The following is a 115,343-nucleotide window of genomic DNA, read 5'->3' on the forward strand; positions in this document are numbered from 1 at the left end:
CGCTGGCGACCGTCGCCACCCTCTGCCGGACCTGCACCCCCGTCAACTGGGAGTCCCGAGTGAGTGATCAGCCCGACAAGCCGTTCCTCCAACTCGTCGTCTGCGCGGCCGGGGTCGCCGCCGACGTCGGCCGGCTGATCAGCGCAGCACAGGAGCGGCACTGGGACGTCGGGGTCGTCGCGACCCCGCAAGGGCTCGGCTTCCTCGACGCGGACCCGTGCCATGGCAAGACCTACGTCTTCCGGGGGCAGGGCGCGGCTCGTACCGGCGGCCACCAGGGCGCGAAGCTCGCCGACGTCGCACGCCGCGCCGAAGTCTCCACGGGCACGGTGTCCAACGTCCTCAACCACCCCGACCGAGTCACCGAAGACAAGCGGGTGAGGGTGGAGCAGGCCATCGCGGACCTGGGGTTCGTGCGGGGCGGCGTGGTGCCGGAGCACGCTGCCCACTGGCGCCGAAACGGCTTCGCGACGTGGCTGTTCACCCCGGCGGTCTCCGGCTGGTACCCGAAGAAGGCACCGCAGGAAGCCCGCCCCGTACCGCTGCTCGGCGAGCCGTGGCCCGGCGTCCCGGCCCGAGGACGCGGCGCCAGCAACCGGGCCGATGCCTGCTGGCTCCCGATCGCCAAGGGCCTTACACCCCATGGCCTCCGCCACACCCATCGGACCGTGATGGAGGACCTCGGCACCGAGAAGGTCCTCATGGACCAACGCATGGGACACATCGACGGCTCGGTCTCGGCGCGCTATGCCCATGTCACCCCTGGCATGCGCAAGCGCCTCATGATCGGGCTGACCGAACAGTGGGAGGCGGCACTCGACGCCCGACTGGCGATGAGCCCCGCGTCTCCCGTTCGTGTACTCGACTCGCTGTTGCTGGCTCGTCGGATGATTCGATGGTAAGTAGCTGTTGACGCATGCGGGTGGGGCCTCCTGAACAGCTCGTTGGTGTCGAATCACCGAGCAACATCAGGAGGCCCTGGTGCCGCAGTGTCGGTGCCTGCTACTCACTCTCCTGAGCGATCAGGTCTAGATAGCGCTGGTATTTCTCGTCGACGGTTTTGCTGCCGCGGACAAGCGTGCCTTCCTCCATGCGATACGTGCGGTCGCGGTCTCCCTCGAAGGACAGCCAGTTGAAACTGGTAGTGATCCACACGTCGTCGTAGACGAGGACTTTGGCGTGGGTGGACTTCACCCGTGTGAAGGTGAACTTCTCCTTGTAGCGGCTTGCGAGGTTCTCGAGTCTGCGCACGGCGTCCCGGTCGTTCTTGGGGTCGTTGGGGGTATAGCCGTAGGCGATGTGAACGCTGACGCCGCGGCGCAGCCGGGTTTCGAGCTTGCTGATGAAGCTGGTGTCGACGATGGCGCGCTTGATCCAGGGGGCGATGAGGAGGATCCGGCGGCGTGCCTGAGTGAGGGCCTCTTCGAGCAGGTCGGAGTGCTCGAAGACGCTGATGGCTCGGATCTCGTCGCGCGGCCGCTCTTCAGCCAGCTCCTTGGGAGCGACTGCGGCGAGCTGGACCGCGGCCTGTTCCGCGCGTTTCTTGGTGACCTCGGCCAGCGGGATGCGGGCGCGTTCTAGGTCCGGATCGAGCGAGGGTCGTTCGGCGGGGGCCTCGACTTGGATACCGAGGGCCTTCGCGCCGCCCTGGCCGAGGAGACCGAGTTCGTGGTCCGGGCTCAGCTCGCCGTCGATGACGACGCCGAGCTGGATGTCGTTGCGGTCGGCGTCGGCGTAGACGAGGAGTTTGGCGGGCAGGACGCGGGGCGCCTTCGATTCGGTGATCTGCTTGACCTGCAAGACTTCACGGTCGGTCAGGCCACGTTCTCGGAGCTGGACGTTGATCGCAGCAGCGGTGAGGTCGCTCATCTCGACCGGTCGGCGCTGCGCTGCGGGGAGGAGCAACATGTTCTGTTCCTGGGCCTGGCGGCGGGGAATGATCATGCGGCGGTCGAAGGAGCTGACCTTCCACAGCAGCTGGTCGAAGACAAGCGGCTCGTTGACCCGGACAGGAGTGATCGACGAGAGCTCACGTTCCTGCTGTTCGCCGCGGGGAGTCAGCTTGAGTCGTCGCGCGCCTGCGGTGCTGTCTGATGGTCCGTAGGTCAGGAGGTCTTTGTGGAAGTGGTCGGCGATGGTGTCGGTGACCATATCGGAGGGCAGCCCAAGGAAGCCGGCGATGGCCCCTTCCGTGCGGAGGTTCGTGCTCACCAGGCGCAGGACGAACTCGTCGAGCAGAGGGATCTGTTTGCGGTCCTGGGCGAGGACGTCGGCGCTGATGCGGGCGACGGGCAGCGCGGCGTCGGCAATGGCCGTCAGCTCCAGACCCGGCCGCGCGTTATGGAAGCGTGCAGCCAGCAGACTGTCAGAGCTAAACGTGGGCATCGCGTACCTCGCAGTCCTCGGGGTGGCTGGTGATGTAGTCCAGGACCTTGCGCAGGGCGCCGGGCTTGCTGCGGGAGAAGGCGGCGTCACCGATCACGGTGAGGCCGTAGCGGGCGCAGGGCTCCGGCAAAGTCGCCCTGTAGGGCTGTGACGTGGTGTTTCTGCGTGAGATGAGGGTGCGCGGGCGTGTTCAGGTCGGGTTGGATGGAGGTTCCTACGCCGTCCGTCCGTCCGAGAGAACAACGCCCGCGCCATGTCATCGTCTCGCATCTCCGCGCCTGTCCGCATGCTCGTTCCGGATCATGAGCTTCTCGTCGACCTGCTCGGTCGGATACCCGATCCGCGCCGTCGGCGCGGGGTCCGTCATTCGGTGGGCGCTCTGATCGCGGTCGCGGTGTGCGCGGTGATCGCCGGGGCACGGGGGTTCACGGCGATCGGGGAGTGGGCCCGGGACGCGGGGGCCGACGCCTTGGGCCGGCTGGGTCTGGAGCGGGGGTCGGTGGACGAGTCGACGCTGCGCCGTCTGTTCGCGAGGCTGGACGCGGACCGTCTCGACGCGGTGCTGGGGGCCTGGGCCGTGACGCGGGCCGCGTTGGTCGCGGGCCGGCGGGTGATCGCCGTCGACGGCAAGACGGTCCGCGGCGCCCGCGGCGACAGCTCTTCCGCGCCGCACCTGGTCGCCGCCCTCGCTCACGGATCCGGGGCGGTGCTCGGCCAGGTCGCGGTGGGGGAGAAGAGCAACGAGATCCCCGCCGCCCGCCGCCTGCTCCAACTCCTGGACCTGGACGGCGTGGTCGTCACGATGGACGCACTGCACACCCAGCACGACACCGCAGCGCTGGTGACAGAGGCCGGCGCCGATTACGTCCTGACCGTGAAGGCCAACCAGAAGTCCTTGTACAACCAGCTCAAGGCCCTGCCCTGGGCCCGGATGCCCGCCCTCACCAGGACCGAGCGCGGACACGGACGCCGCGTCACCCGCACGATCAAGGTCGCCGACGTGCCCGCCTGGATCGGCTTCACCGCAGCCACGCAAGTCGCCCGACTACGGCGCACCGTCACCAGGAAGGGCAGGCGGACGGTCGAGATCGTCTACCTGATCACCAGCGCGGACGCCCACACCGCGCCGCCGGCACTCCTGGCCGCATGGGTGCAGTCGCACTGGCAGATCGAGAACCGCCTGCACTGGATCCGCGACGTCACCTTCGACGAAGACCGCTCCCAGGTCCGCACCGGCAACGCACCCCGCGTCATGGCCGCCCTGCGCAACACCGTCATCACCCTGCTCCGCCTGCACGGCCACCACAACATCGCCGCCGCCCTACGACATCACGCCCGCGACACCGACCGCCCCATCAACCTGATCCTGACCGCATGATCAACGACTTTGCCGGGACCCTGGTAGCGGGCGCGAGAGAGCGCAACGTTGATCCGCCGCCAGTAGGGCTCGCCGAGGAATCCGAAATCACCCCGTTCGTTGCTGCGGGTGACCGAGAAGACGGCCAGGTCGCATTCGCGTCCCTGGACTGCGTCGACGGACAGGACGTCGACGATGAGGTGGTTGAACTTGGCGCCAGCCAGGCGGCGGCGCAGTTCTTCGACCTGGCGTCCGTAGGGGGCGATGACCAGCACTTCCAGAGGGCGGTCACCGGAGGGCTTGATGACACCCTGGGTGACGGCTCGGTCGATGAGGGTCAGCCGATTGCAGGCGATCTGGGTTTCCATCCGGTTGGAGATGCTGGTCTCCGCGCCGGTGCGGTCTGACTCACGACGGCCAGAGATCCCGGAGGTGTCGAGCCACAGAACCGGCTTCGCAAAAGTCTCGTATCCCTTGAGGATCGTAGCGTTGGGCGAGAGTAGATCCTCGTCGTAGAAGACCGTGGAGATCATGTTTCCGATGGCCGGGGTCATGCGGTATTGCTCGCGCAGCATGTGCTTGACGGGGTGCTGCGTGTGCTTCTCCAGATAGGCGAACAGGGTGGTTGTCACCAGCTCCGGGATCAGCTGGTGGTCATCCATGATCTTCTGATCGCGCAGGATGTCCTCGTCCAGCGGGGGAAGCTGGCGGGTGTCGCCGACCAGGATCCACTTGCGGGCACGGGCAAGAGGCACAAGAGACTCCGTCGCGGTGGCCTTGCTCGCCTCGTCGAAGATGCACAAGTCGAACTCAAGGTTCCTGGCGGCAGGATGGCCGAGGAAGCCCAGCGCCGTGCCGCCGACGACCTGACGGGTCTTGAGGTAGGCAGCCAGCAGGTTGGGGTCGGTGTCCACGCGCTGCAGCCACTCGCCCTGCAGACGCAACAAGCTCAGCATGGTGCGGCCGGCGCTCTGCGGGAACAGGGCCTCGACAGCGTCCCGCGCGTCCTTGGCCGTGAGGTCCTCCCGCAGGGTCAGATCGCCTTCAAGGCCCTGCTGCACGTCGGTGAACAGCTCTTGGCGGCGCTCCAGCAGCTGGTCATGCCTGGCCTGGAACGACAGCACCTCTTCACCGAGTTCATGTGCCGAGGTGGTCCGTTCCGGAACGGGCTGCCTGGACAGCTCCTCCAGGCGTGCCTGGACGTGGTCGAGATCCGCGGCGACTGCGGCCAGCTCCTCCAGATGGAGGGCGGCCTTGAGATGACGGGCTTCCAGACCGCTACGTGCTGCGATGTCGTCGACGAAAGCTTCTGCGCGTCGCCTGACTTTGCGAGTCCAGCGCATGATCTGCCGGTTCAGGAGCAGGTGCTGGGCGCTTTCCGCGACCCGCGGGTCATCGGGGCGGCCCAGCCGGACAATGTCTGTGACGCCGGCGTCCGCGATACGGCGCAGGGCGTTGTCGATGGCGATATGTGTCTGGCTCACAATGAGGATGCGAGCCCCGGGCGTGCGCGCCAAGGTCTGTTCGACGATCTCCGCGATGACCGTGGTCTTGCCGGTACCAGGTGGCCCTTCGACTAGCAGCAGGTCCTGGCCATTCACTGCGTGGCGAACGACGTCCCGTTTGCTGTCGTCCAGATCGGCACGGAACCAGTCGGTAATCTCAGCAGGCGGCCGGGTGGCAATCGCCGACGGTGCGTTGATGATGTCGCGTAGCAGGCGGTTCGTGCTCTGCCCGGTGGACACGGTCGCGAGTGCGTCGCGCTGCCGGGCCAGAGCGGTCTGGCTCGGACCGAGGAACGGCACCAGCACGCCGCGGGCCGGTACTCGGGTGCCCGCGCGATGGAATCGCAGCGTCACCGTCTGCTCGGTTTGGGCTGTCACCTCGCCCCGTGCCACTGGCCTGCCCTGCGAGAAGGAGGCCGCCGACCACTCCTCACCCACCAGCGATGTGCTGCTTGATGTGGTGAGGTGAAAGACGGTGGTGCGGCCCGCCTCACTGATGCGTTCGTATTCCAGGAGTTCCCGCCCCTGCGCAGCGATCTCCTCGCGTGCATCGAGCAGGCGGCGCCATCCGTCGAACAGATCGCCCAGGCGCTGCACGTCCTGCTCGTGTGCTGCCTGTTCCTTGTCTGCCTTGTGCTTGTCGAGGCGGTCCAGGAGCAGGTCCCAGCCCTGGTAGGCAGCTTCCTCGCCGGGATCCTTGAATGTCCAGTTGAGCACCGGCGGGAGTTTCAGGGCGTGCTCTCGCCAACGAGCCAGCCACTCCTCGCCTTTGGCCGCGGCCGACATAACCACTGCCCGCTCACGCCGGGTTTCGTCCTGCTTGAGGCGCACATACCACTCGCTGCCAGCCACGCAGATCGTGTTGGTGTCGGTCTCCTTGGTCTGCGCGTTGAAGCCGTAGTCGACGTGCACGGTTCCGCCCAGGTCGGCCAAGATGATGTTCTTGGCCCGTTCCCAGTCCGGATCGGTCCCCCGGGGCACAGCGGTGATGCTCGCCGCTGCTCCGCGGGTGAGTTGCAGCCAGAGGTGGCTGCTGCGCCGGGCCTGCCTGTTACCGCAGATCTCGTCGGCGTCCAGGAGCTGCTGCTCAAGCACGGCAGCGTTCGCAGGGCGCTTCCGCGGGTCGAAGTCGATACAGCGGGCGAGAATGGCGCGGATCTCGGACGCGAGATCCAGTTCCTTCAGGACTTCCTCAAGATGGGGATAGTCGGTGGCCTTCCCACCGGACAGGATCTGCAGCGCCAGAACACCGAAGCCGAAGACGTCCCGCGCGTACGGCACCAGATCATCTCGCTCCGGCGGGGAGTATGGGCTGGAGCGGAACTCGGCAACCGTCGCATCGGCGGCGGCGTTCACCTTTGAACGAATCTTGGCGATGCCGAAGTCGGCGAGTTTAGGGACGCCCTCCTGCGTGAGCAGTACGTTGCTGGGTTTGAGGTCTCGGTGCTCGATCTCCAGGCCGTGGGCGTAGGACAGGGCTCCGATCAAGGGCCTGCCGATCTGGTCGAAGAACGCCGCCCAGCTCATGGGCCGACGTGCTGCGAGATCGTCCTTCAAGCTGCGGTCGACCCACTCCAGCGCGATGAAGTAGCGGCCGAGGTCGCCGTCCCACCCTGAGTCGAGCATCCGCACGATGTTGGGGTGCTCCAGCTGCTTCAGCGACTGCGTCTCCCGCCCCAGGAACGTCTCCAGGACCGGGTTGTCTTCCTCCTGCCGCAGCAGTTTGATCGCCGCAAAAGCCCCGTCAGGATTGGACATGTCGAAGGCCCTACGGACCTCGGACAGCCCGCCGATTCGCAGCTCGTCTCCCAACAACATGAAACGACCATTGATCACTTTTTTGGCTGTCACGCACACCCCTCGTACAGCGGCCACGGGCGCTGCTCGCCCCCCAGGCCACCCTGCCAGCTCAGGTCACGGGCAGTCAGTGGTCAGGCACGCGAAGCTGAGCGGCCCTCGGGCTGTACAGGCATAGGGGCTCCCTGGCTGTGGGAAGCGAGGAGGATACGGCCAGCAGTCAGCGATGGGGTCAAACAGCACGCACGGAGACTCGCGGCTGGGAGCGGGATTCTGAACTCGGCTCCCAAAACGACCCCAGAAACCACTCAGGGACCCGACCCGCTAAGCGGATCAGGCCCCTGACCTGGTACTTCACTGTCGGGGTGGCGGGATTTGAACCCACGACCTCTTCGTCCCGAACGAAGCGCGCTGCCAAGCTGCGCCACACCCCGATGTCGCTGCTCTCGCGGCGACGACGTTTACTTTAGCCCACGGGCGGCCGGAGACGAAATCCGGTTTTCCGGGTCCCTCACCTGGTGCGGAGCGGCGAGAGCGGCTGCGGTCGCCGGCCTGGGAAAGGACGGGAGAGGGACGGGAGTGGGACGGGAGTGGGACGGGAGAAGGCTGGAGGGGATGGTGAGAGGGAGGGGGTTCAGCGGCCTCGGGTGTCCGTCCTCAGTCCCGAGCCACCAGGGTCAGCAGTGTCGCCTCCGGGGGACAGGCGAAGCGGACCGGGGTGTAGCGGTTGGTGCCGCAGCCGGCGGAGACGTGCAGGTAGGAGACGAGGCCGTCTGACCTGTGGGTGGACAGGCCCTTCACCCGGTCGGTGTCGATGTCGCAGTTGGTGACCAGGGCGCCGTAGAAGGGGATGCACAGTTGGCCGCCGTGGGTGTGGCCCGCGAGGATCAGGGGGTAGCCCTCGGTGGTGAAGGCGTCGAGACAGCGCAGATAGGGCGCGTGGACGACCGCCATCGAGAAGTCGGCCGTCCGGTCGGGGCCGCCGGCGACCTTCTCGTAGCGGTCTCGTTTGATGTGCGGATCGTCGAGTCCGGTGAAGGCGATCTCGAGGCCGCCGTCGAGCTTCAGGCGGCCGCGCGCGTTGCTCAGCCCGATCCAGCCGGCCGCGTCGAAGGCGTCCCGGAGGCCCTCCCATGGGTTGTGTACGACGCCCACCGCCGGGGCGTTGCCGTTGAGCCCATGGCGGCCCTGGGCCTTCTCGATCAGATAGCGGGCCGGGTTGCGCAGTTTCGGGCCGTAGTAGTCGTTCGAGCCGAAGACGTACACACCCGGGTACTCCATCAGCGGCCCGAGGGCGTCGAGTACCTCGGGCACGCCGTCGGTGTCCGAGAGGTTGTCGCCGGTGTTGACGACGAGGTCGGGACGCAGCCCCGCCAGGGACTGCAGCCAGGCGCGCTTCTTGCGCTGTCCGCAGACCATGTGGATGTCGGAGACCTGCAGTACCCGCAGCGGGCGCATCCCTCTCGGCAGTACCGGGACCGTCACCCGCCTGAGCCGGAAGGAGCGGGCTTCGAACCCGGCCGCGTAGGCGATGGAGGCTGCTCCGAGAGCCGTGACACCGGCACCGATCTTGAGAGGGAGGCCGTAGCGTGCGCGCATGTGCCCATCGTCGCAGACGGTCCGCTCTCCGCATACGGCCCGTCCCGGTCCGTGCCCGGCCCTCCGAGCGGCAGGAGCAGGAGGAGGAGCAGCGCCATCCACACATAGGCGTTGGCACCCAGGAATCCGGGTGCGCCGCCGTCGTTCCAGCGCCACAGCCAGACCATGCTGCTGCACAGGACGGCGTAGCCCACCAGAGCCCAGGTCAGCAGCCGGCGGCGGCGCCGTCCGCCCGGATCCGAGCGCAGCCCCTTGTCGGCGAGTACGGCGAGGGCCGGGATGAGCCAGACGAGGTGGTGCACCCAGGTGACCGGGCTCACCAGACAGGCGGCGGCACCTGTCAGCGCGAAGCCCGCGAGTTCGTCGCCGGCGGCTGCGGCCTGGCGTGCCCGCCGCGCCCACAGCCAGAGCAGCAGCACTACGCCGACCGCCCACACGGCGCGGCTGGGCTCGGCGAACGGTTCGGTGAGCCGGGCCAGCATGCCCTGCCAGGACTGGTTGGAGACATAGGCGAGCGAACCGACCCGGTCGGTGTTCCACATCGCCTCGGTCCAGAAAGTACGTGAAGCGGTCGGCGCCGCCCACGCCGCGAGCAGGGTCGCACCGCTCGCGGTGCCGATGGCGACTCCTGCCGCCCGCCACCGTCGGGTGACCAGCAGGTAGCAGATGAAGATCGCCGGGGTGAGCTTGATCGCGGCGGCGAGGCCGATGCCGAGACCGGCGAGCCGCCCGAGGGACGGGAAGCGTTCATGTCCGGCCGTCAGCAACCGGCAGTCGACGAGGACCAGGGCCAGGAGCAGCAGATTGACCTGGCCGAAGCTCACGGTGTCCCGGACGGGCTCCAGCAGGGCGAGCATGCAGGCCGCCGCGGTGTACGCGAACCACCGGTGGCGGCTCTCCCGCCGGATCGTCGCGTCGAGGCAGACATGGAGGACGACCGCGGCGGCCGCGATGTTCAGGAGCTGGCTTATCGCCAGTGCGCTGTGCCACCCGACGAGGGTCATGGGCAGCATGCACAGAGCCGCGAAGGGCGGATAGGTGAAGCCGTAGTGGGTTCCGGGCCTGAGGTAGTCGTAGATCGGGGCGCCGCCGATCCAGTGCTCGACCGCGCCGTAGTAGACGTGGAGGTCGAACCAGTTCCGGTGGAACGGCACGGTCGTGAGGAAGAAGACCGCCACCGCCGCCATGCCGAGACCCACCAGGACGCGCCCGCGGGTGGTCGCGGGGATCCTCACGCTGTGCTGCCCGGCGGACGGCTCGGGTCCTGCGCCGTGCCGTCGTGCTGCGGAGGCGGGTCCCAGGGCGAGGGGTCCGTCGGACGCGATGCTTACGGGAGGGCCTCCGGAAGTGGTGCCTCCGGACGGGATGCTTCCGGGAGTGGTGCCTCTGGGAGTGGTGCCTCTGGGAGTGGTGCCTGTGGAGGGGGAACCCTGCCCGCCGCCCGTGCCGTCAGCCTGTATGCGCACCACAGCGCCAGTCCCCCCAGTGTGCTTCCGCCGACTGCGATCAACAGCCGATTATGGTCGGGCGCGAACCCGCTCGGCATCACCGCAGGAGCGAGCACTCCGCTCGGCAGAGCCGCCGCGTTCGCCGGACGCACCGAGCCCCTGAGGGCCGCGGCGGCGATCAGGAACACGCTCCACAAGAGGTACCACGGCCGGATCGCGGGGCGCCCGGGACGGCCAACCGCGGCCGGACCGATTCCGGCCGAGTACGCCGGCCGCCGCAGACGGCGGCGCATCCGGAACACGAGGACGGCGAGCGCGGTGGCGACGGCGAGTCCCGCCGAGTGTCGGCGGGTCCGGCCGAGTGTCGGCGGGTCCGGCCGAGTGCCGGCGCTGTGCGGGTCGGCGCCGCCGTGCCGGGCGAGCGCCGGGAGGCACTGCCCCGTCAGTGCCACGCCGGGCAGCACGGCCGGCCGCGTACCCGAGGACCCGGGGACCACCCGGGTGGCGGCGAACTCGGCCATCGCGGCGGCACACCGAGGACGACCGGACCGTACGGGGTCGGGGCTGCCGGGGAGCGGAGGATCGCAGGTCGCGAGGCAGGGGAGGACCGCAGGTCGCGGCCGTGCCGCGAGGGCCGTCCCGGCCGGGCCGCCCGGCGTGGGAGTGCGGCGCGAGCCGGGGAAACGCGCGGGCACACCGGAGCGCGCGCCTGCCACAATCGACGCATGACCACGCTCAAGTCCCAGTTGAAGGAAGACCTCACCGAGGCGATCAGGGCACGCGACGAGCTGCGCTCCTCGACGCTCCGGCTGACGCTCTCCGCGATCACCAAGGAGGAGGTCGCGGGCAAGGAGGCGCGTGAGCTCTCCGACGACGAGGTCCGGAAGGTGATCGCCAAGGAGGCGAAGAAGCGGCGCGAGGCGGCCGAAGCCTTCGCCCAGGGCGGTCGTGCCGAGCAGGCGGACCGCGAGAGGGCGGAGGGCGCGCTCCTCGACGCCTACCTCCCCCGGCAGTTGACGGACGACGAGCTGAACGGGGTCGTGGCCCAGGCCGTCGAGGAGGCCAGGGCGGCGGGTGCCGAGGGCCCCCGGGCGATGGGTGCGGTCATGAAGATCGTCAACCCGAGGGTGTCGGGCCGTGCAGAGGGCGGCCGGGTGGCCGCGGCGGTCAGGAGGCTGCTCGCCGGCTGACGAGGCAGGCCGCGCGTGGGGCACGCGGTCCGCAGGGGAGCCGCTCGGCGAAGGGACCCGTCCGCATCGGGCCGCTTCGCCGATCCGCCGGCCGCCTCCGTCGCCGTGCCGTGCCCCGCTGTCCGAACCGGCCGGGGCCGCCGTACCGCGGTGGGCGCCGGGTCAGTCCCGCTGCCGGCCTCCGTCCGCGCCCCCGTCTCCGGCGCCGTTCCCGCCTCCGTCCTGGCCGCGGGTGATGTTGCCGCCGATGAAGTCCGGCGGGAGCGAGATGTCGGGGAAGGGGTCCCGGCCGGCGCTCCTGCCGGGCTTGTCGTCGCCACCGTCGCCGTCACCGTCGCCGTCGTCCCGGCGCCGGTCCTCCTCGTCCCCGCCCTCCGGCGCGTCGGGCACATGGACCGTGTTGAAGCCCGGGTTCTCCTTGCCCCGCAGGGCTCCCGCCATCGCGTCCTTCCAGATCGGGCCCGGGACCTGGCCGCCGAAGACCTTCCCGTGGTAGCGCCCGCCGATCCGGATGTCGAACATCTTCACCTTCTGGGAGGCGCTGCCGACCCAGACCGCGCCGGACAGGTTCGGGGTGTAGCCGACGAACCAGGCGTTCTTGCGCTCGTCCGTCGTACCCGTCTTGCCCGCGTTGTCGCGGTCCGTCAGGCCGGCCTCCTGGCCCGTACCGGAGTCGACCACGCCGCGCAGCAGCGTGTTGACGGTGTCGGCGGTGCGTTCCGACATCACCTTGCCGCACTCGGTCTGCGGCACCCGGAGGCTCTTGCCGTCGGCGGTCCTGATCGACTCGATGGCGGTCGGCGTGCAGTGCGTGCCGCGGTTCGCGAACGTCGCGTACGCGTTGGCCATCGTCAGCGGCGAGATGCCCGTCGAGCCCAGGGTCAGCGGCGCGGGGCTGGCCGGGAGTTTCTCCCCGTTGCCCTGCACCACGCCCAGGCGGTCGGTCATCTCCACGACGGGGCAGAGGCCGATGTCTCCTATCATCTGCACGAAGTACGTGTTGACGGACAGCTCCATCGCCTCGCGGAGCGCGTAGGGCCCGACTTCCTTCTCGTTCTCGTTCTCCACCGTGTCGCCGCCGCGGTTGCGCCAGGGCCGGTCGGAGCAGCTCGCGATCGAGTCCGGGTAGGGCATCTTGTACGGCGCCGGGTACGACTGCGTCGGCGGACGGCCCTGCTCCAGCGCGGCGGCGGCCACGAACGGCTTGAAGGTCGAACCCACCGGGAAGCCGTAGTTGGAGCCGCCCATCCTGGCGTTGACCGAGTAGTTGATCTGGGTCTCGTTCTCGCCGAAGCCGTACGGCTTGGACTGGCCCATGGCGACGATCCTGCCCGTCCCGGGTTCGACCAGAGTGATCGCCGCCGCGACCTTGTCGTCCTGGTAGACGTGGTCCCCCAGCGACTCCTGGGCGGACTTCTGCGCCTGCGGGTCCAGGGTCGTACGGATCGTCAGGCCGCCCTGGTTCCAGACCTTGGCCCGCTCCTCGCGGGTCTTGCCGAAGACCGGGTCCGTGAGGAAGACCTCGCGCACGTAGTCGCAGAAGAAACCGGCGCCGTCGACGGCGGTGATGCAGCCGTTCTTGGGCTTGCTGACCTTCAGCTCGATCGGTGTCTCCTTGGCCCTGTCGGCCTCGGCCTGGGAGATGTCGCCGACGTCGGCCATCCGCTGCAGCACGGTGTTCCGGCGCTTGGCGGCCTCCTCGCCGTCGTTGACGGGGTCGTAGCGGCTGGGCGACTGGACGATGCCGGCCAGCAGCGCGGCCTCCTCAAGCTTCAGGTACTTGGCCGACTTCGAGAAGTAGCGCTTGGACGCCGCCTCGACGCCGTAGGCCTGCTGGCCGAAGAAGGTGATGTTCAGGTAGTTCTCGAGGATCTTCTTCTTCCCCAGCTCCTCCTCGACCTGGATCGCGAACTTGAGTTCGCGGACCTTGCGGCCGATGGTCTGCTGGGTGGCCTGGGCGACCTTGTCCGGGTCGTCCCCCGCCTCCTCGACGAACACGTTCTTCACATACTGCTGGGTGAGCGTCGACGCTCCCTGGGTGACGCCGCCTTCCTGCGCGTTGCGGTTGAGCGCGCGCAGCACGCCCTTGAGGTCGATCGCCCCGTGCTCGTAGAAGCGCGCGTCCTCGATGGCCACGATCGCCTTCTGCATGTACGGCGAGATGTCCTTGAGCTTGACCACCGTGCGGTCGCGTGAGTAGACGGTGGCGATCTGCCCCCCGTCGGCGTCGAGGATCGTCGTGCGCTGGCTCAGCGGAGGGGTCTTGAGGTTGGCGGGGATCTCGTCGAACCCCTCGACCGTGCCCTTGGCGGCCAGTCCCAGCGCGCCGGCGGCCGGCAGGGCGAGACCGGCAAGCACAGCTCCCGCGAGCACGCTGACTCCGAGGAACTTCGCGGCCTGCTGGGTCCCGGTCAGGCCACCGCCCGATCGCTTCTTCGACATGGGGGCAGCCTACGTTCTTATTCTCCGGACACGTGTATAGGCCTTGGCCTAGGCTGCTCCCAGCTGTCACAGCAGTGCGGTTGCGCATCACGGCAGCGCGCTGTCTCCCACGCTGTCCACGCTGTTTCCGCTGTCCCCGAGCCTCTCTCAGGGCGATCCCCACCCGGCGGCCTCTTCCACTTGCCCATCTTATGTACCGGATTCCTTACGTATGCCCTCGGGTCACTCCCCCGGGTGATCTGCCGCTTACGCATAGTCCGTTCGGACCATTCAAGATTGGGCCCGAAGGGGGTGTTGCGCTCTGCCCACCTTCCGTAACGTCCTCAACTGGCAGCGGTGAATATGCCGCTGCCGCCGTGGGGGAGCCTCGATTCGGGAGAGGACGGCGCCGGCATGGGCTGGGTAACCGACTGGAGTGCGCAGGCAGCTTGCCGCACTACCGATCCGGATGAACTGTTCGTACAAGGAGCGGCGCAGAACAGGGCCAAGGCGGTGTGCACCGGATGCCCGGTGCGGACGGAGTGCCTGGCCGACGCGCTCGACAATCGCGTCGAGTTCGGAGTGTGGGGTGGTATGACCGAGCGGGAGAGGCGCGCGTTGCTGCGCAGGCGCCCCACGGTCACCTCCTGGCGTCGCCTGCTGGAAACCGCGCGTACGGAATACGAGCGAAGCGCGGGCATTCTGCCTGTGGGCCTCGAGGACGACGAGACCTACGAGACTTTCGCGGCCGTGGGCTGAGCTGAACCGGCGGCCGGTGCGGCCAGGGCGCGCCATGGCGTGTCCCCGCGCGGTTGGGATTCGGCCAGGCCTTCCGTCGCCTCCGGCCGTCCCACGGCTCGTACGCCGGGGTCCTCGTACCTCTGCGGTCCGGTGGTGGCCCGCGAGACGGCACTGCGCGAGAAGGCGCGGTGCGGCTTGGTGGTGCTGCGGTGGTACTGCCACCCGGTGTCTGCCGACTCCGTACCGTCTGCGCGCTGCGTGCCACAGTTCCGGCGGGTGCCGTACGGAGAGCGTCGACCGCTGAGTCGGCCTCGCGCCGAGCGTGGCTCGCCCGCGACGTGCCCGGTGTCGAACCCGCCCGTTCGAGTGTGAGGTATCACACGCCGAACTGTGGAGCGTCGGCCCGGGGGTCTCCGGGGGTCGGCATGCGCACGACCGGTCGGTGCGGTCGGCCGACCGTTACGGACGACTCCGCCGAACCGGCCGTGCGCACGGTTGGCACGGGCGGGTCGGCACGGGCACGGCCGAGTGCCGGCCGGGAGCGCCGTCGAGCCGGCCACCCGGCCGCTAGGCGGCTCCGGCCGGGAGGCCACCGCCCGCCAGTCTGTCCCCGATGGTGCGCAGGCCTGCGAGATCGTGCACATCACCGGGCAGAGCGGCCACTTCGGTCACCGGCACCTCGGGGTGGAGCGCGGTGAAGCGGTCACGCGTGCGCTGCTCTCGGGACAGCACCTGCATCCGTTCGGCATGCAAGCGCAGTAGCCCGGCGGTCAGTTGTGAGGTCGGGGGCGCCGAAGGCCGACCGGGCTCGGATTCGGGCTCGGGCGTGTACTCGGGTTCCGGCTCCACGGCGGAAGGGGTGGGAGAGGACCCCGCGGAGCCACGCTCAGCAGCCTTCCCGGCCTCCTGATCGACAATGCGGCCCTCGTCAAGATTTTCTGCGGCGGCGAGCGCCCGCTCGGCCGAGAGCCGTGCGGCGCCGCTGCCGTGGACGCGGTTGAGTACCAGTCCGGCCAGGGGCATCTCCTCCGACGCCAGACGCTCCACGAAGTACGCCGCCTCGCGCAGGGCGTCCCGTTCCGGGGCGGCGACCACCAGGAACGCCGTCCCGGGAGCCTGGAGCAGCCGGTAGGTGGCATCGGCACGGGTGCGGAACCCGCCGAACATCGTGTCCATCGCCGCCACGAAGGTCTGTACGTCGCGCAGGAACTGACCCCCCAGCAGCTTGCCCAGCGTCCCGGTCATCATCGACATACCGACGTTGAGGAACTTCATCCCGGCCCGCCCGCCCATCTTGGCGGGGGCCATCAGCAGCCTGATGAACTTGCCGTCCAGGAAGGACCCGAGCCGCTTCGGTGCGTCCAGGAAGTCCAGCGCCGACCGCGACGGGGGAGTGTCCACCACGATGAGGTCCCACTCGTCGCGCGCCCGCAGCTGCCCCAGCTTCTCCATCGCCATGTACTCCTGCGTGCCCGCGAAGCCGGCCGACAGGGACTGGTAGAAGGGGTTGTCCAGGATGGCGCGGGCCCGCGACGGGTCCGCGTGCGCCTCGACGATCTCGTCGAAGGTGCGCTTCATGTCGAGCATCATGGCGTGCAACTCGCCGTCGCCCTTGATGCCGTCCACCCGGCGCGGGGTGTTGTCCAGCAGGTCGATCCCCATCGACTGGGCCAGCCGGCGGGCGGGGTCGATGGTGAGTACGACCGCCCGGCGGCCGCGCTCCGCCGCCCGTACCCCGAGGGCGGCCGCGGTCGTCGTCTTGCCCACCCCGCCGGCGCCGCAGCACACGACGATGCGGATGCCAGGGTCGTCGAGCAGGGCGTCGACCTCGAGCAGCGGTGTGTCCTGCAGCGCGCTGCCGCGCGTCATCGACGACGTCATCCGGCCACTCCGGCCACTTTGGCTGCTCCGGCTGCTCCGGGGCCTTCGGCGACTTCGGCCTCTTGGGTCAGCCCCGCCATTTCGCTTGCTCCGGTCGCTCCGGTCGCTCGGATCACTGCGGTCGCCCGGGTCGCTGGGATCACTGCGGTCACTGGGCATCCCCCCCGGCATCGGCTCCGCTGTTCACTCCGAGCTTTCGCAGCTCGGTCGCCAGCTGGAACAGCCCGGCCAGGTCGACCCCTTCGCTCAGCAGCGGGAGTTCGTACGCCGGCAGCTCCAGCGCCTCCAGAGCGGCGCGCTGCTCGCGCTCCAGCTCGACGCGCTGGGCGTGCTCGGCGGCCTGCTCGAGCAGCGGCCCGACCAGTCCGGCCGCGCCGCTCACCCCCGCCCCGCTCAGCGACCTGGCGATGTCCTTGCGGCGGGTGGCGGTCCCGGCGCTCCGCACCGCCTCCTCGTCGAGGACGTGCGGACGCACCATGTTCACGATCACCATGCCGGTGGGGAGGTCCGCTGCACGCAGCTCGGCGATGCCGTCCGCGGTCTCCTGCACGGGCATCTCCTCCAGCAGTGTGACCAGGTGGACGGCGGTCTCGGCGGACTTGAGGACGCGCATCACCGCCTGGGCCTGATGGTGTATCGGGCCGATCTTGGCGAGACCGGCGACCTCGTCGTTGACGTTCAGGAAACGGGTGATGCGGCCGGTCGGAGGGGCGTCCATGACGACGTGGTCGTAGACATACCGGCCCTGCTTGTCCCGGCGGCGCACGGCCTCGCAGGCCTTGCCGGTCAGGAGGACGTCTCGCACGCCCGGCGCGATGGTCGTGGCGAAGTCGATCGCGCCGAGCTTCTTCAGGGCCCGGCCCGCCGACCCCAGTTTGTAGAACATCTGGAGGTAGTCGAGGAGGGCCCGCTCGGCGTCGATGGCCAGCGCGCACACCTCGCCGCCGCCGGGAGCCACGGCGATCTTGCGTTCCTCGTAGGGCAGTGCCTCCGTCTCGAAGAGCTGTGCGATACCTTGCCTGCCCTCGACCTCGACGAGGAGGGTGCGCTTTCCCTCGGTCGCGAGGGCGAGCGAGAGGGCCGCGGCGACCGTCGTCTTACCGGTCCCGCCCTTGCCGCTGACGACCTGGAGCCTGCTCACGTCCTGGAGCCTAACCAGTCGACCCGAAGGCTAAGCGCCCCCGGGTCGCCCTGGCCGACCGGCCAGGGCCCGGCGTCGCGCGTACCGATCGGCCGGCCGGCCGCGGCGTCGCGCGCGTACCGACCGAACCTGTGTCACCGGGCCGCCCGCCGGTGCGGCTACAGTCGGCTCCATGACCAAGTGGGAATACGCGACCGTGCCCCTTCTCGTGCACGCGACCAAGCAGATCCTGGACACCTGGGGCGAGGACGGCTGGGAACTCGTCCAGGTCGTCCCCGGGCCGAACAACCCCGAGCAGCTCGTGGCCTACCTCAAGCGGGAGAAGTCATGAGCGGTGCCGTCGAGGGCAGGCTCACCGAACTCGGGCTGACGCTGCCGGCCGTCGTGCCGCCGCTGGCGGCCTATCAGCCGGCCGTGCAGTCGGGTCCGTACGTATACACCTCCGGGCAGCTCCCGATGGTGGAGGGGAAGCTTCCGGTGACCGGCAAGGTCGGCGCGGAGGTGACCCCCGAGGAGGCCAGGGAACTGGCCGCCACCTGTGCGCTGAACGCGCTGGCCGCCGTGAAGTCCATCGCCGGCGACCTGGACCGGATCGCCCGGGTCGTGAAGGTGGTCGGCTTCGTCGCCTCCGCCTCCGACTTCACGGGTCAGCCCGCCGTCGTCAACGGAGCGAGTGAGTTGCTCGGCGCGGTCCTCGGCGACAGGGGCGTGCACGCGCGCAGCGCCGTGGGTGTCGCCGTGCTGCCGCTGGACGCGCCCGTCGAGGTCGAGATCCAGGTGGAGCTCGTCCAGGGCTGAGCCGTCGCGAGGCCGGACCCCCCGCCGGAGGTGCCCCGGCCTTTTCACGGGAGCCCGGAACCCCGGTCCGGACCCGGAGACCGCCGTCGGAAACGGATCCCGAGCTGCTGTGAGGTGCCGAGGCGCCGAGGTGCCGAGAACGGCCGTGGGAGAGGTGCCCGCCGACCGGCCGCGGGGATGTCCGCATGGGGGGGCGGGCCGACGGTCCGGCCGCCCCCGCGCCGGCCGGTCCGGGCACCCCTCGAACATCCGCGCGTGAGCGCATAGCATCCGGCCATGTCCAATGGTCAGTGGTACCCACCGGAATGGCCCGACCGGATCCGGGCGCTCGCCGCGGGCGAGCTCACCGCCGTCGTCCCGCGCCGGGCGGCGACCGTGATGCTGCTCAAGGACACCTCCGAGGGCGTACACGTCCATATGCTGCGCCGCCGCGCCTCCATGGCCTTCGCCGGGGGCGCGTACGTCTACCCGGGCGGCGGGGTGGACGAGCGCGACGCACGGCCGGTGCGCTGGGCGGGGCCCTCCCTGTCCGAGTGGGCGCGGCGGCTCGGTGTCGAGGACGAGGCGTCCGCGCAGGCCGTGGTCTGCGCGGCGGTCCGGGAGACATACGAGGAGGCAGGCGTCCTGCTGGCCGGCGAGACCGGTGACTCCGTCGTCGAGGACACCACCGGCGCCGACTGGGAGGCCGACCGCGCGGCCCTCGTCGACCGGACGCTGCCCTTCGCCGAGTTCCTCGACCGCAGGGGCCTGGTTCTGCGGTCGGACCTGCTGGGGGCGTGGGCGCGGTGGATCACCCCGGAGTTCGAGCCGCGCCGTTTCGACACCTGGTTCTTCGCCGCCTCACTGCCGCGAGGCCAGCGGACCAGGAACGCCTCCACCGAGGCCGACCGCACGGTGTGGATCCGGCCGACGGACGCCGCCGCCGGGTACGACGCGGGCGAGCTGCTGATGATGCCGCCGACGATCGCCACGCTGCGGGTGCTGGGACGGTTCGCCAGCGCCGCGGACGCCCTCGCCGCGGCGGCCGGCCGGGACCTGGCGCCGATCCTGGCTCAGGCACGCTTGGAGGAGGGGGGAGTGGTGCTCAGCTGGCCGGGCCACGACGAGTTCACCAAGCACATCCCCGTGGGCGGAACGGGTCCGGCCGGGGCGACGGGAGGCGCGCTGTGACCAACGCATCCGTGCTGCCGGGGCAGCCGCGCGGCGCGGTCGTGTCCGGTCGCGCGACCGCCCGCACGATCAACGTCCTGGCACCCAATCCGTCCGCGATGACACTGGACGGCACCAACACGTGGATCGTCGCCGAGCCGGACTCGGACCTCGCCGTCGTCGTCGACCCGGGACCGCTCGACCAGGGCCATCTGCGGAACGTCGTCGCCACGGCGGAGAAGGCGGGCAAGCGGATCGCACTGACCCTGCTCACCCACGGACATCCGGACCACGCCGAGGGAGCCGCCCGGTTCGCCGAGCTGACCGGGACGAAGGTGCGTGCCCTCGACCCCGCACTCCGGCTCGGCGACGAGGGGCTGGCCGCGGGGGACGTGATCCGTACCGGCGGTCTGGAGCTGAGGGTCGTACCGACGCCCGGGCACACGGCGGACTCGCTCTGCTTTCATCTGGCCGCCGACCAGGCCGTGCTGACCGGTGACACCGTCCTCGGCCGGGGTACCACGGTCGTCGCGCATCCGGACGGCCGCCTCGGCGACTATCTGGACTCGCTGCGCCGGCTGCGCTCCCTGACCGTGGACGACGGGGTGCACACGGTGCTTCCCGGGCACGGCCCGGTGCTGGAGGACGCCCAGGGCGCCGTGGAGTACTACCTCGCCCACCGGGCGAGCCGGCTGGCGCAGATCGAGACGGCCGTGGAGAACGGCTACCGCTCGGCGGCCGACGTGGTCGCACACGTGTACGCCGATGTCGACCGGTCGCTGTGGCCCGCGGCGGAACTCTCGGTGCGGGCACAGCTCGAGTACCTGCGAGAACACGGCCTCATCTAAGGCTCGTCCAGGTCTCGTCCAGGTCTCTTCCAGGGCTTATCCAGGGCCACCGCTCCGGTGCCCGCCCGGTGCCCCCGCCCCGGACCGGCCGCACGGTCCTCGCCCACTGCGCGGCGACGGCCCGAGTGCGCGGGGCCCGCCGAGAACCTTGACCCGAGCACTGCCGGGCGGGCCCTGATACCCCTGTTGCCCCGTGACCCGGTGCGCGACCCGCTGGACCGGCGCGCCGGGCGCCCGCGGCGCGCGTGACCGTACGGGTTCCGCGGCGGAGCCGGGCGGCTAACGGGAACGCTTGGCGAGGCGCTCCACGTCGAGCAGGATGACCGCGCGGGCCTCGAGCCGGAGCCAGCCGCGCTGCGCGAAGTCGGCCAGCGCCTTGTTCACGGTTTCACGGGAGGCGCCGACGAGCTGGGCCAGCTCTTCCTGGGTCAGGTCGTGGACGACGTGGATGCCCTCCTCCGACTGCACGCCGAAACGGCGCGAGAGGTCGAGGAGCGCCCGGGCGACACGACCGGGAACGTCGGAGAAGACCAGGTCGGACATCTGGTCGTTGGTCTTGCGGAGTCTGCGGGCGACGGCGCGAAGGAGCGCGGTGGCCACCTCGGGGCGCGCGTTCAGCCAGGGTTGCAGGTCGCCGTGGCCCAGGCCGAGGAGCTTGACCTCGGTGAGAGCGGTGGCGGTGGCGGTACGCGGTCCCGGGTCGAAGAGGGACAGCTCGCCGATCAGCTCGCCGGGGCCGAGCACGGCCAGCATGTTCTCCCGGCCGTCGGGGGAGGTGCGGTGGAGCTTGACCTTGCCCTCGGTGACCACGTAGAGGCGGTCGCCCGGGTCACCCTCGTGGAAGAGCGCGTCGCCGCGGGCGAGCGTCACTTCACTCATCGAGGCGCGGAGCTCCGCGGCCTGCTCGTCATCGAGCGCCGCGAAGAGCGGGGCGCGCCGCAGAACGTCGTCCACGAGTTCTCTCCTTGTCGACCTGCTCAGGGGACGGTGGTCCCCATGATGCCGTACGGGAAAACAGTGCGATCGATCACAAGGGCCGACACAAGTCTGACGCACCGGCCTCTCCGGCAGTGCCTCAGGGGCCGATTCGAGTGGTGATGCGCCATGGCCGGGGCGGATGTCCGTGGCGGCCCTTAGGCTGGCCGGGTGTCCAACTCGCCGGTGAGAGCACAGGCCGAGGGGGCTGTGAGAGTGGCAGGGGACGAAAATTCCGCTGTGGGCGAACGCCATTCGCCACGTTCCGGCATATGTAGCAAAAGCGAAAAATAGGACTACTTTTATGGCTTCCCCGAAGACGCCGCGGGCAGCGGCGCGGAAATCGGCCGTGGCGCAGACGCCTGCGGCGAAGGCGGCTGGGACGGAGAAGTCCGCGGCCGGGGCCTCCGCTGAGGCGGCGGCGCCGAAGGGCACCACCAGGAAGTCCGCGGCCGGGAAGCCCACCGCTGCGGCGATGCCCACCACCAAGAAGAAGCCGGACGCCAAGAAGAAGCCGGACGCGAAGAACAGGCCGGATGCAGAGGGCAAGCCGGACGCCAAGAGCAAACCGGACGCCGGGAAGGAGTACGGCAGGAAGAAGTCGCGGGCCGTGCCGGCCGCCGGGTCCGAGTCCCGGCTGGCGATGGTGCGCAGGGCGCGCCGGATCAACCGTGAGCTTGCCGACGTGTATCCGTACGCACACCCCGAGCTTGACTTCCGCAACCCCTTCCAGTTGCTCGTCGCGACCGTACTGTCCGCTCAGACGACGGACCTGCGGGTGAACCAGACGACGCCCGCGCTCTTCGCCAGGTACCCGGCGCCCGAGGACATGGCCGCGGCCGTGCCGGAGGAGGTGGAGGAGCTGATCAGGCCGACCGGATTCTTCCGGGCCAAGGCGAAGTCCCTCATCGGCCTGTCCAAGGCGCTGCGGGACGACTTCGGCGGCGAGGTTCCCGGTCGGCTGGAGGACCTGGTCACGCTGCCCGGTGTCGGGCGCAAGACGGCCTTCGTGGTGCTGGGGAACGCGTTCGGGGTCCCGGGTATCACCGTGGACACCCACTTCATGCGGCTCGCCCGCCGGTGGAAGTGGACCGAGCAGGAGGACCCGGTCAAGATCGAGGCTGAGGTCGCCGGCATCTTCCCGAAGAGCGAGTGGACGATGCTCTCCCACCGGGTCATCTTCCATGGCCGCCGGATCTGCCACGCCCGCAAACCGGCGTGCGGCGCATGCCCCATCGCCCATCTCTGCCCCTCGTACGGGGAAGGCGAGACCGATCCGGAAAGGGCGAGGAAGCTCCTCAAGTACGAGATGGGCGGCTTCCCGGGGCAGCGTCTGAATCCTCCGCCCGACTACCCGGGCAAGCCCGCAGCCCCGCTGGGGGCCGGGTGATCCCTCCGATGCCCCGCCCACCGGGCCGGCACCGGACGCCGGATCCCGGCCGCCCGGCTCCGGTACTGCTGCCTCACCGGGCTCCGTTGTCCCAGCTGCCCCAGTCGGTTCGGCTGCCCCAGTCGGTCCAGTCGCTCTCGCCGTTCTTCCGGGCTTCCCGCAGCGCGCCGGTGCCGGGGTCTGCCGGAGCCCGCAGGAACGTTCCCGGCCATCGCGGCCGTTGCACACCACGGGGGTGCCCATGACACGTACGCACGGGACGCACGGGAGACACGGCGGCGACGCGGTGGTGAGTGGCGAGGACCTGCCCGACTGGCTGGAACCCGTGTCACGGTCCGCCGGAACCATAGCTGCCGAGCAGCTCAGCCGGTTTCTCCCGCCCGCGGGTGGCGGAGGGCGTCAGTCCGCCGTGCTGATCCTGTTCGGCGACGGCTCCCGGGGCCCCGAGCTGCTGCTCATGGAGCGGGCGACCAGCCTGCGCTCCCACGCCGGCCAGCCGTCGTTTCCCGGCGGTGCCCTCGATCCCGGGGACGGCGATCCGGCCACCACGGGGCCGCTCCGCGCCGCTCTCCGGGAGGCCGAGGAGGAGACCGGCCTCGATCCGTCCGGCGTCCAGATCTTCGGGGTGCTGCCCCGCCTGTACATCCCGGTGAGCGGCTTCGTCGTGACCCCGGTCCTCGGCTGGTGGCGCGACCGCTCCCCGGTCACCGCAGTCGACCCCGCCGAGACCGCCCGGGTCTTCACCGTGCCCGTGGCGGATCTCACGGACCCGGTGAACCGGGCCACGGCCGTCCACCCCAGCGGTCACCTCGGTCCGGCCTTCCTGGTCGAGTCGGCTCTGGTCTGGGGTTTCACCGGCGGATTGATCGACCGCATCCTGCACTTCGCGGGCTGGGAGCGACCGTGGGACCGTGCCAGGCAGGTCCCGCTCGACTGGCGTTCGTGAGACCGTTGCCCACGTGCTGTGCTCTCCCGGTGGTCGGTCCGGCGCCACCGGGAGCTGATCCGGGGTTCCCCTGCCGGGCGGAGTGCCGGACGACGAAACTGCGAGGCTGACGACGGTGAACCTGCTGGACATCCTGCTGTTGCTCGCCGCCGTGTGGTTCGCCGTCGTCGGATATCGCCAGGGCTTCGTCGTCGGCGTCCTGTCGGTGGTCGGGTTTCTCGGCGGTGGGCTCGTCGCCGTCTACTCGCTCCCCTTTCTCTGGGACCGGACGACGAACGGGACGGAGGTGTCCACGGCAGCCGCGATAGTCGCCGTCGTGATCGTGATCGTGTTCGCCTCCGTCGGCCAGGCACTCACCACCCACCTGGGCAACAAGCTCCGCCGCTACATCACATGGACCCCGGCACGTGCGCTAGACGCGACCGGTGGTGCCCTGGTGAACGTCGCCGCGCTGCTGCTGGTGGCCTGGATCATCGGCCTCCTCGTGGAAGGCACGGCGCTGCCTCTGTTCGGCACGGAGGCCAGGAACTCCAAGATCCTGCACGGCGTCACCCGGGTGCTGCCGGCGCAGGCGCCGACATGGTTCCAGGACTACCGGTCCATCCTCGCGCAGAACGGCTTCCCCCAGGTCTTCAGCCCCTTCGCCAACGAGCCCATCACCGAGGTCAGGCCGCCGGACCCGGCGCTGGTCGACAGCCCGGTGGCGGCCCGGGCGCAGCGGTCCATCGTCAAGGTCGTCGGCACGGCGCAGAGTTGCAACAAGGTCCTCGAGGGCACGGGTTTCGTCTTCTCCGAACGGCGGGTCATGACGAACGCGCACGTCGTGGGCGGAGTCGACGAGCCGACGGTGCAGATAGGCGGGGAGGGCAGGCGGTACGACGCCAAGGTCGTCCTCTACGACTGGCAGCGCGACATCGCCGTGCTGGACGTCCCCGACCTGAAGGCGCCGCCGCTGCGCTTCAGCGACGAGGACGCCCGCAGCGGTGACAGCGCGATCGTCGCGGGTTTCCCGGAGAACGGGTCCTACGATGTCCGCTCCGCGCGGGTCCGGGGTCGCATAGAGGCCGAGGGCCGCGACATCTACCGCCGCGGCGACGTGCGCCGTGATGTCTACTCGCTGTTCACGACGGTCCGCCAGGGCAACTCCGGCGGCCCGCTGCTCACGGCCGACGGTGACGTGTACGGAGTGATCTTCGCCCGGTCGCTGGACGACGCCGACACCGGTTACGCACTGACGGCCGACGAGATCCGCGACGACATCAGACTCGGCCGCACGGCCGACCAGGAGGTCGACAGCCAGGGCTGCGCGCTCTGACGCGCGGGGCGCAGGAAGATGCCGCGACCTGCGGCGCGCCCGCGCGGGGCAGCCGCTTCTGCGCGCCGGCGGAGATGCCGTCCGAGAATCTGCGGCGCGCCCGCGCGGGGTAGCCGCCGGGGTCCGCGTACAGCCGGCGGCGCGCCCGTGTCCGGCATACGCCGGGTCCGTGCATACGAGTGCCGGGAGCGGCGTTGCCGGCGACACGGCAGCAGCCGGAGGGCGGAAGACCCCTCGCCCCGCGCAGGCTCCCGCGCCCCACGGTGCGTCCGTGCCGTGGAGGGTGCGGGAGCAGGAGAGCGGGCCGCCGGTGTGACGGCGTCAGCCGCGAGGATGGCGCAGTCGCGCCGATACCCAGCGGGCGCGACGGCGGAGGATACGCGGGATCCCGAGACGGGGATCATGACCCCGCCCCTGGGGGCCGCCCCTTTCGCCCGTTACCGGCGCGGAGGCCGAGTGGGAGTTGCGTGCTGTGTCACTGTAGTCGTGCGTCCAGCCCATACCCCGACGTGTGCCCGTGCCCCAAGGTCGGTAACCGCATCGGGGCCCGCCAATTGGCCTATGCGCCGGGCAATCCCCGTTCGCCGCACACCCGTTCGCACGGCCCCGCACCTCGGTCGGCGGCAGGCGGCCGCCTCGTCGGGAACCACCGCGGTGTGCGGAGGAGCGGCGCGGGCAGTCGCGGCCCCGGGGTGTGCCGGTCGGCCCCGGGGTGGGCAGGTCGGGGCTCAGGTCACCGGTCGGGCTCGGGATCCTTCAGCCAGTTGACGAGTTCGCTGGAGAACGCGACCGGGTCCTCCTCATGGGGGAAGTGGCCGAGCCCGTCGAACAGCCTCCAGCGGTAGGGGGCTTCGACGTACTGACCGGAGCCCGCCGCGCTGCGCGTGCGCATCGCCGTGTCCAGCGAGCCATGGAGATGGAGCGTCGGCACCCGGACCGGACGCTTCATCCTGCGGTTGAACTGGATACCGTCCGGACGGGCCATCGACCGCACCATCCACCGGTACGGCTCGATCGAGCAATGCGCCGTCGACGGGATGGACATGGCCCGGCGGTAGACGTCGAGAGCCTCCTCCTCGGGAGGGCGGGGCCCCGACCACTCCCTGATCAGCCGCCCTACCAGGGCCGCGTCGTCCGCGAGGAGCTGACGCTCCGGCAGCCAGGGCCGCTGGAAGCCCCACACATACGAGCCGGCGCGGCTCTGCGCGAAGTCGCCGAGCATCGACGAGCGCCAGCGGCGCGGGTGCGGCATCGAGGAGACCGCGAGTCGCCGGACGAGCTTGGGCCGCATCACGGCCGCCGTCCAGGCGAGATAGCCGCCGAGGCCGTGGCCCACGAGCGCCGCGTCGGGCTCGCCGAGGGACCGCACCACGCCGGTGATGTCGAGTGCGAGGTTCGCGGGGTCGTAACCCCGGGGTGTGCGGTCGCTGCCTCCGACGCCGCGGAGGTCCATCGCGACCGCGCGGAAGCCGGCGTCGGCCAGGGCGGGCAGCTGGTGCCGCCATGTCCACCAGAACTGCGGAAAGCCGTGCAGCAGCAGCACCAGCGGTCCGTCGCCCAGCTCCGCGATGTGGAAGCGGGCGCCGTTGGCCGCCACGTCCCGATGGGTCCAGGGCCCGTCGATCCGGATGGGGCCGCCGTTCCCGGCGCCGTTCCCGCTACCGTTTCCGTTCCCGGCGCCGCTCCAGTTCCCGTTCCCGGCGGCGTTTCCGTTCCCGGTGCTGCTTCCGTTGCCGACAGAGGGCGTATCGGGTGCCGTCATGCGGACGAGCGTGCCACGGATGCGGAGGGGGCCTTCGTCCCGCGGGGGTGCGGCTTGGCGTTCTGCAGCACGGCGGCCGTCTGCTTGGCCGACGCGATGGTGCGCTCCGGCGGCTTGACCTTCTTGAACTTGGTCACGGCCAGCAGTGCCGCCAGGCCCGCCAGCAGCAGGAAGGCCGCTCCCACGATCAGGAACGACCAGGCGAGTCCCAGACCGAGGTTGTGGATTCCGTAGGCGGCGGCGAAGCTCAGCACCGGCAGGGAGAACAGGGCGAGGACCCCGGCGACCGTGCCGGCCACCCCGCCCGTCACCCCCCGCTTGACGTCCTGCCTGAGTTCCGCCTTGGCCAGCGCGATCTCGTCGTGCACCAGGGCGGACATCTCGGCGGTCGCCGTCGCCACCAGCTGCCCCAGGGACTTGTCAGCGCCGGCCAGCCGGACCGGTCCGACCGTGTCACCCGCGGCTTCGAGGGTGGTGGTCGTGCTGCCGGGGTCGCTCATCGGTGACTCCCTCATCTCTGCTTCGGGTCTGCTGTCAGATCATGCCGGACTGTCGCCTTCGGCGCGCGACGCACTCGCGACTTCCGCCATGCGCCGGTGCTCCGCCGCCTTCTTCTCGTGGATCTCGGCCATCCTCAGGTGGTAATCCGGGTTGTCCTTCTCGTACACGTCCGGGATGCCGTCCTGGTCCTCGTCGAGATCCTCCGCCGCGCACAGGGCCTGGTACTTGCGTACCCGGAGTTTCAGCAGCACACAGGCCAGCAGTGCGGCCGTCAGCGAGCCGAGCAGAACGGCCGCCTTGATCTCGTCCGTCATCTCGGGGTCGCCGGCGAAGGCCAGCTCGCCGATGAGCAGGGAGACGGTGAAGCCGATGCCGGCCAGCGCCGAGACCGCCAGGACGTCGGGCCAGGCCAGGTCCTCGTTGAGTTCGGCCTTGGTGAAGCGGGCGGCCAGCCAGGTGCCGCCGAAGATGCCGAACGTCTTGCCGACCACCAGACCGAGGATCACGCCGAGGGTCTCGGGACGGGTGAAGACCGCGTGCAGGGCATCGCCGGAGACGCTGACCCCGGCCGAGAACAGAGCGAACATCGGTACGGCGAAACCGGCTGAAACCGGTCGTACGAGATGTTCGATGTGCTCGCCCGGGGAGTGCTCCTCGCCCTCGCGCCTGGTGCAGCGCAGCATCAGGCCCATGGCGACACCCGCGATGGTGGCGTGGACGCCGCTGTTGTACATCAGCCCCCAGATGACCAGGGCCAGCGGGACGTACACGTACCAGCCGCGTACGCCCTTGCGGAGCAGCAGCCAGAAGACCAGGAGGCCGGCCAGGGCCCCGCCGAGCGCTGCGAAGTTCAGGGAGCTGGTGAAGAAGAAGGCGATGATCAGGATCGCGAAGAGGTCGTCGACGACGGCGAGCGTGAGGAGGAAGGCGCGGATCGCCGACGGCAGCGATGTGCCGATCACCGCCAGTACGCCCAGGGCGAAGGCGATGTCGGTCGCCGTGGGCACGGCCCAACCGGCCAGGGAGCCGCCGCCGAGTGAGCTGACCAGCACGTAGGTGAGTGCGGGCGCGGCCATGCCGCAGACGGCGGCGATCACGGGGAGCGCGGCGGCCTTGGGGTCGCGCAGATCGCCTGCCACGAGTTCCCGCTTGAGTTCGATACCGGCGACGAAGAAGAAGATCGCGAGCAGTCCGTCGGCGGCCCAGTGCTGGATGGACAGGTCTAGCCCGAGGGCCGCCGGGCCCAGGTGGAAGTCGGACACGGCCTGGTAACTGGAGGCCAGGGGAGTGTTCGCCCAGAGCAGCGCGGCGATGGCGGCGGCGAGGAGGAGGATTCCGCCGACGGTCTCGGTGCGCAGGGCATCCGCCACGAAGTTGCGCTCGGGGAGGGAGAGGAGCCCGAGGAACTTACGGGGGGTGGGGGTCGGCGCTGCCACGGGTGGGGACCTCCGGTCGGATAGGCAGGGCAAAGCACGTGCCGACCAGACTTCCCGGCGCACCTCGGTTTCCTGTCGCGTCCTTGACGCAGTTCCTTACCTTACCTAATGACTTCGTCCGGGTGAACGGGGGTACGTCCGGTTGATCTTTCACCATAGGCGTAGAAGGGGCACCCGGCGCGTTCGCCCCGGGTGCCCTTCGGGGTGGCTTCGGGTGCCCCTTCGCGGTTGCTTCGGGTGTTCAGTCCTCCGAGGCCGCCGTCGGCAGTTTGGACTGGATGAGGTCCATCACCGAGGAGTCCGTGAGGGTCGTGACGTCACCGAGGCGGCGGTTCTCCGCCACGTCCCGCAGCAGCCGGCGCATGATCTTGCCGGAGCGGGTCTTGGGCAGCTCGGCCACCGGCAGGACCCGCTTGGGCTTCGCGATCGGCCCCAGTGTCGCCCCGACGTGGTTGCGGAGTTCGGCGACGAGGTTCTCGTCCTCGTGCGCCGTACCGCGCAGGATCACGAACGCCACGATGGCCTGCCCGGTCGTCTCGTCGGCCGCGCCGACGACGGCCGCCTCGGCGACCTTGGGGTGGGAGACCAGGGCGGACTCGACCTCGGTCGTCGAGATGTTGTGGCCGGACACCAGCATCACGTCGTCGACACGGCCCAGCAGCCAGATGTCGCCGTCGTCGTCCTTCTTCGCGCCGTCGCCCGCGAAGTACCGGCCCTCGAAGCGCGACCAGTAGGTGTCGACGAAGCGCTGGTCGTCGCCCCAGATGGTGCGCAGCATCGAGGGCCACGGCTCGGTGAGGACGAGATAGCCACCGCCGCCGTCGGGCACCTCGCGGCCGTCGTCGTCGACGACCGTCGCGGCGATGCCGGGAAGGGCGCGCTGGGCCGAGCCGGGCTTGGTCTCGGTGGCGCCGGGGAGCGGCGAGATCATCATGGCGCCGGTCTCGGTCTGCCACCAGGTGTCCACGACGGGGGTGGTGCCGCCGCCGATGTGCTCCCGGTACCAGATCCAGGCCTCGGGGTTGATCGGCTCGCCGACCGAGCCGAGGACGCGCAGGCTCGACAGGTCGGACTTGGCGGGGATGTCGTCGCCCCACTTCATGAACGTGCGGATCGCCGTCGGTGCCGTGTAGAGGATCGTCACTCCGTACTTCTGGACGATCTCCCAGAAGCGGCCCTGGTGCGGGGTTTCGGGTGTGCCCTCGTACATCACCTGCGTCGCACCGTTGGCGAGCGGACCGTACACGATGTACGAGTGGCCCGTCACCCAGCCGATGTCCGCCGTGCACCAGTAGACGTCGGTCTCCGGCTTGAGGTCGAAGACGGCGTGGTGGGTGTAGGCCGCCTGGGTGAGGTAGCCGCCGGAGGTGTGCAGGATCCCCTTGGGCTTACCGGTCGTGCCGGAGGTGTAGAGGATGAAGAGCGGGTGCTCGGCGCCGAACGCCTCGGGGGTGTGCTCGGCCGGCTGACGATCGACGGCGTCGTGCCACCACACGTCGCGGCCTTCGGCCATCGCGGTGTCCTGGCCGGTGCGGCGGACCACCAGCACGTGTTCGACCTGAGGGCACCTGGCGACGGCCTCGTCGATGGCGGGCTTGAGCGCGCTGGGCTTGCCGCGGCGGTGGCCGCCGTCGGCGGTGATCACCAGTTTGGCGTCGGCGTCCTGGATGCGGGAGGCCACGGCCTCTGCCGAGAACCCTCCGAAGACCACCGAGTGCGCGGCACCGATCCGGGCGCAGGCCAGCATCGCCACTGCGGCCTCGGGAATCATGGGCAGGTAGATCGCCACCCGGTCGCCCGTGCGCACACCCAGCTCCGTCAGTGCGTTGGCGGCCCGGGAGACCTCGTCCTTGAGTTCGGCGTAGGTGAGGGAACGGGTGTCGCCCGGTTCACCCTCGAAGTGGATGGCGACGCGGTCCCCGTGCCCGGCCTCGACATGGCGGTCCACACAGTTGTACGCGACGTTGAGCCTGCCGTCGGCGAACCACTTGGCGAAGGGAGGGTTCGACCAGTCCAGGATCTCGGTCGGCTCCTCGGCCCAGGTGAGCCGCCGCGCCTGCTCGGCCCAGAAGCCGAGCCTGTCCGCCGCGGCCCGCTCGTACGCCTCCGCCGTCACGTTGGCGTGCGCGGCCAGCTCGGCCGGCGGGGCGAACCGCCGCTCTTCCTTCAAGAGGTTGGCCAGGCTCTCGTTGCTCACGACATCTCCCTTTCCCAGGGCGTCCTATGTGCCTATGTGTCCCAGGCCATAGCTCATCAGGCGGACGGCCGGGTGACAAGGGCCTTCAGGAAATTGGTATAGACCTATTGGGTTGGCTGTTGAGGCTGCGTGCGGCGGGTGGTGCGTGGGGCCGGTGAGTCGTGGGGCGGGCGGTGCGTTCGGCGTGAGGCCTTGGGGCGTGAGGTCGCTCGCCCCGGGTGGGTGGCCCCTTCTCCCGGGCGGTGGGGGAAGGGGCCACCCGTACTCACGTGCGCCGCGACGAGTCGGTTCACCCCGGTCGAACGACCCGCGCGGCCATCCCGTTTCCCCATCCCGTCCCCCCATCCCGAGCCGGACGCCCGAGGGCCGATGTGCCGCATGCCGGGGCGGTGCGCTGGCATCAGGACGCTTGCGCGGAGACCCCGAGAACCGGAGCGGGGATCTGCCCGCGGCCCGCTCTCGGTAGACGAAATGCCATGACGAGTGAAGGGCGGAAGGCGACTCCCGGAGATGAAGAGAACTCTTATGTCATCCAATCCGGTGATTAGTCATCCCGGCTCGGCCTGCCTCCCCCGCTCCATCCGCCCGGGTGGGAGGTTTTGCGGGTCCGCAGTCGTATCGGCGTATCGATTCGCGTATCACAGACACGACGGAAGAGGGTGGACGGATGCTGCCCGCCGCACGGAGGGCCGTCCTCGGCGCCGTGGCCATCGCGCTCGCCACGGGCCTGGCCGCATGCACCGGAGGCGACGGAGGGGCGGGACTCTCCGGTGCCCTGGGCGACCAGCTGGGCCGGATCGGGGACGGCTCGACCTCGTACACCGGGACCCAGCCGGGCCTCGTGGGCCCGGATCGGCTGAAGCCGGGTCAGAAGCCGCCGCAGTTCGTGGTCTTCTCCTGGGACGGGGCGGGAGAGGACCGCGCCAGGCTCTTCGCCCGCTTCCGGGAAGTGGGGAAGAAGCAGGGCATCACCATGACCTACTTCCTCAGCGGTGTGTATCTCCTCCCCGAGGACAAGGCCGAACTGTACGACCCGCCCCGGCACAAGCGGGGGCGCTCCGACATCGGCTTCAACGACACCGAGGGCATCAAGGCCACCGTCCGCGAACTGCGCGCCGCCTGGCTGGACGGGAACGAGATCGGCACCCACTTCAACGGCCACTTCTGCGGGCCGGTGGGCGGGGGTGCCACCTGGTCGCCCGACGAGTGGAGGAGCGAGCTCGACCAGGCAAGGTCGTTCGTGAAGAACTGGCGGACCAACGCGGGCCTGCCGCGTGAGCGCTCGCTGCCGTTCGACTACGACCGGGAACTCATCGGTGCCCGCACGCCCTGTCTCGAAGGGCGTGACAACTTCCTCGCGATCGCGGCGCGGCAGGGCTTCCGCTACGACAGCAGCGGCATCAGCGAGCAGATCTGGCCGGACCGGAAGCACGGCGTGTGGGACCTCTCCCTGCAGATGGTCCCCGTGCCCGGCCGCGCCTTCGAGACGCTGTCCACCGACTACAACTTCATGATCAACCAGTCCGGTACCGCCAAGGGCGCCCCCAGCATGCACACCCTCTGGGGAAACCAGATGCGCGACGGACTGATCCAGGGCTTCAACCGCGCCTACCAGGGCAATCGCGCGCCGCTCATCATCGGCAACCACTTCGAGTCGTGGAACGGCGGCACCTATATGCGCGCGGTCGAGCAGGCCATCGGCTACATCTGCGTGCAGCGTGACGTGCGGTGTGTGTCGTTCCGCCGGCTCGTCGACTGGCTGGACGCGCAGGATCCCGAGGTGCTGAAGCGACTGCGCACGCTGCCGGTCGGCCGGGCGCCGGACAGTGGCTGGAAGGACTTTCTGACCACGTCCTCCCCTGGATCCGACAAGCCCGGCGGCAGTCCGGCGGCCGGTACGGCTCCCCGTCCGGGGGCGGGGGCGGCCGAACCCGGTACGGGCAGGGCGGCCGGTGCGGCAGGGGCGGCACCGGCGGCGTAGCGTGCCCCGGCCCGAGGGTCGCCTCCGACTCCCCCGACGCGGACCCCGCCTCCGCCCCCGCCGACCCCGCCTTCCCTGACCCCGCCTTCCCTGACCGCGACCCCGACGCCGGCCGAGCGGGTCCGGTCCGGCCGGCGTCGGGGTAGGCCGGGGGTGAAGGCCGGCGGTGAGGTCGACTGTGAGGTTGGAGCTGAAGGCGGGCCTCTCCCGGCTCGGCCCGCGCCCGGCCGACCCGATACGGTCAGGCCGGTTGCGGCGCGCTGACCTGCGCCGCCTGCTCCCCGAGCACGAAGCCGGGGTCGACCTGGGCGGCCAGGTCGCTCCCCGTCTTCGCATTGCCCCAGCTCTCCGCGTTCTTCAGGTGGAAGTGCACCATCTGCCGGGTGTACCGCACCCAGTCGCGCCGCGCGTAGGAGGCGTCGGCCGCCTGCCGCAGCGTGCGAAGCGCTGCGTGGTTGGGTTCCTCCAGTTCCGCGAAGCGCGGCGGACGGCCCTTCTCCATCGACCGCACCCAGTCCGAGTGCCCGACGGTCACGAGAAGGTCGTCACCCACCTCCTCGCGCAGGAACCCGAGGTCGTCCGGACCCTGGATCTTGTTCCCGACGACCCTGAGCGCAACGCCGAAGTCCCGTGCGTAGTCCCGGTACTGGCGGTACACCGAGACGCCCTTGCGGGTGGGCTCGGCCACGAGGAACGTCATGTCGAAGCGGGTGAACATGCCGGAGGCGAAGGAGTCGGAGCCCGCCGTCATGTCGACCACGACATACTCGTCCGGGCCGTCGACGAGGTGGTTGAGGCACAGCTCCACCGCTCCGACCTTGGAGTGGTAGCAGGCGACGCCGAGGTCCGACTCGGTGAACGGGCCGGTCGCCATCAACCTGATCCGCCCGTCGTCGAGCAGCACCGTCCGGGCACAGGCGTCGAAGACCGGGTTGTCCTCAACGACGCGCAGCAGCCGTGATCCCCTTCCGGGCGGCGTCGTCTTGATCATCTTCTCCGCGGACGTGATCCGCGGATTGGTGCCGCGCAGGTACTCCTTGATCAGCGCCAGGTGGGCGCCCATCGCGGGCAGCCTTCCGGCCTCGTGTTCGTCGAGTCCGAGCGCGGCGCCGAGGTGCTGGTTGATGTCGGCGTCCACCGCGACGACACGGGCCTGCTGGGCGGCGAGGTGGCGGATGAAGAGCGAGGACAGCGTCGTCTTGCCGCTACCGCCCTTTCCCACGAAAGCGATCTTCATGTTCAGTAAGGTAGCGGTTCGGTGGCTCGCGGTGCCCGAGGACGGTGAAGAAGACCACTCCGACGCGGGGCGTGCGGTCGGGGCGCGTAGCCTCCCTGCTTATGAGTACGAACCCCTCTGACCCCCTGGCCGCACTGGGCGATCTTCCCGGGGCCTCGGATGCCGTGGACTCCGTGCGCAAGGCCGTGGACCGCGTCTACGGGCACCGCGTCATGCGGCGCCGCAGCACCGAGGTCACCTCGGAGGCAGCGCTCCGCGGAGCCCGGGCGTCTGCCGCGCTCTCGGGCGCGGACTGGGCGCTGGAGGAGGTGCGCCGGCGTACGGACTTCGGCAGCGGGGCAGAGGCCCGTACGGTGGGGGCCGCCCTCCGGCTGACCGCCGAGGCGGGCCAGCTGCTGTCCGTCTGGAGGCAGTCCCCGCTGCGTGTACTGGCCCGGCTGCATCTGGTCGCGGAAGGCGGAGCCGCCCCCGCGGACACGGTCGGCAGGCCGCGGCTGGCCGGAGAGCAGGTCGACGAGCCGCTGATCGACGCTCCGCTTCCGGACGCGGGGGAGGTCGCCGGGCGGCTCGAGGGGCTCTCGCGCCTGGTCATCGCGGGGAGTTCGGCCCCTGCGCTGGTGATGGCCGCCGTGGTGCACGGCGAACTGCTCGCCCTGCGCCCGTTCTCCTCGGCCAACGGCCTGGTCGCCAGGGCGGCGGAGCGCGTTGTTCTCGTCGGCAGCGGACTGGACCCCAAGTCGATCTGCCCCGCGGAGGTCGGCCACGCGGAACTCGGCCGCGCGGCGTACCTCAAGGCGTTCGAGGGCTATCTGTCCGGGACCCCGGAGGGGTTGAGCGCCTGGATCGCCCACTGCGGCCACGCTGTGGAACTCGGTGTCCGGGAGTCGACGGCCGTGTGCGAAGCGCTTCAGCGCGGAGCGGCGTGACGCCGTCCGGCAGGGCCCAAGGGTGCCGGAGGCGTTGACGGCACTGAAGCCGTCGACGGCGGAGGGCGACGGAGGCTGGGCAAAAGGGCTGCGGCGGTACCGGGTGGTACCGCCGCTGGCATGTCGGCCGAGTTACCAAGCGTCCTCGATGTACTGCCCATCAGGTCGGGAACTTTGCCCGTCACCTGGTGCGGCTGGCCCGTATTCGACGGGTCGACGTCGCGTGGGTGCTCGGCTTCCATGCTCGGTCCGTGGGGCCTTTGTTGCGTAGAAGGTGATCCTCTCGGATGTCCCAGGTCTCGCGGGCCGTTAACTCCTTTGTACTCCGACCGTACGGCAAGCGGAACCCCCGGCCGCACTTTTTACTTTCCCTCTCAAAGGCGGGCACAGGCGGCAGTGCCGCGACGCCGGCCGGCGTACCAGACGAGCCCGGCGGCGACGGCGGCCGCTCCCACCGCCGCGGCCGCGAGGAGTGTGGGGCGCGGGGGCATCGCGAACCCGGGGATCCGCTGCTTCAGCCGCACCGGCCGGTTGAACACGAGCACCGGCCAGCCGCGTGAGGACGCCTCACGGCGCAGCGCCCGGTCGGGGTTGACCGCGTACGGATGACCCACGGCTTCCAGCATCGGGAGGTCGGTGACGGAGTCGCTGTAGGCGTAGCAGCGCCCGAGGTCGTACCCCTCGGACGAGGCCAGCTCCTTCACGGCTTCGGCCTTGGTGGGGCCGTACGCGTAGTACTCCACCTCGCCGGTGAAGCAGCCGTCCTCGCCGACCACCAGCCGCGTCGCCACCACACGATCGGCTCCCAGGAGCTCGCCGATCGGCTCGACGACCTCGGCGCCCGAACTGGAGACGATGACGACGTCGCGGCCGGCGGTGTGATGGTCCTCGATCAGTGAGGCGGCCTCGTCGTAGATGATCGGGTCGATGAGATCGTGCAGGGTCTCGGCGACGATCTCCTTCACCTGCTCCACGTTCCAGCCCTTGCAGAGCGAGGACAAGTACTTCCGCATTCGCTCCATCTGGTCGTGGTCGGCACCGCCCGAGAGAAAGACGAACTGGGTGTAGGCCGTCCTGAGCACGGCGCGGCGGTTGATCAGCCCTCCGTGGTAGAAGGACTTGCTGAAGGTCAGCGCCGATGACTTCGCGATGACCGTCTTGTCCAGGTCAAAGAAGGCTGCTGTGCGCGGCAAGGAGTGGTTTTCCACGACGCAGAGCATATGCGCCCTCCATTCGGCGTAAGGTGGGGCGCGTGGGTTTGCCTGAGAAGGCTCTCGGGTACACCATGGAAGTCACGGATCGTTCGCGACCGTGCTAACCCGGTCCGACTCCTCCCCCCCCGAGTCGGCCGTGGGGACGACCCCCGCTCTCCCCCCCGGCGGGGGTCGTCGCATGTCCGGACGCGTTTTTGTCGGCCATCGCCGATCACTCTCCCCCTTGCTGCCCGGAACGGCGCTGTCCGCCGTCTCCGCTCGACAGTCACTCTGCGTGAGCAGAGTGCTGCGCTGCGGAAATCATGCCGTAAGTCACCGGTACGGGCTACCGGGTTATTCACAAGCGGTGAGTTATCCACAGTTTTTGAGCAAGATCCACACGATTTTCCGTCACCCTGCACGGTGATTCCGCCCGTGAAGTTCTCGGGCTGGAGGAATCACCGATCCCGGATCGCTCCCACGACAAGTGGGAGCGGTCCGGCACGCGGGGACTGCCGCACGGCACCCTGCGAGAGCCGCCGCGGCTGCGCGGCGAGAGGGGGACAAGACGTGGTGGGACACATGATGGCCGGGGCGCCGGGCGCCGACCGTGCCGGCCGTGCTGAGGGCGCCGACCGTGCCGAGGGCGCTGACGGCGCTGACGGCGGCGAGGGGCTCCGGGGCGAGAGCCGGGCCGGCCCCTTGATCATCACCGAGGATCCGGCACTCCTGGACGACCTGCTGCGGCTGTGCGCCGCGGCGGGCGCCGAGCCTCAGGTGCACCACGCGGTGCCGGAAGCCCACGGCGGCTGGGACGCTGCCCCCCTGGTCCTGGTCGGTGACGACGCGGCAGCCCGGTGCGTCGGAGCCACCCGCCGGAGGGGTGTCCTCCTCGTCGGGCACGATCAGGATGATCCGCAGGTGTGGCGCCGGGCGGTGGAGATCGGCGCCGACTGCGTGCTGAGGCTCCCGGACGCCGAGGGATGGCTCGTCGACAGGATCGCCGACGTCGCCGAGGGCGCGGGCCGCCCGGCGCTCACCGTCGGCGTGATCGGCGGGCGGGGCGGAGCGGGTGCGTCCACGCTGGCCTGCGCGCTCGCGGTGACAGCGGCCCGCGAAGGGCGGCGCACGATGCTCGTCGACGGTGATCCGCTCGGCGGCGGCCTCGACGTGCTCCTCGGCGGAGAGCAGCAGGCCGGGCGGCGCTGGCCCGACTTCGCGGCGTCCAGAGGCCGCGTCGCCGGCGGGGCGCTGGAGGAGGCGCTGCCATCGGTACACGGGCTGCGGGTGCTCAGCTGGGACCGGGGCGACTCGGTGGCGATTCCGCCGGAGGCCATGCGGTCGGTGCTGGCCGCCGCACGCAGGCGCGGTGGCGTCGTCGTCGTGGATCTGCCCCGCCGGGTCGACGAGGGGACCGCGGAGGCACTCGCCCAACTCGACGTCGGGCTCCTCGTGGTGCCGGGGGATCTGCGTGCCGTGGCGGCCGCGCGGCGGGTCGCCTCGACGGTCCGCATGGTGCTGGGCGATCTGCGGGCCGTCGTCCGCGGGCCCTGGGGCTCGGGGCTCGACGAGCAGTGGGTTGCCGAGGCGCTGGAACTGCCACTGGCCGGTGAACTCCCCCTGGAAGCGGGGCTGGCCGCCGATCTCGATGCGGGAGTTCCGCCGGGCGCCGGGGACCGCGACCCGCTCGCCCGGTTCTGTACCGCCTTCTGGGCGCGGGTGCACTCCGGTGGAGGTGCGCAGTGACAGCGGTGCTTCTCGAAGCGGTGCGTCAGCGCCTGGCGGAGAGCGGGGTGGAACCGACCCCGGCGGGGGTCGCGGCGGCACTGCGGGCGCACGGGCGGCTGCTCGGGGACGCGGAGGTGCTCGGTGCCGCCGAGGAACTGCGGTGCGAACTGGTCGGCACCGGGCCGCTGGAGCCGCTTCTCGCGGACCCCGCCGTGACCGACGTGCTGGTCTCGGCACCGGACCGGGTGTGGGTCGACCGGGGCTGCGGACTCCGGCTGACGGACGTGGGCTTCACCGATGCGGCGGCGGTGCGCCGGCTGGCGCAGCGGCTCGCGGCTGTGGCGGGGCGGCGGCTGGACGACGCCCGCCCCTGGGTGGACGCGCGGCTTCCCGACGGCACCCGGATGCACGCGGTGCTGCCTCCGGTGGCCGTCGGCTCGACCTGCCTCTCGCTGAGGGTGGTCAGACCCCGGGCGTTCTCGCTGGGCGAGCTGACGGAGGCCGGGACGGTACCGCCGGGCGGTGACCGGCTCTTCAGGGCGCTGATCGACGCCAGGGTCTCCTATCTCGTCAGCGGTGGCACGGGCTCCGGGAAGACGACGCTGCTGTCCACCCTGCTGGGACTGGTGGGCGGGCACGAACGCATCGTGCTCGCGGAGGACTCGGCGGAACTGCGTCCCGACCATCCGCACGTGGTGCGGCTGGAATCGCGTCCGGCCAACCAGGAGGGCGCCGGCCTGGTGACCCTTCGCGACCTGGTGCGCCAGGCGCTCCGGATGCGCCCCGACCGGTTGGTCGTCGGCGAGGTGCGCGGTTCCGAGGTGACCGATCTGCTGGCGGCGTTGAACACCGGGCACGACGGGTGCGGGACCGTCCATGCGAACACGGCCGCGGATGTCCCCGCACGGCTGGAGGCTCTGGGCACGGCCGCCGGTCTCGACCGGCTCGCTCTGCACAGCCAGTTGGCCGCGGCACTGTCGGTCGTGGTGCATCTTGTCCGGGGGCGGGACGGCGGCCGCCGCGTCGCCGAGATCCACGTTCTTGAGCGGGACGCGACGGGGCTGGTGGCGACCGTGCCCGCGCTGCGCTGGGGCGCGGAGCACTTCGTCCGCGAGCGCGGCTGGGAGCGGCTGCGATCGCTGATCGGGGGATCGCGATGACGACGGTGGCGATGTACACGGCGGTGTGCGCGGCGGTGTGCGCGGGGGCTGCCGTCTGCCTGACGGTCGGCCGCGACGAGGGACTGCGGCGGGCGCGGCTGCTGCTGGCGTCCGGCAGCCTGGTTCGGGAGGGGCCCCGACGGCTCCCGGTTCACTGGAGGAGACTCGTCGACCCGATGCGGCGGGAGTGGCTGTGCCTGCCGGCGGGCGTGCTTCTGGCCGTCCTCGGGGAGTCGGTGCTTCCACTGCTCGCGGGCGCGGTGGCCGTCCCTCTGACAGGGCGCCGGCTGAGGGCTTCCGAGCAGCGCAGGGCGGAGGCCGACAGAGCGGCCGCGGTGATCGCGCTGTGCGGCGGCATCGTGGGGGAGCTGAGGGCCGGAGGCCAGCCGGGACAGGCGCTGCTGGCCGCGGGCCGGGCCACCGGCGCGCTGGGCGCCGCCGAGGCGGCGGTGCTGTCCGCCGCCCGGTTCGGCGGGGACGTTCCCGCCGAACTGAGGCGCGCGTCCCGTGAGCCGGGAGCCGAGGGGCTGGCCGGGCTGGCAGCCTGCTGGCTTGTCGCCGTCGACAGTGGTGCCGGTCTGGCGGCGGGGCTCGACCGGCTCGAGGCCGCCCTCAGGTCGGAGCGGGATCAACAGGCATCCCTGCGAGCTCAGTTGGCGGGAGCCCGGGCGACGGTCGTGGTGCTGGCACTGCTACCGGTGATCGGGCTTGCTCTCGGCTGGGCGCTCGGCGCTGATCCCCTGCGGATCCTGCTGCACAGCCCCGCGGGACTTGGCTGCCTCGTGGTGGGCGGACTGCTGGAGGCCGTCGGACTGTACTGGGCCGCTCGTATCGTGCGGGCGGCGGAGCGGCCATGAGCGACGAGTTCATCAGAGGCATGGGCATCGCATTCCTGCTCTGCGCGCCCGCGGCATGGATGGTGAGGGGGCGTCTGCGGCTCCGGCGGGCGCGCAGACGGCTCCATGCCCTCCTGGGGCCGAGCGCTGTGCCGCACCGGACACGGCGGCTCCGTCGGCGCCCGGTTGGCGCCTCAGCGAAGCTGGGGCCATGGGCACCGGTGATCGTGGCGGTGGCCACCGGCTGGGTCCTGGCAGGGGGAGTCACGGGGTGCCTGCTGGGATTCGCCGGGGCGTACGCCCTGCGCAGATGGCAGCTCGGTCGTGCTCGAGACCGGGCGGAGGGCGCCTGGGTGAGCGCGGTGTCCGGGCAACTGCCCCTCGCCGCTGAACTCCTGGCGGCCTGTGCCTCGGCCGGAGCCGGACCGCGTGAGGCGGCGCGTGCGGCCGGGCAGTCGCTTGGAGGGCCGGTCGGAGAGCGGCTGGAGCAGACGGCGGCCGAGCTTCGGCTGGGAAGCGAACCTGCCCGTGCATGGGGGAGGTTCGGGGAGATCCCGGGTGCGGCGGCGCTCGCCCGCTGCCTGGAGCAGGCGGCCGCATCGGGAGCGCCGGCCGCCGAGCCGGTCGCCCGGCTCGCTGCGGGTCTCCGGGCGGAGCGGGCCCGCGCCGCGGCGTCCCGGGCGCAACGCGCCCAGGTGCTGATCACCGCACCGGTGGGGCTCTGCTTTCTGCCCGCCTTTCTCGCGGTCGGGGTGGCTCCCGTGGTGATCGGTCTGGCGACAGGGCTGCTGCAGGGGAAGGGAGGCAGCTGACCGGTGGCACACCCCACCAGCCCGTCGGTGTCGGCAGCATCGGCTTCAGCAATCACAGCAATCACAGCAATCACAGCAACCGCATCAATCACAGCAACCGCCTCAGCGGGTCAACGGCATCGACAGCAGCGGCGGAATTCGCCAACGAGGAGATCGACATGATCATCAACGACCTGAGGGCCTGGACGACGGGATACACCGGAAGGAAGCTCGCCTCCAACATGTGCACCCGGGTTGTCGCCCGGACCAGGGGGATTCTCACCAGGGCTCGCGACCGGCTGCCCCGTGGCGACGCCGGGATGACGACATCGGAGTATGCGATTGGCACGATCGCGGCGTGTGCCTTCGCGGCCGTGCTGTATCAGGTGATCACGAGCGACACGGTCTCCGGGGCACTTGAGTCGATCATCGGCAAGGCGCTCAGTGCGCAGTTCTGACGCCGCCGCCACTGCGGGCCCGCTCCCCGGGGCGGAACGGGGATCGGTCACAGCGGAAGCAGCGCTGGCCGTGCCGGCGCTGCTGGTGTTCACGATGGCGCTGGTCTGGGCGCTGATGGCGGCGTCGGCGCAGATCCAGTGCGTGGACGCCGCCAGGGCGGGGGCCCGGGCGGCCGCCCGCTCGGAACCCGAGGCCGCCGCGGTCTCCGCCGCCCGTTCGGCCGCACCGCCTGGGGCGAAGATCTCACTGGGCAGGGACGGAGATTTCTGGCGGGTGCGGGTCGAGGCCCCGAGCCCAGGCCCCGTGGCACCGTCCCTCACTCTGGCGGCCGAAGCGGTCGCACTCGCGGAGGACGCGGTGGGGAGAGGCGAACCATGAGGAGGCGAGACAGGGGGTCGGCCACCGTGTGGGCGGCCATGGCTGCGTGCGCGATGTGCGCGGTCTTCGCCGTGGTGCTCGCGCTCGGGCAGGCAGTGGTCGCCCGTCACCGCGCGGCTGCCGCGGCCGACCTCGCGGCACTCGCAGCGGCCGACCGGGCGCTGGAGGGAGCCGGCGAGGCGTGCGCCCAGGCAACCCGGGTGGCCGGGGCGCAAGGGGCGGTGGTCGTGCGGTGCGCGGTAGCCGGTGAGATCGCAGATGTCACGGCCGGCGCGGCCCTCGGCCCTTACCGACCGGAGGTCAGATCCCGCGCAGGTCCGCCCGCCTCGTCCAGCTCTCGGGTTCCTTCAGTCCCTTCAGTCATGCCGGTCTCTTCCGATCCTCCGGACCCGCGCGGTGTGCCGGGCCGGTCGCCGGAGGCGTCGCGGGCGGGCCGGCGGCCGGGTCCACCCGGACGGCCCGCTTCGGGCGGCCGGCCCGGTCCGCCGAGATCCGGGACCTGCGTCAGCGCTCGGAGGTCCCCCGCCCCTCCCGGTGTTCTGGCCCAGCCGGGTTTCCCGATTCCGGCTCCGAGAGGCGCCCTGCCTCCGACTGCGCAGGGTTCCCCTGGTGCGAAGGGCTTCGCTGCCGTGGGCCCCGTGGGGCTGCCGGATCCTCCTGACGGCCCGGCGCCTCTTCGGTCCCCGCCACGTCCCCGTCCTGGGAAGCCGGGGCCTCCGGGGAGCCCGGGGCACCGCTGCGGGGGGCACCCGGGGCATCACCGACGAGGACGGTGAGCAGGCGGACGGCGGCTTGCTTGTGGAGCGGGTCATTGCCGTTGCCGCACTTGGGGGACTGGATGCAGGACGGGCAGCCCGCCTCGCACTCGCACGAGGCGATGGCTTCCCGGGTCGCCTCCAGCCAGTCACGGGCCGTGTGGAAGGCCCGCTCGGCGAAGCCCGCACCCCCCGGGTGGCCGTCGTACACGAACACCGTGGGCAGCAGGGTGTCCGGGTGCAGCGGTACGGAGACCCCGCCGATGTCCCAGCGGTCGCAGGTGGCGAAGAGCGGGAGCAGCCCGATGGAAGCGTGCTCGGCGGCGTGCAGCGCCCCGCCCAGTTGCTCCGGGTGCACCCGGGCGGCGTCCAGCTGGTCCTCGGTCACGGTCCACCACACGGCGCGGGTGCGCAGGGTGCGCGGCGGCAGATCCAGCCTGGTCTCGCCGAGGACCTCTCCGGTGATCGGTTTCCGGCGCAGGTAGGAGACGACCTGGTTGGTGACCTCGACGGAGCCGTAGCAGAGGCGGCCGGCACCCCAGGGAACCGCGGTGTCGGTCTCGAGTACGGAGATGGAGGTGGTGTCCCGGGCGGTGGTGGAGTACGGCGGGTCGGCCTCCTCGACCAGGGCGACGGAGTCCTCCAGGTCCAGCCGCTTCACCAGGTACGTACGGCCCTGGTGGAGGTGTACGGCGCCGTCGTGTACGGCGGTGTGGGCGGCGGGCTCGTCGACGGTGCCGAGCAGCCGGCCGGTGGCGGCCTCGACGATCTGCACGGGCCTGCCACCCTCGCCGCGGATGTCGGCGAGGTCGGCGGCCCGCTCCCGGCGGGTCCAGTACCAGCCGGCGCTGCGCCTGCGCAGCAGCCCGGCGCTCTCCAGCTGGGGCAGCAGTCCGGGTGCGGCCGGGCCGAACAGCTCCAGGTCCTGCTCGGTCAGGGGCAGCTCCGCCGCGGCCGCGCAGAGGTGCGGCGCCAGGACGTAGGGGTTGTCCGGGTCGAGGACGGTGGACTCGACGGGCCGGCGGAACAGGGCCTCGGGATGGTGGACGAGAAAGGTGTCCAGCGGGTCGTCGCGGGCGACCAGTACCGCGAGGGCGCCCTGCCCGGAGCGGCCGGCCCGGCCCGCCTGCTGCCAGAGCGAGGCGCGGGTGCCGGGGTAGCCGGCGATGAGGACGGCGTCCAGGCCGGAGACGTCGACGCCCAGTTCCAGGGCTGTGGTGGCGGCGAGTCCGAGCAGTTCGCCCGAGTGCAGCGCCCGTTCCAGCGCGCGCCGCTCCTCCGGAAGGTAGCCGCCCCGGTATGCGGCGACACGCCGTGCGAGGTTCCGGTCGACCTCGGTCAGCCGCTCCCGGCTGATGACCGAGATCAGCTCGGCGCTCCGGCGCGAGCGCACGAAGGCGACCGTACGGACGCCCTGGACGGCCAGGTCGGTCAGGAGGTCTGCGGTCTCCGCGGTGGCGGTGCGGCGTACCGGGGCGCCCTTCTCGCCGTGCAGCTCGGTGAGCGGCGGTTCCCAGAGGGCGAAGACGAGTTCACCGCGCGGCGAGGCGTCGTCCGAGACCTCGGTCACGTTCAGCCCGGTCAGACGGCCGGCCGCGACGGCGGGATCGGCGGACGTCGCCGAGGCCAGCAGGAACACCGGATGGGCGCCGTACCGGGCGCACACGCGGCGCAGCCGGCGGAGTACCTGGGCGACGTGGGATCCGAAGACGCCGCGATAGGTGTGGCACTCGTCGATCACGACGTAGCGCAACGAGCGCAGGAAGGAGGACCAGCGTGGATGCGACGGGAGTATGCCGCGGTGCAGCATGTCCGGGTTGGTGAGGACGTGGTTCGCGTACTGGCGGACCCACTCGCGCTCCTCGAAGGGGGTGTCGCCGTCGTACACGGCCGGGCGTACACGGTGGCCGAGCGGCGAGGCGAGTTCCCTCACGGCACGGCACTGGTCGGCGGCGAGGGCCTTCGTCGGGGCCAGGTACAGGGCGGTGGTGCCGCGTCCGCTGGGCGCCTCGGAGCCGTCCAGCAGGGTGCTGAGGACCGGCGCCAGGTAGGCGAGCGACTTGCCGGACGCGGTGCCGGTGGCGATCACGACCGACTCGCCGTCCAGGGCGTGCTCGGCTGCCGTGGCCTGGTGGGCCCAGGGGTGCTCGATTCCCGCCCGCTGGATGGCGTCGATCACTTCCGGGCGGATGCGGTGCGGCCAGGTTGCATGGCGACCCGGCCTTGGGGGCAAGTGCTCCGTATGAGTGATGCGCGCAGCCCGGCCCGCCCCCGTGGCGAGCCGGTCGAGGACCGTACCGGGGGAGGGGCGGGCTTCCCCGCTCCCGGGGGGTCGTCTGGGTCGGTGATTCATGGCCATCGGCACCGAGTGTGTCACCGGCGTGACGGACAATGGTCCCAAGGCGTCGTGCATGGCTGCTGGTAAGTGATTGAATGCCATCGCGGCTGGCGATCCGTCGCCTGGCTCCGCCGGGGAGACCGAGGGGCGACCGCTCGATAGCAAGGTGCTGGAGGATCCGTGGACCTGTCCCTGTCGACTCGCAATGTGTCCGGCCCTGGCGGCGACCGCACGGTCGTCGAGGTCGGTGGCGAGATTGATGTGTATACCGCGCCCAAGCTGCGCGAGCAGTTGGTCGAGTTGGTGAACGACGGCAGCTACCACCTGGTCGTCGACATGGAGGGCGTGGACTTCCTCGACTCGACCGGCCTCGGCGTGCTCGTGGGCGGTCTGAAGCGCGTACGTGCGCATGAAGGCTCGCTGCGCCTGGTCTGCAACCAGGAGCGCATTCTCAAGATCTTCCGGATCACTGGTCTGACCAAGGTGTTTCCCATCCACACCACGGTCGACGAGGCCGTCGCGGCGACCGACTGAGTCGCCGGGGGTTCCCCGGGGGCTCCGGTCCGTCCGGAGGCTCCGGGGAGTCCGGAGGAAGGCCAGGGTGCCGGGCGTCGGCCCGGTGCCCCTGAGAAGCACGCTCGTACGTCCGAGGGGGACCGCATGGCCACCGTTGAACTCCGCTTCAGTGCTCAGCCCGAGCATGTCAGGACGGCACGCCTGGTGGCGGCCGCAGTGGCGCGGCGGGCGCGGGTCGACGAGGCGGTGCTGGACGAGGTCAGGCTGGCCGTCGGTGAGGCGTGCAGCCGTGCGGTGGGGCTGCACCGCAGCCATGGTGTCACCGCTCCGGTGCGCGTCCTGCTCACCGAGGAGGAGAAGTCCTTCTCCATCGAGGTCGGTGACGAGGTGCCCGCTCCGGGTGGCTCGTCGGGGTCCGGCGCCGGGAAGCACGGCGCCGGTCCCGGGGACGACCACGAGGACGACGACGGTCGCGACCAGATGGGGCTCGCGGTGATCAGCGGTCTCGTCGACGATGTCGAGGTGACGACGAGTGGGCAAGGAGGCGTCATCCGCATGAGCTGGCCGACGAATCCGGCCACGATCGTGTCATGACCCGATGATCGTGCCTGACGCGCCGCACTGACGGCGGCATATGCGTTCGCCCTTTTGAGAGGCCCTGCTGAGCAGGGCCTTTTTCATTTCGCTAGATCATTGATCAATCGTCAATGCTTTTGCCCCGTTACCGCTTTCGGGGGCAATCCTGAGCCGCGATCATTTGGTGAGGAGCGGACGAAGGTCAATTCCCATTGTCGCGCACTGTTTTGATCAGGTTCCGCTCCCTACAATCCGTCCACATCTTGGGCTCTGAACGTCAAGGAGGACGAATGGCGGGGCTCTTCAACCCGACCCTGACCGAACCCACATCTCTCGCGGCCGCGGTACTCACCGATGACAACAGAATGATCGTAATTGTCATCGCGGTCGTCGCGATCGCGGCGCTGGTCGTCGCCCAGCTGCTGGTGCGCCAAGTGCTGGCGGCCGGTGAGGGCACCGACTCCATGAAGAAGATCGCGGCAGCCGTTCAGGAGGGCGCAAACGCCTATCTGGCGCGGCAGTTGCGCACACTCGGCATTTTCGCCGTGATCGTCTTCTTCCTGCTGATGCTGCTGCCTGCGGACGACTGGTCGCAGAGGCTGGGGCGTTCGGTCTTCTTCCTGGTGGGTGCGGTGTTCTCGGCCGCCACCGGATACATCGGAATGCGGCTCGCGGTGCGCGCGAATGTGCGCGTGGCCGCGGCGGCGCGTGAGGCGACCCCCGCCGAAGGGGAGCCGGCCAAGGATCTGACGACCGTCGCGCACAAGGCCATGAAGATCGCTTTCCGTACCGGCGGTGTGGTGGGCATGATCACGGTGGGCCTCGGCCTGCTCGGCGCCGCCTGCGTGGTTCTCGTCTACGCCGCGGACGCCCCCAAGGTCCTGGAGGGCTTCGGCCTCGGCGCCGCGCTGATCGCCATGTTCATGCGGGTCGGCGGTGGCATCTTCACCAAGGCCGCGGACGTCGGCGCCGACCTCGTCGGCAAGGTCGAGCAGGGCATCCCCGAGGACGACCCGCGCAATGCGGCGACCATCGCGGACAACGTCGGCGACAACGTCGGCGACTGCGCCGGCATGGCCGCCGACCTCTTCGAGTCGTATGCCGTCACGCTCGTTGCCGCCCTCATCCTGGGCAAGGCCGCCTTCGGCGATCTGGGACTGGCCTTCCCGCTGATCGTCCCGGCGATCGGCGTGGTCACCGCGATGATCGGTATCTTCGCGGTCGCCCCGCGGCGCGCCGACCGCAGCGGGATGTCCGCCATCAACCGGGGCTTCTTCATCTCCGCGGTGATCTCACTGGCCCTCGTGGCCGCGGCGGTCTACGCCTATCTGCCGTCCTCGTACGCCGAGCTGAGCGGTGTCACCGAGCCCGCGATCAGGGGCCACGAGGGAGACCCGCGCATCCTCGCGCTGGTCGCCGTGGCGATCGGCATCGTGCTGGCCGCCCTGATCCAGCAGCTGACGGGGTACTTCACCGAGACGAACCGGCGCCCGGTCCGCGACATCGGCAAGTCCTCGCTCACCGGCCCGGCCACCGTCGTGCTCGCCGGTATCTCCATCGGCCTGGAATCGGCCGTCTACACCGCGCTGCTGATCGGTCTCGGCGTCTACGGGGCGTTCCTGCTCGGTGGCACGTCGATCATGCTCGCGCTGTTCGCCGTGGCCCTCGCCGGGACCGGTCTCCTCACCACGGTCGGTGTCATCGTCGCCATGGACACCTTCGGCCCGGTGTCCGACAACGCCCAGGGCATCGCGGAGATGTCCGGCGACGTCGAGGGCGCGGGTGCGCAGGTCCTCACCGACCTGGACGCCGTCGGCAACACCACGAAGGCGATCACCAAGGGCATCGCCATCGCGACGGCCGTCCTCGCCGCGGCAGCGCTCTTCGGCTCGTACCGGGACGCGATCGCCACGGCCGTCGCGGAGGTGAGCGCGAAGGCCGGGGAGATGAACCTGAGCCTGGACATCTCCCAGCCCAACAACCTGGTGGGCCTGGTCCTCGGTGCCGCCGTCGTCTTCCTCTTCTCCGGGCTGGCGATCAACGCCGTTTCCCGGTCCGCCGGATCCGTGGTCTTCGAGGTGCGGCGGCAGTTCCGTGAGCACCCCGGGATCATGGACTACAGCGAGAAGCCGGAGTACGGGCGCGTCGTCGACATCTGCACCAAGGACGCCCTGCGCGAACTGGCCACACCGGGTCTGCTCGCGGTCATGGCGCCAATCGCGGTCGGCTTCACGTTCGGCGTCGGCGCTCTCGGCTCGTACCTCGCCGGCGCGATCGGCACGGGCACCCTCATGGCCGTCTTCCTCGCCAACTCGGGTGGCGCGTGGGACAACGCCAAGAAGCTCGTCGAGGACGGGCACCACGGCGGAAAGGGCAGTGAGGCGCATTCGGCCACGGTCATCGGCGACACCGTCGGCGACCCGTTCAAGGACACCGCGGGTCCGGCGATCAACCCGCTGCTGAAGGTGATGAACCTCGTGGCGCTGCTCATCGCGCCCGCGGTCGTGCAGTTCAGCTATGGCGACGACGCCAACGCGGGTGTCCGCGCGGCGATCGCCACCCTGGCGATCCTGGTCATCGTCGTCGCGGTGTACCTCTCCAAGAGGCGCTCGGTCGCGGTGGGTGACGAAAACAACGCAGCCGATCGGTCGTCGAAGTCACCGGACCCGGCGGTCGTTTCGCAGTAGCCGTCTCACCCGAACGAAACGCCTGCTCACAGCACGGGCGGATGGCGCGGTCGACCGCGCCGTCCGCCCGTCCGCCGGTCCGCCGGCGGTCGGGGAGCGGGACGGCCGGTGAGTCTTGTCTCCCATAGGGCAAAACCCCCTCACTGGAACATCTCGGGCATTCGCCCCGGGGTCGTTGTGTGCGGGCCGTGTATCTTCCGGGGCCGAGAGCCTTGGAAGGGACCGATCCGGTGAAGGTGAACAAGAAGGTTGCGGCCGCCGTGTCCGGCGGCGCCGTGCTGGTGCTCGCGCTGACGGGCTGCGGCGGCGAAGACGACGGCGCAAAGGCGGACGCCTGGGCGAAGAGCGTCTGCGAGAAGGCGCAGCCGCAGATCCAGAAGCGGGCCGACGCCCAGCAGACCATCATCTCGACCTCTGTCGACGGCAAGCCCGCAGACATACAGGCGGCCGACTCCAAGGCATTCGAGGACATCGCCGACGCCAACAGGGCACTGGCCTCCGCGGTGCAGGCCGCCGGCACCCCGCCCGGCGAGGGCCAGGAGCAGCTCCGGCAGGACGCGATCAAGGAACTCAACGCCACCGCCACCGCGTATCTGGACCTCAAGAAGCAGGTCGACGCACTCGACCCCAAGGACCAGCAGAAGTTCGCTGACGGCCTGCAGGACGTCGCGAACGGGCTGAAGAAGATCCAGAAGACGGACCAGGTCGCCCTCGGCAGACTGCAGTCCGGTGATCTCGGTAAGGCGATGGGGCAGCAGAAGGGCTGCCAGCGGGTCGAACCGTCGGTCACCGCGTCCGCAGGCGCGGGCGACGGCTCCCTCGAACCCGGCAGCAAGCCGTCGAACGCGGCCGGCCCGTCGAAGTCGGCCGGGTCCGCGGAGCCCGAGACGACCGAGTAGCGGACCGGTCACACGCAGGGGTGGGGGCGGACGCGGGGCCGGACGGACGTGCGAGCGGACGGACCTGCAGGAGCGCGTGTGGAGGTGCGGACGGGCGGGCGTGCAGGAGCGCGTGTGGACGGGCGGGCGCGCAGACCTGCCCGGCCGCGCCCCGCTGCCGCGCCGCGGCAGTGACGGCGCGGGCCGGATGCCGCGGGTCAGAATGGTTCCGTGAGTACGACCAGCCTCGCCGCAGGCCTTCCCGTTCCCGACCGGTCCGCACGGCTCCGTGACGCCCTGATCGCCGCCGACTTCACCGCCGACGGGCTGCTCGAGCTGCTCGGTGCGCCCGCCTACAGCGCTCTCGCCCGCAGCGAGACCGTGCCCGCCCTGCGTGCCACGCGAGGCGACTCCCCGCTGGAGACGCTGGTCCGGCTCTTCCTGCTGCAGCGGCCGGTGGCGGCCGCACGCGCCCGGGAGGCCCTGCCCCTGGACGCAGGACTCGCCGACGGCTGGGTCGCCGAGTCCTCCGACGGTGTCCGGGCGACGGTGGACATCCGCCCGTACGGCGGGCCTGAAGGGCAGGACTGGTACATCGTCTCCGACCTCGGCTGCGCGGTGGGCGGTGCCGGCGGCGCGAGCGGCCGTGCCGAGGGTGTCGTCCTGGGGGTCGGCGGAGCCTCCACCACCCTCGCCGGCATCACGGTCCGCGATCCGGTCGCCTCCGCCCTCGACCTCGGCACCGGCTCCGGCATCCAGGCACTCCACGCCACCCGGCACGCCACCCGGGTCACGGCCACCGACCTCAACCCGCGGGCCCTGGTCTTCACCCGGCTCACCCTGGCGCTGTCCGGCGCCCCTGAGGCGGATCTGCGCCAGGGTTCGCTCTACACGCCGGTCGGATCGGATACATACGACCTGATCGTGTCGAACCCGCCGTTCGTCATCTCCCCGGGTGCGCGGCTCACGTACCGGGACGGCGGAATGGGCGGGGACGATCTGTGCCGCTCGCTCGTTCAGCAGGCCGGGGAACGGCTCAACGACGGGGGGTACGCGCAGTTCCTCGCGAACTGGCAGCACATGGCGGGGGAGGACTGGCAGGAGCGCGTGCGCTCCTGGGTGCCCCGCGGCTGCGACGCCTGGATCGTTCAGCGCGAGGCCCAGGACGTGACGCAGTACGCCGAACTGTGGCTCCGGGACAGCGGTGACCACCGCGCCGCTCCCGAGGAGTACGCCGCGCGGTACGACGCATGGCTCGACGAGTTCGAGGCGCGCGGGACCAAGGCGGTCGGCTTCGGCTGGATCGCACTGCGGAAGACGGACTCGGAGCGGCCGTCGATCCTCGTCGAGGAGTGGCCCCACCCGGTCGAGCAGCCGCTCGGCGACGCCGTGCGGGACCACTTCGTCCGGCAGGACTATCTGCGCACGCACGACGACGCGGCGCTGCTCGCCGACCGCTTCGTGCTCGTCGGCGACGTGCTGCAGGAGCAGCTCGGGCTGCCCGGCGCAGAGGACCCGGAGCACGTCGTGCTGCGCCAGAGCCGCGGTATGCGTCGTGCCACGGAGGTGGACACCGTCGGTGCCGGCTTCGCGGGTGTCTGCGACGGCACGCTGAGCGCGGGGCGGATCCTCGACGCCATCGCCCAGCTGGTCGGCGAGGACCCGGTGCTGCTGCGCGACCGCACGCCGGAGGCGATCAGGCTGCTGGTGGGCGAGGGCTTCCTGGAGCCTGCCGCTCGGCGTGGCTGATGTGCGCCGTGCCGGGCGTGCCACCGTCGTGCCGTGCCGCTCCGCGCGCCTGAGCCGGGTGCCGGGTGCCGGGTGCGACCGCCCCGGACCGGACCGCCCCGGACCGGACCGGACCGCCCCGGACCGGACCGCCCCGGACCGGACCGCCCCGGACCGGACCGGACCGCCCCGGACCGGACCGTCCCGGACAGGCCCGGACCGGCCGTGCCCGGGCGTGCGGACGGCGCGCGGCGTCCGTCCGAATCGGCAACCCGGGCGCGTGGTGGACGCCCTGCGCCGGAAGTTCTCCTTCCTCACCGGACGGATGAAGGGTCCGGTCTGTCGCCTCAAGACGCCTCAAGACCGGGGTGCCGCACCGGGCCCGCAACCGTTCACTCCGGAAATCGTCCGTACCGGCGCCGCCCGGGTGAACCCGTGCCGCGTTCACCTGGAATTCGCGTGGCCGACGCCCGGGGGTGCCAGCCTCGGCCACGGGACTTCCCCGGCCAGGGCGAGAAACGGGAGACGGGCATGGAAAGCGGTCCGGCGGTCTTCGCGGGAACGGTGTTCGCGCTGTTCGGAGCCGCACTGCTGATATGGACGGGGGCGAGGGTCCGGCACCGCGCCCCGGTCGCGCACGGCGTGAATCCCGCCACGGCCGCGACCCTGAGCATGATCTTCGGAACCGCTTTCCTGCTCGCCGGCCTCTGGTGCCTCAGCCGCGTCTGAATGCCCCCGCGACCCCCGTCAGGCCGCCTCCGTCCGTCGTCCGCCGCGGGAGTCCGGGCGGCAGGAATGCCCGGAGTCGGGTTACCGTTCGAGTGGCCGTTGCGAACTTTTGCCGTTTGACACGGGGGCGGGTTGTACCGTCACACTCCGCAGCGACAGCAAAGCGCAGTACGGCCGTACGCCGTAAGTTGTACGCCGTACGAGCCCACCGAGCGTCGACCGGAGAGAAGAGCGAAGTTGTCCCCGACCAGCGAGACCGCACAGGGCGGCCGCCGACTCGTCATCGTCGAGTCGCCTGCCAAGGCGAAGACGATCAAGGGCTACCTGGGCCCCGGCTATGTCGTCGAGGCGAGCGTCGGGCACATCCGCGACCTCCCGAACGGTGCCGCCGAGGTCCCCGAGAAGTACACCGGCGAGGTGCGGCGTCTCGGGGTGGACGTCGAGCACGACTTCCAACCCGTCTATGTCGTGAACTCGGACAAGAAGGCGCAGGTCAGGAGGCTCAAGGAGCAGCTCGCCGACTCGGACGAGCTCTACCTCGCCACCGATGAGGACCGCGAGGGCGAGGCCATCGCCTGGCATCTGCTGGAGGTCCTCAAGCCCAAGGTCCCGGTCAAGCGGATGGTCTTCCACGAGATCACCAAGGCCGCGATCCAGGAGGCCGTCGCCAACCCGCGCGAACTCAACAAGCGCATGGTCGACGCCCAGGAGACCCGCCGCATCCTCGACCGCCTCTACGGCTACGAGGTGTCGCCGGTCCTCTGGAAGAAGGTCATGCCGCGGCTGTCGGCGGGCCGTGTCCAGTCCGTGGCCACCCGCCTGGTCGTCGAGCGGGAGCGGGAGCGCATCGCCTTCCGCTCCGCCGAGTACTGGGACCTGACCGGCACGTTCTCCACGGGCCGCGCCGGATGGGGCACGGCCCCGGAGGCCGGTGGAGCGCCCGATCCGGCCGCCTTCACCGCCCGGCTGGCCACCGTCGACGGGCGGCGCGTCGCCCAGGGCCGTGACTTCGGCCCGGACGGACGGCTCAAGTCGGACCAGGTACTCCACCTCGACGAGGAGAACGCGCGCGCCCTGAGGGCCGCGCTCGAGAACGCGGCGTTCTCGGTCCGCTCGGTCGAGTCCAAGCCGTACCGCCGCTCGCCGTACGCCCCGTTCCGTACGACGACGCTCCAGCAGGAGGCCTCGCGCAAGCTCGGCTTCGGGGCGAAGGCGACGATGCAGATCGCGCAGAAGCTGTACGAGAACGGCTTCATCACCTATATGCGTACGGACTCGACCACGCTCTCCGACACGGCCGTCGCGGCGGCCCGGGCCCAGGTCACCCAGCTGTACGGCGGCGACTACCTGCCCGAGAAGCCGCGCACCTACGCCGGGAAGGTCAAGAACGCCCAGGAGGCGCACGAGGCGATCCGCCCCTCGGGCGACCGCTTCCGCACCCCGGCCGAGACCGGGCTGACCGGCGACCAGTTCCGTCTCTACGAGCTGATCTGGAAGCGGACCGTCGCCTCCCAGATGAAGGACGCGGTCGGCAGCTCCGTCACCGTCAGAATCGGCGGAACCGGCTCCGACGGCCGGGACGCCGAGTTCTCCGCCTCCGGCAAGACCATCACGTTCCACGGCTTCATGAAGGCCTACGTCGAGGGCGCCGACGATCCCAACGCCGAGCTGGACGACCGCGAGCGCCGGCTGCCGCAGGTCGCCGAGGGCGACCGGCTCACCGCCGAGGAGATCACGGCGGACGGGCACGCCACCAAGCCCCCGGCCCGCTACACCGAGGCCAGCCTGGTCAAGGAGCTGGAGGAGCGCGAGATCGGCCGCCCGTCGACCTACGCGTCGATCATCGGCACCATCCTCGATCGCGGCTACGTCTTCAAGAAGGGCACGGCACTCGTGCCGTCATTCCTCTCCTTCGCCGTGGTCAACCTGCTGGAGAAGCACTTCGGCCGGCTCGTCGACTACGACTTCACCGCCAGGATGGAGGACGACCTCGACCGCATCGCGCGGGGCGAGGCCCAGGCGGTGCCGTGGCTGAGGCGCTTCTACTTCGGCGAGACCGTGCCCGGCGGCGGATTCGCCGCGGGGGCGGAGGGGGGTGCCGCCGAGGCCGGCAACGGCGACGGCGACCACCTCGGCGGACTCAAGGAACTCGTCACCGACCTCGGCGCGATCGACGCCCGGGAGATCTCGTCCTTCCCGGTCGGCGGCGGCATCGTGCTGCGGGTCGGCCGATACGGGCCGTACGTCGAGCGCGGCGAGAAGGACGCGGAAAGCCACCAGCGCGCCGACGTGCCGGCCGACCTCGCGCCGGACGAGCTGACCGCAGAACTCGCCGAGGAACTGCTGGCCAAGCCGAGCGGCGACTTCGAGCTGGGCAAGGACCCCGAGACCGGCCACGAGATCGTCGCGAGGGACGGCCGATACGGCCCGTACGTCACCGAGGTCCTGCCCGAGGGCACGCCGAAGACCGGCAAGAACGCGGTGAAGCCGCGGACCGCGTCCCTCCTCAGGTCGATGGCCCTCGACACGGTGACCCTGGAGGACGCGCTCAGGCTGATGTCGCTGCCGCGCGTCGTCGGCAAGGACGCCGAGGGTGTCGAGATCACCGCGCAGAACGGCCGCTACGGCCCGTATCTGAAGAAGGGCACGGACTCCCGCTCACTGGAGACCGAGGACCAGATCTTCGGCATCACCCTGGACGAGGCCCTGGCGATCTACGCGCAGCCCAAGCAGCGCGGCCGCGCGGCCGCCAAGCCGCCGCTGAAGGAACTCGGCACGGATCCGGTCAGCGAGCGCCCGGTCGTGGTGAAGGACGGCCGCTTCGGCCCGTACGTCACCGACGGCGAGACCAACGCGACCCTGCGGACCGCCGACAGTGTCGAGACCATCACACCGGAGCGCGGTTACGAGCTGCTCGCCGAGAAGCGGGCCAAGGGACCGGTGAAGAAGGCCGCCAGGAAGGCCCCCGCGAAGAAGGCTGCGGTCAAGAAGACCGCAGCGAAGAAGACCGCAGCGAAGAAGACCGCAGCGAAGAAGACCGCAGCGAAGAAGACGGCGGCCAAGAAGACGACGGCGAAGAAGACCGTGGCGAAGAGCACGGCCGCCGGGAAGACGGCCACCGGGAAGACCGCGCCCGAGAAGGCCGCGGTGAGGACGCCGTCCTCGGACGCGTAGCGGGGCGCATTCGACGCACGCCTCCGGGCGGAGGGGCGCCCCGCGGAGGACGCGGGACACCCCGGTCGTCCCGGCGGGCGCTCGCCGCCCGTTTGTTCGGGCGGCATCTCCGAGGAGCGACGTCCTCCGGATAGGCTGGGCGGATGACGCGAGCCGAGCAGCCAACGGCCCAGAGCCCCACCTCTGAACCCGAAGCCCGTGCCGCCGACGCACTGGCAGCGGACTCACGCGAGCGCGCCGTACGGTCGCTCCTGCGCGTACCCGCCCTGCGGCGGCTGTGGAGTGCGCAAGCCGTCGGCGGCACCGGTGACGCGCTCGCCCTGCTGGTGCTGGTCCTCCTGGCGCTCCAGACGGCGGTCACCGAAGGGGCCTTCGGCGGCGGATACCGGGGTGCCGCCTTCGCCGTCGCCGCCGTCTTCGGGGTCCGCCTCCTCGCCACGGTCCTCTTCGGGGCGGTACTCCTCGGTCCGCTCACCGCGCTGACCGCACCGAGCGGGCCCCTGGACCGGCGCTGGACGATGATCGGCGCCGACGGCCTCCGCGTCGCCCTCCTCGTGGTCGCCCCGCTGTGGATCGGCTGGACCCCGGGCAGCGCGGTGGCGTACGTGCTCGCCACGGTCTTCGTCACCGGCGTCGCGGAACGCTTCTGGACCGTCGCCCGGGAGAGCGCCGCTCCGGCGCTGCTCCCCCCGCCGCCTCCGGAGGGCGCCGCCGTCCGCCCGCTGCCCGACCATCAGGACGCTCTGCGGCGACTGTCCCTCCGCACCTCCTTCGCGGTCGTCCCGGCCGGTGCCGCCGCTCTGCTGGTGGCGACGCTGATCGGCAACCTGCTCGGCACCGGTGTCGAGTGGTTCTCGGCGAACCAGGCCGCGCTCGGGTCGTATGTGGCGGCGGGTCTGTTCGCCGCTTCCCTGTCCGTCCTGGCCGCCGTCGAACTCCCCGACGCCCAGACGCCGCGTCCCCGGTCCCCGCTGGAGGGCCTGCGCCGCCCGTCCACCGGCGCCCGGGACAAGGGCCGCACCGGCGCCGTCCCGCTGCTGGTGGCGGCCTGCGCCGCGATCGCCGGGGCCATCGCCTCCGCGGCGGCCGTGTCCGTCCTGCACTCGCGGGACCTGGGTGGCGGCCCGGTCGCCTTCGCCCTGCTCGTCCTCGCCCTGACCGGGGGCGCGGCCCTCGGCGTCCGGGGTGCCCCGAGCGTGCTGCCGGCACTGTCCCGCCGCAGGCTGCTCGCGCTGGTGATCGCCGTCACCGGCGTGGCGCTGCTGGCGATGGGGCTCGTCCCGGACACGGCGACGGTGCTGTTCCTCGCGGTCCTCGCGGGGGGTTCGGCCGGTGCCGCCGCGCACACCGGGCACGCGCTGATCGACCTGGAGACCGAGGAGTTCCGGCGGCCGCGGGTCACCGAGCATCTGCAGGCCGTGGTACGGGTCGCCATCGGGCTCGCCGCGGTCGGCGCCCCGCTGCTCGCCGCCGCCATCGGTCCGCACCGCCTGGCCAGTGGCGACTTCGTCTTCGCACACGGCGGCGCCGCCTTCACCCTGATGCTGGTCGGTGCGCTGCTGCTGCCCGTCTCCGTGATCGTACTCGCCAGGACCGACGACCGATCCGGAGTGCCGCTGCGCCGCGACCTGGCCGACGCGGTCCGGCGCGGCGCGGACCCCGCCCAGGCAGCCGCGGCCACCGGCTTCTTCATCGCCGTCGAAGGCGGCGACGGCGCCGGCAAGTCCACCCAGGTCGAGGTGCTCGCGGAGTGGATCCGGGCCAAGGGGCACGAGGTCGTCGTCACCCGGGAGCCCGGTGCCACCCCCGTGGGCAAGCGGCTGCGCTCCATCCTGCTCGACGTCTCGTCGGCCGGGCTCTCCCACCGCGCCGAGGCCCTCCTGTACGCAGCCGACCGAGCAGAGCACGTCGACACCGTCGTCCGCCCCGCGCTGGAGCGCGGCGCCGTCGTCATCTCGGACCGCTACATCGACTCGTCGGTGGCGTACCAGGGCGCGGGACGCGACCTCTCCCCCACCGAGATCGCCCGGATCTCCCGTTGGGCGACGGACGGGCTCGTACCGCATCTGACCGTGCTGCTCGACGTCTCCCCGGAGACCGCGCGAGAGCGCTTCACGGAGGCGCCGGACCGGCTGGAGTCCGAGCCGGCCGAGTTCCACGGGCGGGTACGGGCCGGGTTCCTCACCTTGGCCGCCGCCGACCCGGGCCGCTACCTCGTCGTGGACGCGGGCCAGGAGCCCGAGGCCGTCACCACGGTCGTGCGGCACCGGCTCGACCGGATGCTCCCGCTCTCCGAGGCCGAGGTGAGGGCCCGCGAGGAGGCGCGGAAGGCCGCCGAGGAGGAGGCCCGCCGCAGGGCCGAGGAAGAGGCCGCCCGGAAGGCCGAGGAGGAGCGCCTCGAGCGCGAGCGCCAAGCGCAGCTGGCGAAGCTGCGCGCCGAGGAGGAGGAGCGCAAGCGGCGCGAACTGGAGGAGGCGCGCCGTCGGGAGGCCGAGCGTCAGGCGGAGGAGGCCAGGCAGCGCGCCGAGGAGGCGAGGCGGCTGGCCGAGGAGGAGCGGCGCCGGCGCGAGGCCGAGGAGAAGACCGTTCGCGAGGAGGAGGAGCGCCGCCGTCGCCAGGCCGAGGAGGAGGCCCGGCTGAGGGCCGAGGCCGAGGAGCGCCGCCGGGAGAAGCAGCGCAAGGCCGAGGAGGCCCTGCTCCGGGCCGAGGAGGCGCGCCGGGCCGGCGAGGCGGTCTCCGCGCAGTCCTCGGCCGCCGAGACGACGGTTCCCACTCCTGTGGTGGGGCCGGACGCCGCGCCGCAGGCGGTCGAGACGCCGCGCCCGCGCATCGACACGACGAAGGCGGACGAGAAGGAAAAGAGAGGCAAGGGAGACAAGGGAGACAAGGGAGACGAGGGGGGCAAGGAGGATAGGGGGGACGCGGAGACGGCGGTCCTCCCGCAGGTCCCGCGGTCTCCGGACGGAGTCGCGCAGGGCGCACGTGGAGCACAACCGGGGAGCGCACCGGCCTCCTCCGGGCAGGCCGACGAGACGGCGGTGCTTCCGCCGCTGCGGGGTGACGGGCCGGGGGCCGCCGCAGCCGGCGAGACCGCGGTGCTGCCTCCGGTCCGGGGCGAGAGCCCCGCGGACCGTATGCCGCCGGGCCTCTTCCGTGACGAGCGGTCCGCCCGGGCCGAGGAGCAGCGCACGCGCGAACTGCCCCGGGTCGACGAGGAGGGACGGCCGCGCCGCCGCTCCGACTGGGCGGAGGAGACGCCGCTCGACGACCTGCCGACGCTGGCGGACGAACTGCTGGGTACCCGCGACGACGAGGACGACGGGCGCCGGGGGCGCTAGGCGGTCCGGTCCGGCTTGGCTGTTGCTGTTGCTGTTGCTGTTGCTGTTGCTGTTGCGGCGGCGGCCGGGCGCGGGCCGCGCGGCGGAGGCGCTTGCCGGCGGGTGGCTGCCGGGCCGCCGGTCGTCCACGGGCGGCAGCCAGTGTCCGACCCCTGCTCCACAATGGGAACCCGGTGCGGGACTCGTGGCGCGCAGCCCGCGTCTCGCAGCTCATGGCTCATGGCTCATGGCTCATGGCTCATACGACGGCGGAAGGCGGTGGCGGCAGCATGGCCGTGTGGGACGACCTGATCGGACAGGAGCGTGTCCAGGAGCAGCTTGCCGCCGCGGCGCGGGATGCCGACGCGCTCGTCACGGCGCAGTCGGCGGGGGAGGAGGCACCCGCCGCGTCGAGGATGACCCACGCCTGGCTGTTCACCGGCCCGCCCGGTTCGGGCCGTTCCACCGCGGCTCGCGCCTTCGCGGCTGCCCTGCAGTGCACCAGCCCCGACCGGGCGCTGGGCGGCGCACCGGGCTGCGGGTTCTGCGACGGCTGCCACACCAGCCTGGTCGGCACGCATTCCGACGTCGAGGTGGTTCGGACGGATCTGCTGTCCATCGGTGTGAAGGAGACCCGTGACCTCGTCCGCCGCGCGCAGCTCTCGCCCGCGGTCGGCCGTTGGCAGGTCATCGTCCTTGAGGACGCCGACCGTCTCACCGAGGGCGCGGGCAACGTCCTGCTGAAGGCCGTGGAGGAGCCCGCCCCGCGCACGGTCTGGCTGTTGTGCGCGCCGTCCCTCGAGGACGTACTTCCCACGATCCGTTCCCGCTGCCGTCACCTGTCGCTCCGCACCCCGTCCGTCGAGGCCGTTGCGGACATGCTGACCAGACGGGACGGCATCGAGCCCGAGGCCGCCCGGTCAGCCGCCCGGGCGACCCAGGGGCACATCGGCAGGGCCCGCCGGCTCGCCACCGACGAGGCTTCGCGCACCCGCCGGGCGGCCGTGCTGAAGCTCCCGCTGAGGGTGGAGGACGTAGGTGGCTGCCTGAGGGCGGCACAGGAGCTGATCGACGCGGCCGCCGACGACGCGCGGCAGGTCTCGGAGGAGGTCGACGCCAGGGAGACCGAGGACCTCAGGGCTGCCCTGGGCGCGGCGGCGGGCGGCCGGATGCCGCGGGGCACCGCGGGGGTGATGAAGGAGCTGGAGGACAGGCAGAAGCGCCGTCGCACCCGCACCCAGCGGGACAGCCTCGATCTCGCGCTCACCGATCTCACCGGCTTCTACCGGGACGTGCTCGCGCTGCAACTCGGTTCGAGGGTCGCCCTCGCCAACGACGACGTGCGGGAGGCACTCGACCGGGTGGCGCGTCATTCCAGTCCGGAGGGGACCCTGCGCCGGATGGAGGCGGTCCTCGCCTGCCGTGAGGCCCTGGACACGAATGTGGCGCCGCTGCTGGCGGTGGAGGCCATGACGATGGCGCTGCGCACGGGGTGAACTCGCCGACTCCCGGTCCGGCCGGTCGGTCGGGGGAGCGTTCGGTACCGGACCTCGGGCTTCGGGCGCCGTCCGGCACCGGGTCCCTGGCGGGTGGCGGTGCCGTGCGGGTGCCCATGGCCGGGGCGCCAGGGATCTTCCGCGTGAATCACCCATACGGATGGAAAGGGGTTTGAATCCCCTTTGTGTCGATAGGCTCCCAGGATGGACACCAGGCAGTTCCTCAGGACCTCCGCCATCGCGTTCACCACAGCCCTGGGGCTGCTGGTCTCGGGCTGCAGCGGCGGCAGCCCGTCCTCGGAGGCGCCCGGACCCTCGGGTTCGGTGCCGGGAGCGGCAGCACCTTCCCCGGTGTCGGCCGCCGCCATGAAGCCGTACTACGGCCAGAAACTGGACTGGCGCAACTGCGGTGCCCCCGGCTTCCAGTGCGCCACGCTCAAGGCGCCGCTCGACTACTCCAAGCCCGAGGGCCCGTCGGTCGAGCTCGCCGTCGCCCGGGTGAAGGCCACCGGCCCGGGCAAGCGGATCGGATCACTCCAGGTGAATCCGGGAGGCCCGGGAGGCTCGGCCGTCGGGTACCTCCAGGCCTATGCGGGTGTCGGCTACCCCGCCCCGGTGCGGGCCAGGTACGACATGGTGGCCGTCGACCCGCGCGGAGTGGCCCGCAGCGAGCCCGTCACATGCCTCGACGGCAAGGAGATGGACGCCTACACCCAGAGCGACCAGACGCCCGACGACCCGGCTGAGATCGACAGGCTCAGCACGGCGTTCAAGGGCTTCGCAGCAGGTTGCAAGGAGCAGTCGTCCATGGTCCTTCCGCATGTCTCCACGGTCGAGGCGGCGCGGGACATGGACATCTTCCGGTCCGCGCTGGGTGACGAGAAGCTGTCGTACGTCGGGGCCTCCTACGGCACCTTCCTCGGTGCGACCTACGCCGAACTCTTCCCGGAACGGGTCGGCCGGCTGGTGCTCGACGGGGCGATGGACCCCTCCCTCCCGGCCCGCCAGATGAACCGAGACCAGACCGAGGGCTTCGAGACGGCCTTCAAGTCGTTCGCCGCCGACTGCACGCGGCGCTCGGACTGTCCACTCGGCACCAAGTCCACCGCGGACGCGGCGGCCCGGATGAAGGCGTTCTTCGCCGAGCTGGACGCCAAGCCGCTGCCCACCGGGGAGAGCCGCGAGCTCACCGAGTCCCTCGCCACCACCGGAGTGATCGCCGCTATGTACGACGAGGGCGCCTGGCCGCAGCTCCGCGGCGGGCTCGCCGAGGCCATGAACGGCGACGGCGCCGGGTTGCTGGCCCTCTCCGACAGCTACTACGAGCGCGAGAGCGACGGCTCCTACTCCAACCTGATGTCCGCCTACTCCGCGGTCAGCTGCCTCGACCTGCCGCCCGCCTTCACCACGCCCGACGAGGTCAAGGCCTCCACGGCGGACTTCGAGAAGGCGTCCCCCGTCTTCGGCAGGAACTTCGCCTGGGCCTCCCTGGGCTGCGCCTACTGGCCCACACCCGCCACCGGGTCCCCCCATCGCATCAAGGCCGAGGGCGCTGCCCCGATCCTGGTCGTCGGCACCACCCGCGACCCGGCCACCCCCTACAAGTGGGCGCAGGCCCTCGCCCGCCAGCTCGACTCGGGGACACTGCTGACGTACGAGGGCGACGGGCACACCGCGTACGGCCGCGGCAGTGACTGCGTCGACACGGCGATCAACACATACCTGTTGACCGGCACTCCCCCGGCGGACGGCACGCGCTGCCGCTGACAGACGCTGACAGCAGGGGCACGCGCCCATACGGCCGGCCCGGACCGCTTGGTGACCGGGCTGGTCAGGGGCACCCCGAACAACCCTGTAGACTTGGCGCCGCTGCTGATGCGAGCCTGCTCCCGCCGGAACGGGCCTGCCCGCAGCTTGCCGCCTTAGCTCAGTTGGCCAGAGCAACGCACTCGTAATGCGTAGGTCTCGGGTTCGAATCCCGAAGGCGGCTCAGTGAAGACCCAGGTTAGATGGCCTCTGACCTGGGTCTTTTGTTATTTCTTTACCTTGCTTCTGCTGGAGTGCCAGGCTGGAAGCCCGGTCAGGCGCCTCCCGGTGGCCGAACGGTGGCCAAACGTGCAAGGGGCGTGCAGAGGTGGTGGCCAAGAGGGTTGCTGGCAGCGCGGCGCGGGCTGCTCGACTGTTGTCGCATCTCCACAAGCGTGGGCGGACAGCCGGGTTGGCGCATGCCAGAGAGCAGAACGTGCGGAGTTCGGGATCGACGCCGACCCGGGCAGCCTGTTCGCGGGGAATGCCTGGAGCGTGGGAGTGCTGCTGGAGGGCCACGACGTCGGAAACCCAAGGCGCACCAGCGGGCCGCGCTGGCAGGATCACCGCATGCTCATCACACCGCGCCCCGGCGCAGACCGGAAGAACATCCGGCAGGCCCTCAGCAGCGTCCACACCACGGCAATGAACCTGCAACGGCCGTACAGCAGCGCCTTCGAGGGGCTGCTGACGTATCTGGAGTGGGTCACCGAGTCCGCGCGGATGCTGCGCTCCCAGATCAGCGACCGGGACCTCGACCAGCTCGTGTTCACCGACCGCTACCGGGCGCTGCTGGGCAGCTGCGGCACGCTGGCCGGGACCGCCCAGGAGCGCCTCGTGAACGGCCTGGTCCAACTTGAGGTCGCCGAACGGATCGAGGCGTTCGAGGCGGCCGTGGCCGCGCTCGATACTCAGATCGGCCGGTGGAGCCAGCGGGAGGTGTTCGTCGTGGCCGACTCCAGCTTCTACATCCAGAACGAGGTGAAGCTGGCCGACGTCGACCTGCACGCGGTGCTCGACGTACCGCGCTGGCAATACGTGCGCCTGCTGTTCCCGATCGTGGTGGTCGACGAGCTTGACGACCTCAAGGACGCCAGCAAGCAGCGGGCCCGCTGGCGTGCCGCCCACACGCTCGGTCTTCTCGACGGGGTCCTCAACGGCGGCACCCACGGGGTCCTGCATGAGGGGGAGCACACCGCTCAGGACGGCGAGACTCGCGGCAGGGTCAACGTGGAGATCGTCCTCGACCCCCCGGGCCACGTGCGCCTGGACCGTCCCGATGTCGAGATCATCGACCGGACGGTGGCCATCCAGGGCCTGGCTGGCCGCGACGTTCAGCTGCTGACGTGCGATACGAGTCAGCACACCCGGGGCCGGGCCGCAGGGCTGCAGGTGGCCAAGGTGGCGACGAAGGACCCCGGGGACGAACCGGACTGGTCGGCCCCGGACAGGTCTGGCACTGGAGTACGCGCGCAGCGGCGCGCCCGGCAGGCCGAAGCCGAGGCTCCGGCAGCCAGTTGAGAATCGCGCACCACGGCAGTAACTGACATTCACACAATCATCGTTGCCCCACCGACTTCTGGAATCATCCAGGTGGCACATGCGCGAGTAGGGGGGTAGCAATGGACGCCAGCGACTGGATCTCCGTCGGTTCAGGTGGCGTGGCTCTGGTGGCGGCAGCGATCGCGTTCGGGTGCGGCTCGGTTTGAAGGACGGTGATCACGCCGCGAGAGTGAGGCCGTCGCGGTAGCGGATCGCGTGAACCCGCAGGTGCTCGCGCTGTGTGTGATACTCCCAGTACTCCTCGAAGTCGCCGTTGCTGATCACCGCGCGGAGCTTGAGGACGGCCTCGGCCCCGGCCAGGCCCCAGCGGGCGCCGGTGATGTCCATCCGGTCCTTGATCAGGTGCCGGCACGCCCCCTCGATCACGCCTGTCGCGATCGGCCAGCCCTCGGCGAGAGCGATGTCGTAGCCGAGGTAGGGGAGTTTCGCGCGCAGGTAGCCGACCGCCTTGTCCACTCCGGAACGGCGCTGGTCGTCCAGTTCCTCCGCATCCGCCTGTGCTTCGAGCGCGTCGGTGACCTGAGCGGCCTCGCCGCCCAGCACGCGGAGCGCAGTCTGGCCAACCCATGCCTCCGCAGCCGGGTCGGTCCTGGCGAAGAAGCACCAGGCCGCGCCCCAGAGGTACTCGATCACATGGACGAAGTCGATGAGGATGCGCACCTCCGTGCCCCGGACGTCGCACTGATCATGGATCAGGTCCAGCTGGTGGCAGGCGCCGTCGACCAGCATCACCCACTCCCGCTCCCGGTCAGGATCGCGGCGCTCGGCCTCGTCGAACACCGTGCCGATGACCTGCTCGGCGTCGCGTTCGACAGAGGCGGTCAGCCACTTCGCCCGCGCCCTGGAGCGTTCGGGGCGATCCGTGCGATCGGTGTTGTCGCCACCTCTGATCACATCGCCGGGGTCACGCGGCATCGGCGCGAAGTCGTAGACCGCGCCGACGGTCGCCATCCGTTTGCGCCCGTTCTTCTCCCCGCCGGCCAGGCGGGTGGCGAACGGCCCGCCCCCGGATGCGGCCTTCTTCGCGGCGGCCCGCCTGGTCTCCTCGCGCAGCGCCTCCGGGCGCATGACAATCCCCTTGCTGTCCGCCGAGAGCACCAGCAGCAACTCCTCGGAGCCGGAGCCGGAGCCGGAGCCGGAGCCGGAGCCGGAGCTGCGTGCGTATGCGTAGAAGTCGTCCACGTCCGCCGCGGCGCGCTGGACCAGCTGCTCGACCTGCCGCTTGCCCATGTGCGTACCGGTGGTCCGCTCGATCGCGGCGACCGCCGCCTCGAACGAGCCGCGCACCGCCTCGACGGCGGCGAGCTTCTTCAGAACGTGGGAGTGCAGTGCGACGGGCAGGTCCAGATCCGCGTCGGCGGGGTAGAGGTTGGCCGCTCCCCTGACGCGGTAGGCGATCCGTTCCACCTCCACGGTGCCGAACTGCGTGGACAGCAGCCGCTTGTGGCCCGCCTCGGCGGCGCGCCGCACCACCTGGTCGGATCCGGCGACCTGCGGCAGGCGCTCCTCGCGCTGCGCGCGCTGATCCAGCCACTCCTGCAGCATCAGGCGGTGCACCTCGCGGCCGCGCGTGGTGATGAACTCCTCCACCTCGGCGTGAGAGGCGTCCTCGCGGTCGGACAGGCCAGCGAGCAGCTGCTCGAAGGCGGCGCGGGGCGGCGGGAAACGCCCCGGCGGGCACGGCGGGGCCATAGGCTGGCCTCGGGCTCTTCCCTATCGTCGGTGCGGGCTTGTCACCAGGCACGACGCGGGGAAGAGCCCGCCTTGTCAGGGTCGATCGGGTGCGCGAACGCCGTCGGCCAGCGTGAACAGGCCCCTGGACGGCTCGGCCAGCCACCCGCGGCGCACCATGCGCTTCAGCCGCATCCGCAACGTCTCGACGTGCCGGTGATCGGCCACCTCCTCCAGCCGCTCACAGATCTCCTTCGCCCGCAGCGGCGTATCCGCGCTGGCCAGCAGGGCCAGAACAGGCCAGTCGCCCTCCGCGGGCATCTCGCCGGTCGTGATACGCACGACCGGCGGCAGGGAGCCGGACAGATTGTCCGGATCCGCATCCTGTGCGGGTACCCGTTCGAACTCCCCTTCGTCCGCGTCGCGTTCAGCGAGCACACGGGCGAGGGTCACCTGGGTGACCACCAGATCGGACAGCGACTCCTCGGCGGCAGCGATCTGCTCGTTCAGCGCGCCAGCTCGGATCGCAGCTCTTCCACCCGCTGCCGGGCCGCCTCCTCGTGCTGCTTCAGCAGCGCCAGCAGATCCTGCTCCACGCGCCCCTCCCGGCGATGCCGCCGACGCAACCACGCCGGGCCCAACCTCCGCACCACCCAAGGACTTACCGGACCACCGGGACGCGAAACTCCTCACGATCACCGTCCCTCAAACCGAGCCGCACCCAACCGCAATCTGCTCGGCCCCGCGGCGACCAGTGCACGCAGGCAGCCGTCTGGCCGACCTCGCATCGTGGACAAGCTCGCGATGTCGGGGTCGGCAACGGGCCAGGGAAGCAGCCGGATCCACGCGAACCCATCGATCGTGACGATTCTTGAGGAGAAGGCCAGGTTCGCGTGCAGTCAGATGCCTGCGTGCAAGTGGGCCGCCCAGAGATAGGGAAACCTTGGGTCTCGATCACGGAACCTGCGCACAGTCTGGTGCAACGCACCCGCCGCCTCATCCGTGTCGAGGCCACCACGCTGGCTGGTGAGTCTCCCGAGCTCGGTGTAGAAATCAGCTGCCATCTGTGAGGCCACCTCGTCGTTGATCTCCCAGAGGGTGCCGATGACCTGGGGAAACCCCGCGAGCTGAAAGGCCGAGGTGAGATGAATGGCCTCGTCGATCAGTTCCACGGAGTCCATGAACGCTGTGCGGCAGGCTGACAGGTAAGCCAACTGGGAAGATTCCAGCCTCATTTCGGCAAGGTTCGCCACGCTGAGCGGATCATGTTCGTGGTCGTGCAGAAGCAACAGACTCCTGGACGGGTCGCTGGGGTCGTGGGCACCGTGGCACGCGAAGTGAACGATCCTGCAATCGGAGAGATTCTCCAGGACCCGAGCCTTGGTCGGTCTTGTCTCAGCCCAGGGGCCAGTCCTGCCGTCAGCAGGGGCGTCCGGCTCGATGAGCAGCGTCGGCCTCGGCAACAGGTTGCAGAGCATTGCGGCTTCCTCCGAGACGTGGTCCAGGCGGCCCGGGACACCAGGAGTCGTGGGCATAGCCACAATCAGCGACCGGCCCACGGACGGCGCCGAGGTGTGGTGGCGGCGTGCGTGGTGCAGAGCGCGGATGGTGGTGGTGTAGGAGGAGACGACACTGTCCATGACCGTTCGCCCGTCCCCCTTCCTCAGGCCCGCCGGCGGCGGCTCGGCGTGATAGCCGGCAGCATGCAGGGGAAGCAGCGAGAGGAGCCCACCGGGCGCCCACCAGACGCGGGGCCACGGCTGTCCGGAGGAAGGCTCACTAGTGAAACCGAGGCTGTGCAAGACCGGTTCGGCCGCCGCGTCCCACAGCCACTCCAAGACGGTGCGCAGCGTCGCTTGGGCCTGCTTACGCGCGAGAGGCGTCGTACGCGGGGCCGCAACGACTTCCAGGGCCCGGTGGAAGGTCTGGATCTGGTCGACGACGAGGTCGTACGTGAGGTCTGGCAGGCTGAGGGACTCGATTCCGTCGGACGTCAACAGCAGCGCGTCGCTGCGGTAGCGGCTGACGTTCAAGCTCACCACGGGGCCGAAGGCGGCTTGTGCCAAGAGTTCGCCGACAGCGGGAGGGCGAGCGAATCTCGCGAATCCGTCCTGCGCTCGAATGCGGTCCAGCGTGACCTGAAGCCGGCCGACGAGTTCGCGTCGGCGTTCCTCAGCGTCAACCGCGTGTACGGCGGTGCTGACTTGCACCATGGGATCCGCGGGGGAAGCTGTCGCGTCCATCGGCCGGTCGAGCTCGTTACGGAGAACCTCGAAGCGATGAGCCAGGTCGGGATGGCACTCGCGAAGCTCAGCGAGGTCGCTCCGCATGTCCAGCGCCTGACTATGGAGGACGCCGCGGCCCACCTCGATCAACTGCAGTGCCCGCACTGCCCGATCAGTGGGTGCGCCTTCGTGAGAAGCAAGAGCCAGTGCCGCAGCATCTCCGGCCAGCCCGGACCACTTGCCCATGGCGTGCTGCTGGTCACGACGGCTCAGCCGGCGGTCTGCCACTTCGGGCAGTAGGTGTACGGCACCGGCCAGGAGATCGGCTGCGAGATCAGGATCCGACCGTCCGGTCATTGAGGCCGCTGCCTGAGCGGCCCGAATCCGAATCGAGGGCCTGGACCCGTCGGCTCGCGCGCCTTCCATGTGGGCGGCCAAGGCGCGATCAAAGTCGTGTCGCGAGTGGGTCCGCTGATACCGGCGATGCAGGGCCGTCCCGAGCTGGAACAGGTAGTCGGCGCGCTCCGGATGTTCCGCGGGCGCGATGTCGAGCGCAGCCTGGCACGCAACCACCGCGTCATCCAGATCCGCTATAGACCCCGTCTTCTCGAACCTGACGGTCAGCACACCTCCCAGTATGGACAAGTACCTCGGGCGCTCAGGGTGGTGGGGCGGGACGGTGGCGGTCGCATCATGTCCCGCCGCGGCCGCTCCATCCAGGTCCTCAGAGCCTCCAGTGCGCTGAAAACGGGCGTGCAGGGCGGCGCACAGATTCGCGAGAAAACGAGGGCGGTCAGGACTGCTTGCATCCACAATGCCGAGGACCTCGCGGTTCCTTCGGATCACCTCGTCGAGGTCTTGAGGGTCCCCGTTCCGTTCGTAACGTTGCAACAAGACTGTGGCGAGATTGGACAGCATCGCCGCCAAGGCGGAGTGTTCACGGGGTGCCGTATTCACAGCTCCGTGCGCGAACTCGATCGCGGCGTCCAGGTCCGACAACGCCCCGGTGTGCTTGAACCGAGTCCACAGCATCAGACCGGTGTTGGACAGCCGGGTCGGCCGGTCGACGTGACCGTCCGCGGTGGCCTGAGCGGAAGCGCGACTGGCACTGATCGCCTCGTCCAGGTCGGCCATATCACCAGTGCGTTCGAAACGCTGCCCGAGAGAGATGGCCAGGTTGTTGAGGACCGCGTTGAACTCGGTCTGATGCGGGGTGATTTCCCGGGAGGCAGCGCGGTTCATCTCGATCGCCGTATCGAGGTCAGATCTGTCGCCGCCGAGGCGGTATCGCGCCAGGAGAGCTTGACCCAGGCCGGAGAGACGAAGCCCACGAGCCCGGTGCCCCGGCGGGGGCATCTCCAGAGCTTCCCGGAACGCAATGACAGATCGGTCCAAATACGCTGTTTCATCGGTGCGCTGGAATCGAGTCAGCGTGACGGTGCCGAGCCCAGACAGGAACATGGAGCGCGCAGGATGTTCCTCGGGAGCCGCCTCGACTGCGGCCTGGCAGCACTCGATCGCGTTGTCCAGATCCGCCAGCACGCCGGTGCTTTCATATCGGCCGTGCCAGGCGGTCCCCAGATTGTGAAGAACTCCTGACTTTTCGTGGTCCTCGGTACAGAGGTCTGACGCTTCCTGGAAGGCTTCGATCGCCGCGTCCAGGTCCGACAGGATGCCCTTCTCAGTGAACCTGGCCTTCAGCGCGGTCCCCAGATTGTTGAGTCCGCCAGCCCGGTCGGCAGGGAATCCCACGGAGGCTTGGACTGCCAATCGGCCAGTCTCGATCGCATCGTCCAGGTCCGCCACCGCGCCTGTATGAGTGAAGCGCTGCATCAGCACACCTGACAGGTTGGACAGCATGACCGACTGGTTCGGGTGCCCTGTTGCCGTGCTTTCCACTGCGCCCTGGGCAACGTCGATCGCCGCTTCCATATCCGCTGGTTCGCCACCGGCGTCGAAGTGGGATTTCAGGATGACAGAAAGATTGGACAGCGTTTCCGCGTGCTCACTTGCTCCACGTGGAATAGCTCCTGCGATGCGCCGCAGGAGATCGGTCACTCTTGCACGCAGCGCCGGGTCCGGCGAAGGGTTCATCCCTTGCTGGATCCTCCAGACGAAGGCGAGCGCGCGCTGGGCCACGTCTGGAAGCAGTTCGTCCGGCAATTCCTCCTCACCGGCGCCGAACAGGAAGCAGGGCGTGAACTTGGCGACGGCCTGCTCTCTGTCCCGCTGCCCAGCCTCTTCGGGAAGTGCCCGGAACCTGAAAGCGTGCAACCAGCCGAGGACATAATAACCTTCCAGGTCGGACTCGTCGTTTAGGAGTATCGCCGCAAGTTGGCGTGCCTCGACCAATGCTTCCGGCTCCAGTGCCACAGCGAGGTCTTGTTCCCGGGCCAGCCGTTCCAGCCGTAAGCCCACTACAGCAATCCGCTTATCCAGTTCGTCTTCCCTTGCGAAGTCCTGCTCACGACCCTGCATGAACCGCCCTGTCACTTCCCGTTCCTCGGTAGATCTGGTTGCTACGCCATTCAGGCCCGACGAGGCGAACCTTTACATTCGATGGAGCTCACGAAACTGGTCCCGACACGGGCGCCGGACTGTTCAGCCGCCTCATGACCTCGCCACCCAGCAAAGGTCCCATCGGTTGTTCCTCGATGCGTAGCTTGTCGGCCAGGTCCGTCAGGTGAAGGCGTACGGATGCCTCCAGCAGCGCGGCATAGGTGTCCGAAGCCGTACGGAGGCGACGTGCCGAAATGATCAGGAGCGTAGCGCTGAGCGGCGCTGCGGGCCACCACCACCAGGCCAGAGGCAGATAGAGCAGGGCCCACCCACCGAGAACGGCAGCCCGTGTCAGCGCCGCGCGTCCCCTTCCGATCTCACCGCGTATCTCTTCCGACAGCAGGATCCAGAGATGTGGCCAAACGATGAGGAGATTGACGTGTGCGTCTCGGTCCAGCCGGACCGTCGCGGCGTGGATTCGGTCACCGCTCCAGGTCGGCCGTTCAGGCCGTTCTACGGAGATGCGCTCGCACTTGCGCGCCGCACGATGACGCTCCCGGATCTTGGGCCGGTCAGCCGGACGCGGAGCGCGTTCCCGAAGCATCAGAGATTCGTACTCCGCCCGCGCCTCGTCCCAGCGATGCTGTCTGCGTGCCACACGGTACTCGGCCAGCTCGCCGAACGGCCACGGCCAGACGCCCCAGCCAGCGGCCAGGGCGACACGCTCGACAACGGAGCCGAGGGACTGGGCGGCCAGTCCGGCGGCGGCCGCGCCGGCCAGGATGGCAGCTAGCAGCACGATCTGGCCGCCCACCGTGGTGACTTGGGGAGCCTTGGCGGCGTTCGAGATCGCGTGGATGAGCTGGCCAACGTCCAGCGCGGCACTATGCCCGAGGGCGTGTCCGGCTGCTGCCACCGCCAAGTACAGCGCGCCTGGCAGTACGAGGAGGGTCAGCCACCGCTCGGCCAGCTTCTTGCCGAGTTCGCCGAGAAGTACTCCCACTACGGGAGCCTCTCCCGGATCAGCGCCGTCTCTGCGGGGGCGAACCTGCAGCGTGGCATGTCGTCGCCCACTTCGTGACCGGAGCGACCTATGCACAGCTGCAAGGGACACCGGTACACGACGTCCTGATCAGCAACACCGGCCGGCAACACACTGCGGCCTGTTCCCCCATACACCCCCGACGGGTCGCCTGCGTGTCGAACCGCTGCGTGGAGGGTGTCCAGCAGGGCGGTGAACGCGACGCCGTCCGTGGCCGGCCTACCGACGGCGGCCTCGAGAGCGCGCAAGGCGGCGTCGTCCTCGGCGAGTAACTCGACGAGTTCGTCCTGATGCCCACACACGTACGACAGTGCCTTGGCGGTCCTCAGGTCGGCTACCTTCGCCTGACTCGTCATACAGAACTTCGCCCCCTGTGATCTGTGATTCCTCTGGCCACAGGCGGCCATTCTCACCCCAGACGTGAAGGCGCACGCCCGGGTTCACCGAACTCCCCCAGGTCTCCATGCACGGAGCTCCAGCCGCCGCCCCGCTCTCGTCCCGACTGCCCGCCGGCTCTGCAGGGCTGCCCGGCCGGTCTGCTCAGCGCAAGAGATGTATAGCGGATGGTGCAACACCAGTCATGCATCCTCTGACTAGCTGTTTCTCAACCGATCAGGTGTCTGAGCTGCATGTTTGCGGTTTGTGATCTTCGTGGGCGGGTGTGCAGGGTGGTGGTGTCTTCGTTGCCGAGCCCGGAGGTTCTGCTGTGCCCACGCCCGCCGCTGTCATGACGCGCCGACTGCGCGCCTTCGAAGCCCGTGCCGTCGAGCTCCGGCAGCGGATCACCGCTCTGGAGGAGGAAGCGGCCCAGGTGGACAGGGAGATCGCCCGCTGGCGTATCGGCAGCGAGATCTGGGACGAGGTCGAACAGGAACTGCGCGGTGATGCCGGTGTGGCTGCTGTTTCCTGCAGCCCGTCCGACAACAGGGAGGCGCCGGCCGACGCGGAGGTAGGGAGCCCTGCCGGCGCAGGTGCCGGCGCTGGAACCGGAGCCGGAGGTGAGTCGCGGTATGTGCCGCAACGGCAGGAGGACTCCGATCCCAGCAGGCTGCCCGGCCTCTACTCGAAGATCGTCGAGTTCGTGAGGGAAGCGCAGGAACCGGTGCGGGCTCGGGAGGTGGCCCAGGCATTGTTCGGTGAGGGGGCCGGTCGCAGTCGGCAGGAGGGTGTGCGCTGTCAGCTCAAGCGGCTCGTCCAGCGGGACTGGCTGACCAGCGCCGACGGCCGGGAGTTCACCGCGGCAGGATGACGGGCGCTCACACCCGCCGGGCCCGTCCGGCGGCCGCCTCGTGGTCCGCGGCGGCCAGGCGGCGGGTCATGAGGGTGACCATGGCCCACTTCACGTAGCTCTCGTGGGCGGCGGCGGTGCGCTCGTAATCACGCACCAGGCGACGGCAGTTCACCAGCCAGGCGAACGTGCGCTCGACCACCCAACGTCTCGGGATCACCACGAAGCCGGCTCTGTCGTCGCCGCGGCGGGACACCTCGACCTTCATGCCGAGGGCGTGCAGGGCCCAATCCACCAGGGCGCCCGCATAGCCGCTGTCGGCCCACACCAGACGCACCCGCGTGAACAGGGAACGCACCCGTTCCAGGAGGGCCACACCCGCGTCGCGGTCCTGCAGGTCCGCGGCGGTGACCATCACCACCAGCAGCAGACCCAGACAGTCCACGGCGATGTGACGCTTGGAACCCGACACATTCTTCGCCCCGTCGTACCCGCGCCGCTCCCCGGTCAGGGTGGAGGCGCCGCGCAGGGACTGGGAATCGACGATCGCCGCACTCGGCTCGGGATCGTCCCGCCCTTCCACGATGCGTACCTGCTCCCGCAGCCTCTCGTGCAGCACGTCCAGGAGCTCGTCCGTGTGCCAGCGATGCTGGAATGCGTAGACGGCCGACCAGGGCGGGAAGTCGGGCGGCATCGCCCTCCACTTGATGCCGTTGTCGACGAAGTACCGCACCGCATCGATCATTTCGCGGTGGCAGAAACCCTCCGGGTTGCCCCCGCGGCCACACAGCCAGCCCGGCACAGGCATCACCCGCCGGACGATCTGCCATTCCTCGTCCGTCAGATCGGTCGCGTAGACGCGGGCCCGCAGCGGCCGGTCACCGGCATTGCCGTACAAGTGAGCGAGACAGTCACACTCCGCGGCGAACCGCAGGTCGGGCAACGGACGATCGGACAGGACGACGGTAGCGTTCTGCATGACGGGGCTTTGTTCCTCGCGTGGCTGGCTTAGACAACCGACACGCTATGAACAGGGCCCCGTTCCCATGCCCACTCCCGGACTCCGTCACCTGATCCAGGACACCGTACGGGACGTCATCGAACGCCCGACGGTTGAGAAACAGCTAGTGACTCCGCACCGCGTCGCGCAAATTCCCACTCGCAACACGGTGCACCAAAGCAGCCACCGTGCTGCCGCACCACCGCTTGGGAGAATTCTGGGAGAAGATCTTCTCTCAGATCCCCTGCGAGACCACCTCAGACCAATCCACGCCAACACCCTGACCGGAAAACTCGGGGGTTCGACGGGCATGGCGATGTGGCCCCTGGGGCTGTGCCGACGGGGTTGAGGGGCGGTGCGGTGGTGTGTCAGGCGCCTGCCGGGGTGAGGGTGACGTCGTGGCCGAGGGCGGTGAGCTGGCGGACGAGGTCGCGGGTCTTGCGGGCGGGATCGAGGTTCTTGGTGTGCCAGTCGGGGCCGAGGTCGCGGTAGCGGGCGGTGGGGTCGTTCAGGAGGTGCCAGACCGTGACCAGGATGGAGCGGGCGACGGCGACCAGTGCTTTGAGGTGGCCTCGGACTCTGTTGCTGAATTCGTCAGCCGGCGAGTTGGTGGCTGAGGCGTTCGAGTCGGCTGGTGCGAGGCTTGCGTAGTGGGTCGGTGGTCCACCAGGCATCGAGGCGGATGATGTTGAGGGCGGTGGCGGAGTAGATGTGCTGGAGGGTGACTTTCGGCAGGCCGCGGTAGCGGGCACGGCGGATGCCGGTGACGTCGAGGGCCTGGTTGATGGTGCCCTCGATGCCGGCGCGGAGGGCGTACTTGGTTCTCCAGGAGTCGGTGTCCTGTTCGGTTCTGGCCGCAGTGGTGCGTTCGTGGAGTTCACGGGGGCGCAGGGTGAGCATGCGGGCGCCGCGGACGGAGTTGGTGCACTTGGTCCAGGAGGGGCAGGGGCGGCAGTCGGTGCGGGCGAAGTCGATCACGATGGCGTCGCGGCCGTGCTGGGTGACCGGATACCAGCCGGCGCTGGTGGTGCCCTGGGGGCAGCGGACCTGACGGGCTTTCCAGTCGATACGGAAGGCGCTCTTGGCGAAGCCTTCGGCGGCCTTGGCCTGGGGCGAGTGGTCGGCCAGGAGCGGGGTGACCATGCTGATGCCCCGGCCCGCCGCTTCCACGACCAGATCGACGGAGGGATATCCGGAGTCGAGGTAGTGCTCGCCCGGGGCGACCTGCCGCCCGGCCAGATTCTGCTGGATGGGCGCGGTGGCCTTGACGTCGGGAACCGTCGCCAGGGTGGTGTGCACGTCGGTGATCAGCCGCAACACACTCGTACCAGCTTCGGCTTCGGCTTCGGCTTCGGCGGGAGTGTCGCAGGTCTCGGTGAGGTGGACCTTGTAGCCCATCCAGAAAAGGTCGTCGCCCTTGGCCGACCAGCGGGCATCGGGGTCGTAGGGGGAGGCCAGGCGGATATGGCCGGGCGGGACGCCCTCGTCGTCGGCGTCCCGCTTGGTGATCACCTCCCGTCCCCGGGCATCGGTACGGATGCTGTAGGTCTGCACCAAGACCTGCCGCAGCAGGGCCACCGCCTCGATCTCGCGGACCCACACCGGGGCGGTGTCGGACCAGGCCGCCCGGCACAAGGCCAGCGCGTCCTGGCCGAAGACCTGGGCAAGCCGGTCCCGGCCGGTCTTCGAGCCCGGCATCGTCCAGCCGTCGACACGCGGCCCATAGCGTTCGGCAAACTCGGCGACATCGACCACCCCGGCCAGCCAGGACGGCGCCGCCACCGCCAGGGCCTCCAGAGCGGCCCGCACACTCTCCCCGGCCAGCTCGGTGCGGTTCAGGTCACGGACCGCGCTGATCACGTGGGTGGAGTCGGTGCGCTGCTTGCCACCGGCCTTGATCAGCCCGGCCTCGCGGCAGTGCCCGACGAGCCTGTCGAAGAGCGTCCGTTCCAGGCCGTGCCCGACGAGCCGGGCACGGAACCTCGACAACGCGGAGAAGTCGAAGCCGGCATCGGACAGCTCCGTGCCCAGCGCGTACTTCCACGACAGGCGGTCCCGTGACGCGTCCGCGGCCTGCCGATCGGTGAGGTTCTCGGTGAACTGCAGCACCGTCACCAGGGCGAGCAGCGCCGGGGACTGGGCGGGAGCCCCACGGTCGGGAAACGCATCGGTGAACAACGAGTCGTCGAAGACCTCGGCAAGGTGGTCACGCAGGCGCATGGGCAGGCTGCCACCGGGGAAGGCGGCGCGAGCCGTCCTGACGGTCTGTTCAGGAACGGGCGGTAATCCCCCCGGTCGCATGGACACTGCACCGACCCCCTACGGCCGGAGCAGACAGAACGACCGCACCAACGATCATGCCGGGCCGTCCCGCACCCCTGCAGGCAATTCAGCAACAGAGTCGCCTCGGCGTTTGACGATGCGGCGGTAGCGGGCGCCGAGGAAGGTGTCGGTGCGGGCGGCGGAGATGGCGGCTTCGCCGAGTGCTCCGCGCAGCCAGGGGTTGCCTTTGCCGGCGGGTCCGGAGGTGTTCTTCGGGCCGGACTGGAAGGTGCGTGGGGATAGGCGGGCCCAGGAGGCCAGGTGGTCGGCGGTGGGGAACACGCTCATGTCGGTGCCGATCTCGGCGAGGATGACCTGGGCGGTGGCCGGTCCCACCCCGGGGATCTCGTCCAGGCGCTCGACGTCGGTCAGCGGCATCAGCATGCCCTGACCGGGCCGGTCGTCGTCCCTGTCACCGTCCCTGTCGTCGTGGGTCGTGGACAGCTCGGTGAGACGGGTGGTGATGCGGGCGGTGAGCTTGTCGATCTGCATGGTGAGGTAGTCGACGGTGTCCAGCAGCATCCGCAGCATGAACGCGTGGTGTTCCTCGAACCCGCCCGCCAGTGCCTCTTGAAGGGCCTGGGGGCTGGCTTTGATGGTGCCGTGTGCCAGGTCGGCCAGGGCCCTGGGGCTGCGTTCGCCCGCGATCAGCGCCTCGAGCATCGCGCGGCCGGAGACGCCGAAGATGTCGGAGATCACCGAGGACAGCTTGATCTGCGCGTCCTCCAGGAGCTTCTCCGCGCGCTGCTTGTGCCGGGTGCGCTCGTGGGTGAGGACCGCGCGGGAACGGGTCAGGTCCCGCAGCTCCCGCACCGGCTTCGGCGGCACGAACGAGGCTCTGAGCATGCCGCGTTCGGCGAGCTTGGCCAGCCACACCGCATCGAGCCTGTCGGTCTTCGGGCGGCCAGGCACGTTCTTCACGTCACGCGCGTTGACCAGCCAGCATTCAAGCCCCCGCGCCTCCAGGAGAAAGAAGTGAAGTCGGCCCGGGGCGCGGTTCCGGTCTTTCGACCGGCCCGTTTCCCCGAACCGCTTCCCGCACCCGCCGTGCGACTTTCACCGCAACGGGCGCTCCACAAGCCCCGTTCAGGAAACCGGGGTTACTCCTCATCCTGTGGTCGGCCACGGAGTTGGAATCACTGTTCCCCGATACCGGTAGCGCGTTGTGCTTACCTTCGCGGGATTGAACAGGATTCTGTCCTCTGTGCCCGGCCACCAGCCACCGCCGCAGAAACGGCGGCGCAGGTCCTTCACGGTGATCCGGCGGTGTTTCCTGAACAACCATTTCATGACCCGAGCCCACGCATAAGAGCTCAGGTATTTGAAGGTCACACTGGACACCCCGGGCCGGAAGCAGGCGCACCAACCCCGCAGGATCCAGTTGAGCTGGATCAGCAGGGCATCGAGCGGCTGGCCCGTGTCCATTCCTCGGCATACCGTTTTCACCTTGCCCGTTACGGCCCTGACGGCCTTGCGTGACGGATAGGTGTAGACGTAATGCCGGTCGGTGCCTCGCTTGCGGTGGCGCTGGATGTGCCACCCCAGGAAGTCGAGGCCATCGTCGATGTGGGTGATCAGAGTCTTCTCCGGCGACAGCCGAAGTCCCATCGTCGACAGGACAACGGCGGCCTGTTCCCGCAGCTCCTCGGCATCGGCCCGGGTCCCCGAGACCATCAGACACCAGTCGTCCGCGTAGCGGACGAGTCTGTAGTTCGGCAGCCCCAAAGCCTTGCGCCGAGCCCGTTGATAAGGCTTCGTAGCGGGCCCGCCCGGCGCCTGAGCGACGTACTCATCCAGGACCGAGAGAGCCACATTACTGAGCAACGGCGAAAGAATTGACCCTTGTGGAGTACCGGCGTTGTTCTCCCGCAGCACGCGATCCTCACCGAGGATGCCCGCCTTGAGGAACGCCTTCACCAAACCCAGAACGCGCTTGTCTGCAATGCGAGCACGCACCCGGTCCAGAAGAGCGGTATGCGAGATCTCATCGAAACAGGCTTTGATGTCGCCCTCTACGATCCACTCATAGGACTTGGACGTGAGGAAACGCACCTCTGCCACCGCGTCGTGAGCACGGCGGTTCGGACGGAACCCGTACGAACACGGGAGGAAATCCATCTCGAAAATCGGCTCCAACACCAGCTTCAAGGAAGCCTGCACCACCCGGTCAGCGATCGTATTGATACCCAGACGGCGCAGTTTCCCGCCCGTCTTGGGGATCATCCGCTCCCGCACCGGAAGTGGACGGAAACTGCGGTCCTTCAACGATCCCCGCAGCCTGCCGAGAAAGTTCTCGACACCCGTCGTCAACGCGATGGAACGGGCAGTGCGCCCGTCCACCCCGGCTGTCCTCGCTCCCTTGTTCCCCTTCACCCGGTCCCACGCGACCAACAAGAACGCGGGATCGGCAACGAGATTGAACAGATCATCGAACCTGCGATGAGGATCATCACCGGCCCAACGGTGCAGCTTCGTCTGGATCTCCAGTACCCGGCGCTCCGCCTTCACGAAGGCGTACTCCAGATCGTCGGTATTCACCAACGACACCTCTTGGCCTTCCAGTTCGACCGCTGCCGACTTGCTGGCCCCCTTCGCCATGCACGTGCCTCTCGCACGCTCGGACTACTACGGGGCCTCCGCCCCATCCCACGGCCGACAGTCGGCAACGGACCTGCCCACCCTGAGTTCCGCAGTTGGTAGGCATGCGGATGAGTCGAAAACAGGGATTGAGCTGCGGAAACGTCGGGATGGCGCCCGTGCGGGCGTGTGCCCACGTGGGCACGTTGTGGCTGGTCAGGCCGGGTCTGCGGCGGTGATCCGTGGCGGCGGTTTGATGCCGCAGGCGCGGTAGAGGGCGGCCTGCTGGCTGGTGAGCGGGGTGGTCTGGGTGATCTGTCCGGCGTCGCCGGTGAGGGTGACCTCGTGCACGCGGCCGAGTTCGGTGCTGATCCGGTTCCAGGTCTGTCCGGTGCGGCGTTCGGCGACGCGGATCAGCAGCAGTGCGAGCCAGCACAGCAGCACGTGGGCGCGGATGCGGTGTTCGAGACGGTGAAAGACCGGTCGTAGTTCCAGCACCGTTTTCAGATCACGAAATCCGCGCTCGGCTTCCAGGAGAGCCTTGTAGCCGACCGCGATCTCCTCGGCACTCAGGTGCGGATCGGAGCTGGTCAGCAGGTACTTGCCGTCGAGACGCTCCTCGGCCTTGACCTTGGCGCGGTCGATGGCCAGCCGTCCGTTCTTCGACGTTCTCAACCACCGCTTCAGGGTGGGGTGTTCGATCAGCGCGCACTCGGCGCGCACGTGGGCGGCCTCCGCCCGCTCCCGCGCCTTGGCTGTGGTCGCGCGCTTGGCGTCACGTTCACGCTGGGACCGGATCCGCTCCAGTTCGGCCTCGATCCGCTTGATGGCCTCCTCGCGATGGCGACGGTCGCGTTCCTCCTGGGCAGGGTTGTGGCAGATGACGAAGCGCCGGCCCGGGGCCTGGTCGAGCTTGACTTCCTTGACGCGCAGGTTGTCGCGGACGCTCTGGTAGCGGCCCTGCCGGGCGAGCGCGGCCTCGGCCAGGTCGCCTCCGTCACGCATGCGCATCCCGGCGATGTAGTGGCCGCCGGCGCGGGTGAGGTAGGCGAGATTGTCCGCGGAGGAGAAGCCGCGGTCGACCACGGTGATCACGCGGCCCAGCTTCCAGTCGCGCATGTCGTCCTTGACCTGCGGCAGGATCGCCTGGTCGCTGGTGCCGCCGGGCCAGCACCAACACCGGACCGGGACGCCCTCTTTGGTGACAGCCAGTCCGATGGTGATCTGCGGCAGGTCGTCGCGGTGGTCCTTGCTCTTGCCGTAGGCGCGGAACGGGGTCTCGCCCTCGTCGGGTTCGTCGCGTTCGAAGTAGGTATTGGTGGTGTCGAAGAACAGCAGGTCGACTTCGAGGTTGAGGAGGTTGGCGACCGCGAAGAACACCGCTTCCTGCACTTCAGCCTGGGCGTCGGCCTCCACCAGCAGGTCCATGGCCCGGTATGCCTGGTTCTCGTCCATGGCCTCCAGGCCGGGTATCACCGCGTCGCGGCCGGCCCACTCGGCCGCCGACAGCTTGGAGGCCGGGGCGATGGCACGGTTGGCGGCCAGTGCGAACAGCACGCGCTCGACGTCGGTGCGGAACCGGCGCGCGCCGAGGATCTTCTTCAGGGCGGCGTCGATCTCCAACTGCCGCCACAGGCCCTGCAGAAGCCAGACCGCCCCGAGCGGGCGCGAGCCGGTCACCTGCAGGCCGCCGCCGGCCGCCGGAGCGGCCGCGTCAGCGCCGTCCTCGCCCAGGTAGCGGTTGATCGAGGCGACCAGACGGCGCAGGCCGTCGGTGTCGAGCTGGTCCTCGCGGCCGAAATTGTGCACCACCTCGGCCTGCGTAGTGCCGCCCACCCGCCGGTTGTGCGCGAGCTGAACATAGCGAACCGTCGTGCCGTTCTTGTTCTTCCGCTGGGTGGTCCGCAAGTACATGCCCACAGCATCAACGATCACAGCAAGAAGATCAATACCTCATGGACTAGGCGTGTGCCCACGCGATTCACGCGACGCGCATGCACCGAAACACCGTGACCTGCGCAGACACTGATCGACAGACCCGTATGTGCCTACGAACTGCGGAACTCAGGCCCACCACCGGGCTGGATACCCGGTGGGAGGGCGACCGCGGATGGTTCCCACGTTCACCAGGAATCGATCGATGAGGGAGGTGCCCGCCTTTACCCCGACAGCATCGCCACGCCTACGCCGCAGGCATTCACCGTGGCCTCCCCACCGGACCGATACAACCGGCTTCGGAGTAGACCGCCCCGCCGAGGCAGGACAGCCACGCGCTGCACACCGGCCCGTATCCATCAGATTTGAGCCGGCACTGGACTTACGGAGCGTCAGACAGCGGTTCCTCACGTACACCTTCTCATCACTGCTTGCCGGACCCGGGCCGTCTGACAGTGCCGACCCGTCCCGTACGTTGTCGGAGGCTGCTCCCGCCCTCCCCGGCGTTCCCCGGCTCGGACTGCCTCCCAGCTTCACCGGCCAACTGCGACTGACCAGCGGCGGGGTCCTTTCACCCCCGCTCGACTCCAAGCGCCTCGTGGCGCACGAACGGCTTCCAGTACGTCGAGGTCGCTTCCATGACCACCCGGGTGACGCCCTGGCATATCAGGTGGTCCGCGAGATCCAGGATGGCGCCGCTGGTCGCGGCCACGTGCCACACACGCTGTACTCTCCGGCCGGGCTTGTCCTCGTGCGGCACCCGGGTGCACACCATCCCGGACGCCTTGGCGATATCGATCGCCGCGACCCGCTCCACCAGCTCCGGTCCCTGCTCGCTCTCCTCGGCATCCGTCTCCGCCACGGGCGCGTGCCCCTTCCCCCTCGTTCCGTTCGTGCCGTCTGTCCAAGGCGGCGCCCGCCCCAAGGGGCCACGGGGAAGACGAAATCTGACCGGCGTGCTCTACGGCAACAAGGCAAGGCCCCGCAGCGGCCCCTGCACCAGACTGACCTACGGGCTTGGTGTCCCAACGAGCAACCGGAGTCGGCGAGCGGGCGCCGCGATCATGTTTTCACGCCGGCAAGGCGTTCCCCGACAGGGACCAGAATGACTGACCTGCACAAACGTCAGCATCGGCAGGCACCGGCCCTGCATGTCCTTCGTTCGGGACGAAGAGGTCGTGGGTTCAAATCCCGCCACCCCGACACAGGTCAGAGGGCCAATCGCGTGATCGCGATTGGCCCTCTTTCATGCCCGGGGGGCCAAACAGGGGGCCAAACGAATGTGATCAGGCCACCGCGTCGCCCTCTTCGTCGTCCTCCGCGGCCTCCCCTTCCTGATCTTCGGCGAAGATGTCATCCATCGCTTCGGCGCCCTGCGTGATCACGGGCCGGAGCTGCTTGCGGTAGACCGCCTCTGTGGTCGCCTGGCTGCTGTGACCGACCAAGAGGGCGATCCGCTCCAAGGGGATGCCGTGGTCGGAGAGCAGGGACACGAAGCTGTGCCGGAGCTCCCGCGGGGTCCACTCAGGCTTCAGACCGGCTTTCTTCACGATCGCCTTGAAGTCGCGCCGGACGTTGGCCGCGTCAAGCGGCTCGCCGCTCCGAGTCGTGAAGACACGGCCGGTCGGGCTCCACTCCATCCCCCTCGATGCTCGCTCCTGCTTCTGCCATCGCATGTGCTCTTCGAGCACTTCGACCACCTGCTTCGGCAGAGCGATAGTCCGGCGGCTCTTCCGGGTCTTCGTCTCACCGTGCTTTCGCACCGAGCGCCAGACGGCGACGTGCGGCGGTATGCCGTCCGTCGTCTCCAGGTAGACGTGATCCCAGGTGAGGGGTCGTGCCTCTTCGGTGCGGACTCCGCTCAGGAGCGAGAGCACGAGGTAGGGATAAAGCCGTGACGGACGCGCGGCGGTGAGCACGGCCTTCGCCTGCTCCAGGTTCAGCGCCTTGCTCGGACGGCCGGGGCGCCCTTCCGGTGCGGTGACGAGTAGGGCGACGTTCCGCGCAGCCTTGTCCCTGCGCTGAGCGTGCGCGATGGAGCGGCGCAGGATGGCGAGCAGGTCACGCAGGCTTCGAGTCGCGAGGAATTCCGCCCTGTCGTCCAACCAGTCGTCCACGTCGTCCGCGCTGAGTTCCTTCAGCTTGGCCTTGCCGATGAACGGGATCAGGTGCTTGCTCGCCATCGAGCGGTTCTTGCCGATGGTGCCCTTCTCGTCGCGCCCCTTCAGCCCGCGCTCCAACCAGTCGTTCACCGCGTCGGCCACGGTGTAGTTGGCCGGCGCCTTGACGCCCGTCTGCACCTCCTTCTTCAAGTCCCGGATTTTCTGACGTACTTCGGTCTTCGTCTTGCCGTACACCTTCGGTCGACGGCGCTTGCCGTTCGGGGCGTACCCCAGCGAGACGGCGCCCACGTAGCTCTTCTTGGCGGGGTCCCAATAGATTGTGTCTGCACCGTGGCCAGCCCTTTGGGCGCGCTTCGGAGTCTCGGTCATGTTCTGTTGTGCCTCCATGGGACAGGGCCGCGCCCTGACGGGCGCGGCCCTGTGGAACTGAGCTGATGGGAGGTTCAGGCGGTGGCCTCTGCCTCGCGCTTAAGGAGTTCGACGTACTGCGCGATGTACTCCGGCGGCACGAGTCGGCGACGGCCGATGCGGACGGTCTGAAGTCGTCCGAGGCGTATCTCCTCGTAGACCATCGAGCGTCCGATCCTGAGAGCCTTGGCGGCCTCTTCGGGGCGGTAGAGGAGCTGTTCGGCAGGTTCAGCAACCGTGGTCATGCGGCGGTGCCTCCTCGGCAGGGTTCCGGGGGCGGTGGCCCCCTTCCTGTCAGGTCCGCTACTTCCGCTACCTCCGCTACCGCCCTGGTCAGGGGTGTGATCGAGGTAGCGGATAGGGGTGCGGGTAGCGGATGGAGCCGCTACCGGCCCCGGGATCGTGGCCGCGGGGCGGGTAGCGGATGGGGCGTTGCGGTAGCGGATGCGGAGCGGCTTGCCGCTACCCGGAAACCGCCTCTGAGCTGCCCGGTAGCGGAGGTAGCGGAAGTAGCGCACTTTCCGCGGGGGGTGGGCAGTAGCGCTGCCACGCGTCGTGCAGATCGCTCGCGTAGTAGCCCTTCATGACGCTCCCCCCGGCCTTGATGTTGCGGGCCGCGATGGGGGCGTTGTCCGCGGTCATGTACTCCCGCAGCATCCGCGACAGCCCGCGAGCATCGAGCGGCTTACCGCTCATGTCCGCCCACGGTGCCTCTTCGAGGCTGTGCAGCCTGTCGAGGATGGCGACGGTGGGCAGACGGTCGATGCCGTTGAACACGTAGTCGCGCAGGTCGGTCAACAGCCGGATACCGACGCTGCCCTTATCGCTGGTCTTGGCCGCGTTCACCAGCTCGATGCACGCGGCGCGGGCCCGCTCCGGCCACGCGCCGCCCGCCGCGTCCGCGATGGCGAGCAGCGGTTCCCACACGTCCGCGGGCCGGTCGCTGATGCCCTCCGGCAGTGCCGGGAACACCCCGTCGACCAGGTGGCGCACGGACTGCGCCCACGCCTTCTCGTGGATGCGCTGCCGGAACGGCTCCACCCGCTCGTTCGGCGCGCGGCGGCGCATGCGGACGATGACCGAGCGCGTGAGGATCGTGTCCGGCAGCGAGCCGAGTCCAGCGACCGCGACTCCGCAGAACGACGGGAACTCCTGTACCTGCTGGTTGGAGCCGTCACCCACGCAGCGCCACATGACGCCGGAGCGGCGGTGACCTGCGTTCAGGAAGCCACGGAGCTGTTCGTTCTCTCCGGCCTTGGGCCCGAATACGGTGTCGATCTCGTCAAACAGGATCGTGGGCCGTCCCTCCATCCCCGAGACCGCGCGGAAGAGCGCGGAGGCGGAGGCGTTGACCGCGACCATGGGTTGCGGGACGAGGGTTTCCACGATCTCCAGCGCGCGGGACTTGCCCGAACCCGGCTCCGGCGACAGGAACGCGAGCCGCGGTGTGGAGTCGAAGCAGTCGAGCAGGTGCGCGTGTGCGTCCCACAGCGTCACGGCGACGTACGCGGCTTCGAGAGGGAAGATGTTGAAGCGGCGGTGGAAGGCTTCCACCTCATCGAGCAGTGCGGAGCCGTCCATGGCGGGTGCCGGCGGGTTGGCGCTCATGCCGCCTGCCTCCCTTCCTGGTTGATGCGGAGCGGGCAAACGTCGCGGTGGGCGGTGTGGTCTTCGATCAGGGCGAGAACCTTCGTGTGACCAACGGCGCTGCGGTCCCTGCCGCATAGGCACTTCGAGGTGGCCGTAGGGACGGCGCCGCGCGGTGCGGAGATGCACAGCCACGCGATCGGGTTCCTGCCGTCTCCCTGGCGCGGGTCAGGACGAAGAGCAGAAGGGACGCCCTTACGGGCGGCGCCTTTCGGCTCGCCCACGGCCGGAGCGAGCGCGGCTTGTGCAGCGGCGCGCGGGCCGGTGGGAGTTGCGGGAAGGCTCTTCAGTTGGGGGCGGAGCCGGGTACTCATGCCGCCCTCCGCTGACCGTTGCGGGCAATCGACCAGTTCAGACCGCTACGAATGGTCGCCTCACACGATCGCGGCGACAGACCGGCCTGCTCCCCCGCCCACTGAAGAGCCTCCTCAACCTGCCCCCTGGGAAGGTCGCCCCACGCGATAAACCGCCCCAGGGCTCGCGCCGCCCGGAGCAAGGTGGCGGTGCGCTCGCCCTCGGGGGCCGCTCGAACGCTCGCGGTTTCCGCGTTCAAGCCCGCTGCGGCATAGCTGGACGCCCGCACGGACGCCGGTGTAGGCATTAATGCCCGCGAAGACTGACGGGTCGTCAGGCTGGTGTACACCCACTCCGGCAGGGGCGCGGGCGGCATGTCGTTGACGACCGCGTAGGCGCCCGTGGGGGTGAGGCTGCCGGGGGCAACGACGTAGCCACCCCACGCGCGGGTGTCGATGCGCTTGCCGAGCCGTCCGGCCGTGTTGCCGAGCCGGACGCCGGGCGGGACGGTGAAGTACAGGTGGACCCCGCCGCTCGCGGTCCGCACCGTGCGTGTGGTGGGGACGGCGTGCCCGGCGCGCTCGCAGAGCGCCGTGAAGGTCGTCACGCCGTTAGGCGTGTCCGTACTGCTCTTCCGCTTGGGCATGTCGAGGTCGACGACGACCAGCCCGGACGGGCCGGTCGCGATGCCGACGTTGAACGGCAGGTCGCCCCACGCGCGGCGGATGCGGTCCGGGTCGATGGTGGCGCGCTCTTCCCACTTGCGGTGACCGCCCGCGCAGTCCCCAATGCCGGGGCAGACGTCCTCACCGTGCAGGGCCGGACGCTTGTCGCCGGGACGCAGCGGGAGGACGGCCCATCCGCGTTCCGCGGCATCCAGGGCGGCGAACAGGAGGTGACGGTTCATGCCGTCACCCCCGTCGCGCTCGATGGGGTGGCCAGGGCCGGACGGCCCTCGCCGAAGTTCGCTCGTTGGGTCATGCTGGATATCTCCTGCTCTCTTGGAGGGACTGGAGAACCGGGGCGGGCGCAGGCTTGTGGTGAGACGGCGCCCGCCTCGGGCGTAGCTAGCCGTGGAAGTGACTGCGCTTGAAGACGGCCTTGCGGATGTTGACCGTGGTCCCGCCCTTGTGGCCGCTCGCGCTGAAGACCTGCACGGCGATGAAGCCGCCGAAGATGACGGCGGCGAGGATGACGAGCTGGGTGATGAGCGCGGTCAGCGCGGTGATGAACGCGGTCAGCAGGAACATCCCGCCGCACACCGCGGCGAACCCGACGCCCCCGAGAGCGATGTTCACCGCCGCGCGGGAGACGGGCGGCTTGTGCGTGACCGGCTCGGGCTGCACGGGGGTGATGGCGTAGCCGGTGACGACGCGGCCATCGGGCAGGACGACGCTCGCCACCGCCGGGATTTCGCCGGTCCGCACAGGCACGAGCGGCGCCGTGGGCGCGGGCGTGATCGGGGTGGGGTGGTGGAGGCCCCTGGCCGCCGTGTCGTACGCGGCCGGGAGGCGAGTGGATTCGTTCACGGTCGTGGCCTCCGGTCAGTTGCCGAGTCGGGTGATGGCGTCGGCGGACGCCTGCACGAGGTTGTGGATGGGCTCGTACGCGCCGGTCCCGGCGGCGAAGAACCCGAAGAGGAACAGCACGATGGCGGCGCCCCCTCCGGCGGACTTGGTCTTGACGGCGAGAGCGGACGCGGCGCCGAACAGGAGCACGGCGGAGATGTTGAGGATCATCGGGAGCCTTCCGGTCAGGGGGTGTGGGTACCGGCGCGGTAGATGCGGGCCCAGCGGTTGTAGAGCCAGCGGCCGACGCGTATGCGCTTGCCGGTGGCCTTGCAGCGGCGGCAGTCCTTGCCGCGCTTCATGCGGCCCTTGCGGTCGGTCTTCATGGCGAAGCCCCAGCCGTTGCACTTGCGGCAGTTGCCGAACGGGGAAGCAGCACACACGGCGACGTGACACAGCGTTACGCCAAGAATCAGGGTGATAGCGAGCAGGACAGGGGTCATGACGGGCCCTTCCAGGCGGGTTCCAGGGGTTTCCGCAGATGGGCCGCTATCCGCTAGCGGCCTGATCAGAGCGAGTTTGGGGCGCTAGCGGGGCCGCTAACGTTAGCGGGGGTTGCCGCTAGCGCTAGCGGCCCCGGAGCCTTAGCCCGCGTCCCGCTTCCCGTCACGCTCCGCAATCGCGGTGACGATGTGGGAGCGGTCGATGCCGCGCCGATTGACGACCTTGCCCGGGACCTGTCCCCGAGTGGTGGACACCTCTGAGCCCGGCCCCGGCAGGGGCCGGGTGGGAGGCATCTTTTATGGTGATGAAGGTCTACTCGCCCGAGTTCAAGGTGGACGCTGTCGCGCTGTACCTGCCGAGCCCTTGCGCAGGCGGGTGGCCACGATCACCGGCGCGCAGGTGCCCGTCTTGACCGTGACGATCTGGAAGTGCAGGCCGCGCTGTTTGGTGTAGCCGAAGGAGGCGCCCTGATTGGCCGGGCCGTAGACCTGCTTGACCTTGGAGTCGATGTCGACGAACACCACCTCGTCCCGGTGGGGAGCAGGCCGGTGTGCGCGGCGAGATTGCACGTGAACGCCCGTGCTGCGGACTCCGGTTGGCGTGCGTGCCCCCAGGTGAACGCGCGCAGGAACGTGCCCAGCGTGGACGGGGCACGCGCCCCGCCGAGCAGGCGCGGCAGGCCACCGTGGCGCAGCACGTCCAGGTCATCGATGCTGTCCGCCCCGGCCACCGTCCCGCCCACGATCGACATCGCCTTCGCGTCGGCTGCCGTCCCAGCCCCGTTCTTCGCACCGAGGAGCTTCACCTTCCGGGCGACCAGGGCGGGCAGGCCGCACCGCTCGGCCAGCCGGGTCGTGGGGAAGGGCCCGGCATGCGCGATCAGGTTGGGGTCGTCGAACACGGCGAACAGGGTCGCCAGGCTGTGGGAGACCCTCACGTCAGAGGTGCCTTGCCGATCGTGCGTGGTGGAAGCGTAGGAACTCCCATCATCGCAGGTCAGCGGGCACCTCTTCCTATTTCTCCAACCACAGGCCGATCATCACGCGGTGGATCGAGGTTCAGCGCACCGACAAGGGGCGCCCGGATGGCCGGATCGAGCTATGCCGATTAGCAGGGAGTCGCAAGCCATGGTTGGGCCCGGCATCGCAATGTGTCAGATCTTGATTACACGGATGCCAGGGCCGCACAGCATCAGGAGGTCCTCGGGGTCCGAGGCCAGGACGGTCACGGGGGAGGGGGAGGCCATCGCGGTGGAGGCGACGATCGCGTCAAGTGCGTATTCGTGGCCGTGCAGGCCGGCTGCGGCGAGGAGTTTGCTGGCGTGGCGGGCGATGGCTTCGGTGGGCGGGATGATGTTGACGCGCGAGACGGCGTAGTCGAAGCGGGCCTGGTTCGTCCTGGGGTCGCGGGCTTCGACGAGGGTGACGGAGCTGGTGATGACGCGGATGTCCTCGGCTTCGGCCGCGACCAGCCATTCGGTGAGTTCCGGTGTGCGGCGTACGAGTTTGGACAGGCCCTCACAGCCGAGGACGAGGGTGCCGCTCACGCGGCGTCCGCCGAGTTGGCTGCGTCACCGCGCAGGATGGCCCGCTTGGCCTCGACCGCAGCCTGGTCGACAGATCCATGTTCGGCTTCAGCGTCCTCGATGAGTTCGCGCAGCCGGTCGCGCTCCAGCTGTCGCTGGATGAGGGCTTCGACGTAGGCGGACATGCCCCGCTTACCGGTACGCGCCTTGAGGGCCGCGATGGTGCCTTCGTGGAGGGAGACGGAGACCGGGCGGACGGGCCCTTCTCCAGGAGCGGGATCGGGGGTAGTGACCATGGGGCCACATTAACAAAATTCTTGTTATTGGGTGGGGTGATTCTGCGACGGTGGGGCTTGGCTGGAGGCAGGTGGCGGATTGACTCGCGGGGTACAGATCTTCTGTGATCACCAAGCGCGACGATGCGAGCCGTGGGCTGACGCGCGAGGAACTGCTCGCGCTGCCCGCGGCCGTGGACTTGGAGACGGCGAATCGTGCACTGTCTTTCAGCCGTACCAAGGGGTACGACCTGGCCAGGCGTGGCCGGTATCCGTGCACGGTCCTGCGTCTCGGCAACGCCTACCGGTTTGTCACCGCTGACCGGCTCAAGCTGCTCCACATTGACGTACCGGAGCCGGCTGGCGTCGACGAGACGGCGGCTGTCGCGCGAGGCGGAAGCAGGTGCCTTTCGTCGAGCTGTTGTTGCCGCTGTGCTCGTCTGCGTGAGGCGTGTGGGCGGGGAGACCACGGGTGAGGGTGATCGGTCTCGTGAGTGGGACCTCGACAAGCCGTGCGACCATGGTGTCGCCGCCGAGCTTGTAGGCCGGTTCATCGCCCTACCGAAAGGGGCGGGGAGCGCAAGGGGAGCGCGGACGCCTGTGGACGGTGTAACACGGTGTACGAGCAGCGGGACCGTGATCAGTGTTCTGATCTGCGAAAACTGGATCTGATGCGATCACGGGGCACGACTCGTCACGATTCCTATCGGGCTCGCCATGCGTGGGTCTCGGGTTCGAATCCCGAAGGCGGCTCCACTCAGGACCAGGTTGGATGCCCTCTGACCTGGTCTTTTGTATTGGATTGCTGATGGTCGGCCAGTTCTCGTGGTGTCTGGACGTCCAGGGGAGCGCGAGGGGAGCGCGACGGTCGCCACACCCGTTCCACGCTCAGCCCAGGGGGCCCGGGGCTGCGCGGTGGCCTGCCTGCGTCCGGCAGGGCCGAGCCGCCCGAGCGGGGCCGGAGGAGGCCGCCCGGGATATCGGGGCCGCTGTCCGGGGCTGAGGCGGGAGCTGCGAGGGCGCGGAGTCTACCCGCGCCGGCGGAGACGGGAGGGGGGTTTCCCCTGCACGGTGTTCAGGCGGCAGACTGGGGGTCAGGTCCGGCAGTGTCCCGCCGGTCCGCTCCCGCCGTAAGAGGAAGCCGCCGACGCCCGTGAGTGACCATTCCCTGGCCCGGTCGCAGGCCGCGCCGGCCGTCGCCGTCCCCGCGGATCCCGAGGAAGAGGGAGCTTTCGGGATCGACGCCTTCACCCTCGACGACCGGCTGCGGCTCTTCCACTTCGCCGCCGCCGACAAACGCCACGACTACCTGTGGGTGCTGCGCGCCTTCGAGAGAGGTCGGGCCAACTACCAGGTGCTGCTGCACGCGTCGGAAGTGTCCGGGCTCCTTCGCCAGATGGCCGGGGAGTACGCCGGTGCGGCGGCCGTGGGCGACGTACAGCCGCTGCTCGACGCACTCGCCGAGTGGCGTGTGCTCGACCGCAGTTACGACGGGACGCGGGCCGCGAACCTGGCGGAGTACCGCAACCGGCACTACGTGTATCAGTTCACCCAGGCCGGTTACCGCGCGTACCGGGCGGTGGAGGACGTGCTCGGCGCCACCCTGGAGGACGCGCAGCTGTCGCGTCTGGTCTTCCCGGACATCCTCGCCGACCTGACCGCGCTGGCCGAGGCGAACGCCGCGGGCGACGCCGAGGAGGTCTACCGCAAGCTGGGCCGCCTGGACTCCGTGCTGAACGAGATGGCGCAGCGTGCCGCCCGCTTCTATCTGATGCTCGGCGACCTGGCGCGCACCAACGACACCCGGCCCGAGGTGTTTCTCGCGCACAAGGACGCGCTGCTCGCGCACATGCGGGAGTTCACCGCCGAGCTCGGGCGTTACGCCCCGTTGCTCGCCGAGGCGGTGGAGAAGGCCGCCGCGAGCGGTGTGGACCGGATGGTCGAGTACGCCGCGGAGGCCGACGAGCGGCTCTTCCGGACCCCGGCAGCCCGTCTGGACGACTGGCGGCAGCGGTGGGGCGGCATCGTGCACTGGTTCGGGGAGCGTGAGCACAGCGAGGCCGAGCGGCTGCAGGACGCCACGGTCACCGCGATCCGTTCCGTCCTTGCGCTGCTGCGCCGGGTGACCGAAGCGCGTCGCGGCGGGGTCAGCCGGGAGAGCCAGCTGCGCCACCTGGCCCAGTGGTTCACCTCGTGCGTCAGCGACGACGACGCGCATGCCTTGTTCCAGGCGGTGTTCGGGCTCGGCGCACCCCGGCACATCGCCGTCCCCTATCCGGACCCCGAGCTGATTCCCGGCCGTACCTCGTGGTGGGAGGCCGAGCCGGTGGAACTGGCCCGGACCCTGGTGCAGTCGGGCCGCACCCCTGCCCTCAGGGGCCCGGGCCGCATCGAGCGCAACGACGCGGAGCGGGCCCGGCTGCGGGCCGAGCAGGTCAGGGAGCAGTCCGAGCGCCGGGGCGCGGCCGCCGCCCTGGCCCGCGACGGCGCCTACAGCAGGGTCCTGGACGAGGCCGAGACCCGCGCCCTGCTCTCCCTGATGGACGTGGCGCTGGCCGCACGGGTGCCGGTCACCCGGGGCGTGCCGGGCCCCACCGCCTCCGGATCCGCGCACGGCGTGCGTCTCGCTCTCGTTCCGACGGGGCCCGGTGAGGCGTTCACCACGGTACGGACCGTGCGCGGGGACCTGCATCTGGACGGGCTGCGCCTGGAGGTCACCCGATGAGCACCCGCGTGGCCGAGAACGTGTCGGCCCTGGAGCTGGCCGACTACCAGAAGGCCGTACGGCTGGTCCTGCGGCATCCGCTGATCACGCCGGTGTACCCGGACAGCGGCGCGCTGACGACGGTGCGGCGCTGGGCCGAGCAGCTGCGTACCGACCTGATGGACGTACTCGGATACCGGCTGGTCACCACCGCCGACACTGCCCGCCTCCAGCGCGCCCAGGACCGGCTCGATGCCACCCGGCCCGCGCTCAGCCGTGCGGGCCGCCCCTTCGACCGCCGCCGCTACGCCTACCTCGCCCTCACCCTGGCCGCCCTGGGCAGGCACGGAGCCCAGGTCGCGCTCGGTGAACTCGCCGATGCCGTCGCCGCCGACGCGGCCCGCATCGACGGGCTGGGCCTGGACACCGCCCGCAAGCACGACCGGGACGCCTTCGTCGACGCCGTCGGCTGGCTCACCGAACGCGGTGCGCTGCGGCTGGCCGACGGCTCGGCCGCCTCCTGGGCCTCCGATCCGGAGCGGGCCGAGGCCCTCTACGACGTCGACCGTGAGGTGCTCACCGCCGTCCATCAGCCCACCCGCGTCCTGCAGCACGTCACCTCGGTGACCGGACTCCTGGATTCGGCGGGCGCCCGGAGCCTGTCCGAGGGGCGCCGGGCCCAGCGGCTCACCGCCGCCCGGCGGGCCAGGCGCCTGGTCCTGGAGAACCCGGTCGCCTACTACGCCGACGCCGACCCCGAGCTGACCGGACAGCTGCGCGCCCCCGCGCTCGCCGAGGACCTCACCCGCCTCACCGGTCTGAGCGTCGAGCGGCGCGCGGAGGGCATCGCCCTGGTGGACACCTCGGGGCGCCTGTCCGACCTGCGGTTCCCCGGCGGTGGCACCGTCGCCCAGGCCGCCCTGCTGCTCGGTGCGCGGATCAGCGAAGCGGCGGCGCGCACCGGGCGGCACGCACCCGAGCTGCTGCCCGCGCCGACCGCCGCCGAACGCCTCGCGGACCGGGCCGGCCGTATCGACCTGGCCCTCCCGGCACACGGTGTGTTCGGGGAGATCGCGACAGACGCGGACGTGCAGGCGGCTCACGGCGGACCGGACGAAGACGCGGCGGATCGCGGGCCGGACGCGGAGAACGGCTCCGCCCCGGAGGCCCGCCACCCGTTCGTCACCGCCTCCTGGCTGCGCGCCCGGACGAGGGAGATCACCGAGAGGTACGGGACCGGGTTCGCCGCAGACCTGCGCGGCGACCCCGACCGGCTCCTAGACCGGGCGCTGGACCTGCTGGCCGCCATGGCGCTCGTCGTACGGGTGGAGGGCGGCGTCCTCGCCCTGCCGCTCCTGGCCCGCTATCGCGGGGTGACGGCCGAGGTCAGGACCCGTACCCGGGTACGTACCACCGCCCCGGAGGCGGATGACGCGCCCGCCCGGGCAGCCGGGGCCGCTTCCTCGGACGCCCTGTTCCCCGCGCCCCGCGCGCGCACCGCCGACGATGTGAAGGACCCCGCCTAAGTGAGCACGACCGCCACCGACCCCAAGACCCGGTTCGTGCCCACCCGCGCCGGGATCGTCAACCTGTGGGACTACCGGGACGAGGAGTTCTCCTTCGCCGGAGGCTGGCTGGTGCTGCGCGGCCCCAACGGCTCGGGCAAGACCAAGGCCCTGGAGGTGCTGTTCCCGTTCGTCCTGGACGGCCGCATCGACCCCAAGCGGCTCAACCCGTTCGCCGCCGAGGACCGCACCATGAAGTCCAACCTGCTCTTCCGCGGGCAGGAGGGCGCGCTCGGCTACGTATGGATCGAGTTCACCCACCGCACCACCGGGCAGGCGGTCACCTGTGGCATCGGCCTGCACGCCCAGAAGCACCGGGACACCCCCGCCCGCTGGCACTTCGTCGCCGACGGCCGTGTGGGAGAGGACTTCTCGCTGCTCACCGATGACGACCGGCCGCTGACGAAGAAGCAACTGGCCGCCGAACTCGCCCCGCTCGGAGCCGAGCCGATCGCCTCGGCCACCGACTACCGGGCCGCCGTCGACCAGCGGCTCTTCGGCCTCGGCCGGGAGCGCTACGAACAGCTGCTCACCCTCATCCTCACGCTGCGCCGCCCTCAGCTGGCCAAGAACCTCGACCCGGCGAAACTCTCCGACACCCTCACCGAGGGCCTTCGCCCGCTGGACGAGGACCTGATCGGTGAGGCCGCCCGCTCCTTCGACGACATGGAGTCCGTGCAGCGCACCCTGGAGGGCCTGGTCGCCGCCGACGAGGCCACCCGGTCCTTCCTCGCCGCCTACTCGACCTACCTGCGGGTCAACGCCCGCGTCGCCGCCGGCAGGCTCAGCGCGCGACGGGAGGAGAGCGAGCAGCGCGAGCGCGCCCACGCCGCGGCGGAAGCGGAGCTCGACCGGGCCCGCGACCGGCGGGAGACGGCCGGAGCAGGGGCCGACGAGACCGAAGCGGCGCTCGCCGCGCTGCGTGCCCGCCTGGAGCAGCTGCGCTCCTCCGCCGCCTATCAGGCCGTCGAGCAACTCGCCGATCTGGAACGCCTGGTGCGCACCTGTGAGCAGGCCGCCCGGCAGGCAGGCGACGAACACCGGCGCCGTACCGCCGCGACCGGCCGGGCCCGCGCCGAGGCCGGGCACGCCGCCGGTCTCGCCGCCGAACTCGCCACCGCCGTCAGCGCCTCGGCCGCCGCCCTCGCCGACCACGCCCACCGCGCCGGCATCCACTGGAGCGCCGCCGACGCGGACCCCGCGACCCTCGACGAACGTGCCTCGGCCCGTGCCGCCGCCCGCCACGAAGGAGTACGGGCGGTACGGGCCGCGGCGGCGCACCTGCGGGACGCCGAGCGGACCCGTCAGGCGGCCCGCGCCGCACAGGAACGTGCCCGGGAAGCGGTCCGCGGCGCCGAGCACGAGGAGCGGACGGCGCACGCCGCTCTCACCGCCGCGCACCGGCGTGTGCGGGAGGAACTTGAGGGGTGGACCGCCAAGTACGGCGAACTGCTGCCCGCGGACACCGCCGGCCGCCTGGCCGCGGCCCTCGACGCGGCCGCCGAGGCGGACAGCACCGGGGCTTCGGCCCCCGGGCTCACCGACCTGTTCGCCGAGGCCACCACCCCCGCCGTCCAGGACCTGCGCGACCGGCTGGCCGCCCTGCGCACCGAGAGGGACGCGCTGCTCTCCCGCCGGGCCGAGACCGAGGCCGAGCGGACACGGATCGCCGCCGAACACGACGACGCCCCGCCCGCCGCCCGCGGCCGAACCGCACCGCGCGAGGAGTCCGAGGAGACATCGGCCGTGCCCCTGTGGCGCCTGGTCGACTTCGCCGACCACCTCGACGACGCGGGGCGCGCGGGCGTCGAAGCGGCCCTGGAGGCGTCCGGCATCCTCGACGCGCTCGTCACCGCCGAGGACCAGCCCGTGACCGCCACCGCCGGCGACGGATACCTGCGCGCCACCGCCCCAGTCGACGGGCCCAGCCTCGCTGACCTGCTGCGTCCCGAGACCGGTACCGCCATTCCGTCCGCGAGGATCACCGCCGTACTCAGGTCGGTCGCCGTCGCCGACGCGGTGGGCGATTCCCACGCAGCCACCGCCGTCTGCCCGGACGGCCGCTATGCTGCCGGGATCCTCGTCGGCGCCCACACCAAACGGCACGCGGAGTACGTCGGCGCCACCGCCCGCGAGCGCCGCCGCGCCGCCCGCATCGCCGCCTGCGACGCTCTCCTGGCCGAACTCGGCGCCCAGCTCGACGAGACGGCGCGAGCCGAGGCCGGCTGCGCGCAGGCCCTCGAGGAGTACGACACCGCCCGCGCCGCCCTTCCCCGTACCGCCGTCCTCACCCCGCACCTGCGCGCCCTGGACCGGGCGGTCGCCGCCCTGCGCGCCACCCGCGAGGCGGAAGACGCCGCCCAGTCGGTCTACGACGAGGCGCAGGCGGCCTGCGCGGTCGCCGAACGCGCCCTGCGCCGGGCGGAGTCGGAGCACGGAGTCACCGCCGTCGGTGCGGACGGCACCGAGTCCGCGACCCGTTCCTTCGAGCAGACGGCGGCCGAACTGGCCACCCGGAGGCGCGAGCACGCCCGGCAGAACGAGACGGCCGCCTCGGCCGCGGGCCGACTCACCGCGACCGCCGAGGACGAGGAGAGGGCCGCCGAAGCCGAACAGGCGGCCCGCCGCCGCCATGCCGAGGAGGACGCCGGACTCCAGGCCCTGCGCGAGGCCGTCGGCGCCGAGGCCCGGCAGGTCATGGCCCGTGTCGAGGAGACCGAGAACAGCCTGGAGGCAACCGCGCGCGAGGCGGAGGCGGCCCGCAGGGCCAGGGACGAGGCGATCGGGCACCTGGCCGCCGCCGACGCCCGGCGCACCGCCGCCGCCGACGCCCTGCGGGTCGCCGTCGCCGAGGAGCAGGACACCGCCCGCGGCCTCGCCCCGTACGCGGCCCGCGAACTCCTCGACATCCTGCGCTGCCCGCCGGGTCTTGCCTGGCCCGCCCAGGAGGCCGACTGGACCGGCGGGGGACTGCCTGCCGCAGCTGTGGCCGTCCACGAGGCGATCCTGACCGCCACCCGTGACCTGACCCCCACCGAGTCCAGCGTCAAGCAGTCGGTCACCCGCCTCACCACGGCGCTGGAGGACCTGCATGCCCAGCTCGCCGCCGCCGGACAGGACTACCAGCCCGCCTGGGACAGCTCCAGCGGTGTCATCGTGGTGTCCGTCGCCGACGAACAGGGGCCGCTGCCGATCGCCTCGTTCGCCGAGAAGATCGCCGCACACCGCCGGGACCAGGCCGAACTCCTCTCCGACTCCGAACAGCGGATCCTTGAGGACGCCCTGCTCACCCGTCTCGCCCAGCAGATCCACGACCGCACCGTGGACGCCCGCGACCTCATCCGCCGTATGAACACCGACATGCGTGAACGCCGCATGTCCTCGGGTACCACCGTCGGGGTGAGCTGGCTGCTCGCCGACACCCTCGACGACGAGCAGCGCGCCGTGTGCGCCCTCCTTGACGCCGACGCCGCCCGCCTCGGCCCGGACAAGCTCGCCCGCATGCGCACGCACTTCGCCGCGCAGATCAAGACGGCTCGCGCCCGGCAGCGCGAGACCCCCTACCGGCAGCTGCTCGCCGAGGTCCTCGACTACCGGCGCTGGCGGCAGTTCGCCTTCCAGCTGGTACGCCCCGGCACTGACGAGGAGCGTCTCACCCGCGCCCGGCACAGCCGGCTGTCCGGCGGCGAGCAGTCCGTCTCCCTGCACCTGCCGCTGTTCGCCGCCGCCCACGCCATGCTCAACTCCGCCCACCCCGACGCCCCACGTCTGCTCGCCCTCGACGAGGCGTTCGCAGGCGTCGACGACACGGGGCGCGGCGAGCTGATGTCGCTGGCCGCCCAGTTCGACCTCGACCTGTTCATGACCGGATACGACCTGTGGGCCGTGCACGCCGCGGTCGGCGCCGCCGCCCACTACGACCTCGCGCACTCCGCCGTGGACCACACCGTCTCCGCGCTGCTGCTCCTCTGGGACGGCGAGCGCCTGCACGCCGACGACACCGGCACCCTGAGCGCCGCACTCGGCTCACCGGGCACCCGCTCCGCACGCCGGGAGGCCAGGCTTGTCGGCTGAGCCGAGCGGTGCGACGCCCTCGCCGCCGTACGCCGAACTCACCGGGGAGGGCTGGCGTCGCCTGATCGCCGCCGCCCGGCGCCGGCTGGAGCGCACCGGCGGAGCCCTCGACGGCGACATCGGTCTCACTGCCCCCACCGAAGCCGAACGCCGTACCGTCATCGGCGTCACCGGCCGCTACCGTTCCGAGACCGTCAGACGACTCACCGTTCCCCTGGCCGACCTCGACGCCTACCTGTACGACCGCTACGGCACCGGCCTCCTCCAGACCCTGGGCGCGCTGCACGGCCCGCTGCGCGACCGGCCGGCCGAGCGCGCCGACGAGGCGGCCGCCCGCGCCCGGGCTCTCGAGGCGGCCCACGCCTCGCCCCTGGCCGGCCGGGGCTGGTACCCGGCCTGGTTGGAGAGGGTCTCCGCCGACGGCACCCTCACCCGCCTCCTGCGGCGTGGCGACGGCGCCCTGCTGGCGGCGGCCGTCCGTGTTCTGGAGGCTCTGGAACTGCCCGGGACGCGCGGCGACGGCGGCCGGGGCCCGCTCCCCCTGCCCGTCCTCGCGGAGTGGACCACGGGGGACACCAAGGCCCTGGTCCCGGGCGGCCCGCTCGAACAGCTCGTGCTGCGCGCCCTCGCCCAGCGCGCCGCGGTCGATGGCGGGCCGTCGGTGCGGGTTCCCCAGGACCGGGCTGGGCGCCGCGCCCTGTGGGAGAGCGCCGGAGCCGTCGCCGACGACCTCGCCAGCCAGGTCCTCGTTCTGAACGTCGGCGCCTCGGGCGACGACGTGGTCTGCGACTGGCTGCGCGACGCCACCGGCTTCGGTATCCCCTTCCGTCTCACCCTCCACCAGCTGACCAGCGCCGACATCGTGCCCGCCGCCCGCGAGATCCACATCTGTGAGAACCCGGCCGTCCTGCGCGCGGCCGCCGCCGAACTCGCCGACCGCGCCGCGGCTCTGGTCTGTACCGAAGGCGTTCCCTCGGCCGCGTGCCACAGGCTCCTCGCCGCCGCGGCCCGCGTCGGCGCCCGCCTGCACTGGCGCGCGGACTTCGACTGGACCGGCCTGCGGATCACCGCCGCCGCCCTGGAGCGGCACGGCGCCCGTCCCTGGCGGATGACCGCGGCCGACTACCGCAACGCCCTGGAACGGGGCGAGTCCACGGAGCTGGCCGGATCACCCGCCGCCAGCCCCTGGGACCCCTCCCTCGCTTCCGCGCTGAGCGAGTCGGGTCAGGCGGTCATGGAGGAACGACTGCTGCCCGAACTCCTGTCCGACCTCGGCTGACGCGCTTGCCGCGGGGCGAGGTGTGGACGTCGACGACGCGGATGCGGTCGCCGGGGTGGCACCAGGTGTTGCCGGAACCGCGCAGGGGTGCTCCGCGGCGCGCATACCGGCAGCTATCCGCTCTCGGGCCGTTACGGGAGGCGGCCAGGGGGCCGAGGTCGTCTCGCCGTCCGGCGGCCGTGCTGCCCAGGGTTTCGCACATCGAGCCGGCGCCGGTGGCCAGGCCGTAGGCGCGTATCCAACGGTCGCGGTGATCGACGGACGGGCCGTTCCCGCGGCCGCTCGCGGGCTGGGGGTGAAGACCGGGGTCCCGCCGTCGTCCGGTGGGTGCGCCGGGTGGCGCGTGCGGGTGATCGGGTTCGCTCTCCCGGCAGGTATTCGAACAGGAGTATTATTTATGTCGTGGCCGATGACGACTTCCCCGATGAGCTGCGCGACGCCCAGCTGCGCCTGCACCAGACCCGGTCCGTGCACCGGGCGCTGTGCCGGGAGCTGCCGTGGCCGGTCGAACCCGCTCAAGGGTGGACGGGGGAGGAGGGGCACCACTCCGGCTACCGGCGAGAGTTCCCGGCGAGCCCTGGTCGGACCGAGGCGCAGAGGGCCGAGGAGGCGAGGCTCCGCGAACTCGTACTGACGCTGTCGATCGAGGTGTCGACGCATCCGTACTGGACGGGCCTCGACAGGCCGGAGGTGGTGAACGCCCGCATGGCGCTCAAGCATGCCGAGCGTGTCGGCGCCGCTTCCGCGGCCGGTGCCGGCGGGGACGCCTCGGTGGGCGGTGTCGGCGGGGACTGCGGGCGGGGGCCGGTGAGGGGCGGTTCCGGAGGGGGTGACGCGGCGTCCGACGCGGCCGGGGAAGACACCGGCGATGTGCCCCCGATGAGTTCCGCCGCGGCGTGAGCGGGGCGGAGTCCGATGACAGACCTGTCGCGCTCCGAGCGGATCAGGCTCAACGAGGGGCTCCGCGACTGGCTCGCCTACCAGTTGAGGCAGACCGAGCGCACCCTCGACGAACTGAGGCGCGAGGAGGCGGAAGACCGCAGACGTCGTGAGGTCGCCCGGGCCGAGATGTCATGGAAGCTGCAGCCCGCCCGTGTGGAGGGTACTCAGCCCATGCTGCACCGGGGGAACTGCGGTCTGTACCGAACCCAGCTCGGTTATCTGGACAGGGAGCACGTCGTGATCGCCCTGGAGGAGTTCCCGGAGCTGGCGATGTGCGAACTGTGTGCGCCGTGGGGAAGCCTCGGCATCCCCCGGCCGCGCCGGCAGCCGGGGGAGTAGGCGCCGAGTTCCGCAGGCCGGGCGGTCATGGCGGTCATGGCGGTCCTGGCGGTCCTGGTGGTCCGGGCCCCGGAGGGAACGACTGCGCAACGCCCCGACCGCCGGGCGCACCACGGGTGGCCTGTGTCCGTCGGGCGCGGGTGCGGGGCCGGGGGCTTCGTACCCGAGTGTGTGGCTCCGGCGCCGCTGCGGGGACGGCGGCGCGGTGCGCGTCCGACTCGGAGGGTGCCGGCGCGCGTCCGCCCTGGCCGGTGCCGGTGCCGGTGCCGGTGCCGGTGCCGAGCCGTGGTCGGGGTCGTGGTCGGGGCGGGTGCGCGGGGTCGTGGCCGGGTCACTCGGCGTCCCCGTAGTGCTTCACCACGGCCGTCGTGAAGGGGTACCGCACCGGCGTCTCTCCGAAGGCGATCCGCCCGGCCAGCTCGCCGGCGGCGCGGATCGCCCGCACCACCTCCTCGGCCTCGTCCGCCGGGCAGTGCACGATCACCTCGTCATGCTGGAAGAACACCAGTTCGGCGCGCATGCCAGCGGTCGCCCTGCGGAGTGCGGCGAGGAGCAGCAGCGCCCAGTCCGCGGCGCTGCCCTGGACGACGAAGTTACGGGTGAACCTGCCGCGGGCCCGGGCGTCCGTCGAGGCGTAGCCCGGGGCGAACTCGTCCCGCGCGGGGGCGTCGTCGACGCCCTCCTGCGGGATACCCGCTTCGCCGTCGTCGCGGGCACCGGCCGCCGGCGGGCTGGTGCGGCCCAGCCAGGTGCGGACGAGACGGCCCTCCTCACCGGCGCGTGCCGCGTCGTCCACGTAGGCCACCGCACGGGGGAAACGGCGCCGCAGCGCCGCGAGGTTCCTGAGCCCGTCGCCACTGGTCTGGCCGTAGACGGCGCCGAGCAGCGCGATCTTGGCGTGCTCGCGGTCTCCGGAGAAAGCCCGGTCCGACAGCCGGGTGTACAGGTCGTCGTCGTGTGCGGCGACCTCCATCAGCCCCGGGTCGCGGGAGATCGCGGCGAGCACGCGTGGCTCCATCTGGTCGGCGTCGGCGACCACGAGCCGCCAGCCGTCGTCCGCGACCACGGCACGCCGGATCACCTTGGGGATCTGCAGAGCGCCGCCGCCGTTGGTGGTCCAGCGGCCGGACACCGTGCCGCCGGGCAGGTACTCCGGCCGGAAGCGGCCGTCCCGGACCCAGTCCTGGAGCCAGCTCCAGCCGTGTGCCGTCCAGATCCGGTACAGCTTCTTGTAGGCGATCAGGGGACGCACCGCAGGATGGTCGATCTCCTCCAGCTCCCAGCGGCGGGTCGACCGCACCCTGACCCCGGCCCGGGCGAACGCCCTGACGACGTCCGCGGGCAGGTCGGGGCGCACCCGGTGCCCGAACGCGGCCGAGACCTCGTCGGCCAGCTCGGCGAGGCGGCGCGGCTCGCCCCCTCCCGCGTACCGCTCGCCGAGCAGCTCGCGCAGCACGTCCCGGTGGACGTCCGCCCGCCACGGCAGGCCCGACCGGTTCATCTCCGAGGCGACCAGCGTCCCCGCCGACTGGGCCGCCGTCAGCAGTCGCATCCGGCCGGGGTGCTCGGTGGCGCCGTGCCGTCGCTGCTGCTCGGCGTAGACCTCCAGCAGACCGTCGAACGGCACGGCCACGGGCTCCGGTTCGAACAGCGACGACTGCGAGCCCGGCACGGCGGTGCGCGGTGCCGGGTCGTCCGGAACGGGGGCGCGCCGCAGCCGCGCCCGGGCGGCGGCCGCGGAACGCGGTTCACCGTGCCGCCCTTCGTACCCGAGCAGGAGCAGCTCGGCGTCCTCGATGTCGTAGCACCGGTCGACCCGCACACCGGCCGCGAGCAGCCGCGGGTAGACCTCGGCCGTGGACCGCCACACCCACCGCCCGACCTCCGGCCGCGACCTCACCGCCGCGACGAGATCGGCCTCCCTGCGTATCTCTCCGGCGGGCAGCCCGGCCGGGCCGAGCGGCACGAGGACCGCTCCGCCTTCCCCGGTCGGGGCCAGGGCCCACCGTTCGTCCACGGTGGCGAGTCTGGCACTCACGACTGACAGCGCCGCACCGTCGCCGGACGGTTCGCCTCGCCGGTCAGGACGGTTCGCCGCACCGGGCGCGGGCTGGACGGGGTGCGGGGCGGACGCCGCACCGGGTGTGGGGGCGGGCTGGACGGGGTGCGGGGCGGACGCCGCACCGGGTGTGGGGGCGGGCTGGACGGGGTGCGGGGCGGACGGGGCGCGGGCGCGGCCCTCGGCGTGGTGTCCGGTCCGGGCCGCCAGGGCCCGCCGTCAGGTGAGTGTGCGGATCACCCGTGCCGGGTTGCCCACTGCCAGCACCCCCGCGGGCAGGTCGCGGGTGACGACGGCCCCGGCCCCCACCACCGTGTCGTCGCCGATCGTCACGCCGGGGCAGACGATGACGCCGCCGCCGAGCCAGACGTTGTCGCCGACCGTGATCGGGTCCCCCTTCTCCCAGCCCTCGCGGCGGCGCCCTGCGTCCAGCTCGTGGGAGGGGGTCAGCAGCTGGACGTTGGGGCCGAACTGGCAGTACGCGCCGATCGAGATGGGCGCGACGTCCAGGAACACGGCGCCGAAGTTGACGAACGTGCCCTCGCCGACGCGGATGTGGTAGCCGAAGTTGCACCGGAAGGGCGGGTGGATCCGGACGCCCGGACCGACGGAACCGAGGAGTTCGGCGAGCATCGCCTCCCGCGTGGCGGGCGGGTCGCCGCCCTCGGCGTTGTACGCCGCGCAGAGCCGGGAGCGCCGTTCGCTATCGGCGGCGAGTTCGGGGTCGTCGGGGAGGTACCAGTCTCCAGCGAGCATGCGCTGCTTGTTCTCGCCCATGGCAGCACTGTACGGTCCCGCGGCGGCCGGGCACACTCCGCGTCGACCGGTGAGACACCGGCCACGGCGGCCGCGGGGCCGTGCCCGGTGGCCGGTGGTACCCATGCGGCCACTGGTATCCGTGGGGCCGCTGGTACCCCTGGGGCTGGTGGTACCGCTGTTACCGCTGGCGAGAGTGGTGCCGGTACGGCCCGCCACCGCCACCGCCACCGCCACCGCCACCGCCACCAGCACCAGCACCGGGACGGGCCTGGTGCACCGCGGTGCCGGCGCCGCCCAGCCGGATGATCCGGCATCACCACGGCAAGCGGCGGCCGCCCGCAGAGTCCCCCTGCCACGGGCCCGGGGCAGGGCCGGGCCGCTCCGCTGAGCCGCATGGTTCGCGGGTGCCCGGCCCGCCCCGAGCCGCTCGTCACGAGACGTACCGGGGCGGCGGCCCGTCCAGGTCCTCCCCGCGCCCGGGCCGGGGACCCGCCGGGCGCCCGGGCTCCTGCGGCAGGGGGCGTGCGCCACGTCCGCCGGAGGACCTCATCGCCCCTCTGCCGCCGGGTTCCCGCCTCGGGAGCGGGCTGGTCCGGCCCCCTCGGCCCCCGGGTACCCGTGCCCGGGGACCGAGGGGCGCGCCACGCGTGCCGGACTCCCCGCACCTCGGGGTGTCCGGCGTCCGGGCCTGCGCGGGGGCGCGGTGAGGCTCGCGTAGGCTCGATCGGCGTGGATGTGGTGGAGCGTGCGCTCGGCAGGGCGCTGTACGCCGATGACGACGACGCGCTCGACACCGGCGCCTCGCTGCTTGCGGCCGCGCCGCCCGGTGCCGACGCGGAGCTGGTCCGGCGCGGGGAGGAACTCGTGCGCCGGGCGTGGGAGCGCGGCTGGCAGCCCGCGGATGTCGTGCGGATCGTCCGCCGTGATCTCGGGGAGCGCCATGTGGAGCCGGCCGCCGCTCTGATCGCGGGGGAGGCCCTGCGCTACGGGGACGATCTGCCGCCGCGGTGGCGCGCGCAGCTCGACGGGCTGCCGGACAGGGGGAGCGGGCGGAGCCCCGCGGACCGGTTCTCGCACGCGACCGCCGTGCTCCGGTTGTACCGGCTCCTCGTGCGGCTGCCGGCGGTCGAGCCGGTGGGGCCGGTGCCGGGGACACCGGTCCACCTGCGCTCGGTCCCCGCGGGCACCGAGCCGCGGATGCTCACCCGGATCCGCGCCCTCCTCGCGAAGGCGGAGGCCACCGGCTACCCGGAGGAAGCGGAGGCGCTGACCGCGAAGGCCCAGGAGCTGATGGCGCGCCACAGCATCGACGACGCGGTGCTCGCCGCCCGCACCCGCCGTGCGGACGGGCCGGCCGCCTGCCGGATCGGTGTCGACGCGCCGTACGAGACGGCCAAGGCGATCCTGCTGGACGCGGTGGCCTCGGCGAACCGCTGCCGCGCGGTCTGGAACAGCGGCCTCGGCTTCTCGACGGTCGTCGGCTTCGAGGCGGACCTGGACGCGGCGGAGTTGCTGTACACCTCGCTGCTGGTGCAGGGGACGGCTGCGATGACCCGCGCCGAGGCGTCCCAGCGGGCCGGCGGACGCAAGCGGACGAAGACGTTCCGGCAGTCCTTCCTGCTGGCGTACGCCCACCGCATCGGCGACCGGCTGGCGCGGGCGGCGTCCCACGCTGCGCGGGACACCCCCGGAGGCACCCCCGGAGGAGACCTCCTGCCGGCCCTCGCGGCCCGCGACGTCGCCGTCGCCGAACACGCGGAACGCCTCTTCCCGGACACGGTCCGCACCCGCGTCCGCGGCGCCGCGGACGCGGCAGGCTGGCGCGACGGCACCGCGGCCGCCGACGGCGCGCGGGTGCGCGGCACGGACCGTCGGGGTGAACTCCCGGGTCGGAACGGCTAGGGCGGCTGTAACCGAGGGAACACGGCACGTGCACGTGCATATGCTCATGCGTCTGCATGTGAACACAGCTATGATCCGAGACAGTTGACACCTGAACCTTGTAACCCGGGGAGCGTCCTGTGCACGACGTGTACAACGGCATGGCGGCCACAGAGCTTCACGGGGCCGTCTGGCAGAAGAGCAGGCACAGCAACTCCCAGGGATCGTGCGTGGAGTTCGCGCGACTGCCCGGCGGGGACGTCGCGGTGCGCAACTCGCGCTTCCCCGAGGGGCCGGCGCTCGTCTACACGCCGGCCGAGATACGGGCCATGCTGCTGGGGGTGAAGGACGGCGAGTTCGACCACCTCGCCGGCGGCTAGGCGTGTCGCCCGAGGGTCCGCGAGAACCCCTCCCGGCCCGTGCCGCCCGGCACCCACTCCCCCGCAGCGCTCCCGGTGCGGGGCCCTCACGCCGGGGGCAGACGGAACAGCGCCCAGACGACCTTCCCGGTGAGCGGCCCCGCCAGCGGGTGCCAGCCCCAGCTGTCGCTGAAGGAGTCGACGAGGAACAGTCCCCGCCCGCACTCGGCGGAGTCCTCCGCCTCGCCGGCCTGCGGACCGTCCTCGCTGGGGTCGCGTACGGCGCACACCAGCCGGCTCGTCCAGCGCATCAGATGGAGTCGCACCGGTGGCTCCTGGTCCCGTGGAGCGTCCGCGGGCAGGGCGTGCCGGAGCGCGTTGGTGACGAGTTCGGAGACGACGAGTGCGACGTCGTCGAAGCGCTCGTCGAGGTCCCACCGGGCCAGCGTCCTGCCGGTGAACTTCCGGGCGCCGCGCACCGCTTCGTAGCGGGCGGGCAGCGCGCACGTGGCGGAGCTGGACACGACCGCGGGGTCGATCGGCGGAAGGCCCTGCCGTAACGGCTCGAGCATGGTCGATCCATTCGTTCCCATGCGAGGCACTCCCGGGAATCGCAGCTGTGGCGCTACAGCACGAACGAGCACGTACGAGTACGCAGGTGCGCGAGCTCCATGGTTCCGAATGCCCACAACAGATGCAAGGGCAGATGCACGTGCACGCGCCGGACCTGTCCCCACCCGTGCCGGTTCACTCTCAAATCTTCCGCGTGCTTCCCCCGCTCTTCCCCGGACGGCTTCTTGTTTCCGTAATCGAACGAGCACGGGGCGAAGCGTTTTGGTGGCAGAATCCGGGGTTCGGGGTTCGGGGGTGCTCCGGGAACCGATGGCGATGGGGAGGGCGGGAGACGTGACCGCAGTGGAGTCGTGGGGCTATCCCCGGGCCGATGGCCCCGGTGGGGGGTCGGTGGTGCGCCGCATACTGCTGGGCTCGCAGCTGAGGCGTCTTCGGGAGTCGCGCGGTATCACCCGTGAGGCGGCGGGCTATTCGATCCGTGCGTCCGAATCCAAGATCAGCCGGATGGAGTTGGGCCGGGTCAGCTTCAAGGCCAGGGACATCGAGGACCTCCTCACGCTCTACGGCGTGACGGACGAGGCGGAGCGCGCGGCGCTGCTCGGTCTCGCCAAGGAGGCCAACGTGGCGGGCTGGTGGCACAGCTTCGGCGATGTGCTGCCCGGCTGGTTCCAGACGTACATCGGCCTGGAGGGCGCCGCCTCGCTCATCCGGATCTACGAGGTCCAGTTCGTCCACGGCCTGCTGCAGACCGAGGCGTACGCCCACGCGGTCGTCCAGCGCGGCATGCCCGGTGCGCCGGCCGCCGAGATCGACCGCCGCGTCGCGCTGCGCCTGGAGCGCCAGAAGGCCCTCGTCTCCGAGCGGGCGCCCCGCTTCCATGCGGTCCTGGACGAGGCCGCACTGCGCCGCCCCTACGGCGACCGCTCGGTGATGCAGGGCCAGTTGCGTCATCTGATCGAGGTATCCGAACAGCCGAACATCACCCTCCAGATCATGCCGTTCAGCTTCGGCGGCCACGCGGGCGAGTCGGGTTCGTTCACCATGCTGCGCTTTCCGGAGTCGGATCTCTCCGACCTCGTCTATCTGGAGCAGCTGACCAGCGCGCTGTACCTCGACAAGCCCGAGGAGGTGGCGCAGTACGAGCGGGCGATGGAGCGCCTGCGGGAGGACAGCCCAGGTCCGGACGAGAGCCGAGACCTTCTCCGAGGACTCCTCCAACTGACTTGACCGGCAAGTAGGATGACGAGACATCAGTCATTGAGGTGACTACACACGCCCCTGCTCCCGCGGCCGGTAAGGGAACCCATGTCCTCCTTCTTCAGCGACCTGGCACTCCAGTACATCGATGGCGAATGGCGCCCGGGCGGCGGTTCCTGGGACATCATCGACTTCAACCCGTACAACGAGGAGAAGCTCGCCTCGATCACCGTCGCCACGGCCCATGAGGTGGACCAGGCGTACCGCGCCGCGGAGCGTGCGCAGCAGGAGTGGGCCGGCACCAACCCGTACGCGCGGCGGTCGGTGTTCGAGCGGGCCCTGAGGGTCATCGAGGACCGCGAGGACGAGATCGCCGAGGCCATCGTCGCCGAACTGGGCGGCACCCGGCTGAAGGCCGCCTTCGAACTGCACCTCGCCAAGGAGTTCCTGCGCGAGGCGGTCCAGCTGGCGCTGCGTCCCGAGGGGCGCATCCTGCCGTCCCCGGTGGACGGCAAGGAGAACCGGGTCTACCGGCTCCCGGTCGGTGTGGTGGGTGTCATCAGCCCGTTCAACTTCCCCTTCCTGCTGTCCATCAAGTCGGTCGCCCCGGCGCTGGCGCTCGGCAACGCGGTCGTCCTCAAGCCGCACCAGAACACTCCGATCTGCGGCGGTTCCCTGGTGGCCAAGGTCTTCGAGGACGCCGGCCTGCCCGCCGGACTGCTGAACGTGGTGATCACCGACATCGCGGAGATCGGTGACGCGCTGATCGAGCACCCCGTACCGAAGGTCATCTCCTTCACCGGATCCGACCGGGTGGGCCGGCACGTGGCGACCGTCTGCGCGGCCAACTTCAAGCACGCCGTCCTCGAACTGGGCGGCAACAGCGCCTTCATCGTGCTCGAGGACGCCGACCTCGACTACGCCGTGGACGCCGCCGTCTTCAGCCGGTACGTGCACCAGGGCCAGGTGTGCATGGCCGCCAACCGCATCCTCGTGGACCGCGGGGTGGAGAAGGAGTTCACCGAGAAGCTCGTCGCCAAGGTGCGCACGCTGAAGGTGGGCGACCCGGCCGACCCCGGTACGCACATCGGCCCGCTGATCAACTCCTCCCAGGCGGATGCCGTGTCCAGTCTGGTCGAACAGTCGGTCGAGGCGGGCGCCACCGCTCTGCTGCGCGGCCGGACGGAGGGCAACGTGGTCTCGCCGTCCGTGCTGACCGGTCTCCCGGCCGACTCGCCGGTGCTGTCCCAGGAGATCTTCGGCCCGGTGGCGCTGGTTATCCCGTTCGAGGGCGACGAGGAGGCGGTCCGGATCGCCAACGACACCCCGTACGGCCTCAGCGGCGCCGTGCACACCGGTGACATCGAGCGGGGTGTGGCACTGGCCCAGCGGATCCACACCGGGATGATCCACATCAACGACTCCACCGTGCACGACGAGCCGATCGTCCCGTTCGGCGGCGAGAAGTCGTCCGGCATCGGACGGCTCAACGGCGAGGCGATGGTCGAGGTCTTCACCACCCAGAAGTGGATCTCGGTGCAGCGGGGCCGCTCGGTCTTCCCGTTCTGAGCTGAGTGCCGCTTCCTTGCGGCCGCCGCTCACGGCCGCCGCCTGCGAGTGCCCACTACGAGTGCTCACGGCGGAGTGCTCACTGCGAGTGCTCGTCCCCGGCGCCTGTCCCCGGCGCCTGTCCCCGGCGCCCGTCCCGGAGGCCCGGCCGGCGAGGGCGGACGCGCCACTCGCCCCGGGCACCGACCGGGGAGCGACCGGCTGCATGGTGCCCGGGCGGAGATGCGGGGCAGCGGGCCAGCGGGGCAGGCGGGCAGCGGGGGCAGGTGGGCGGGCGCCACACCGGGAAGGCGGCCGGGCGGCCGGCAGCGCACGTGCCCGGGCCGGCGCCCCTCGTGCGGAAGGCGGGCCCGTGCCACACGCTTGGAACATGAGTGACGCACCAGGAGTGGCCCCGATCGTCGTCCTGCCCGTCCAGCCGGGTGATCCGCCGTTCCGGGTGGTGGAGATCGGGGGGCAGACGGTCGGGATCGCACACGACATGATCGATGTCATCAGCCTGGCCCACGCGTCGGGCCGGCACGGCGTGGATCTGGACGACCCCGCGCTGGTGCGCTGGGTCGGCGGCGGCAAGTACCGGTGGAAGCCCTGAGCCGGGAGGACGGCCGGGGACACCCGCGACGCCGAGTACCCCGGCATCCCTCGGTGGTCCACCCGGCACCCGGCACCCGGCACCCGCGGTGGCACCCGTCGGCGGTGCCCGGCGCCCGTCAGTGGTGGAAGCCGGTGGCGGCCGCCTTGTCCTTGCTCTGCGGCGCGCTCTGCGCCCGCAGCTCCGGCAGGGCCCGTTGCAGGTCCTCCAGCAGCAGCTCGGCGAGGTCCGCCGAGAAGCCGTTGCGGCAGACGAAGCGCAGTACCGAGAGATCCTCCCGGTGGGGAGGGAAGGTGTAGGCCGGCACCAGCCAGCCGCTCTCCCGCAGCCGCCGTGAGACGTCGAACACGTCGAAGTTCCGGACCTCCGGGTTCGTCGCGACGGCGAACACCGGCAACTCGTCCCCCCGGGTGAGCAGCCGGAAGTCGCCCAGGCACTCGATCTTCCCGGCCAGGCTCCGTGCCACGTCCCGGGCCGTCTGCTGGACCGCGCGGTAGCCGTCCCTGCCGAGCCGGATGAAGGTGTAGTACTGCGCCACCACCTGTGCCCCGGGACGGGAGAAGTTGAGCGCGAACGTCGGCATGTCGCCGCCCAGGTAGTTCACCCGGAAGACCAGTTCGTCGGGCAGGTTGTCCGGCGAGCGCCACAGCGCCCAGCCGACCCCCGGGTACACCAGTCCGTACTTGTGCCCCGAGGTGTTGATCGAGGCCACCCTCGGCAGCCTGAAGTCCCACGCGAGGTCCTCGTCCAGGAAGGGGGCGACCATGGCGCCGGACGCCCCGTCCACATGCACGGGAACGTCCAGGCCGGTGCGCTCCCGGAGGGCGTCCAGGGCGGAGCAGACCTCCTGGACCGGTTCGTAGGACCCGTCGAAGGTGGACCCGAGGACGGCGACCACGCCGATCGTGTTCTCGTCGCAGAGGTCGGCCGCCGCCTGCGGGTCGAGGTGGTAGCGGTCGCCCTCCATCGGGACCAGCCGGGGCTCCACCTCCCAGAAGTTGCAGAACTTGTCCCAGCAGACCTGCACGTTGACGCCCATGACCAGGTTGGGCCGGGCGCCGGGGCCGGGGTACCGGTCCCGGTTGCGGTGCGCCCACCGCCGCTTCAGTGCCATCCCGGAGAGCATGCAGGCCTCGCTCGATCCGGTCGTGGAACAGCCCACCGTGGAATCCGGGTCCGGGGCGTGCCAGAGGTCGGCGAGCATCGCCACGCACCGCCGCTCCAGTTCCGCCGTCCGCGGGTACTCGTCCTTGTCGATCATGTTCTTGTCCCGGCACTCGGCCATCAGCTTCCCGGCCTCCGGCTCCATCCACGTCGTCACGAACGTGGCCAGGTTGAGCCGTGAGTTGCCGTCGAGCATCAGCTCGTCGTGCACGAACTGGTAGGCCGCCGCGGGAGTCGTCGGGCCGTCGGGCATCCGGTGCTGCGGCGGCGCCAGGACCATCGACCCCAGGGGGTCGGCCTCGCCGTAGAACGGGTTGAGCGACAGCCTGCGCCGTTCCTCGCTCGCCTCGGGACGCATACCGACCTTGTGCAGTGCCATGTCCGATCGCCTTTCAGCGCAGTGGGGTGCCGTCGTCGTGGAGTTGCATCTGGGGCCGCCCCGTCACCAGCAGCCAGGCCGGTACCAGGCCGATGCAGAGCAGGGGCAGCGCGTGCGGGTCGGCGGCCAGCACGGCCGCGGTGAACAGGCTGAGCCAGCCCTGCCGGGTGATCGCCAGCAGCACTCCGAGGACCGCGCACGCCACCCCGACCGTGGTGTGCACCTCGGGTACGAGGGCACTCACCCCCAGCCCCAGGGCGACGCCCACGAAGATGCTGGGGAAGATGCGCCCGCCGCGGAAGCCGCACGTCGCCGCGATGGTCAGGGCGGCGAGCTTGACGACGGCCATCAGCGCGAACCCGCCCGAGGACCAGCCCGACGGGTCCGCCGCCAGCACCTTCACCTGTTCCAGGCCCTTGAAGAGGGTGAGTTGCCCGCCCAGCACCCCGAGGAGCCCCAGCACCAGCCCGCCGGCGGTGATCGCGCCCACCGGGTGCCCGAGCTTCCGGAAGGCGGCGTGCGTGTAGGGGAACACGTACACGGCCGCCATCCCCAGCAGCGCGCCCAGCGAGGAGACCGCGAGGGCCGCGGGCACGTCCACCCAGCGCGAGCCGTTCAGCGGGGGGAGGGCGAGGTCGAAGGTGGGGTGGGCGATCAGCACGGTGGTCAGCGAGCCGGTGCCGCCCGCGATCAGCGGAGCGAACAGCTTGTCCCACAGCGCGCCGGGAGCCGGCCGGGAGGCGAGGGACTCGGTGAGGATCAGCGCCGCCGCCACGGGGGTGCCGAAGAGCGCGCCGACCGTCCCGGCCGCGGCCAGTGAGGCCCACAGCTCCGCGCGTGAGCCGCGCATGGCCTTGCCGCCCAGCCACGCGGCGAGCGCGATGTTCGCCGCCGTGATCGGGTTCTCCGGGCCCAGGCTGACCCCGCCCGCGAGTCCGAGCACGGCCGTGAGCAGCAGGCTCGGCACCACCGAGGCGGGCATCGGGCGGTCGACGAGCCCGGTGGTGGCGGGGTCCGGGCCGGCGTGTCCGGGCACCTTCCACACCACCAGCCCGACCGCGAGGCCCGTCGCGGTGAGCACGGCGACCGTCCACGGCGCCGAGAAGCGGCCGATGCCGATGGCGTCGGGGAGGACTTCCCACAGGACGCCCTTGAGCTGCTCGGAGACCTCGGTCAGGCCGAGGAGCAGCAGACTGGAACCGACGCCGACGATGATCGCCGGGACGATCAGCGGCAGCAGCACCCGGTGAGGGGGCACCGCCTCGGCGTGGTCGGTCGTCGTCACGGACCTCACCATAACTACAGAAAACGCCCATAAGGTGCGTCAGGTGGCGGGTTGTCCGGTGGTTCGTCCGGTGCGCCGCCCTTGCGCTGCTCGGCGCGCTGCTCGGGACTGTGCCCGGTGTGCAGCTCGGCGCGCTGCACGGTGTGCTGCCCGGGACTGTGCCCGGCGCGCTGCCCGGTGCGTCGTCCGGGGCCTCGTTCCGTGCGTCCTGGGGGTGCCCTGCCGGTGCGGCGCACACCGACGCGCCGGCAGTCACGCGTGATCAACGCCCCGTGCCGTACGCGCACACCTCGCTGCCGACGTCCGCCGCCTCCGAGACGTCGAACCGGAACATCAGCACCGCTTTCGCGCCCCGTTGCCGCGCCTGCTCGACCAGCGGGCACCATGGCCTGGCCGCTGGCCTGGCCGCGGGGCGGCACCAGGGTCTTGGACAGGCCCTTCAGCCCGCCGCCGATCATCGACTTCAGGCCCGCGCCGATCCGGCTGCCGCGACGGCGCGAACGCACGGCCGGGCCGAAGACCTCACCGACCACCCGCTCCACCCGCTCCACCCGGAACGCCGGGATGCCGGGACGCCGTTTGCCCGTCCGCCCGTCCGCCCGCCCGCCCGTCCGCCCGCCCGCCCGGTCGTCCGTCCGCTTGTCCGTCCGTCCGTCCGTCCGTCCGCCCGTTCGCCCGTTCGTCGTGACGACCGGCACATCGGGGTGGGGCCCCCGCCCTCCGCCGAAATCCCCGATTCCCACGGGCGCGCTCCGTGTCCGGCCGCCGCACGGGCATCCGGAGTGGGGCACTGGAACCGGATCCGAAAGAATGCGTTGATAGTTTGGGCGCCACGCCCGACGACTCACACCACTGGAGCCCGGACCTCGTGAACCCCCTTGCGCTCGGACCGAGCTGGCTGGACCCGGACTTTCTGATCACCACCTTCGGACTGATCGGCGTACTCGTCATCGTGTTCGCCGAGTCCGGTCTGCTGATCGGATTCTTCCTGCCCGGAGACTCCCTGCTGTTCACCACGGGCCTCCTGGTGACCACCGACGTCATCAAGCAGCCGCTGTGGCTGGTGTGCACGCTCATCGTGCTCGCCGCGGTCATCGGCGACCAGGTCGGCTATCTCTTCGGCCGCAAGGTCGGCCCCGCCCTCTTCAAGCGCCCGGACTCCAGGTTCTTCAAGCAGGAGAACGTGGAGAAGGCGCACGAGTTCTTCGAGAAGTACGGCCCCAAGTCGCTGGTTCTCGCCCGCTTCGTGCCGATCGTGCGGACGTTCACGCCGATCATCGCCGGTGTGAGCCGGATGAACTACCGCTCGTTCGTCACCTTCAACATCATCGGCGGTGTGCTCTGGGGCGCCGGCGTGACGCTGCTCGGTGCCGCGCTCGGCAAGGTCGACTTCGTGCACAAGAACATCGAGGCGATCCTGATCGCCATCGTGCTCCTCTCGGTCCTGCCGATCGTCATCGAGTTCATGCGGGCGCGGTCCAAGAGCAAGAAGGAGGCCGCGGCCGCCGACCCGGTCGAGGACGGGACGGCCCCGCGCGGCCGGCACGCCAAGCGCTGAGAGTCCGTACGGCGGCGCCCCGGACCGTGACCGCGGTCCGGGGCGCCGCCGTGAGACGCCGTGAGACGCCGTGAGACGCCGTGAGACGCCGTGAGACGCCGTGAGACGCCGTGAGTTGTAGTGAGCTGCCTTGACCGCCGTGAGCTGCCGTCAGAGGAGCGGCAGCGCGGCCCTCGGCACCACCGCGACATGATCCGCCGGGTCGACACATGATCCGCCGTGTCGTCCGGCACCCCCCGGTGAGCGCATCAGAAGCCGCGTGTCCGCTTGGCCGCGCGGCGCCTGCCCGCGGCAGCCGGGCTGCGCAGGAACACCCGGGCGATCTCGCCACCCAGGTTCACGCCGATCGCGATGGCCAGCGCCAGCGCCGCGGCCCTGGCCAGCGAGGCGAACCCCGCGTCGATGTCGTTCTGCGCGATGTGCAGAACCCCGAAGTACATCGCGCTACCCGGCAGCAGCGGGCCGATCGCTGCGGTCACATACGGCAGCGACGAGGTGTGCTGGAAGCGGGCCAGCAACTGCCCGAACAGACCCACCAGCCCGGCCCCCACCGCCGTCGCCAGCACGGCGGACCCGTTGCCCGCCAGCGCGACCGCTCCGTAGACCACCCACGCCACCCCGCCGTTGGCGGCGGCGACCAGCACGGTGGAACGATCCTGCTGGAGCAGCACCGCGAAGGTCAGGCTCAGCACCATCGAGGCCAGGATCTGCGTCACGGGCCGCTCGATGCTGATCAGTGCCCCTTCGGGACTGAGGTTCGCCTCGAACTGCACGCCCACGTACAGGACCGTGAGCACCCCGATGACGATCGCCACGAAGAAGTAGGCGACCTCCAGCAGCCGGGCCGACGCCGTGATGTAGAAGCCCGTCAGCCCGTCCTGGACGGCCGCCACCAGAGCCCTTCCCGGGATCAGGGCGAACAGGCCACCGGTGATGACGGCGGAGGGGCGCAGATCGGCGTGCAGGGCGCTGAGCGCCACACCGATCGCGGCCGGCGGCATCGCGGCGACCACGAACTGGTAGAACTCCGGCAGGCCGCGGCCCGCGCACAGCCACGCCAGCCGGTCGCCCAGCATCGCGCCGACCGCCGCCGCCAGGAACACCAGCACGCCGCCGCCCACCAGCACGGAGGCCGCGCCGGCCAGGGTGCCCGCCGCCAGAGTGAGGACCCAGCCGGGGTAGGGGTGCCGGTTCCGGCGGATCTCGGCCAGGCGACGGTAGGCCTCGTCCAGCCTGACCTCGTGGTCGTCTCCGCTGATGTCCGCGACCAGCTGGTACACGGCGGTCAGCCGGGTGTAGTCGGTGCCCCGGCGGCGCACGGTCCGGTTCGCGGTCACCGGGTCGTCGACAAGCGAGGGCTGGTAGGTGATCGACAGCAGGGTGAACGTCACGGTCGGCTCGGCGTTGTCGAGACCGTACGCGTTGGTGATGGCGAGCATCGCGGCCTCGACGTCCTCGGCGCCCTCGCCGCCCGCGAGCAGCAGCTCGCCGATGCGCAGCGTCAGGTCGAGCACGCGGGGCACGGCCGGCCCGGACTCGTCGTGCCGCTGCACCGGCTCCGGTACGGGGCGCTCGCTCACCGGGATCCGCAGCATCGTGCGCATCCGGTCCTGCCAGGGCACGTCCTTGGAAAGCTGGACCACCGGGAAGCCGTGCGCGGGCGTGTAGGCGGGCGGCGACGACTTCGCGCGGTACGTCGACGGGGGTGCGAACGCCGAGCCCTCCGGCTCGGCCGGTGCCTCCGTGGACAGTCCCTCGGGAACGGCGAACTCGGAGGAGGGATGGTCCTCCTCTGGCGGTCCCGGCTGGTCGACGCCCTCCGGTGGAGCGAAGGCGCTGCGTGCCTCGTCGGACTGCGGCTTCCGGTCCTCGAGGGGACCTTCCGGCTCCGCCACCACGCTCTACCGACTCCTCCCGCTGGCGTACTGCGTGTGCGCCCCAGTATGCGACGGGCGGTGCACCCCGCGAGGGGTGCACCGCCCGGCCGTGCGTACGGGGTAGCGCGTCAGTGCGCGCCGCCCTGGGCCTCGAGGCGCTTGAAGGAGGCCTCGATCTCGGCCTCGGCCTCGGCCCGGCCGACCCAGTTGGCGCCCTCGACGGACTTGCCGGGCTCCAGGTCCTTGTAGACCTCGAAGAAGTGCTGGATCTCCAGGCGGTCGAACTCCGACACGTGGTGGATGTCCCTCAGGTGCTCCACACGAGGGTCGGAGGCCGGGACGCAGAGCAGCTTGTCGTCGCCGCCGGCCTCGTCGGTCATCCGGAACATGCCGATGGCGCGGCACTTGATCAGGCAGCCGGGGAAGGTCGGCTCGTCCAGGATGACCAGGGCGTCGAGCGGGTCGCCGTCCTCACCCAGGGTGTTCTCGACGAAGCCGTAGTCGGCCGGGTAGCTGGTCGAGGTGAAGAGGCGACGGTCCAGACGGATCCGGCCGGTCTCGTGGTCCACCTCGTACTTGTTCCGCGACCCCTTCGGGATCTCGATGGTGACGTCGAACTCCACGGGTGGCACTCCTCCATGATCAACATGATCAACACATATGTAGGTGACGCGGCTGTCCGCAGTGATTAAGTGTCCCCTACGCATGTGTGTGATCGCGAAAGGGGCCGACCGATGGTGCCTGACCGGGGAACGTGGCAGCTCACTGCGGGTGCGGCCGTGGCCGGCCTCGCCTTGGCGGCGGCGGCGGTGGCCGCGGTCGGCCCCTGGGACAACGGCCAGCGTAAGGCCGAGCGCGAGCACGCCGCCGCCCTCGGCCGGACAGGTGGCGCAGATCACCAGGTCACGGGGCGCGGGCGCGAAGCGGCGGAGGCTCCCGGGCCCGCGCCGGCGCCGAGCGCCCCCGGTGTACTCGCCGCCGCGAGCGCCCCCAAGATGCCCGCGGTCGCGCCCGCCGCACTCGCCGACGCCCTCGGCCCCCTGCTGGCCGACCCGGGCCTCGGCCCGCTGCGCACCGCCTCCGTCGTGGACGCCGCCACCGGCGAACAGCTGTACGCCCGGGGCGCCGGCACGGCCATGGTCCCGGCCTCCACCGTCAAGATCGCCACAGCCGCGGCGGTGCTGTCCGCCACCGGCCCCGCGCACCGGATCCCGACCAGGGCCGTCGCCACCCCGGACTTCCGGGCGGTCACCCTGGTCGGCGGCGGGGACCCCACCCTCGACCTGCCCCGGATGCGGACCCTCGCCGACCGGACCGCGAAGGCCCTGCGCGACCGGGGCGTCACCACGGTCCGGCTCACCTACGACGCCT

Annotated in this window: 89 protein-coding genes, 2 tRNA genes and 6 pseudogenes (1 of these 97 cut by a window edge); 48 read left to right on the forward strand and 49 right to left on the reverse strand. The window is 70.8% G+C overall.

Annotated elements, in window-relative coordinates; translation table 11 throughout:
- Window positions 1-59: 59 nt before the first annotated feature.
- Window positions 60-233, forward strand: a pseudogene (locus tag DDQ41_RS17350) (flavoprotein); the annotation flags it as partial.
- Window positions 216-902: pseudogene (locus tag DDQ41_RS17355) on the forward strand (LacI family DNA-binding transcriptional regulator); the annotation flags it as partial. The pseudogenes DDQ41_RS17350 and DDQ41_RS17355, both read left to right, overlap by 18 nt.
- Before the next feature lie 100 nt (window positions 903-1,002).
- On the opposite strand, the gene DDQ41_RS17360 reads toward DDQ41_RS17355, so the two are convergent.
- Window positions 1,003-2,385, reverse strand: coding sequence for a phospholipase D-like domain-containing protein (locus tag DDQ41_RS17360; protein ID WP_109295311.1), 1,383 nt, complete (start codon window positions 2,383-2,385; stop codon window positions 1,003-1,005).
- Entirely contained in the window at window positions 2,372-2,515 is a 144-nt protein-coding gene (locus tag DDQ41_RS31345; protein ID WP_162602699.1) for a hypothetical protein, read from the reverse strand. Before DDQ41_RS31345 ends, DDQ41_RS17360 begins: the two co-directional genes overlap by 14 nt.
- A gap of 156 nt (window positions 2,516-2,671) precedes the next feature.
- On the opposite strand from DDQ41_RS31345, the gene DDQ41_RS17365 reads away from it, so the two are divergent.
- Complete coding sequence (locus DDQ41_RS17365) at window positions 2,672-3,763, forward strand: ISAs1 family transposase (protein WP_262508401.1); 1,092 nt, start codon at window positions 2,672-2,674, stop codon at window positions 3,761-3,763.
- On the opposite strand, the gene DDQ41_RS17370 is transcribed toward DDQ41_RS17365, so the two are convergent.
- The 4 genes from DDQ41_RS17370 to DDQ41_RS17385 all read right to left on the reverse strand — a co-directional run bounded on the left by DDQ41_RS17370 (window position 3,715) and on the right by DDQ41_RS17385 (window position 9,878).
- Entirely contained in the window at window positions 3,715-7,098 is a 3,384-nt protein-coding gene (locus DDQ41_RS17370) for a serine/threonine-protein kinase (RefSeq protein WP_162602700.1), read from the reverse strand. The genes DDQ41_RS17365 and DDQ41_RS17370 overlap by 49 nt on opposite strands.
- A gap of 306 nt (window positions 7,099-7,404) precedes the next feature.
- Window positions 7,405-7,478 (reverse strand) — tRNA-Pro (locus DDQ41_RS17375).
- A 223-nt stretch (window positions 7,479-7,701) separates the two neighbouring features.
- Window positions 7,702-8,643: a metallophosphoesterase gene (locus tag DDQ41_RS17380; protein WP_172607810.1), complete on the reverse strand. Its 942-nt coding sequence runs from the start codon at window positions 8,641-8,643 to the stop codon at window positions 7,702-7,704.
- Window positions 8,526-9,878, reverse strand: a complete 1,353-nt coding sequence (locus tag DDQ41_RS17385) for a glycosyltransferase 87 family protein (protein WP_109295313.1) — start codon at window positions 9,876-9,878, stop codon at window positions 8,526-8,528. The genes DDQ41_RS17380 and DDQ41_RS17385 overlap by 118 nt, the downstream gene beginning before the upstream one ends.
- A gap of 938 nt (window positions 9,879-10,816) precedes the next feature.
- Between DDQ41_RS17385 and DDQ41_RS17395 the strand changes: the two genes are divergently transcribed.
- Entirely contained in the window at window positions 10,817-11,281 is a 465-nt protein-coding gene (locus DDQ41_RS17395) for a GatB/YqeY domain-containing protein (protein ID WP_109295315.1), read from the forward strand.
- Between the two features lie 162 nt (window positions 11,282-11,443).
- Here the strand turns inward: DDQ41_RS17395 and DDQ41_RS17400 are convergent, their stop codons facing one another.
- Window positions 11,444-13,723, reverse strand: coding sequence for a transglycosylase domain-containing protein (locus DDQ41_RS17400; protein ID WP_109295316.1), 2,280 nt, complete (start codon window positions 13,721-13,723; stop codon window positions 11,444-11,446).
- Window positions 13,724-14,116: 393 nt separating this feature from the next.
- Here DDQ41_RS17400 and DDQ41_RS17410 point away from each other — a divergent pair, with 393 nt between their 5' ends.
- Complete coding sequence (locus tag DDQ41_RS17410) at window positions 14,117-14,461, forward strand: WhiB family transcriptional regulator (protein ID WP_171052979.1); 345 nt, start codon at window positions 14,117-14,119, stop codon at window positions 14,459-14,461.
- A gap of 549 nt (window positions 14,462-15,010) precedes the next feature.
- Here the strand turns inward: DDQ41_RS17410 and DDQ41_RS17415 are convergent.
- Together DDQ41_RS17415 and DDQ41_RS17420 are read right to left on the reverse strand one after the other, a co-directional pair.
- Window positions 15,011-16,324 carry an ArsA family ATPase gene (locus DDQ41_RS17415; protein WP_109295318.1) on the reverse strand — a complete coding sequence of 438 codons (1,314 nt, stop codon included), beginning with the start codon at window positions 16,322-16,324 and terminating at the stop codon, window positions 15,011-15,013.
- A 148-nt stretch (window positions 16,325-16,472) separates the two neighbouring features.
- A complete protein-coding gene (locus DDQ41_RS17420; protein WP_109295319.1) occupies window positions 16,473-17,465 on the reverse strand; it encodes an ArsA family ATPase in 993 nt (330 codons plus the stop codon).
- Between the two features lie 172 nt (window positions 17,466-17,637).
- On the opposite strand from DDQ41_RS17420, the gene DDQ41_RS17425 reads away from it, so the two are divergent.
- From DDQ41_RS17425 to DDQ41_RS17440, 4 genes are all read left to right on the forward strand, one after another.
- Window positions 17,638-17,796 (forward strand): DUF4177 domain-containing protein, encoded by a 159-nt coding sequence (locus DDQ41_RS17425; protein ID WP_017947820.1) that lies wholly within the window; start codon window positions 17,638-17,640, stop codon window positions 17,794-17,796.
- The gene (locus tag DDQ41_RS17430) at window positions 17,793-18,263 is read left to right on the forward strand and encodes a RidA family protein (protein ID WP_109295320.1); all 471 of its coding nucleotides are present in this window, start codon (window positions 17,793-17,795) and stop codon (window positions 18,261-18,263) included. Before DDQ41_RS17425 ends, DDQ41_RS17430 begins: the two co-directional genes overlap by 4 nt.
- 276 nt (window positions 18,264-18,539) lie before the next feature.
- On the forward strand, window positions 18,540-19,433 hold the full coding sequence (locus DDQ41_RS17435; protein ID WP_109295321.1) for an NUDIX hydrolase: 894 nt from the start codon (window positions 18,540-18,542) through the stop codon (window positions 19,431-19,433).
- Window positions 19,430-20,260, forward strand: coding sequence for an MBL fold metallo-hydrolase (locus tag DDQ41_RS17440; protein WP_109295322.1), 831 nt, complete (start codon window positions 19,430-19,432; stop codon window positions 20,258-20,260). The genes DDQ41_RS17435 and DDQ41_RS17440 overlap by 4 nt, the downstream gene beginning before the upstream one ends.
- Window positions 20,261-20,539: 279 nt before the next feature.
- Here the strand turns inward: DDQ41_RS17440 and DDQ41_RS17445 are convergent, their stop codons facing one another.
- A complete protein-coding gene (locus DDQ41_RS17445) occupies window positions 20,540-21,214 on the reverse strand; it encodes a Crp/Fnr family transcriptional regulator (RefSeq protein WP_017947815.1) in 675 nt (224 codons plus the stop codon).
- A 370-nt stretch (window positions 21,215-21,584) separates the two neighbouring features.
- On the opposite strand from DDQ41_RS17445, the gene nth reads away from it, so the two are divergent.
- The 3 genes from nth (at window position 21,585) to DDQ41_RS17460 (ending at window position 24,886) form a co-directional block, all read left to right on the forward strand.
- Window positions 21,585-22,625 carry an endonuclease III gene (gene nth, locus DDQ41_RS17450; RefSeq protein ID WP_435863972.1) on the forward strand — a complete coding sequence of 347 codons (1,041 nt, stop codon included), beginning with the start codon at window positions 21,585-21,587 and terminating at the stop codon, window positions 22,623-22,625.
- A 241-nt stretch (window positions 22,626-22,866) separates the two neighbouring features.
- Window positions 22,867-23,571, forward strand: coding sequence for an NUDIX hydrolase (locus tag DDQ41_RS17455; protein WP_109297790.1), 705 nt, complete (start codon window positions 22,867-22,869; stop codon window positions 23,569-23,571).
- A gap of 115 nt (window positions 23,572-23,686) precedes the next feature.
- On the forward strand, window positions 23,687-24,886 hold the full coding sequence (locus DDQ41_RS17460; protein WP_109297791.1) for a MarP family serine protease: 1,200 nt from the start codon (window positions 23,687-23,689) through the stop codon (window positions 24,884-24,886).
- A gap of 321 nt (window positions 24,887-25,207) precedes the next feature.
- On the opposite strand, the gene DDQ41_RS32530 is transcribed toward DDQ41_RS17460, so the two are convergent.
- The 5 genes from DDQ41_RS32530 to acs all read right to left on the reverse strand — a co-directional run bounded on the left by DDQ41_RS32530 (window position 25,208) and on the right by acs (window position 30,782).
- Window positions 25,208-25,387, reverse strand: a complete 180-nt coding sequence (locus DDQ41_RS32530; RefSeq protein ID WP_109295324.1) for a hypothetical protein — start codon at window positions 25,385-25,387, stop codon at window positions 25,208-25,210.
- 232 nt (window positions 25,388-25,619) lie between these two features.
- Entirely contained in the window at window positions 25,620-26,648 is a 1,029-nt protein-coding gene (locus tag DDQ41_RS17470; protein ID WP_109295325.1) for an alpha/beta fold hydrolase, read from the reverse strand.
- Window positions 26,645-27,148 (reverse strand): phage holin family protein, encoded by a 504-nt coding sequence (locus DDQ41_RS17475; protein ID WP_109295326.1) that lies wholly within the window; start codon window positions 27,146-27,148, stop codon window positions 26,645-26,647. The genes DDQ41_RS17470 and DDQ41_RS17475 overlap by 4 nt, the downstream gene beginning before the upstream one ends.
- A 39-nt stretch (window positions 27,149-27,187) precedes the next feature.
- Window positions 27,188-28,585: a Na+/H+ antiporter NhaA gene (nhaA, locus tag DDQ41_RS17480; protein ID WP_109295327.1), complete on the reverse strand. Its 1,398-nt coding sequence runs from the start codon at window positions 28,583-28,585 to the stop codon at window positions 27,188-27,190.
- Window positions 28,586-28,826: 241 nt separating this feature from the next.
- Complete coding sequence (acs, locus tag DDQ41_RS17485) at window positions 28,827-30,782, reverse strand: acetate--CoA ligase (protein ID WP_109295328.1); 1,956 nt, start codon at window positions 30,780-30,782, stop codon at window positions 28,827-28,829.
- Window positions 30,783-31,449: 667 nt separating this feature from the next.
- On the opposite strand from acs, the gene DDQ41_RS17490 reads away from it, so the two are divergent.
- Complete coding sequence (locus tag DDQ41_RS17490; RefSeq protein ID WP_109295329.1) at window positions 31,450-32,763, forward strand: polysaccharide deacetylase family protein; 1,314 nt, start codon at window positions 31,450-31,452, stop codon at window positions 32,761-32,763.
- Window positions 32,764-33,004: 241 nt separating this feature from the next.
- On the opposite strand, the gene DDQ41_RS17495 is transcribed toward DDQ41_RS17490, so the two are convergent.
- Window positions 33,005-34,000 (reverse strand): ATP-binding protein, encoded by a 996-nt coding sequence (locus DDQ41_RS17495; protein WP_109295330.1) that lies wholly within the window; start codon window positions 33,998-34,000, stop codon window positions 33,005-33,007.
- 101 nt (window positions 34,001-34,101) lie between these two features.
- On the opposite strand from DDQ41_RS17495, the gene DDQ41_RS17500 reads away from it, so the two are divergent.
- Entirely contained in the window at window positions 34,102-34,926 is an 825-nt protein-coding gene (locus tag DDQ41_RS17500; RefSeq protein WP_109295331.1) for a Fic family protein, read from the forward strand.
- A gap of 374 nt (window positions 34,927-35,300) precedes the next feature.
- On the opposite strand, the gene DDQ41_RS17505 is transcribed toward DDQ41_RS17500, so the two are convergent.
- On the reverse strand, window positions 35,301-36,146 hold the full coding sequence (locus tag DDQ41_RS17505; RefSeq protein WP_109295332.1) for an HAD family hydrolase: 846 nt from the start codon (window positions 36,144-36,146) through the stop codon (window positions 35,301-35,303).
- 555 nt (window positions 36,147-36,701) lie between these two features.
- Here DDQ41_RS17505 and ssd point away from each other — a divergent pair.
- The 7 genes and pseudogenes from ssd to DDQ41_RS33055 all read left to right on the forward strand — a co-directional run.
- On the forward strand, window positions 36,702-37,865 hold the full coding sequence (gene ssd, locus DDQ41_RS17510) for a septum site-determining protein Ssd (protein WP_373995495.1): 1,164 nt from the start codon (window positions 36,702-36,704) through the stop codon (window positions 37,863-37,865).
- Complete coding sequence (locus DDQ41_RS17515; protein WP_109295333.1) at window positions 37,862-39,007, forward strand: TadA family conjugal transfer-associated ATPase; 1,146 nt, start codon at window positions 37,862-37,864, stop codon at window positions 39,005-39,007. The genes ssd and DDQ41_RS17515 overlap by 4 nt, the downstream gene beginning before the upstream one ends.
- A complete protein-coding gene (locus DDQ41_RS17520; RefSeq protein ID WP_109295334.1) occupies window positions 39,004-39,864 on the forward strand; it encodes a type II secretion system F family protein in 861 nt (286 codons plus the stop codon). Before DDQ41_RS17515 ends, DDQ41_RS17520 begins: the two co-directional genes overlap by 4 nt.
- Window positions 39,861-40,655, forward strand: coding sequence for a type II secretion system F family protein (locus DDQ41_RS32535; RefSeq protein WP_109295335.1), 795 nt, complete (start codon window positions 39,861-39,863; stop codon window positions 40,653-40,655). The genes DDQ41_RS17520 and DDQ41_RS32535 overlap by 4 nt, the downstream gene beginning before the upstream one ends.
- A gap of 158 nt (window positions 40,656-40,813) precedes the next feature.
- Window positions 40,814-41,092, forward strand: a complete 279-nt coding sequence (locus DDQ41_RS17530; protein ID WP_109295336.1) for a DUF4244 domain-containing protein — start codon at window positions 40,814-40,816, stop codon at window positions 41,090-41,092.
- On the forward strand, window positions 41,079-41,471 hold the full coding sequence (locus tag DDQ41_RS17535; protein WP_109295337.1) for a TadE family type IV pilus minor pilin: 393 nt from the start codon (window positions 41,079-41,081) through the stop codon (window positions 41,469-41,471). The genes DDQ41_RS17530 and DDQ41_RS17535 overlap by 14 nt, the downstream gene beginning before the upstream one ends.
- A 53-nt stretch (window positions 41,472-41,524) precedes the next feature.
- Window positions 41,525-41,731 (forward strand): annotated as a pseudogene (locus DDQ41_RS33055) (Rv3654c family TadE-like protein); the annotation flags it as partial.
- 244 nt (window positions 41,732-41,975) lie between these two features.
- Here the strand turns inward: DDQ41_RS33055 and DDQ41_RS17545 are convergent.
- Complete coding sequence (locus DDQ41_RS17545; RefSeq protein WP_262508488.1) at window positions 41,976-44,666, reverse strand: DEAD/DEAH box helicase; 2,691 nt, start codon at window positions 44,664-44,666, stop codon at window positions 41,976-41,978.
- A gap of 78 nt (window positions 44,667-44,744) precedes the next feature.
- On the opposite strand from DDQ41_RS17545, the gene DDQ41_RS17550 reads away from it, so the two are divergent.
- From DDQ41_RS17550 to DDQ41_RS17605, 12 genes are all read left to right on the forward strand, one after another.
- Window positions 44,745-45,098, forward strand: a complete 354-nt coding sequence (locus tag DDQ41_RS17550) for an STAS domain-containing protein (RefSeq protein ID WP_003967428.1) — start codon at window positions 44,745-44,747, stop codon at window positions 45,096-45,098.
- 126 nt (window positions 45,099-45,224) lie between these two features.
- The gene (locus DDQ41_RS17555) at window positions 45,225-45,674 is read left to right on the forward strand and encodes an ATP-binding protein (RefSeq protein WP_109295339.1); all 450 of its coding nucleotides are present in this window, start codon (window positions 45,225-45,227) and stop codon (window positions 45,672-45,674) included.
- A gap of 272 nt (window positions 45,675-45,946) precedes the next feature.
- Window positions 45,947-48,343 (forward strand): sodium-translocating pyrophosphatase, encoded by a 2,397-nt coding sequence (locus tag DDQ41_RS17560; RefSeq protein ID WP_109295340.1) that lies wholly within the window; start codon window positions 45,947-45,949, stop codon window positions 48,341-48,343.
- A 230-nt stretch (window positions 48,344-48,573) separates the two neighbouring features.
- On the forward strand, window positions 48,574-49,242 hold the full coding sequence (locus DDQ41_RS17565) for a small secreted protein (RefSeq protein ID WP_109295341.1): 669 nt from the start codon (window positions 48,574-48,576) through the stop codon (window positions 49,240-49,242).
- 210 nt (window positions 49,243-49,452) lie between these two features.
- A complete protein-coding gene (locus DDQ41_RS17570) occupies window positions 49,453-50,970 on the forward strand; it encodes a DUF7059 domain-containing protein (RefSeq protein ID WP_109295342.1) in 1,518 nt (505 codons plus the stop codon).
- A gap of 510 nt (window positions 50,971-51,480) precedes the next feature.
- Window positions 51,481-51,678: a hypothetical protein gene (locus DDQ41_RS17575; RefSeq protein WP_109297793.1), complete on the forward strand. Its 198-nt coding sequence runs from the start codon at window positions 51,481-51,483 to the stop codon at window positions 51,676-51,678.
- Between the two features lie 237 nt (window positions 51,679-51,915).
- On the forward strand, window positions 51,916-54,852 hold the full coding sequence (topA, locus tag DDQ41_RS17580; RefSeq protein ID WP_109295343.1) for a type I DNA topoisomerase: 2,937 nt from the start codon (window positions 51,916-51,918) through the stop codon (window positions 54,850-54,852).
- Between the two features lie 143 nt (window positions 54,853-54,995).
- Window positions 54,996-58,190, forward strand: a complete 3,195-nt coding sequence (gene tmk / locus DDQ41_RS17585; protein WP_109295344.1) for a dTMP kinase — start codon at window positions 54,996-54,998, stop codon at window positions 58,188-58,190.
- A gap of 269 nt (window positions 58,191-58,459) precedes the next feature.
- Window positions 58,460-59,665 (forward strand): DNA polymerase III subunit delta', encoded by a 1,206-nt coding sequence (locus DDQ41_RS17590; protein ID WP_109295345.1) that lies wholly within the window; start codon window positions 58,460-58,462, stop codon window positions 59,663-59,665.
- Window positions 59,666-59,869: 204 nt separating this feature from the next.
- Entirely contained in the window at window positions 59,870-61,432 is a 1,563-nt protein-coding gene (locus DDQ41_RS17595; protein WP_109295346.1) for an alpha/beta hydrolase, read from the forward strand.
- 149 nt (window positions 61,433-61,581) lie between these two features.
- A tRNA-Thr gene (locus tag DDQ41_RS17600) sits at window positions 61,582-61,655 on the forward strand.
- 386 nt (window positions 61,656-62,041) lie between these two features.
- Window positions 62,042-62,992 (forward strand): PIN domain-containing protein, encoded by a 951-nt coding sequence (locus DDQ41_RS17605; RefSeq protein WP_109297794.1) that lies wholly within the window; start codon window positions 62,042-62,044, stop codon window positions 62,990-62,992.
- A 198-nt stretch (window positions 62,993-63,190) separates the two neighbouring features.
- On the opposite strand, the gene DDQ41_RS17610 is transcribed toward DDQ41_RS17605, so the two are convergent.
- The 5 genes from DDQ41_RS17610 to DDQ41_RS17630 all read right to left on the reverse strand — a co-directional run bounded on the left by DDQ41_RS17610 (window position 63,191) and on the right by DDQ41_RS17630 (window position 70,827).
- A complete protein-coding gene (locus DDQ41_RS17610) occupies window positions 63,191-64,726 on the reverse strand; it encodes an ISKra4 family transposase (RefSeq protein WP_109295347.1) in 1,536 nt (511 codons plus the stop codon).
- Window positions 64,727-64,801: 75 nt separating this feature from the next.
- Window positions 64,802-65,143, reverse strand: coding sequence for a winged-helix domain-containing protein (locus DDQ41_RS31350; protein WP_162602701.1), 342 nt, complete (start codon window positions 65,141-65,143; stop codon window positions 64,802-64,804).
- A 461-nt stretch (window positions 65,144-65,604) separates the two neighbouring features.
- Window positions 65,605-69,423, reverse strand: a complete 3,819-nt coding sequence (locus tag DDQ41_RS17620; RefSeq protein WP_109295349.1) for a CHAT domain-containing protein — start codon at window positions 69,421-69,423, stop codon at window positions 65,605-65,607.
- Window positions 69,424-69,496: 73 nt separating this feature from the next.
- Window positions 69,497-70,432: a hypothetical protein gene (locus DDQ41_RS17625; protein ID WP_109295350.1), complete on the reverse strand. Its 936-nt coding sequence runs from the start codon at window positions 70,430-70,432 to the stop codon at window positions 69,497-69,499.
- Entirely contained in the window at window positions 70,432-70,827 is a 396-nt protein-coding gene (locus DDQ41_RS17630; protein WP_109295351.1) for a hypothetical protein, read from the reverse strand. The genes DDQ41_RS17625 and DDQ41_RS17630 overlap by 1 nt, the downstream gene beginning before the upstream one ends.
- A gap of 350 nt (window positions 70,828-71,177) precedes the next feature.
- On the opposite strand from DDQ41_RS17630, the gene DDQ41_RS17635 reads away from it, so the two are divergent.
- Window positions 71,178-71,720, forward strand: coding sequence for a hypothetical protein (locus DDQ41_RS17635; protein ID WP_109294923.1), 543 nt, complete (start codon window positions 71,178-71,180; stop codon window positions 71,718-71,720).
- A gap of 7 nt (window positions 71,721-71,727) precedes the next feature.
- On the opposite strand, the gene DDQ41_RS17640 is transcribed toward DDQ41_RS17635, so the two are convergent.
- The 17 genes and pseudogenes from DDQ41_RS17640 to DDQ41_RS17730 form a co-directional block, all read right to left on the reverse strand.
- Window positions 71,728-72,678 carry an IS5 family transposase gene (locus DDQ41_RS17640; RefSeq protein ID WP_109294922.1) on the reverse strand — a complete coding sequence of 317 codons (951 nt, stop codon included), beginning with the start codon at window positions 72,676-72,678 and terminating at the stop codon, window positions 71,728-71,730.
- Between the two features lie 389 nt (window positions 72,679-73,067).
- Window positions 73,068-73,373: a hypothetical protein gene (locus tag DDQ41_RS31355; RefSeq protein WP_162602702.1), complete on the reverse strand. Its 306-nt coding sequence runs from the start codon at window positions 73,371-73,373 to the stop codon at window positions 73,068-73,070.
- Window positions 73,294-74,919, reverse strand: coding sequence for an IS1182 family transposase (locus DDQ41_RS17650; protein ID WP_262508489.1), 1,626 nt, complete (start codon window positions 74,917-74,919; stop codon window positions 73,294-73,296). The genes DDQ41_RS31355 and DDQ41_RS17650 overlap by 80 nt, the downstream gene beginning before the upstream one ends.
- A 135-nt stretch (window positions 74,920-75,054) precedes the next feature.
- Window positions 75,055-75,996 (reverse strand): annotated as a pseudogene (locus DDQ41_RS17655) (IS110 family transposase); the annotation flags it as partial.
- Between the two features lie 132 nt (window positions 75,997-76,128).
- Window positions 76,129-77,619 (reverse strand): group II intron reverse transcriptase/maturase, encoded by a 1,491-nt coding sequence (gene ltrA, locus DDQ41_RS17660; RefSeq protein ID WP_316682988.1) that lies wholly within the window; start codon window positions 77,617-77,619, stop codon window positions 76,129-76,131.
- 195 nt (window positions 77,620-77,814) lie between these two features.
- Window positions 77,815-79,512: an IS1634 family transposase gene (locus DDQ41_RS17665; protein ID WP_109297466.1), complete on the reverse strand. Its 1,698-nt coding sequence runs from the start codon at window positions 79,510-79,512 to the stop codon at window positions 77,815-77,817.
- 592 nt (window positions 79,513-80,104) lie between these two features.
- Window positions 80,105-80,395: a hypothetical protein gene (locus tag DDQ41_RS17670; RefSeq protein ID WP_109295355.1), complete on the reverse strand. Its 291-nt coding sequence runs from the start codon at window positions 80,393-80,395 to the stop codon at window positions 80,105-80,107.
- Window positions 80,396-80,819: 424 nt separating this feature from the next.
- On the reverse strand, window positions 80,820-82,025 hold the full coding sequence (locus tag DDQ41_RS17675) for a site-specific integrase (RefSeq protein ID WP_109295356.1): 1,206 nt from the start codon (window positions 82,023-82,025) through the stop codon (window positions 80,820-80,822).
- Between the two features lie 74 nt (window positions 82,026-82,099).
- Complete coding sequence (locus DDQ41_RS17680; RefSeq protein ID WP_108906899.1) at window positions 82,100-82,309, reverse strand: helix-turn-helix domain-containing protein; 210 nt, start codon at window positions 82,307-82,309, stop codon at window positions 82,100-82,102.
- A gap of 217 nt (window positions 82,310-82,526) precedes the next feature.
- Window positions 82,527-83,672: a DUF3631 domain-containing protein gene (locus DDQ41_RS17685; protein WP_109295357.1), complete on the reverse strand. Its 1,146-nt coding sequence runs from the start codon at window positions 83,670-83,672 to the stop codon at window positions 82,527-82,529.
- 349 nt (window positions 83,673-84,021) lie between these two features.
- Entirely contained in the window at window positions 84,022-84,912 is an 891-nt protein-coding gene (locus tag DDQ41_RS17695) for a bifunctional DNA primase/polymerase (protein WP_109295358.1), read from the reverse strand.
- Window positions 84,913-85,072: 160 nt separating this feature from the next.
- The gene (locus DDQ41_RS17700) at window positions 85,073-85,534 is read right to left on the reverse strand and encodes a hypothetical protein (RefSeq protein WP_109295359.1); all 462 of its coding nucleotides are present in this window, start codon (window positions 85,532-85,534) and stop codon (window positions 85,073-85,075) included.
- A 15-nt stretch (window positions 85,535-85,549) separates the two neighbouring features.
- Window positions 85,550-85,744, reverse strand: coding sequence for a hypothetical protein (locus DDQ41_RS17705; RefSeq protein ID WP_018891930.1), 195 nt, complete (start codon window positions 85,742-85,744; stop codon window positions 85,550-85,552).
- A 14-nt stretch (window positions 85,745-85,758) separates the two neighbouring features.
- Complete coding sequence (locus DDQ41_RS17710; protein WP_109295360.1) at window positions 85,759-86,016, reverse strand: hypothetical protein; 258 nt, start codon at window positions 86,014-86,016, stop codon at window positions 85,759-85,761.
- A 327-nt stretch (window positions 86,017-86,343) separates the two neighbouring features.
- Window positions 86,344-86,538: a hypothetical protein gene (locus DDQ41_RS17715; RefSeq protein WP_109295361.1), complete on the reverse strand. Its 195-nt coding sequence runs from the start codon at window positions 86,536-86,538 to the stop codon at window positions 86,344-86,346.
- Window positions 86,539-87,170: 632 nt separating this feature from the next.
- Window positions 87,171-87,563 carry a type II toxin-antitoxin system VapC family toxin gene (locus DDQ41_RS17725; protein WP_109295363.1) on the reverse strand — a complete coding sequence of 131 codons (393 nt, stop codon included), beginning with the start codon at window positions 87,561-87,563 and terminating at the stop codon, window positions 87,171-87,173.
- Window positions 87,560-87,838 carry a hypothetical protein gene (locus DDQ41_RS17730; RefSeq protein WP_109295364.1) on the reverse strand — a complete coding sequence of 93 codons (279 nt, stop codon included), beginning with the start codon at window positions 87,836-87,838 and terminating at the stop codon, window positions 87,560-87,562. The genes DDQ41_RS17725 and DDQ41_RS17730 overlap by 4 nt, the downstream gene beginning before the upstream one ends.
- 104 nt (window positions 87,839-87,942) lie before the next feature.
- Between DDQ41_RS17730 and DDQ41_RS32540 the strand changes: the two are divergent.
- The 7 genes and pseudogenes from DDQ41_RS32540 to DDQ41_RS17765 form a co-directional block, all read left to right on the forward strand.
- A pseudogene (locus tag DDQ41_RS32540) lies at window positions 87,943-88,155 on the forward strand (hypothetical protein); the annotation flags it as partial.
- Between the two features lie 815 nt (window positions 88,156-88,970).
- Window positions 88,971-90,542 carry a TIGR02677 family protein gene (locus DDQ41_RS17740; protein WP_262508490.1) on the forward strand — a complete coding sequence of 524 codons (1,572 nt, stop codon included), beginning with the start codon at window positions 88,971-88,973 and terminating at the stop codon, window positions 90,540-90,542.
- Complete coding sequence (locus tag DDQ41_RS17745; RefSeq protein ID WP_109295365.1) at window positions 90,539-92,047, forward strand: TIGR02678 family protein; 1,509 nt, start codon at window positions 90,539-90,541, stop codon at window positions 92,045-92,047. Before DDQ41_RS17740 ends, DDQ41_RS17745 begins: the two co-directional genes overlap by 4 nt.
- Window positions 92,048-96,160, forward strand: a complete 4,113-nt coding sequence (locus DDQ41_RS17750; protein ID WP_109295366.1) for a TIGR02680 family protein — start codon at window positions 92,048-92,050, stop codon at window positions 96,158-96,160.
- Window positions 96,150-97,439, forward strand: coding sequence for a TIGR02679 family protein (locus tag DDQ41_RS17755; RefSeq protein WP_109295367.1), 1,290 nt, complete (start codon window positions 96,150-96,152; stop codon window positions 97,437-97,439). Before DDQ41_RS17750 ends, DDQ41_RS17755 begins: the two co-directional genes overlap by 11 nt.
- Before the next feature lie 402 nt (window positions 97,440-97,841).
- Entirely contained in the window at window positions 97,842-98,339 is a 498-nt protein-coding gene (locus DDQ41_RS17760) for a hypothetical protein (RefSeq protein ID WP_109295368.1), read from the forward strand.
- Between the two features lie 15 nt (window positions 98,340-98,354).
- Complete coding sequence (locus DDQ41_RS17765; RefSeq protein WP_109295369.1) at window positions 98,355-98,720, forward strand: DUF6233 domain-containing protein; 366 nt, start codon at window positions 98,355-98,357, stop codon at window positions 98,718-98,720.
- Between the two features lie 331 nt (window positions 98,721-99,051).
- On the opposite strand, the gene DDQ41_RS17770 is transcribed toward DDQ41_RS17765, so the two are convergent.
- Window positions 99,052-100,737, reverse strand: a complete 1,686-nt coding sequence (locus tag DDQ41_RS17770; RefSeq protein WP_109295370.1) for a bifunctional 3'-5' exonuclease/DNA polymerase — start codon at window positions 100,735-100,737, stop codon at window positions 99,052-99,054.
- Between the two features lie 261 nt (window positions 100,738-100,998).
- The gene (locus DDQ41_RS17775; RefSeq protein WP_109295371.1) at window positions 100,999-101,556 is read right to left on the reverse strand and encodes a sugar O-acetyltransferase; all 558 of its coding nucleotides are present in this window, start codon (window positions 101,554-101,556) and stop codon (window positions 100,999-101,001) included.
- A 720-nt stretch (window positions 101,557-102,276) separates the two neighbouring features.
- On the opposite strand from DDQ41_RS17775, the gene DDQ41_RS17780 reads away from it, so the two are divergent.
- Both DDQ41_RS17780 and DDQ41_RS17785 read left to right on the forward strand, forming a co-directional pair.
- Window positions 102,277-103,440 (forward strand): DUF2786 domain-containing protein, encoded by a 1,164-nt coding sequence (locus DDQ41_RS17780; RefSeq protein WP_109297798.1) that lies wholly within the window; start codon window positions 102,277-102,279, stop codon window positions 103,438-103,440.
- A 119-nt stretch (window positions 103,441-103,559) separates the two neighbouring features.
- Window positions 103,560-103,799, forward strand: a complete 240-nt coding sequence (locus DDQ41_RS17785) for a DUF397 domain-containing protein (RefSeq protein WP_109295372.1) — start codon at window positions 103,560-103,562, stop codon at window positions 103,797-103,799.
- 86 nt (window positions 103,800-103,885) lie between these two features.
- On the opposite strand, the gene DDQ41_RS17790 is transcribed toward DDQ41_RS17785, so the two are convergent.
- Entirely contained in the window at window positions 103,886-104,371 is a 486-nt protein-coding gene (locus DDQ41_RS17790; protein ID WP_172607807.1) for an ATP-binding protein, read from the reverse strand.
- Window positions 104,372-104,744: 373 nt separating this feature from the next.
- Between DDQ41_RS17790 and DDQ41_RS17795 the strand changes: the two genes are divergently transcribed.
- From DDQ41_RS17795 to DDQ41_RS17805, 3 genes are all read left to right on the forward strand, one after another.
- Window positions 104,745-105,578 carry a helix-turn-helix domain-containing protein gene (locus DDQ41_RS17795; protein WP_172607812.1) on the forward strand — a complete coding sequence of 278 codons (834 nt, stop codon included), beginning with the start codon at window positions 104,745-104,747 and terminating at the stop codon, window positions 105,576-105,578.
- Window positions 105,579-105,656: 78 nt separating this feature from the next.
- Window positions 105,657-107,117, forward strand: a complete 1,461-nt coding sequence (locus DDQ41_RS17800) for an aldehyde dehydrogenase family protein (RefSeq protein WP_109295375.1) — start codon at window positions 105,657-105,659, stop codon at window positions 107,115-107,117.
- A 370-nt stretch (window positions 107,118-107,487) separates the two neighbouring features.
- A complete protein-coding gene (locus tag DDQ41_RS17805) occupies window positions 107,488-107,709 on the forward strand; it encodes a hypothetical protein (RefSeq protein WP_172607806.1) in 222 nt (73 codons plus the stop codon).
- A 118-nt stretch (window positions 107,710-107,827) separates the two neighbouring features.
- Here DDQ41_RS17805 and DDQ41_RS17810 read toward each other — a convergent pair whose 3' ends face one another.
- The 4 genes and pseudogenes from DDQ41_RS17810 to DDQ41_RS17820 all read right to left on the reverse strand — a co-directional run.
- Window positions 107,828-109,252: a glutamate decarboxylase gene (locus tag DDQ41_RS17810; protein WP_109295377.1), complete on the reverse strand. Its 1,425-nt coding sequence runs from the start codon at window positions 109,250-109,252 to the stop codon at window positions 107,828-107,830.
- Window positions 109,253-109,265: 13 nt separating this feature from the next.
- Window positions 109,266-110,495 carry an ion channel protein gene (locus DDQ41_RS17815; protein WP_109297799.1) on the reverse strand — a complete coding sequence of 410 codons (1,230 nt, stop codon included), beginning with the start codon at window positions 110,493-110,495 and terminating at the stop codon, window positions 109,266-109,268.
- Between the two features lie 56 nt (window positions 110,496-110,551).
- The gene (locus tag DDQ41_RS32545; RefSeq protein ID WP_262508491.1) at window positions 110,552-110,677 is read right to left on the reverse strand and encodes a hypothetical protein; all 126 of its coding nucleotides are present in this window, start codon (window positions 110,675-110,677) and stop codon (window positions 110,552-110,554) included.
- Between the two features lie 122 nt (window positions 110,678-110,799).
- A pseudogene (locus DDQ41_RS17820) lies at window positions 110,800-111,082 on the reverse strand (heavy metal-binding domain-containing protein); the annotation flags it as partial.
- Between the two features lie 323 nt (window positions 111,083-111,405).
- Here DDQ41_RS17820 and DDQ41_RS17825 point away from each other — a divergent pair.
- The gene (locus DDQ41_RS17825; protein WP_172607805.1) at window positions 111,406-112,095 is read left to right on the forward strand and encodes a DedA family protein; all 690 of its coding nucleotides are present in this window, start codon (window positions 111,406-111,408) and stop codon (window positions 112,093-112,095) included.
- Window positions 112,096-112,343: 248 nt separating this feature from the next.
- Here DDQ41_RS17825 and DDQ41_RS17830 read toward each other — a convergent pair whose 3' ends face one another.
- Together DDQ41_RS17830 and DDQ41_RS17835 are read right to left on the reverse strand one after the other, a co-directional pair.
- Window positions 112,344-113,993 carry a threonine/serine exporter family protein gene (locus tag DDQ41_RS17830; protein WP_109295379.1) on the reverse strand — a complete coding sequence of 550 codons (1,650 nt, stop codon included), beginning with the start codon at window positions 113,991-113,993 and terminating at the stop codon, window positions 112,344-112,346.
- A 107-nt stretch (window positions 113,994-114,100) separates the two neighbouring features.
- Window positions 114,101-114,595 carry an inorganic diphosphatase gene (locus tag DDQ41_RS17835; protein WP_017949744.1) on the reverse strand — a complete coding sequence of 165 codons (495 nt, stop codon included), beginning with the start codon at window positions 114,593-114,595 and terminating at the stop codon, window positions 114,101-114,103.
- Window positions 114,596-114,706: 111 nt separating this feature from the next.
- On the opposite strand from DDQ41_RS17835, the gene dacB reads away from it, so the two are divergent.
- Window positions 114,707-115,343, forward strand: partial view of a D-alanyl-D-alanine carboxypeptidase/D-alanyl-D-alanine endopeptidase gene (dacB, locus tag DDQ41_RS17840; RefSeq protein ID WP_262508492.1) — the 5' end (the start) only. Its footprint extends 773 nt past the window's final position; the window shows 637 of its 1,410 coding nt (coding positions 1-637); its start codon is at window positions 114,707-114,709; its stop codon lies off the right edge, out of view.

Source organism: Streptomyces spongiicola, from assembly GCF_003122365.1.
GTDB classification, from domain to species: Bacteria; Actinomycetota; Actinomycetes; order Streptomycetales; family Streptomycetaceae; genus Streptomyces; species Streptomyces spongiicola.

What these genes read in the sequence shown, in the direction of transcription:
- DDQ41_RS17665 (WP_109297466.1), bottom strand. Translation starts at nt 79,512, where the DNA reads ATGTACTTGCGGACCACCCAGCGGAAGAACAAGAACGGCACGACGGTT.
- DDQ41_RS17455 (WP_109297790.1), top strand. Translation starts at nt 22,867, where the DNA reads ATGACACGTACGCACGGGACGCACGGGAGACACGGCGGCGACGCGGTG.
- DDQ41_RS17595 (WP_109295346.1), top strand. Translation starts at nt 59,870, where the DNA reads ATGGACACCAGGCAGTTCCTCAGGACCTCCGCCATCGCGTTCACCACA.
- DDQ41_RS17745 (WP_109295365.1), top strand. Translation starts at nt 90,539, where the DNA reads ATGAGCACCCGCGTGGCCGAGAACGTGTCGGCCCTGGAGCTGGCCGAC.
- DDQ41_RS17640 (WP_109294922.1), bottom strand. Translation starts at nt 72,678, where the DNA reads ATGCAGAACGCTACCGTCGTCCTGTCCGATCGTCCGTTGCCCGACCTG.
- DDQ41_RS17560 (WP_109295340.1), top strand. Translation starts at nt 45,947, where the DNA reads ATGGCGGGGCTCTTCAACCCGACCCTGACCGAACCCACATCTCTCGCG.
- DDQ41_RS32530 (WP_109295324.1), bottom strand. Translation starts at nt 25,387, where the DNA reads ATGGGCTGGACGCACGACTACAGTGACACAGCACGCAACTCCCACTCG.
- DDQ41_RS17790 (WP_172607807.1), bottom strand. Translation starts at nt 104,371, where the DNA reads ATGGGAACGAATGGATCGACCATGCTCGAGCCGTTACGGCAGGGCCTT.
- DDQ41_RS17380 (WP_172607810.1), bottom strand. Translation starts at nt 8,643, where the DNA reads ATGCGCGCACGCTACGGCCTCCCTCTCAAGATCGGTGCCGGTGTCACG.
- DDQ41_RS17365 (WP_262508401.1), top strand. Translation starts at nt 2,672, where the DNA reads ATGCTCGTTCCGGATCATGAGCTTCTCGTCGACCTGCTCGGTCGGATA.
- DDQ41_RS17730 (WP_109295364.1), bottom strand. Translation starts at nt 87,838, where the DNA reads ATGGTCACTACCCCCGATCCCGCTCCTGGAGAAGGGCCCGTCCGCCCG.
- DDQ41_RS17810 (WP_109295377.1), bottom strand. Translation starts at nt 109,252, where the DNA reads ATGGCACTGCACAAGGTCGGTATGCGTCCCGAGGCGAGCGAGGAACGG.
- DDQ41_RS17545 (WP_262508488.1), bottom strand. Translation starts at nt 44,666, where the DNA reads ATGGCATTCAATCACTTACCAGCAGCCATGCACGACGCCTTGGGACCA.
- DDQ41_RS17590 (WP_109295345.1), top strand. Translation starts at nt 58,460, where the DNA reads ATGGCCGTGTGGGACGACCTGATCGGACAGGAGCGTGTCCAGGAGCAG.
- DDQ41_RS17575 (WP_109297793.1), top strand. Translation starts at nt 51,481, where the DNA reads ATGGAAAGCGGTCCGGCGGTCTTCGCGGGAACGGTGTTCGCGCTGTTC.
- DDQ41_RS17555 (WP_109295339.1), top strand. Translation starts at nt 45,225, where the DNA reads ATGGCCACCGTTGAACTCCGCTTCAGTGCTCAGCCCGAGCATGTCAGG.
- DDQ41_RS17500 (WP_109295331.1), top strand. Translation starts at nt 34,102, where the DNA reads ATGAGTACGAACCCCTCTGACCCCCTGGCCGCACTGGGCGATCTTCCC.
- DDQ41_RS17400 (WP_109295316.1), bottom strand. Translation starts at nt 13,723, where the DNA reads ATGTCGAAGAAGCGATCGGGCGGTGGCCTGACCGGGACCCAGCAGGCC.
- tmk (WP_109295344.1), top strand. Translation starts at nt 54,996, where the DNA reads ATGACGCGAGCCGAGCAGCCAACGGCCCAGAGCCCCACCTCTGAACCC.
- DDQ41_RS17490 (WP_109295329.1), top strand. Translation starts at nt 31,450, where the DNA reads ATGCTGCCCGCCGCACGGAGGGCCGTCCTCGGCGCCGTGGCCATCGCG.
- DDQ41_RS17800 (WP_109295375.1), top strand. Translation starts at nt 105,657, where the DNA reads ATGTCCTCCTTCTTCAGCGACCTGGCACTCCAGTACATCGATGGCGAA.
- DDQ41_RS17675 (WP_109295356.1), bottom strand. Translation starts at nt 82,025, where the DNA reads ATGACCGAGACTCCGAAGCGCGCCCAAAGGGCTGGCCACGGTGCAGAC.
- DDQ41_RS17680 (WP_108906899.1), bottom strand. Translation starts at nt 82,309, where the DNA reads ATGACCACGGTTGCTGAACCTGCCGAACAGCTCCTCTACCGCCCCGAA.
- DDQ41_RS17530 (WP_109295336.1), top strand. Translation starts at nt 40,814, where the DNA reads ATGATCATCAACGACCTGAGGGCCTGGACGACGGGATACACCGGAAGG.
- DDQ41_RS17505 (WP_109295332.1), bottom strand. Translation starts at nt 36,146, where the DNA reads ATGCTCTGCGTCGTGGAAAACCACTCCTTGCCGCGCACAGCAGCCTTC.
- ltrA (WP_316682988.1), bottom strand. Translation starts at nt 77,619, where the DNA reads ATGGCGAAGGGGGCCAGCAAGTCGGCAGCGGTCGAACTGGAAGGCCAA.
- DDQ41_RS31355 (WP_162602702.1), bottom strand. Translation starts at nt 73,373, where the DNA reads ATGCCTGGTGGACCACCGACCCACTACGCAAGCCTCGCACCAGCCGAC.
- DDQ41_RS17470 (WP_109295325.1), bottom strand. Translation starts at nt 26,648, where the DNA reads ATGACGGCACCCGATACGCCCTCTGTCGGCAACGGAAGCAGCACCGGG.
- DDQ41_RS17650 (WP_262508489.1), bottom strand. Translation starts at nt 74,919, where the DNA reads ATGCGCCTGCGTGACCACCTTGCCGAGGTCTTCGACGACTCGTTGTTC.
- DDQ41_RS17685 (WP_109295357.1), bottom strand. Translation starts at nt 83,672, where the DNA reads ATGAGCGCCAACCCGCCGGCACCCGCCATGGACGGCTCCGCACTGCTC.
- DDQ41_RS17710 (WP_109295360.1), bottom strand. Translation starts at nt 86,016, where the DNA reads ATGACCCCTGTCCTGCTCGCTATCACCCTGATTCTTGGCGTAACGCTG.
- DDQ41_RS17805 (WP_172607806.1), top strand. Translation starts at nt 107,488, where the DNA reads ATGAGTGACGCACCAGGAGTGGCCCCGATCGTCGTCCTGCCCGTCCAG.
- DDQ41_RS17775 (WP_109295371.1), bottom strand. Translation starts at nt 101,556, where the DNA reads ATGGGCGAGAACAAGCAGCGCATGCTCGCTGGAGACTGGTACCTCCCC.
- DDQ41_RS17415 (WP_109295318.1), bottom strand. Translation starts at nt 16,324, where the DNA reads ATGACGTCGTCGATGACGCGCGGCAGCGCGCTGCAGGACACACCGCTG.
- DDQ41_RS17765 (WP_109295369.1), top strand. Translation starts at nt 98,355, where the DNA reads ATGACAGACCTGTCGCGCTCCGAGCGGATCAGGCTCAACGAGGGGCTC.
- DDQ41_RS17610 (WP_109295347.1), bottom strand. Translation starts at nt 64,726, where the DNA reads ATGGCCCCGCCGTGCCCGCCGGGGCGTTTCCCGCCGCCCCGCGCCGCC.
- DDQ41_RS17360 (WP_109295311.1), bottom strand. Translation starts at nt 2,385, where the DNA reads ATGCCCACGTTTAGCTCTGACAGTCTGCTGGCTGCACGCTTCCATAAC.
- DDQ41_RS17520 (WP_109295334.1), top strand. Translation starts at nt 39,004, where the DNA reads ATGACGACGGTGGCGATGTACACGGCGGTGTGCGCGGCGGTGTGCGCG.
- DDQ41_RS32535 (WP_109295335.1), top strand. Translation starts at nt 39,861, where the DNA reads ATGAGCGACGAGTTCATCAGAGGCATGGGCATCGCATTCCTGCTCTGC.
- DDQ41_RS17695 (WP_109295358.1), bottom strand. Translation starts at nt 84,912, where the DNA reads ATGAACCGTCACCTCCTGTTCGCCGCCCTGGATGCCGCGGAACGCGGA.
- DDQ41_RS17395 (WP_109295315.1), top strand. Translation starts at nt 10,817, where the DNA reads ATGACCACGCTCAAGTCCCAGTTGAAGGAAGACCTCACCGAGGCGATC.
- DDQ41_RS17410 (WP_171052979.1), top strand. Translation starts at nt 14,117, where the DNA reads ATGGGCTGGGTAACCGACTGGAGTGCGCAGGCAGCTTGCCGCACTACC.
- DDQ41_RS17475 (WP_109295326.1), bottom strand. Translation starts at nt 27,148, where the DNA reads ATGAGCGACCCCGGCAGCACGACCACCACCCTCGAAGCCGCGGGTGAC.
- DDQ41_RS17430 (WP_109295320.1), top strand. Translation starts at nt 17,793, where the DNA reads ATGAGCGGTGCCGTCGAGGGCAGGCTCACCGAACTCGGGCTGACGCTG.
- DDQ41_RS17705 (WP_018891930.1), bottom strand. Translation starts at nt 85,744, where the DNA reads ATGATCCTCAACATCTCCGCCGTGCTCCTGTTCGGCGCCGCGTCCGCT.
- DDQ41_RS17495 (WP_109295330.1), bottom strand. Translation starts at nt 34,000, where the DNA reads ATGAAGATCGCTTTCGTGGGAAAGGGCGGTAGCGGCAAGACGACGCTG.
- DDQ41_RS17630 (WP_109295351.1), bottom strand. Translation starts at nt 70,827, where the DNA reads ATGACGAGTCAGGCGAAGGTAGCCGACCTGAGGACCGCCAAGGCACTG.
- DDQ41_RS17425 (WP_017947820.1), top strand. Translation starts at nt 17,638, where the DNA reads ATGACCAAGTGGGAATACGCGACCGTGCCCCTTCTCGTGCACGCGACC.
- DDQ41_RS17605 (WP_109297794.1), top strand. Translation starts at nt 62,042, where the DNA reads ATGCTCATCACACCGCGCCCCGGCGCAGACCGGAAGAACATCCGGCAG.
- DDQ41_RS17435 (WP_109295321.1), top strand. Translation starts at nt 18,540, where the DNA reads ATGTCCAATGGTCAGTGGTACCCACCGGAATGGCCCGACCGGATCCGG.
- ssd (WP_373995495.1), top strand. Translation starts at nt 36,702, where the DNA reads ATGATGGCCGGGGCGCCGGGCGCCGACCGTGCCGGCCGTGCTGAGGGC.